Annotated in this window: 94 protein-coding genes, 2 tRNA genes, 1 rRNA gene, 1 other RNA gene and 1 pseudogene (1 of these 99 cut by a window edge); 56 read left to right on the top strand and 43 right to left on the bottom strand. The window is 70.9% G+C overall.

Annotated features, from left to right (window positions below):
• Nucleotides 1–120: 120 nt before the first annotated feature.
• Nucleotides 121–237: ribosomal RNA gene (gene rrf, locus AB0F52_RS27200) — 5S ribosomal RNA — on the top strand.
• A 332-nt stretch (nt 238–569) separates the two neighbouring features.
• On the opposite strand, the gene AB0F52_RS27195 is transcribed toward rrf, so the two are convergent.
• On the bottom strand, nt 570–1,022 hold the full coding sequence (locus AB0F52_RS27195; protein WP_360176710.1) for an Lrp/AsnC family transcriptional regulator: 453 nt from the start codon (nt 1,020–1,022) through the stop codon (nt 570–572).
• A gap of 111 nt (nt 1,023–1,133) precedes the next feature.
• Between AB0F52_RS27195 and AB0F52_RS27190 the strand changes: the two genes are divergently transcribed.
• The 5 genes from AB0F52_RS27190 (at nt 1,134) to AB0F52_RS27170 (ending at nt 7,021) form a co-directional block, all read left to right on the top strand.
• The gene (locus tag AB0F52_RS27190) at nt 1,134–1,586 is read left to right on the top strand and encodes a rhodanese-like domain-containing protein (protein WP_360176707.1); all 453 of its coding nucleotides are present in this window, start codon (nt 1,134–1,136) and stop codon (nt 1,584–1,586) included.
• A gap of 15 nt (nt 1,587–1,601) precedes the next feature.
• Nucleotides 1,602–2,348, top strand: coding sequence for a type 1 glutamine amidotransferase (locus AB0F52_RS27185; protein ID WP_360176704.1), 747 nt, complete (start codon nt 1,602–1,604; stop codon nt 2,346–2,348).
• A 94-nt stretch (nt 2,349–2,442) separates the two neighbouring features.
• A complete protein-coding gene (locus tag AB0F52_RS27180; RefSeq protein ID WP_360176701.1) occupies nt 2,443–3,576 on the top strand; it encodes an inorganic phosphate transporter in 1,134 nt (377 codons plus the stop codon).
• 29 nt (nt 3,577–3,605) lie between these two features.
• On the top strand, nt 3,606–6,581 hold the full coding sequence (locus AB0F52_RS27175; RefSeq protein ID WP_360176698.1) for a bifunctional [glutamine synthetase] adenylyltransferase/[glutamine synthetase]-adenylyl-L-tyrosine phosphorylase: 2,976 nt from the start codon (nt 3,606–3,608) through the stop codon (nt 6,579–6,581).
• Nucleotides 6,582–6,595: 14 nt separating this feature from the next.
• Nucleotides 6,596–7,021, top strand: a complete 426-nt coding sequence (locus AB0F52_RS27170) for an acyl-CoA thioesterase (RefSeq protein ID WP_360176695.1) — start codon at nt 6,596–6,598, stop codon at nt 7,019–7,021.
• Nucleotides 7,022–7,562: 541 nt separating this feature from the next.
• On the opposite strand, the gene glnA is transcribed toward AB0F52_RS27170, so the two are convergent.
• Entirely contained in the window at nt 7,563–8,987 is a 1,425-nt protein-coding gene (gene glnA, locus AB0F52_RS27165; protein ID WP_360176692.1) for a type I glutamate--ammonia ligase, read from the bottom strand.
• Between the two features lie 269 nt (nt 8,988–9,256).
• On the opposite strand from glnA, the gene AB0F52_RS27160 reads away from it, so the two are divergent.
• Nucleotides 9,257–9,646, top strand: coding sequence for an RDD family protein (locus tag AB0F52_RS27160; RefSeq protein WP_360176754.1), 390 nt, complete (start codon nt 9,257–9,259; stop codon nt 9,644–9,646).
• A 59-nt stretch (nt 9,647–9,705) separates the two neighbouring features.
• Here AB0F52_RS27160 and AB0F52_RS27155 read toward each other — a convergent pair whose 3' ends face one another.
• Nucleotides 9,706–10,434 carry a DUF4191 domain-containing protein gene (locus tag AB0F52_RS27155; RefSeq protein ID WP_360176689.1) on the bottom strand — a complete coding sequence of 243 codons (729 nt, stop codon included), beginning with the start codon at nt 10,432–10,434 and terminating at the stop codon, nt 9,706–9,708.
• A 65-nt stretch (nt 10,435–10,499) separates the two neighbouring features.
• On the opposite strand from AB0F52_RS27155, the gene AB0F52_RS27150 reads away from it, so the two are divergent.
• From AB0F52_RS27150 to AB0F52_RS27125, 6 genes and pseudogenes are all read left to right on the top strand, one after another.
• On the top strand, nt 10,500–12,584 hold the full coding sequence (locus tag AB0F52_RS27150) for an ATP-dependent DNA helicase UvrD2 (RefSeq protein ID WP_360176686.1): 2,085 nt from the start codon (nt 10,500–10,502) through the stop codon (nt 12,582–12,584).
• Between the two features lie 206 nt (nt 12,585–12,790).
• On the top strand, nt 12,791–13,048 hold the full coding sequence (locus AB0F52_RS27145) for a hypothetical protein (protein WP_360176683.1): 258 nt from the start codon (nt 12,791–12,793) through the stop codon (nt 13,046–13,048).
• A gap of 151 nt (nt 13,049–13,199) precedes the next feature.
• On the top strand, nt 13,200–13,556 hold the full coding sequence (locus AB0F52_RS27140) for a WhiB family transcriptional regulator (RefSeq protein ID WP_360176680.1): 357 nt from the start codon (nt 13,200–13,202) through the stop codon (nt 13,554–13,556).
• Nucleotides 13,553–13,807 (top strand): hypothetical protein, encoded by a 255-nt coding sequence (locus tag AB0F52_RS27135; RefSeq protein ID WP_285988598.1) that lies wholly within the window; start codon nt 13,553–13,555, stop codon nt 13,805–13,807. Before AB0F52_RS27140 ends, AB0F52_RS27135 begins: the two co-directional genes overlap by 4 nt.
• Nucleotides 13,808–14,295: 488 nt before the next feature.
• A pseudogene (locus AB0F52_RS27130) lies at nt 14,296–15,164 on the top strand (class I SAM-dependent methyltransferase).
• Nucleotides 15,161–15,346 (top strand): hypothetical protein, encoded by a 186-nt coding sequence (locus tag AB0F52_RS27125; RefSeq protein WP_360176677.1) that lies wholly within the window; start codon nt 15,161–15,163, stop codon nt 15,344–15,346. Before AB0F52_RS27130 ends, AB0F52_RS27125 begins: the two are co-directional and overlap by 4 nt.
• 32 nt (nt 15,347–15,378) lie before the next feature.
• Here AB0F52_RS27125 and AB0F52_RS27120 read toward each other — a convergent pair whose 3' ends face one another.
• From AB0F52_RS27120 to AB0F52_RS27110, 3 genes are all read right to left on the bottom strand, one after another.
• The gene (locus AB0F52_RS27120; RefSeq protein ID WP_360176751.1) at nt 15,379–16,266 is read right to left on the bottom strand and encodes a hypothetical protein; all 888 of its coding nucleotides are present in this window, start codon (nt 16,264–16,266) and stop codon (nt 15,379–15,381) included.
• 162 nt (nt 16,267–16,428) lie between these two features.
• A complete protein-coding gene (locus AB0F52_RS27115) occupies nt 16,429–17,769 on the bottom strand; it encodes an AarF/ABC1/UbiB kinase family protein (RefSeq protein WP_360176674.1) in 1,341 nt (446 codons plus the stop codon).
• Between the two features lie 60 nt (nt 17,770–17,829).
• Complete coding sequence (locus AB0F52_RS27110; RefSeq protein ID WP_360176671.1) at nt 17,830–18,876, bottom strand: hypothetical protein; 1,047 nt, start codon at nt 18,874–18,876, stop codon at nt 17,830–17,832.
• A gap of 230 nt (nt 18,877–19,106) precedes the next feature.
• Between AB0F52_RS27110 and AB0F52_RS27105 the strand changes: the two genes are divergently transcribed.
• Nucleotides 19,107–19,616: a M48 family metallopeptidase gene (locus AB0F52_RS27105; protein WP_013223146.1), complete on the top strand. Its 510-nt coding sequence runs from the start codon at nt 19,107–19,109 to the stop codon at nt 19,614–19,616.
• A gap of 236 nt (nt 19,617–19,852) precedes the next feature.
• Here AB0F52_RS27105 and AB0F52_RS27100 read toward each other — a convergent pair whose 3' ends face one another.
• Nucleotides 19,853–21,235 (bottom strand): zinc-dependent metalloprotease, encoded by a 1,383-nt coding sequence (locus AB0F52_RS27100; RefSeq protein WP_360176668.1) that lies wholly within the window; start codon nt 21,233–21,235, stop codon nt 19,853–19,855.
• Nucleotides 21,236–21,336: 101 nt separating this feature from the next.
• Between AB0F52_RS27100 and AB0F52_RS27095 the strand changes: the two genes are divergently transcribed.
• The gene (locus tag AB0F52_RS27095; protein ID WP_360176665.1) at nt 21,337–22,443 is read left to right on the top strand and encodes a PDZ domain-containing protein; all 1,107 of its coding nucleotides are present in this window, start codon (nt 21,337–21,339) and stop codon (nt 22,441–22,443) included.
• Here AB0F52_RS27095 and AB0F52_RS27090 read toward each other — a convergent pair.
• The gene (locus AB0F52_RS27090; protein ID WP_360176662.1) at nt 22,440–22,991 is read right to left on the bottom strand and encodes a PPA1309 family protein; all 552 of its coding nucleotides are present in this window, start codon (nt 22,989–22,991) and stop codon (nt 22,440–22,442) included. The two genes, AB0F52_RS27095 and AB0F52_RS27090, sit on opposite strands and share 4 nt — an antisense overlap.
• A 149-nt stretch (nt 22,992–23,140) precedes the next feature.
• On the opposite strand from AB0F52_RS27090, the gene AB0F52_RS27085 reads away from it, so the two are divergent.
• Both AB0F52_RS27085 and AB0F52_RS27080 read left to right on the top strand, forming a co-directional pair.
• The gene (locus AB0F52_RS27085) at nt 23,141–26,137 is read left to right on the top strand and encodes a UPF0182 family protein (RefSeq protein ID WP_360176659.1); all 2,997 of its coding nucleotides are present in this window, start codon (nt 23,141–23,143) and stop codon (nt 26,135–26,137) included.
• 67 nt (nt 26,138–26,204) lie between these two features.
• A tRNA-Met gene (locus tag AB0F52_RS27080) sits at nt 26,205–26,278 on the top strand.
• Nucleotides 26,279–26,454: 176 nt separating this feature from the next.
• Here AB0F52_RS27080 and AB0F52_RS27075 read toward each other — a convergent pair.
• Nucleotides 26,455–27,876, bottom strand: coding sequence for an FAD-dependent monooxygenase (locus tag AB0F52_RS27075; protein WP_360176656.1), 1,422 nt, complete (start codon nt 27,874–27,876; stop codon nt 26,455–26,457).
• A gap of 94 nt (nt 27,877–27,970) precedes the next feature.
• On the opposite strand from AB0F52_RS27075, the gene AB0F52_RS27070 reads away from it, so the two are divergent.
• From AB0F52_RS27070 to AB0F52_RS27035, 8 genes are all read left to right on the top strand, one after another.
• Complete coding sequence (locus tag AB0F52_RS27070; RefSeq protein WP_360176653.1) at nt 27,971–28,555, top strand: TetR/AcrR family transcriptional regulator C-terminal domain-containing protein; 585 nt, start codon at nt 27,971–27,973, stop codon at nt 28,553–28,555.
• 77 nt (nt 28,556–28,632) lie between these two features.
• A tRNA-Met gene (locus AB0F52_RS27065) sits at nt 28,633–28,706 on the top strand.
• A 413-nt stretch (nt 28,707–29,119) separates the two neighbouring features.
• Nucleotides 29,120–29,620 (top strand): helix-turn-helix transcriptional regulator, encoded by a 501-nt coding sequence (locus AB0F52_RS27060; protein ID WP_086852689.1) that lies wholly within the window; start codon nt 29,120–29,122, stop codon nt 29,618–29,620.
• 63 nt (nt 29,621–29,683) lie between these two features.
• Entirely contained in the window at nt 29,684–30,784 is a 1,101-nt protein-coding gene (prfB, locus tag AB0F52_RS27055) for a peptide chain release factor 2 (RefSeq protein WP_360176650.1), read from the top strand.
• 112 nt (nt 30,785–30,896) lie between these two features.
• A complete protein-coding gene (gene ftsE / locus AB0F52_RS27050; RefSeq protein ID WP_003082104.1) occupies nt 30,897–31,586 on the top strand; it encodes a cell division ATP-binding protein FtsE in 690 nt (229 codons plus the stop codon).
• 46 nt (nt 31,587–31,632) lie between these two features.
• Nucleotides 31,633–32,526 (top strand): permease-like cell division protein FtsX, encoded by an 894-nt coding sequence (ftsX, locus tag AB0F52_RS27045; RefSeq protein WP_360176645.1) that lies wholly within the window; start codon nt 31,633–31,635, stop codon nt 32,524–32,526.
• A gap of 45 nt (nt 32,527–32,571) precedes the next feature.
• Nucleotides 32,572–33,054, top strand: coding sequence for an SsrA-binding protein SmpB (gene smpB, locus AB0F52_RS27040; protein ID WP_013223156.1), 483 nt, complete (start codon nt 32,572–32,574; stop codon nt 33,052–33,054).
• Nucleotides 33,051–33,947: an amidohydrolase family protein gene (locus AB0F52_RS27035; protein WP_360176642.1), complete on the top strand. Its 897-nt coding sequence runs from the start codon at nt 33,051–33,053 to the stop codon at nt 33,945–33,947. The genes smpB and AB0F52_RS27035 overlap by 4 nt, the downstream gene beginning before the upstream one ends.
• Here AB0F52_RS27035 and AB0F52_RS27030 read toward each other — a convergent pair.
• The 5 genes from AB0F52_RS27030 to AB0F52_RS27010 form a co-directional block, all read right to left on the bottom strand.
• Complete coding sequence (locus tag AB0F52_RS27030) at nt 33,937–35,247, bottom strand: acyltransferase (protein ID WP_360176639.1); 1,311 nt, start codon at nt 35,245–35,247, stop codon at nt 33,937–33,939. The genes AB0F52_RS27035 and AB0F52_RS27030 overlap by 11 nt on opposite strands.
• A 97-nt stretch (nt 35,248–35,344) precedes the next feature.
• Entirely contained in the window at nt 35,345–35,569 is a 225-nt protein-coding gene (locus AB0F52_RS27025; protein WP_360176636.1) for a hypothetical protein, read from the bottom strand.
• A gap of 116 nt (nt 35,570–35,685) precedes the next feature.
• A complete protein-coding gene (locus AB0F52_RS27020; RefSeq protein WP_014466646.1) occupies nt 35,686–36,327 on the bottom strand; it encodes a response regulator transcription factor in 642 nt (213 codons plus the stop codon).
• A gap of 39 nt (nt 36,328–36,366) precedes the next feature.
• A complete protein-coding gene (locus tag AB0F52_RS27015) occupies nt 36,367–37,500 on the bottom strand; it encodes a sensor histidine kinase (RefSeq protein WP_360176633.1) in 1,134 nt (377 codons plus the stop codon).
• Nucleotides 37,497–38,171: a sensor domain-containing protein gene (locus AB0F52_RS27010; RefSeq protein ID WP_360176630.1), complete on the bottom strand. Its 675-nt coding sequence runs from the start codon at nt 38,169–38,171 to the stop codon at nt 37,497–37,499. Before AB0F52_RS27010 ends, AB0F52_RS27015 begins: the two co-directional genes overlap by 4 nt.
• 160 nt (nt 38,172–38,331) lie before the next feature.
• On the opposite strand from AB0F52_RS27010, the gene ssrA reads away from it, so the two are divergent.
• Nucleotides 38,332–38,699: a transfer-messenger RNA gene (ssrA, locus tag AB0F52_RS27005) on the top strand.
• A 499-nt stretch (nt 38,700–39,198) separates the two neighbouring features.
• Nucleotides 39,199–39,408, top strand: a complete 210-nt coding sequence (locus tag AB0F52_RS27000; protein WP_360176627.1) for a hypothetical protein — start codon at nt 39,199–39,201, stop codon at nt 39,406–39,408.
• Between the two features lie 4 nt (nt 39,409–39,412).
• On the opposite strand, the gene AB0F52_RS26995 is transcribed toward AB0F52_RS27000, so the two are convergent.
• From AB0F52_RS26995 to AB0F52_RS26985, 3 genes are all read right to left on the bottom strand, one after another.
• Nucleotides 39,413–40,651 carry a GGDEF domain-containing protein gene (locus tag AB0F52_RS26995; protein ID WP_360176748.1) on the bottom strand — a complete coding sequence of 413 codons (1,239 nt, stop codon included), beginning with the start codon at nt 40,649–40,651 and terminating at the stop codon, nt 39,413–39,415.
• 139 nt (nt 40,652–40,790) lie between these two features.
• Entirely contained in the window at nt 40,791–42,008 is a 1,218-nt protein-coding gene (locus AB0F52_RS26990) for an MFS transporter (protein ID WP_360176624.1), read from the bottom strand.
• 121 nt (nt 42,009–42,129) lie between these two features.
• Entirely contained in the window at nt 42,130–42,912 is a 783-nt protein-coding gene (locus tag AB0F52_RS26985; RefSeq protein WP_360176621.1) for an IclR family transcriptional regulator, read from the bottom strand.
• Nucleotides 42,913–42,996: 84 nt separating this feature from the next.
• Here AB0F52_RS26985 and hutH point away from each other — a divergent pair, with 84 nt between their 5' ends.
• The 6 genes from hutH to AB0F52_RS26955 all read left to right on the top strand — a co-directional run bounded on the left by hutH (nt 42,997) and on the right by AB0F52_RS26955 (nt 51,115).
• Nucleotides 42,997–44,523 carry a histidine ammonia-lyase gene (gene hutH / locus AB0F52_RS26980; protein WP_360176618.1) on the top strand — a complete coding sequence of 509 codons (1,527 nt, stop codon included), beginning with the start codon at nt 42,997–42,999 and terminating at the stop codon, nt 44,521–44,523.
• A 2-nt stretch (nt 44,524–44,525) separates the two neighbouring features.
• Nucleotides 44,526–46,178: a urocanate hydratase gene (hutU, locus tag AB0F52_RS26975; protein ID WP_360176615.1), complete on the top strand. Its 1,653-nt coding sequence runs from the start codon at nt 44,526–44,528 to the stop codon at nt 46,176–46,178.
• Entirely contained in the window at nt 46,175–47,371 is a 1,197-nt protein-coding gene (locus tag AB0F52_RS26970; protein WP_360176612.1) for an allantoate amidohydrolase, read from the top strand. The genes hutU and AB0F52_RS26970 overlap by 4 nt, the downstream gene beginning before the upstream one ends.
• Before the next feature lie 113 nt (nt 47,372–47,484).
• Nucleotides 47,485–48,717, top strand: coding sequence for a formimidoylglutamate deiminase (locus tag AB0F52_RS26965; protein WP_360176609.1), 1,233 nt, complete (start codon nt 47,485–47,487; stop codon nt 48,715–48,717).
• Complete coding sequence (gene hutI / locus AB0F52_RS26960; protein WP_360176606.1) at nt 48,705–49,850, top strand: imidazolonepropionase; 1,146 nt, start codon at nt 48,705–48,707, stop codon at nt 49,848–49,850. Before AB0F52_RS26965 ends, hutI begins: the two co-directional genes overlap by 13 nt.
• A 107-nt stretch (nt 49,851–49,957) precedes the next feature.
• The gene (locus AB0F52_RS26955) at nt 49,958–51,115 is read left to right on the top strand and encodes an NAD(P)/FAD-dependent oxidoreductase (protein WP_360176603.1); all 1,158 of its coding nucleotides are present in this window, start codon (nt 49,958–49,960) and stop codon (nt 51,113–51,115) included.
• Here AB0F52_RS26955 and AB0F52_RS26950 read toward each other — a convergent pair.
• Together AB0F52_RS26950 and AB0F52_RS26945 are read right to left on the bottom strand one after the other, a co-directional pair.
• Nucleotides 51,099–51,962, bottom strand: coding sequence for a lipase (locus tag AB0F52_RS26950; protein WP_360176600.1), 864 nt, complete (start codon nt 51,960–51,962; stop codon nt 51,099–51,101). The genes AB0F52_RS26955 and AB0F52_RS26950 overlap by 17 nt on opposite strands.
• Nucleotides 51,963–52,043: 81 nt before the next feature.
• On the bottom strand, nt 52,044–53,462 hold the full coding sequence (locus AB0F52_RS26945) for an acyltransferase (RefSeq protein ID WP_360176597.1): 1,419 nt from the start codon (nt 53,460–53,462) through the stop codon (nt 52,044–52,046).
• Between the two features lie 194 nt (nt 53,463–53,656).
• Here AB0F52_RS26945 and AB0F52_RS26940 point away from each other — a divergent pair, with 194 nt between their 5' ends.
• Both AB0F52_RS26940 and AB0F52_RS26935 read left to right on the top strand, forming a co-directional pair.
• The gene (locus AB0F52_RS26940; protein ID WP_360176594.1) at nt 53,657–54,784 is read left to right on the top strand and encodes an inorganic phosphate transporter; all 1,128 of its coding nucleotides are present in this window, start codon (nt 53,657–53,659) and stop codon (nt 54,782–54,784) included.
• 8 nt (nt 54,785–54,792) lie between these two features.
• The gene (locus tag AB0F52_RS26935) at nt 54,793–55,014 is read left to right on the top strand and encodes a hypothetical protein (RefSeq protein ID WP_360176591.1); all 222 of its coding nucleotides are present in this window, start codon (nt 54,793–54,795) and stop codon (nt 55,012–55,014) included.
• Here AB0F52_RS26935 and AB0F52_RS26930 read toward each other — a convergent pair.
• A complete protein-coding gene (locus tag AB0F52_RS26930; RefSeq protein WP_360176745.1) occupies nt 54,996–55,745 on the bottom strand; it encodes a hypothetical protein in 750 nt (249 codons plus the stop codon). The genes AB0F52_RS26935 and AB0F52_RS26930 overlap by 19 nt on opposite strands.
• A gap of 11 nt (nt 55,746–55,756) precedes the next feature.
• Nucleotides 55,757–55,966, bottom strand: a complete 210-nt coding sequence (locus AB0F52_RS26925; protein ID WP_103343677.1) for a hypothetical protein — start codon at nt 55,964–55,966, stop codon at nt 55,757–55,759.
• 339 nt (nt 55,967–56,305) lie between these two features.
• On the opposite strand from AB0F52_RS26925, the gene AB0F52_RS26920 reads away from it, so the two are divergent.
• Together AB0F52_RS26920 and AB0F52_RS26915 are read left to right on the top strand one after the other, a co-directional pair.
• Nucleotides 56,306–57,880 carry a histidine kinase gene (locus AB0F52_RS26920; RefSeq protein WP_360176588.1) on the top strand — a complete coding sequence of 525 codons (1,575 nt, stop codon included), beginning with the start codon at nt 56,306–56,308 and terminating at the stop codon, nt 57,878–57,880.
• Nucleotides 57,877–58,551, top strand: a complete 675-nt coding sequence (locus AB0F52_RS26915; protein ID WP_360176585.1) for a response regulator transcription factor — start codon at nt 57,877–57,879, stop codon at nt 58,549–58,551. The genes AB0F52_RS26920 and AB0F52_RS26915 overlap by 4 nt, the downstream gene beginning before the upstream one ends.
• Here AB0F52_RS26915 and AB0F52_RS26910 read toward each other — a convergent pair.
• On the bottom strand, nt 58,496–59,632 hold the full coding sequence (locus AB0F52_RS26910; protein ID WP_360176582.1) for an FAD-dependent monooxygenase: 1,137 nt from the start codon (nt 59,630–59,632) through the stop codon (nt 58,496–58,498). The genes AB0F52_RS26915 and AB0F52_RS26910 overlap by 56 nt on opposite strands.
• Here AB0F52_RS26910 and AB0F52_RS26905 point away from each other — a divergent pair.
• Both AB0F52_RS26905 and AB0F52_RS26900 read left to right on the top strand, forming a co-directional pair.
• Nucleotides 59,573–60,226, top strand: a complete 654-nt coding sequence (locus tag AB0F52_RS26905; protein ID WP_360176579.1) for a TetR/AcrR family transcriptional regulator — start codon at nt 59,573–59,575, stop codon at nt 60,224–60,226. The two genes, AB0F52_RS26910 and AB0F52_RS26905, sit on opposite strands and share 60 nt — an antisense overlap.
• A 196-nt stretch (nt 60,227–60,422) precedes the next feature.
• Nucleotides 60,423–63,374, top strand: coding sequence for a tetratricopeptide repeat protein (locus tag AB0F52_RS26900; protein WP_360176576.1), 2,952 nt, complete (start codon nt 60,423–60,425; stop codon nt 63,372–63,374).
• A gap of 25 nt (nt 63,375–63,399) precedes the next feature.
• Here AB0F52_RS26900 and AB0F52_RS26895 read toward each other — a convergent pair whose 3' ends face one another.
• From AB0F52_RS26895 to AB0F52_RS26880, 4 genes are all read right to left on the bottom strand, one after another.
• Nucleotides 63,400–64,185, bottom strand: a complete 786-nt coding sequence (locus tag AB0F52_RS26895) for an ABC transporter permease (RefSeq protein WP_360176573.1) — start codon at nt 64,183–64,185, stop codon at nt 63,400–63,402.
• Nucleotides 64,182–65,096: an ATP-binding cassette domain-containing protein gene (locus tag AB0F52_RS26890; RefSeq protein ID WP_360176570.1), complete on the bottom strand. Its 915-nt coding sequence runs from the start codon at nt 65,094–65,096 to the stop codon at nt 64,182–64,184. Before AB0F52_RS26890 ends, AB0F52_RS26895 begins: the two co-directional genes overlap by 4 nt.
• Before the next feature lie 70 nt (nt 65,097–65,166).
• Entirely contained in the window at nt 65,167–67,569 is a 2,403-nt protein-coding gene (gene hrpB / locus AB0F52_RS26885) for an ATP-dependent helicase HrpB (RefSeq protein WP_360176567.1), read from the bottom strand.
• Nucleotides 67,566–68,396: a glutamate ABC transporter substrate-binding protein gene (locus tag AB0F52_RS26880; RefSeq protein WP_360176564.1), complete on the bottom strand. Its 831-nt coding sequence runs from the start codon at nt 68,394–68,396 to the stop codon at nt 67,566–67,568. Before AB0F52_RS26880 ends, hrpB begins: the two co-directional genes overlap by 4 nt.
• A gap of 87 nt (nt 68,397–68,483) precedes the next feature.
• On the opposite strand from AB0F52_RS26880, the gene AB0F52_RS26875 reads away from it, so the two are divergent.
• From AB0F52_RS26875 to AB0F52_RS26850, 6 genes are all read left to right on the top strand, one after another.
• Nucleotides 68,484–68,990 carry a MauE/DoxX family redox-associated membrane protein gene (locus AB0F52_RS26875; RefSeq protein WP_360176742.1) on the top strand — a complete coding sequence of 169 codons (507 nt, stop codon included), beginning with the start codon at nt 68,484–68,486 and terminating at the stop codon, nt 68,988–68,990.
• Between the two features lie 66 nt (nt 68,991–69,056).
• Nucleotides 69,057–69,803 (top strand): thioredoxin domain-containing protein, encoded by a 747-nt coding sequence (locus tag AB0F52_RS26870; protein ID WP_360176739.1) that lies wholly within the window; start codon nt 69,057–69,059, stop codon nt 69,801–69,803.
• Nucleotides 69,804–69,969: 166 nt separating this feature from the next.
• Complete coding sequence (locus AB0F52_RS26865) at nt 69,970–70,314, top strand: hypothetical protein (RefSeq protein WP_360176561.1); 345 nt, start codon at nt 69,970–69,972, stop codon at nt 70,312–70,314.
• On the top strand, nt 70,311–71,441 hold the full coding sequence (locus tag AB0F52_RS26860) for an NlpC/P60 family protein (RefSeq protein WP_360176558.1): 1,131 nt from the start codon (nt 70,311–70,313) through the stop codon (nt 71,439–71,441). The genes AB0F52_RS26865 and AB0F52_RS26860 overlap by 4 nt, the downstream gene beginning before the upstream one ends.
• A gap of 3 nt (nt 71,442–71,444) precedes the next feature.
• Nucleotides 71,445–71,828 (top strand): YbaB/EbfC family DNA-binding protein, encoded by a 384-nt coding sequence (locus tag AB0F52_RS26855; RefSeq protein WP_285988645.1) that lies wholly within the window; start codon nt 71,445–71,447, stop codon nt 71,826–71,828.
• Nucleotides 71,825–72,325 (top strand): YbaB/EbfC family nucleoid-associated protein, encoded by a 501-nt coding sequence (locus AB0F52_RS26850; RefSeq protein ID WP_360176555.1) that lies wholly within the window; start codon nt 71,825–71,827, stop codon nt 72,323–72,325. The genes AB0F52_RS26855 and AB0F52_RS26850 overlap by 4 nt, the downstream gene beginning before the upstream one ends.
• Here AB0F52_RS26850 and AB0F52_RS26845 read toward each other — a convergent pair.
• Nucleotides 72,322–72,813 (bottom strand): DUF664 domain-containing protein, encoded by a 492-nt coding sequence (locus AB0F52_RS26845; RefSeq protein WP_360176552.1) that lies wholly within the window; start codon nt 72,811–72,813, stop codon nt 72,322–72,324. The two genes, AB0F52_RS26850 and AB0F52_RS26845, sit on opposite strands and share 4 nt — an antisense overlap.
• A gap of 153 nt (nt 72,814–72,966) precedes the next feature.
• Between AB0F52_RS26845 and AB0F52_RS26840 the strand changes: the two genes are divergently transcribed.
• Nucleotides 72,967–74,796 (top strand): glycoside hydrolase family 3 N-terminal domain-containing protein, encoded by a 1,830-nt coding sequence (locus tag AB0F52_RS26840; protein WP_360176549.1) that lies wholly within the window; start codon nt 72,967–72,969, stop codon nt 74,794–74,796.
• Between the two features lie 28 nt (nt 74,797–74,824).
• Nucleotides 74,825–76,096 carry a ThuA domain-containing protein gene (locus AB0F52_RS26835; RefSeq protein ID WP_360176546.1) on the top strand — a complete coding sequence of 424 codons (1,272 nt, stop codon included), beginning with the start codon at nt 74,825–74,827 and terminating at the stop codon, nt 76,094–76,096.
• A gap of 45 nt (nt 76,097–76,141) precedes the next feature.
• On the opposite strand, the gene AB0F52_RS26830 is transcribed toward AB0F52_RS26835, so the two are convergent.
• The 3 genes from AB0F52_RS26830 to AB0F52_RS26820 form a co-directional block, all read right to left on the bottom strand.
• The gene (locus AB0F52_RS26830; protein ID WP_360176543.1) at nt 76,142–78,625 is read right to left on the bottom strand and encodes a DNA topoisomerase (ATP-hydrolyzing); all 2,484 of its coding nucleotides are present in this window, start codon (nt 78,623–78,625) and stop codon (nt 76,142–76,144) included.
• A 29-nt stretch (nt 78,626–78,654) separates the two neighbouring features.
• Nucleotides 78,655–80,706, bottom strand: a complete 2,052-nt coding sequence (locus AB0F52_RS26825; protein ID WP_360176540.1) for a DNA topoisomerase IV subunit B — start codon at nt 80,704–80,706, stop codon at nt 78,655–78,657.
• 134 nt (nt 80,707–80,840) lie between these two features.
• A complete protein-coding gene (locus AB0F52_RS26820) occupies nt 80,841–82,337 on the bottom strand; it encodes a hypothetical protein (RefSeq protein WP_360176537.1) in 1,497 nt (498 codons plus the stop codon).
• A gap of 107 nt (nt 82,338–82,444) precedes the next feature.
• On the opposite strand from AB0F52_RS26820, the gene AB0F52_RS26815 reads away from it, so the two are divergent.
• Both AB0F52_RS26815 and AB0F52_RS26810 read left to right on the top strand, forming a co-directional pair.
• The gene (locus AB0F52_RS26815; protein WP_360176534.1) at nt 82,445–83,545 is read left to right on the top strand and encodes an LLM class flavin-dependent oxidoreductase; all 1,101 of its coding nucleotides are present in this window, start codon (nt 82,445–82,447) and stop codon (nt 83,543–83,545) included.
• Nucleotides 83,542–84,129: an FMN reductase gene (locus tag AB0F52_RS26810; RefSeq protein WP_360176531.1), complete on the top strand. Its 588-nt coding sequence runs from the start codon at nt 83,542–83,544 to the stop codon at nt 84,127–84,129. Before AB0F52_RS26815 ends, AB0F52_RS26810 begins: the two co-directional genes overlap by 4 nt.
• A 135-nt stretch (nt 84,130–84,264) precedes the next feature.
• Here the strand turns inward: AB0F52_RS26810 and AB0F52_RS26805 are convergent, their stop codons facing one another.
• Together AB0F52_RS26805 and AB0F52_RS26800 are read right to left on the bottom strand one after the other, a co-directional pair.
• On the bottom strand, nt 84,265–85,494 hold the full coding sequence (locus AB0F52_RS26805; RefSeq protein WP_360176528.1) for a DUF222 domain-containing protein: 1,230 nt from the start codon (nt 85,492–85,494) through the stop codon (nt 84,265–84,267).
• 63 nt (nt 85,495–85,557) lie between these two features.
• The gene (locus tag AB0F52_RS26800; protein ID WP_360176525.1) at nt 85,558–86,157 is read right to left on the bottom strand and encodes a dihydrofolate reductase family protein; all 600 of its coding nucleotides are present in this window, start codon (nt 86,155–86,157) and stop codon (nt 85,558–85,560) included.
• Between the two features lie 154 nt (nt 86,158–86,311).
• Here AB0F52_RS26800 and AB0F52_RS26795 point away from each other — a divergent pair, with 154 nt between their 5' ends.
• From AB0F52_RS26795 to AB0F52_RS26785, 3 genes are read left to right on the top strand one after another with little or no spacing between them, the layout of a single operon-like run.
• A complete protein-coding gene (locus AB0F52_RS26795) occupies nt 86,312–87,757 on the top strand; it encodes a serine hydrolase domain-containing protein (protein WP_360176522.1) in 1,446 nt (481 codons plus the stop codon).
• Nucleotides 87,736–88,164, top strand: coding sequence for a PGPGW domain-containing protein (locus tag AB0F52_RS26790; protein WP_103342002.1), 429 nt, complete (start codon nt 87,736–87,738; stop codon nt 88,162–88,164). Before AB0F52_RS26795 ends, AB0F52_RS26790 begins: the two co-directional genes overlap by 22 nt.
• 10 nt (nt 88,165–88,174) lie before the next feature.
• A complete protein-coding gene (locus AB0F52_RS26785) occupies nt 88,175–88,825 on the top strand; it encodes a TetR family transcriptional regulator (RefSeq protein WP_360176518.1) in 651 nt (216 codons plus the stop codon).
• A 73-nt stretch (nt 88,826–88,898) separates the two neighbouring features.
• Here AB0F52_RS26785 and AB0F52_RS26780 read toward each other — a convergent pair whose 3' ends face one another.
• From AB0F52_RS26780 to AB0F52_RS26760, 5 genes are read right to left on the bottom strand one after another with little or no spacing between them, the layout of a single operon-like run.
• Nucleotides 88,899–91,388, bottom strand: a complete 2,490-nt coding sequence (locus AB0F52_RS26780; RefSeq protein ID WP_360176515.1) for a LamG-like jellyroll fold domain-containing protein — start codon at nt 91,386–91,388, stop codon at nt 88,899–88,901.
• A gap of 30 nt (nt 91,389–91,418) precedes the next feature.
• Nucleotides 91,419–92,399 (bottom strand): ABC transporter permease, encoded by a 981-nt coding sequence (locus AB0F52_RS26775; protein WP_360176512.1) that lies wholly within the window; start codon nt 92,397–92,399, stop codon nt 91,419–91,421.
• On the bottom strand, nt 92,396–93,346 hold the full coding sequence (locus tag AB0F52_RS26770) for an ABC transporter permease (RefSeq protein WP_360176509.1): 951 nt from the start codon (nt 93,344–93,346) through the stop codon (nt 92,396–92,398). Before AB0F52_RS26770 ends, AB0F52_RS26775 begins: the two co-directional genes overlap by 4 nt.
• Nucleotides 93,327–94,895 carry a sugar ABC transporter ATP-binding protein gene (locus AB0F52_RS26765; protein WP_360176506.1) on the bottom strand — a complete coding sequence of 523 codons (1,569 nt, stop codon included), beginning with the start codon at nt 94,893–94,895 and terminating at the stop codon, nt 93,327–93,329. The genes AB0F52_RS26770 and AB0F52_RS26765 overlap by 20 nt, the downstream gene beginning before the upstream one ends.
• The gene (locus AB0F52_RS26760; RefSeq protein WP_360176503.1) at nt 94,892–95,971 is read right to left on the bottom strand and encodes an ABC transporter substrate-binding protein; all 1,080 of its coding nucleotides are present in this window, start codon (nt 95,969–95,971) and stop codon (nt 94,892–94,894) included. Before AB0F52_RS26760 ends, AB0F52_RS26765 begins: the two co-directional genes overlap by 4 nt.
• 153 nt (nt 95,972–96,124) lie before the next feature.
• On the opposite strand from AB0F52_RS26760, the gene AB0F52_RS26755 reads away from it, so the two are divergent.
• The gene (locus tag AB0F52_RS26755; protein ID WP_285988665.1) at nt 96,125–97,129 is read left to right on the top strand and encodes a LacI family DNA-binding transcriptional regulator; all 1,005 of its coding nucleotides are present in this window, start codon (nt 96,125–96,127) and stop codon (nt 97,127–97,129) included.
• A gap of 6 nt (nt 97,130–97,135) precedes the next feature.
• On the opposite strand, the gene AB0F52_RS26750 is transcribed toward AB0F52_RS26755, so the two are convergent.
• A complete protein-coding gene (locus tag AB0F52_RS26750) occupies nt 97,136–98,296 on the bottom strand; it encodes an AAA family ATPase (RefSeq protein WP_360176499.1) in 1,161 nt (386 codons plus the stop codon).
• Nucleotides 98,297–98,487: 191 nt separating this feature from the next.
• A complete protein-coding gene (locus AB0F52_RS26745; RefSeq protein ID WP_360176496.1) occupies nt 98,488–98,979 on the bottom strand; it encodes a helix-turn-helix domain-containing protein in 492 nt (163 codons plus the stop codon).
• Between the two features lie 101 nt (nt 98,980–99,080).
• Between AB0F52_RS26745 and AB0F52_RS26740 the strand changes: the two genes are divergently transcribed.
• Together AB0F52_RS26740 and AB0F52_RS26735 are read left to right on the top strand one after the other, a co-directional pair.
• A complete protein-coding gene (locus AB0F52_RS26740; RefSeq protein ID WP_360176493.1) occupies nt 99,081–99,785 on the top strand; it encodes an SDR family oxidoreductase in 705 nt (234 codons plus the stop codon).
• Between the two features lie 121 nt (nt 99,786–99,906).
• Entirely contained in the window at nt 99,907–100,470 is a 564-nt protein-coding gene (locus AB0F52_RS26735; protein ID WP_360176490.1) for a TetR/AcrR family transcriptional regulator, read from the top strand.
• A gap of 396 nt (nt 100,471–100,866) precedes the next feature.
• Here AB0F52_RS26735 and AB0F52_RS26730 read toward each other — a convergent pair whose 3' ends face one another.
• Genes AB0F52_RS26730 through AB0F52_RS26715 form a run of 4 tightly spaced genes read right to left on the bottom strand, consistent with a single transcriptional unit; the run spans nt 100,867 to nt 105,289 of the window.
• Nucleotides 100,867–101,283, bottom strand: a complete 417-nt coding sequence (locus AB0F52_RS26730; protein ID WP_360176487.1) for a nuclear transport factor 2 family protein — start codon at nt 101,281–101,283, stop codon at nt 100,867–100,869.
• A 54-nt stretch (nt 101,284–101,337) separates the two neighbouring features.
• Nucleotides 101,338–102,210 carry an aminoglycoside phosphotransferase family protein gene (locus AB0F52_RS26725; protein ID WP_360176484.1) on the bottom strand — a complete coding sequence of 291 codons (873 nt, stop codon included), beginning with the start codon at nt 102,208–102,210 and terminating at the stop codon, nt 101,338–101,340.
• On the bottom strand, nt 102,195–103,019 hold the full coding sequence (locus AB0F52_RS26720) for a siderophore-interacting protein (protein WP_360176481.1): 825 nt from the start codon (nt 103,017–103,019) through the stop codon (nt 102,195–102,197). Before AB0F52_RS26720 ends, AB0F52_RS26725 begins: the two co-directional genes overlap by 16 nt.
• Nucleotides 103,016–105,289 carry an excinuclease ABC subunit UvrA gene (locus AB0F52_RS26715; protein WP_360176478.1) on the bottom strand — a complete coding sequence of 758 codons (2,274 nt, stop codon included), beginning with the start codon at nt 105,287–105,289 and terminating at the stop codon, nt 103,016–103,018. The genes AB0F52_RS26720 and AB0F52_RS26715 overlap by 4 nt, the downstream gene beginning before the upstream one ends.
• A 76-nt stretch (nt 105,290–105,365) precedes the next feature.
• Between AB0F52_RS26715 and AB0F52_RS26710 the strand changes: the two genes are divergently transcribed.
• Nucleotides 105,366–105,719 carry the beginning of a TetR/AcrR family transcriptional regulator C-terminal domain-containing protein gene (locus AB0F52_RS26710; RefSeq protein WP_360176475.1) on the top strand. It continues 441 nt past the right edge of the window, so only the first 354 of its 795 coding nucleotides appear in the window; its start codon is at nt 105,366–105,368; the stop codon falls past the right edge of the window.

The following is a 105,719-nucleotide window of genomic DNA, read 5'->3' as shown; positions in this document are numbered from 1 at the left end:
GCACAGTAATGTGTTGTCGAGTTGACTGGTACTAATAGGCCGAGGACTTGCCTACGAAGATGTTACGCATCCACTCTACGGTTCTGAAACACCACCCCAGGGTGTGTTGTTTCGGAGTGTTTCGGTGGTTATAGCGTCAGGGAAACGCCCGGTCCCATTCCGAACCCGGAAGCTAAGCCTGACAGCGCCGATGGTACTGCAACCGAAGGGTTGTGGGAGAGTAGGACACCGCCGAACTTAACATGTGAAAGGCCCCGGTCGAGAACCCGAAAAGGTTCTCCCGGGGCCTTTCCGCATGCCCAAAACCCGACCCGACCCCCCGGGCACGCAAGCCGACCCTCCAGGCACGCCGGCCGACCCTCCACGCACACTGGCCGACCCCCCGGGTCCGAAGGCTCCGGCTCGAATCGCCCGAGATCCGGCCCCAGTCACGCCAATCCCGCCCCGGAGCACGCCAGCCGCGACCTGGTCCGCGCCGTGTCGTCTCCCCAATCACGAGTGTCGTCTCCCGAATCACGCGCGATGCCCCTCCAATCACGCATGAAGCCTCCCGGATCACGCGTGATACCTCACCGCGCTCCCGGCCGAGCCGGCGGCCGCCTCCTCAACGGCGACGACAACACCAGCGATGTCGTCGTCTCGCCGTACCGCTGCACCTTCTCGACCAGCTCCTCCAGCTCCGCGGTGTCCCGGCACAGCACCCGCAGGACCCAGCACTCCTCACCCGTCACATGGTCCGCCGCCACCACCTGCGGCAACGGGAGCACCGCCGTCCGGAACCGAGGTGTGTCCAGACTCCGGACCCGGGCCCGCACCAATGCCTCGATCGGCAGCCCCAGCTTCGTCGTGTCGACGCTCGCCGCGTAGCCCGTGATCACTCCGCGCTCCTCGAGACGGCGGACGCGCTCCGTCACCGCCGAGCCGGACAGCGATACCCGGCGTCCCAGCTCCGAGAAACTCAGGCGGCCGTCGGCCTGCAGGAGCTCCAGCAGGCGCCAGTCGACGTCGTCGAGGTGGTCCACCGCAACTCTCCCGGGTTCGCAGGGCCAGAACGGGGAAATCCCCGGCCGGCAAGGGCTTCCACGCCGATTCTGCCCTGTCTCGAACGTCGCCTCACCAGCAGGATTTACCCCATGACACGCACGCTCGCCTTCCCCGCCGCGGCACCGGAAGCCGCCGTCGAGTACTTCGGGGCCGAACTCGGCTTCGAGGTCGATCCCGACGATCTCGTCCAGGACCTCGAAGCCGGACGCACCAATGGCTACCTCATCGTCGAGACGCGGGCGCCGGAAGCCTTCGCGCACGCCCGTATCCCCGGCGCCATCAACCTGCCCTACCGCGACCTGACGCCCGAGACGACCGCGCACCTCGACCGGGACCTCGTCTACGTCTGCTACTGCGAAAGCACCGTCTGCAACGCCGCCACGAAGGGCGCGCTCAAGCTCGCCGAGCTCGGCTTCCAGGTCAAACGGCTCTCCGGCGGCATCACCGGCTGGATCGCCGCCGGCTACCCGGTCGAAGGCGACAAGGTCCAAGGCGGCCAAGCCGAAGGCGGCAAAGCCGGAGGAATTCACTGCGCCTGCTGACCTACCCTGGACAGCGTGACCCGAATCCTGATCATCCAGCCGGACGCGTCGGACCCATTGGGCCCCCTCGGCGACTGGCTGACCGAGGCCGGCGCGGAACTCGACGTCCGCCTGCTGCCGGAGCGGAACCTCCCCGAGCTCGACGGCTACCAGGCCGTCGTCTGCCTCGGCGGCGGCATGGCCGCGGAAGACGACGCCAAGCACCCGTGGCTCGCCGACGTCCGGCGGCTGCTGTCCAAGGCGGCGGCGAAGAACCTGCCCACCCTCGGGATCTGCCTCGGCGCCCAGCTGCTGGCCGTCGCGACCGGTGGCCGCGTCGAGGTCGCCCCCGATGGGCCGGAGGTCGGTCCGCACCTCGTCAGCAAGAAGGACGCGGCGTGGACCGACCCCCTGTTCGCCGACCTGCCGCTCGTGCAGGACGTTCTCCAGTTCCACACCGACGCCATCACCCGGCTCCCGCCCGGCGCCGAACTGCTCGCATCCGCCCCGCGCTACGCGCACCAGGCCTACCGGCTCGGGCGTTGTGTCTACGGTGTCCAGTTCCACATCGAGACGACGCCCGAGGTCGTCGAGAGCTGGGCCGCGGAATGCCCCGAGGAAGCCGAATTCGCCCGGCCCGGTTCGCTCGAGCACGAAGCGTTGGTCACCGTGCACGCCGACATCGACGAAACCTGGCGTCCCTTCGCGCACAGGTTCGTCAAGCTGGCCGCCGGAGAACTCGCGCCCGCCGTGGCGAGTCAACGCACGTTACCGCTGGCTTAACGACAGAGGTCACAACCAGCAACGTCGTGTTAACGCCAGGCGTACCCGTCAGGTACCTTGCGGGAGAAGTCCCCACAAGGGTGCGGAGGTCGGGGTGCAACCCTCGTTGCTGGTCGTGGTCGTCGTCGTCACGGCCCTCATTTTTGATTTCACGAACGGGTTCCACGACACCGCGAACTCGATGGCGACGTCGATCGCCACCGGGGCCCTCAAGCCTCGCGTGGCCGTCGCGATCTCCGCGGTATTGAACCTGGTCGGCGCGTTCCTGTCGGTGGAGGTCGCCAAGACGATCTCCAGCGGCCTGGTGGACGACACGAAGATCGGCCCGGCCATCGTCTTCGGCGGCCTGATCGGCGCCATCGTCTGGAACCTCGTGACGTGGTTCGTCGGCCTCCCGTCGAGTTCGTCGCACGCGTTGTTCGGCGGCCTGATCGGCGCCACCTGGATCTCCGCGGGCGCCGACTCGGTCCACTTCGGAAAGATCGTCGAGAAGGTCCTCGTCCCCGCCGCGGCCAGCCCGGTCATCGCCGGGCTCGTCGCGATGGGCGCCACCTACCTGGTCTACCGCTTCCTGGTGCGGGGCCGGCCGGCCACGCGCGGGTTCAAGGTCGGCCAGATCGTCTCGGCCTCCCTGGTCTCGCTCGCGCACGGCACCAACGACGCGCAGAAGACGATGGGCGTCATCACGCTCACGCTCGTCACCGCCGGCAGCCTTCCGGCGGGCGCGTCGCCACCCGTCTGGGTGATCATCAGCGCCGCGTGCGCGCTGGCCCTCGGCACCTACCTCGGCGGCTGGCGCATCACCCACACCCTCGGCAAGGGCCTGACCGACATCGAAGGCCCGCAGGGCTTCGCCGCGCAGACAAGCTCGGCGCTGGTCATCCTGGTCTCGTCGCGGCTGGGTTTCCCGCTGTCGACGACGCACGTCTGCTCCGGCGGGATCATCGGCTCCGGCGTCGGCCGCCGCGACGCGCCGGTCCGCTGGCGGATGGCCGGCCGGATGGTCGTCGCCTGGCTGTTCACCCTGCCCGCCGCCGCGATCGTCGGCGCGATTTCCGGCAAGGTCGCGTCGCTGGGCAGCGCGGGCACGATCGCCGTCGGTGTCGTCGGGATCGGCGTGGGCCTCGGCATCTACCTCCTCTCGCGACGACACCCCGTCACCGCGCACAGCTTCCAGGTGCCCGAGCCGACACCCGCCGGAACCGAGCCGGGCCGGCTCGCCGCCTGAGCCGGGTTCCCCGGCTACGGTGGTCGGTGATGGCAGACCGCGCGCGGACGACCGCTTCGGCGGCGAGGTACGGCTTCACCGATGCCCGTGCCGAGGGTCAGTTGCGCGCGGCCGGCTGGTGGGCCGACGCCGGCCCGGCCGAGCCGGCCGCCGACGTGCTCGCGGCGTTGTCCCGCACCGCCGACCCGGACCTCGCGCTGCGCGGCCTCGACCGGATCCGCGAGGCCGACGCCGCCGAGTGGTCCGAGTTCGAACAGCTGCTCCGCACCCACCGGACGTTCCGCGGCCGCTTCCTCAGCGTGCTCGGGACGTCGAGCGCGCTCGCCGACTTCCTCGCGGCCAACCCGGACCAGTGGCGCTCGCTCACCGGGGACAAGTGCACCGATTCCGCCTGCTACCGCGAGGCCTTGCGCACCGCGCTGCTGGACGCGGACGGTTCGATGCTCACCGGGCGCAAAGCCGAACACGCCCTCAAGGTCGCCTACCGCAGCCAGCTGCTCGGCATCGCCGCCGCCGACCTCGGGCACGTCGTCGAGGCCGGGCTCGAGCACCCGGGCTACGCCGAGGTCGCGGCGCAGCTGACCGAGCTCGCCGAAGCCGCACTCGCCGCCGGGCTGCTCGTCGCCGAGGCCGAAGCCGGCGCCTCCGCCGACGGCACCTTGGCGATCATCGCGATGGGCAAGTGCGGCGGCCGGGAGCTCAACTACGTCAGCGACGTCGACGTCATCTTCGTCGGCGAGGGCGACCTCGGCCTCGCGACACGGCTGGCGAGCACGATGATGCGCGTCGTCGACAAGGCGTGCTTCGAGGTCGACGCGGCGCTGCGCCCCGAGGGCAAGGCCGGCGCGCTCGTCCGCACCCTCGACGGCCACCACGGCTACTACCAGAAGTGGGCCAAGACCTGGGAGTTCCAGGCGCTGCTCAAGGCGCGTCCGGTGGCGGGCGACGCCGAGCTCGGCCGCCAGTACGCCGAGATGGTGGCGCCGCTGGTGTGGTCGGCGGCCGACCGGGAGAACTTCGTCGGTGAGGTGCAGCAGATGCGCCGCCGGGTCGAGGGCCACGTGCCGTCCGAGCACGCTGAACGCGAGCTGAAGCTGGGCCGCGGCGGTCTGCGTGACGTCGAATTCGCGGTGCAGCTGCTGCAGCTCGTGCACGGCCGGGTCGACGCGGACCTGCGCTCACCATCCACTATGGACGCACTCGCGGCCCTCGGCGAAGGCGGCTACGTCGGTCGTCAGGACGCCGCCGAGCTGGGCGCGTCCTACGAGTTCCTGCGGATGATCGAGCACCGGCTGCAGCTGCGGCGGATGCGCCGCACGCACCTGTTCCCCGCGTCGTCGGACACCGCCGAGCTGCGCATCATCGCCAGGGCGAGCGGGATCAAGGCGGCCGGCGGCAAGAGCCAGGGCGAGTCGCTGCTCGCGGAGTTCCGGCGGCACGGCAAGGGAATCCGCCGCCTGCACGAGAAGATCTTCTACCGGCCGCTGCTGCAGTCCGTCGCGAACGTGCCGGCGGAGGCGCTGCGGCTGACGACCAAGCAGGCCGCCAGCCGCCTGGCCGCGCTCGGCTACACCGCGCCCGACGGCGCGCTCCAGCACATCAAGACCCTCACCGCGGGCGTCTCGCGGCGCGCCGCGATCCAGCAGGCGCTGCTGCCGGTGCTGCTCGACCTCTTCGCCGACACGCCGGATCCCGACGGCGGCCTGCTGTCGTACCGGAAGGTGTCCGAGGCGCTCGAAGACACCCCGTGGTACCTGCGGGTGCTGCGCGACGAGGGCACGGTCGTGGAGAACCTGGCCTTCCTGCTGGGCACGTCGCGGCTGGTGCCCGACCTGCTGGTCCGCGCGCCGGAGGTGCTGCAGCTGCTCGGCGACCCGGCCCGGCTGCTGGGCCGCACGCCCGCCGAGGTGGCGACGTCGCTGCGGGCCGCCGTCCGGCGGCAGCCCGGGTTGAACGCCGCCGTCGCCGCCGCCCGTTCGCTGCGGCGGCACGAACTGCTGCGGATCGCCTGCGCGGATCTGCTCGGGCTGCTCGACGTGCCCGCGGTCTGCGAAGCGCTTTCGAGCGTCTGGGTGGCCGTGCTGCAGGGCGCGCTGGCCGCGGCGTTCCGCCAGCGGCAGGCCGAACTCGGCCGGACGCCGGCGCGCATCGCCGTCATCGGGATGGGCCGGCTCGGCGGCGCCGAACTCGGCTACGGCTCCGACGCGGACGTGCTCTTCGTCTGCGAGCCGTCCGAAGGGGTTTCGGACACCGACGCCGTCAAGTTCGCTTCGTCGGTGGCCGAGACCGTCCGGAAGATGCTGGGCGCGCCCAGTTCGGACCCGGCACTGGAGGTCGACGCCGACCTGCGGCCGGAGGGCCGGAGCGGGCCGCTGGTCCGGACGCTGGAGTCGTACCGCGCCTACTACGCGCGGTGGGGCGAGGTGTGGGAGGCGCAGGCCCTGCTGCGGGCCCGGTTCGTCGCCGGCGACGACGAGCTCGGCGCGCGGTTCATCGCGATGATCGACCCGATCCGCTACCCCGGGAACGGCCTGGACGGGACGAAGGCGCGCGAGATCCGCCGCATCAAGGCCCGCGTCGAGACGGAGCGGATGCCACGCGGCGCCGACGCGACACTGCACACGAAGCTCGGCCGCGGCGGCCTCGCCGACGTCGAGTGGACGGTGCAGCTGCTGCAGCTCCAGCACGCCCACGAGGTCGAAGGCCTGCGGACGACGTCGACGCTCGACGCGCTGGCGGTGCTCCCGGAAGCGGGCCTGGCCGAGCAGCCCGAGGCGGACTCGCTGGCCGAAGCGTGGCTGCTGGCGACCCGGGTGCGCAACGCGGGGATGCTGGTGCGCGGCAAGGCGGTCGACCAGGTGCCGGGCTCGGGCCGCGACCTGACGGCGGTGGCCCGCGTCCTCGGCCAGTCGGCGGGCGACGACCCGGGCGAGTTCCTCGACACGTACCGCCGCATCACCCGGCGGGCGCACGCGGTGGTGGAGCACCTGTTCTACGAGGCCTGACCTACAGTGGGCCGGTGACCGATCGCGAGCCGTTCCGGACCCGGATCAAGGTCCGGCACTACGAGCTGGACACCCTGGGCCACCTCAACCACGCCGTGTACCACTCGTACGGCGAGGTCTCCCGCCTGGAGCTCCTCGAAGAGTCGGGCGCCCTGAAGGGGCTGCCGGGCGTGGCGGCGGTGCTGCTGGAGACGCACGTGGTGTTCCGCCGCGAGCTACGCGCGGGCGACGAGGTCGACGTGACGTGCGAGGCCAAGTTCGGCAGCGGCAAGACGTTCAGGATGGATTCGAACATCATCAAGCTGGACGGCACGTTGGCCGCGGAAATTACCTGCACGCTGGGGCTGATGGACCTGGAGCGCCGCAAGCTGGTCGAGGACCCGCGCGGCAAGTTCGAGGCGGCGGGCGCGGACCTGAAGCTGCTGTCGACGGCGGAGTGACAGAATGAAACGCCGGTGGCCTCGAGACGGCCTGGGGAACCACGACCACACCACCCCCTCATCCCGACATGAAGCCAAGAACGCGGCCGGTGCTGCCGGCCGTTGTCACAATCAGGCGTCGGAGAGAGGGATCGATAAGCTGGGCCTCCGTCACGAGGTAGAGAGCGGCGGCCCGTGGTTGCTTTTCCACGTACGCGCCGCTGATGGCTCGGCTTGTCGCCAAGCCGCACCAGCGCGCCGCCATCGGCGGCGCGCCTTGATCCCATAGCGCCGAATTCGGCAGGGAGGGCGCCGTTGGCGCGACCTGCGGGGGAGCGCATCCGGGCACTCGCCGAGTACCTCGCCCACGCTGACCCGGCGAGCCATCGACGAGGTGTTCCGCCGGAAAACGCCGCGTGGGCGACACATACACAAGGAACGGGACGGCGGTCGGGGTGTTCCCCGCGACCGCCGTCCCGTGTCTGGTGGGCCGTCACCACGGCCTGGTGACGGCCTGGCTGGGGCTCCGACCAGTGAAACCCCTGGTCAAAGCCCGCGCCGATCACACGTCGTAGTACAGCGAGAACTCGTACGGGTGCGGGCGCAGGCGCAGCGGGTCGATCTCGTTCTCGCGCTTGTACGAGATCCACGTCTCGATCACGTCCGGGGTGAACACGCCGCCTTCGAGGAGGTAGTCGTGGTCCGCCTCGAGCGTGTCCAGGACCGTGCCCAGGTCGCCCGGGACCAGCTTGACGTCCTTGGCCTCCTCGGGCGGGAGCTCGTAGAGGTCCTTGTCGATCGGCTCCGGCGGCTCGATCTTGTTCCGGATGCCGTCGAGGCCGGCCATCATCATCGCCGAGAACGCCAGGTACGGGTTGCCCGACGAGTCCGGGCAGCGGAACTCGGCGCGCTTGGCCTTCGGGTTGTTGCCCGTGATCGGGATGCGCACACAGGCCGAGCGGTTGCGCTGCGAGTAGACCAGCGAAACCGGCGCCTCGAAGCCCGGGACCAGGCGGTGGTAGGAGTTCACCGTCGGGTTCGTGAAGGCCAGCAGGCTCGGGGCGTGCTTGAGCAGGCCGCCGATGTAGTGGCGCGCGGTGTCCGACAGGCCGGCGTAACCCGACTCGTCGTGGAACAGCGGCTGGCCGTCCTTCCACAGCGACTGGTGGCAGTGCATGCCCGAGCCGTTGTCTCCGGCGAGGGGCTTCGGCATGAACGTCGCCGTCTTGCCCGCGGCGAACACCGTGTTCTTCACGATGTACTTGAACAGCTGCAGGTCGTCCGCGGCGTGCAGCAGCGTGTTGAACTTGTAGTTGATCTCGGTCTGGCCGGCGGTGCCCACCTCGTGGTGCGCGCGCTCGATCTCGAAACCGGAGCCCTGCAGGTTGCGGACGATGTCGTCGCGCAGGTCGGCGAAGTGGTCGACCGGCGGGACCGGGAAGTAGCCGCCCTTGAACTTCGTCTTGTAGCCCTGGTTGCCGCCGACCTCGTCGGCGCCCGTGTTCCACCAGCCCTCGACGGAGTCGATCTCGTGGAAGGAGGCGTGCTCCGCGGAGTCGAAGCGGATCGAGTCGAAGATGTAGAACTCGGCTTCGGGACCGAAGTAGACGTTGTCGGCGACGCCGTACTCCGCGATGTACTGCTCGGCCTTGCGCGCGATGTTGCGCGGGTCGCGGCTGTACGCCTCACGCGTGAACGGGTCGTGCACGAAGAAGTTGAGGGCGAGCGTCTTCGCCTTGCGGAACGGGTCGATCCGCGCGGTCGCCGCGTCCGGCAGCAGCAGCATGTCGGACTCGTGGATGGACTGGAAGCCGCGCACCGAGGAGCCGTCGAACGCGAGACCCTCTTCGTAGGCCTCATCGGTGAAGGCCTTCGCGGGGACCGTGAAGTGCTGCATCACGCCGGGCAGGTCGCAGAACTGGACGTCGATGACCTCGACGTCCTCGTCCGCGATGAGGCGCTGGATGTCGTCTGGAGTAGTGGGCACCCTCGGTGACTCCTTCTCGTTCGAGCTCGTACGGCAGTGCTCTCTTCGGCTCACGCTAAAAGTGCGGTGTTGCCCGACCGTCACCCGTATGTTTCGCCGGTGTTAACGGGTGGTCGATATCGGGTATCCGACCAGGTCGGATGTGTTCCACGCCACCGGCATACCCTAGACGGGTGGCGAGATGGACCGGTGAATGGCTGCCCGGCACCGGCGACGGCGGTCAGGACACTGATCAGCACGGCTCGCGGTGGCCGGGCGAGAAGTTCGGTTTGCCCGAATCGGGCGTCGGCTCGGCGGCGAGCGGGGGCGCGCGGCTGCTCGGGCTGATCGTCGACCTCGTCGTCGCGGCCCTGGTCACGGCCATCTTCCTGCACCCCAGCCTGCGTGACCCGGCCGCGATGCAGCAGTTCAACCTCTTCTCCGGCGGGGTGTGGGCGGTCATCTCGGTCATCTCGGCCGGGTTCTTCGGCTTCACCCCCGGGATGGCCGCCGTCGGCATCCGCGTCGCCCGCCTCGACGGCGCCGCGCTGGTCGGCCCGGTGCGCGCGCTGGTCCGGGCCGTGCTGACGTTCGTGATCATCCCGGCGGCTGTCCGCAACGCCGACGGCCGCAGCTGGCTCGACCGGCTGACCGGCACCGTCGTCATCCGGATGCGCTGACGCACTCACGAGAAATGCCCCCGTCCGGTTCGGACGGGGGCATTTCTCGTAAGGCGGGGTCAGCGGCGGCGGATCGTCCGCTGGACGTTGCGCATCTTCGCGCCGGCCGGCATCGGGCCCTTGGGGAGCGCCGCGCCGCGGTTGCCGAGCGCCGTCAGCTTCGCCTCGAGCGCGTCGACCTGGGCCGGCTTCAAGTTGCGGGGCAGCTTCATCAGGTAGCCCTGGAGCTTCTTCAGCGGGAGCTGGCCGTCTTCGTGGCCGATCGTCACGTCGTAGATCGGCGTGTCGCCGATCAGGCGGGAGACGCGCTTCTTCTCCTGGGCGAGCAGGGTCTTCACGCGGTGCGGCGCGCCTTCGGCGACGAGCACCACGCCCGGGCCGCCGAGCACGCGGTGCACGGCGTCGAGCTGGGTCGTGGCCGCGACGGTCGGCGTCACCTTCCACTTGCCGCGGAGGTTCTCCAGCGCCCACGCAGCGGCGCCGGGCTGGCCGTCGGCCTTCGAGTACACCGTCTTCTGGACGCGCCGGCCGAAGATGATCATGGCGAGCAGGGCGCCGAGCACCAGGCCGAGCGGCAGCAGCACCCACTGCGCGCCGAAGAAGAACCCGATCCCGAACGCCAAGCCGGCGACGACGACGATCGCCCCGACCATCCACGGGATGAGCCAGGGGTCTTCCTTGCGCTGCATCTTGAAGGCCTCGAAGAGCTGGCCACGGCGTGCCTTGCTCGCCGCGCGCTTCTCCTTCTTGGCCTGCTTGGCCGCTTCCTTGTCCTGCTTACCCGCCATATGACCAGGATACGGCCGCGTGCCCCTGCCCCGTTTCCCCGTCCCCCTCTGCGAGGATGCCGGACGTGACCGGCGTACTTTCCACCAAGAGCATCAACCGTCTGCTCGAGGGTCTCGACCCCGAGCAGCGCGCCGCCGCCAGTGCCCCCCGGGGGCCGGTCTGCGTGCTCGCCGGCGCCGGCACGGGCAAGACCCGCACGATCACCCACCGGATCGCCCACCTCGTCCGGTCCGGGCACGTTTCCGCCGGTCAGGTCCTCGCCGTCACGTTCACGACGCGGGCCGCGGGGGAGATGCGGACGCGGCTGCGCGGCCTCGGCGTCGAAGCGGCGCAGGCGCTGACGTTCCACGCCGCCGCCCGCCGCCAGCTGCGGTACTTCTGGCCGCGCGTGGTCGGCGACCGGCCGTGGGACCTGCTGGAGAACAAGCTGCGGTACGTCGGCCAGGCCGCCAACCGGGCCAAGCTCGGGACCGAGGTCGAGGTCCTGCGCGACCTGGCGAGCGAGATCGAGTGGGCGAAGGCGTCGCTGATCAGCCCGGACGACTACCCGGCCGTCACCGCGCGCGCCCAGCGCGACATCCCGGCCCCGGCGGCGCAGGTCGCCGAGGTGTACCGGACGTACGAAGAGCTGAAGAACGCCGCGCAGGTGCTCGACTTCGACGACCTCCTGCTGCACACGACCGCGGTGCTCGAGGAGCACGGCACCGTCGCCGAGGAGTTCCGGGAGCGCTACCGCTGCTTCGTCGTCGACGAGTACCAGGACGTCACCCCGCTGCAGCAGCGCCTGCTCGACGCGTGGCTCGGCGGCCGCGACGACCTGACCGTCGTCGGCGACGCCAACCAGACCATCTACTCCTTCGGTGGCGCGTCGCCGCGGCCGCTGCTGGAGTTCACCCGGCGCTACCCGGACGCCACCGTCGTCCGCCTCGAGCGCGACTACCGGTCGACGCCCGAGGTCGTCGCGCTGGCCAACCGGGTGATCGGCGCGGCGCGGGGACGGCCGGCGGGCTCGCGGCTGAAGCTGATCGGCCAGCGGCCGCCGGGGCCGGAGCCGCGCTTCGCCGAGTTCGACGACGAGGCGGTCGAGGCCGGGGCCGTCGCCCGCCGGGTGCGCGAGCTGCTCGACGGCGGCGTCTCGGCGAGCGAGATCGCGATCCTCTACCGGGTGAACGCCCAGTCCGAGGCCTACGAGTCGGCGCTGGCCGAGGCCGGCGTCCCGTACCTGGTCCGCGGCGGCGAGCGGTTCTTCAACCGGACGGAGGTCCGGCAGGCGATGTCCGCGCTGCGGATGGCGAGCGGCGACGGCAGCTCCGACCTGGTCACGACGGTGCGTTCGGTGCTCGCCCGGGTCGGCCTGACCGAGTCTCCGCCGGCCGGTGGCGCGGCGAAGGAACGCTGGGACGCGCTCCTGGCGATCGTCGAACTGGCCGAAGAACTCGCCGCGACGGTCGCGGACGCGGACCTGCCGCGCTTCTGTGCCGAGCTCGACCAGCGCGCCGCGGCCCAGCACCCGCCGACGGTCGAAGGTGTGACGCTGGCGTCGCTGCACGCGGCGAAGGGCCTGGAGTGGGACGCGGTGTTCCTCGTCGGCCTCGCCGAGGGCACGATGCCGATCCTCCACGCCGGCGACGACGAAGCGGCGATCGAGGAGGAACGGCGGCTGTTCTACGTCGGCGTCACCCGCGCCCGCGAGCACCTGTGGCTGTCCTGGGCGCTGGCCCGCACGCCGGGCGGCCGGCGCAACCGGCGGCGCAGCCGGTTCCTCTACGGCCTGGTCCCGGAGGACCACCCGGCCGCCAGGGTCGCGCGGTCCCAGCAGAAGCCGGCGACGCCGGTCAAGACGCGCTGCCGCGTCTGCGGCGGGCCGCTGCTGGAGACCATCGACGTCAAGCTGGGCCGCTGCGGGCGGTGCCCGTCCACAGTGGATGAGGGCCTGCTGGAGCGGCTGAAGACGTGGCGCAGCGACCGGGCGCGCGAGCTCAAGGTGCCGACGTTCGTCGTGTTCACGGACGCGACGCTGATGGCCATCGCCGAGCAGCGCCCGACCGACGAGGCGGCACTGGTGTCGATCTCCGGCATCGGCGCGACGAAGCTCGAACGCTTCGGCGCGGAGATCCTCGGCGTCGTCCGGGCGTCGGCGGGGTCTTGACCGCGTCCGAACCATGATCGACGCGGCGAACCCGCTGCTCAGAGGCGATCTTCGTATCTTCGAGGATTTTCCCGTTAATTGAGTTGCCTCGGTGTGGTGCGGAGCAATAACCTGCCAGTACCGAGCCCGAAGGGCTCGACTGGGGATCTTGAGGAAGCGCCGCTCGGCGGCCGCTTGTGCAGAGTACAGAAGGAGGTGCCGGTGAAATGACCATCAACCTGACGCTCACGAACCCGGGCACCCGTCTGTCCTGCGCCGCGGAAGTTGCGGCTGCTCAGCGCCCGGGCACTGGTGTGTCCGTGAGCGCTCACGGGATCCGTGGCATGCGGCGCGTCTCGCGTCGCTGGGCCACCGGTGTCGTCGTCTTCGGGACGCAGGGCGTTCTCGCCGCGTACCCGCAGGCTGATCTGCCGACCATCAAGCAGTTCCGTGTTCCGTTGTCGATACGGGAGCGAAGTTCCTGACCTAGTCAGGACACGAGGCTCACGAAGGCCGCGGAACCGGGAAACCCGGATCCGCGGCCTTCGTGCTTTTTGGCTGCACAACCCAAGAGGAACAGCGTTGCCCAGCTCCAGCACCCACTCGAAATCCCGTACGACACAAGGAGGAACCACCATGTCTTCGGCCGTCGCCTACACCTCCGGTGAGGCAATATTCGCCGACCTGCTCGACCCGATCACCGTCCCCGACGTAGCGCTGCCCTGCCGTTCGGGCGACGCGGACCTGTGGTTCGCGGAGTCCCCGGCCGAGCTCGAGCGCGCCAAGGCCCAGTGCGCCGACTGCCCGGTCCGCGAGGCCTGCCTGGCCGGCGCCCTGGCCCGTCGCGAGCCGTGGGGCGTCTGGGGCGGCGAGATCTTCGAGCGCGGCGCGGTGATCGCGCGCAAGCGGCCCCGCGGCCGCCCGCGCAAGAACGCAGCTGTCGAGCCCGTCGCCGCCAAGGCCGGCGACGACCACCGGAGCGCTGCCGCATGAGCGTCGAACCGGTCACCACGAGGGATTACGAAGCCCACCCCCGCAGCGAAGAGCTGCAGCTGACGAAGACCGAGATCGAGGAGATCAGCGAGATGTTGCTTTACGAAGAACTGTCCAGAGCCCGAATACGGGACCTGGAGGAGGGGGTCCGCGCCCAGCGGGCCCGAGGTGGCGCGCGTGCCGCCCGCCGATGGACGCGAGTAGCCCGCTGGGCCGCTCGCCGGGCGGAGCGGTACCAGGACCAGAACTGAGCGCAGGCCCCTGCCGCCCGTCCGCGGGCGGTGGGGGCTTTGCGCTTCGGGGATTTGGCGCGTGGTCCGGTGGCGTGGTCACGCTCGCTGGGCGCGGTTGTGTTGTGGCGGTGCGCGGTGGAGTTGGTGCCGCTGGGCGGCGGGCGAGGGTGGATTGGGCCGCGGCCGTGCGCGGTTGCGTGCCGCCGTTGCCGCGGGCGTTCGGGGCGTGTCGCTGAGGTGCGGTTGTGCTGTGGTGTTGCGCGGTCGGGTTGCTGCCGCTGGGCGGGCGAGGGTGGATTGTGCCGCCACCGTGCGCAGTTGCGTCCCGCCGTTGCCGCCGCCGGTGGCGTTCGGGGTGCGTCGGCTGAGGTGCGGTTGCTCCGCGCCGTTGTGCGGATGGCGGTGTCGCCTGGCGCTTGCTGCGGCGTTCGGGGTTCTCGGGGCCTCCTTCGGGTGGCCTCCTTTCGGGGCGCTCGGGGGCGGGGCCGCTGGTGTTGAATGGGGTGATGTCCGGACACACCCACGGCGACATCGACTGGGCGGATCGGCTGGCCCAGCTGCGCATGGCCGACTCGCTCGATGCCGAGGCGCTTGCGCCCGTTGCCCGGCGGCTTGTCGGGTCGGTCGGGGAGCGGCCGACCGTGGTCGATGTCGGGTGTGGGGCCGGAGGGATGAGCGTGCTGTTCGCGCGCGAACTCGGCCGCCGCGGTGGGGGCACCGTTGTGCTCTTCGATGCCACGCCGGCGCTGCTGGTCGAGGCCGAACAGGCCGTGGCCGAGGTGGCCGGCGAGTCCGTCGAGGTCGTCAGCCTGCTCGGGGACCTCACCGATCCCGCGCTGGCCGTGCCGGCCGCCGACCTCGTGTGGGCGTCCGGTGTCGTGCACCACGTCGGCGATCAGCAGGCCGCGCTGCGCAGCCTGGCCGGCCTGCTGCGGCCGGGTGGGGTGCTGGCCATCTCCGAGGGCGGGCTCGAGATGCGGTGCCTCCCGTGGGAGCTGGGGGTCGGGCGCCCCGGACTGGAGCATCGGCTGCTGGCCGCCCGGGCCTCGTGGTTCGAGCGGATGCGCGCCGGGATTCCGGGCAGCGTCGCCCTGCCCTACGGCTGGCCGCGCGCGCTTCGCGAAGCCGGCCTCGAGGCCGTCGAGTCGTTCGGTGCGCTCATCGACCACCCGATGCCGGGCTCGGACCTCCTTCGTGAGTACGTGGTGCGCACCGCGTCGGGTGGTTCGCGGAATCGGCCGGGGAGTGGCTCGACGCCGACGACCGGGCCGCGGCCGCCACCTTGACCGACCCGCGGAGCCCGGACTTCCTCGGCCGGCGGGACGACCTGTACCTGCTCGGCGCCAAGGCGATCCACTGTGGACGGCTGCGGTGACCGCGCCGGAACCGGTCGTGTGCACGCGCTGCGGCCGGACTCGCACCGCCGACGACGATCCGGCTACGGCGCTCGCCTGGGTGTCCACCCGCGAGCGGGGAGCGCTGCGGTGGCTGTGCCCGGACTGCGCGCGGCAGCACGTGCGGGACATCGAAGGCAAGCTGCCCGACGAGTATTGGTGATCACTTCGCCCTCCTGAGCGTGACGGCGGCCATCAGGCCGCGTCTCCGATGAGCGTCTGCGGAACCGCGCGGACCTTGGGGCGGGGGGTGCGGGACGCTTCGCCGAAGGCCCTGGCCAGCTCCTGAGCCACCTCTCGCGGGACCTGGCGCAGCTGCCTGACCGTGCAGCGGACCAGCACGATGCCCGTCGCCGCCAAGGCCAGGTGACTGAAGCCGCCTCCCGGGCCCGGGGTGCAGCGGTACTGCCAGGCCAGGCCGAACTCGTCCCACCAGGCGTCCGCCGCGCCGATGCGGCGGCCGCGACGATCGCAGATCGTCTGGTCCCAGCTCGGCGGCGGGAGGGGCACCAGGTCCAGGACGCGGGTGGCCAGGCCGTGCGCCTGGATCGGCCCCTCGTCGAGCTCCCGCAGCACCTTGCGGACCACCGCCGTGCCGCGTTGGGGGCCGGACTCGAGCTCCGCCAGCAGCTCCTGCCGCTCGCACAGGCCCCAGTAGAGCGGCAGCGTCAGCAAGTGCCGCACGCGAGCCGGGTCGGGTGCGGACCGCGCCAGGTCCAGCGTCGCCCTTGCCGGCGGGGCGAACGGAAGGCCGTCGACCTGGACCGGGTCCGGTAGCCGGGCCGTGCGTGTCAGGCGGATTCCCTCGCAGGCCACCACCCGGCAGTGGTCGGGCACCAGCAGGTGGATCTCGCCCTCCACCGGGCACTTCACGCCGTGGGCCTGCAGGGCGTCGGCCCCGGTGATCACCACCCGTGGCCCGTAGCGCACCAGCGCGGCGTGCAGCAGGTGCTGCCGTGTCGGGGCGGTGTTGCGCAGCAGGACGACACCGGGGTGCAGGCGGCGCCACGGCCCTCCCGGGCCGCAGAGCCGCCGGGTTCTTCGGTCCGACACCCCCGCCCGGCGCAATTGTTCGAGGTTCATCACCTCGCAGCCGCCGGGATCGCGAAGGGTGAGCGGGTCAGTGCATTGAGTAGCAGCCATGTTTCGAGCATGGCTGCTCGGCCAACCGGGTGGAACCCCGTCCGCCCCAGCTGTGGACAACTCGGCGGAATCCCTCCGTTCGGGGCCCCGCCTGTGGACAACTCAGGCGGCGAACCCCGGCTGCCAGCGCTCCACGATGCCGCGGGCCGGGATCTCCGCGTCGAGCTGGCAGAGGATGCCCGTCGACCCCGCCGTCACCCGGTGGATCATCAGGTACTCGGGCGGCAGGTTGAGCGAGCGTCCGACGCGGAAGTCGTTGCCGCGGCTGTCGCCCACCCGGCCGGCCTGCTTCTGCATCCAGCGGCGGGTGAAGTGGAACGTCGGCGCCGCCAGCGGCTCGGTGAACGGCGCGAGGTAGGAGAGCACCTCGTCCGCGGTGAGGTCGCTGTCCGGCCGGATGAACCGGTTCTCCCGCAGCAGGCGCATCAGCTCGGCGGACTCGCCGTCGAGCGCCAGCCGGGTCATCTCGCCCAGGTGGCGGGGGATGCCTTCGGGCAGCCGGGCGACGCCGCCGAAGTCGATGACGACCAGCCTGCCGTCCTCGGTGATCATGAAGTTGCCCGGGTGCGGGTCCGAGTGGAGCAGGTGGACGCGCTCCGGCGACGAGTAGTGGAACTCCGCCAGCAGCCGGCCGGCGAGGTTCCGCGTTTCGCGATCGCCGTCCGCGATCACCTTCGACAACGGCGTGCCGCTCACCCATTCCGTCACGACGACCTTCGGCGCGCTGGCCACCACCCGTGGCACCAGGATGCCGGGATCGCTGTCGAACGCCTTCGCGAAGGCGCGCTGGTGCTGGGCCTCGGCCTGGTAGTCGAGCTCCTCGTTCATCCGCTCCGCGAGCTCGGCCAGCAGTGGCTTGACCTCGGTGCCCGGTACGAACGCCTGGAACAGCCGGCTGAACCGCTGCAGCTGCCGCAGGTCGCTGCGGAGGGCCTCGTCGGCGCCCGGGTACTGCACCTTGACCGCGACCGCGCGGCCGTCGTGCCAGACCGCGCGGTGCACCTGTCCGATGCTCGCGGCCGCCGCCGGTTCGTCGTCGAACGAGGCGAACCGGCTGGCCCAGGTACGGCCCAGCTGCTCGGCGAGCACCCGGTGGGTCTGCCGGACCGACATCGGCGGCGCGGCGGCCTGCAGCTTCGTCAGCGCTTCGCGGTACGGCTTCGCCATGTCGTCCGGCACCGCCGCTTCGAACACGCTCAGCGCCTGGCCGAACTTCATCGCCCCGCCCTTGAGTGTGCCGAGCACCTCGAACAGCTGCTCGGCGGCCTTCGCCGACAGCGTGGCGTTCACCTGTTCCGCGCTCTGGCCCGCGAGCCTCTTGCCCCAGCCGCCGACCGCCCGGCCGGCGATGCCGAGCGGGAGACTGGCGAGCTTGGCGGTACGGGCAGCACCCTTGCGCGGCATCGCGGTGTCGCGATCGGCTGGGTCGCGGAAGTCGGTCACAACGGCGATTCTGCCCTGCGGCGACGGCGGCGCGCAGCCTGCGAGCGGCGTCTTCGTGGGCTACGTCTCCAGGATCACCTCCTGGGCGCCGCACCGGCACCGCGGGTGCGGCGGCCAGCCCCGGTGGCGGATGCGGCCGTCGAAGGCGTCGATCTCGAGGGTCGCGTTCCACGTCGGCGGGGCCGGCGCGCTCGGGGAGAACAGCCGCATCGCCTGGGCGACGGCCAGCGACGCGCAGGACTGGACCGCACCGAGGTCGGGCCGCTGGTGCCGGCCGGCGAGCTGCCCGGCGACGCGCGGCCAGCACGGGTCGAGGTCCGTGCGGTGCAGGTCGGCGCAGCGCAGGCACGAACTGCGGCCCGGCACGACCAGGGGCCCGACGATGCCTGTGCCGTCGCGGACGCGCGCCGCCAAGTGGGGCACGCCGTCGCCCATCAGCTCGGCGACGAGCTCGGGAGCCGGCACGACGGCGTCGGTGAGCAGCGCCAGGTCCGGGTACCGGTCGTGCAGGCGGGTGACGCGGACTTCGGGATCGACCCGGCGGAGCAGGTCGGCGAGGGCCTCCCGCCGGGACCGGCCCAGGTCCGCGACGGTGAAGCCGGAGCCGAGATCGTGCTCGGTCACCGTGCCGGACACCCGCGGCTCGACGTGCCCGATGCCGGCGTTGGCCAGCAGCACGGCGGCCGCCACCGCCACCCGGCCGTCGCCGTGCACCGAGACCGCGGCCGCGCGCCGCCGGTCGGCCATGGCGGGCTGGTGGTGCCGGGCCCGCAGCGACCAGAGGCCGGGCTCGCCGCGGAAGCCCGGGCTGTCGGGCCGGCCGGCGTCGGTGACCAGGCCGAGCGCGGTCAGCTGCCGCAGCAGTGTCCGCAGCTGGTCGCGGTGTTCGCTCTCGGCGAGCAGAAGCCGCTCGACCGGCTTGCTGCCGTCGAGGGCGCGCAGCTTCGCGACGAGGTGCGGGGAGAGGTTTTCGACGATCACGCCGTGGCGCGGGTCGAGGCCGATCTGGATCTCCCGGGGACCGCGTTCGAGCACGGTGAGGCCCGGGAGCAGGGCAGGGTGGGCCGGCAGGAGGACCGGTGGCATGTCCGCGGTGTCGAGGAGCATGTCCGCAGGATCGCACCCGGCGGCGACCGGGAGGCCTCGGAAGGAGCCGGAACGGCCGAGTTGTCCACAAGTGGAACCCCCTGTGGACAACTCGGGTCTGTGACCTCAAGGCGCTCGGAGTTGTCGGTGCCTGGCCTTACCGTTGTCGGGTGGTCGAAGCACGAATGCCCTCACTGAGGAGCCGGGGGGACACGAACCCCCCGTCGGACACACCCGGACACAAGGTCGAAGTGCGGCGCAGCCAGCGCCGGCACCGGACGGTCACCGCGTATTGGAACGACGACACGCTCGTCGTGCTCATCCCCGCGCGGATGACCAGGGCGGAGGAGAAACACTGGGTCGCCGAGATGGAGCGCAAACTGCAGCGCTCGGAACCACGTCGGCCGGCGTCCCCGAAGACGTCGGACGAAGCCCTGCTGGCGCGCTGCGCGCTGCTGTCGGGCAAGTACCTGGGCGGCACCGCGGTGCCGGCGAGCGTCCGCTGGGTGCCGCCGATGCGCACGCGGTGGGCGTCCTGCACGCCGGTCGACGCGACCATCCGGGTCAGCGAACGGCTGCGGAAGGTGCCTCCGTGGGTCCTGGACTACGTGCTGGTGCACGAGCTGGCGCACCTGCGGGAGCCCGGGCACGACGCGGCTTTCTGGGCGCTGGTGCAGCGGTACCCCAAGACGGAACGAGCGATCGGGTACCTGGAGGGGTTGTCGGCCGCGGCCGGGTGGGGGATCTCCACCGAGGACTGAGCGGGTGACGGTGATCGGGGTGATCCGTGGTTGCGGGTCACCCCGGTTCCGTCCGGATGCCGCGCGTGACGGCGGGGCTCGCCGGCGGGGCTCGTGTGCTTGGAGGGTCGGCTGGCGTGCTTGGAGGGTCGGCTCGCGTGTCTGGAGGGACGACACGGTGCGGGCGATGAGGAGGGGCGGGTGAAAATGGAGCCGGGCGCCTCGCTCGTTGCGAGACGCCCGGCTCCGGGTGGTGCTCAGCTCTTGGCGTTGCCCTCTTCGGGGTCGTCGCCGGACGGCTTCGGCGGGGTGTCCTTCTCCCGCTCCGAACGCTCGGCCTGCTCCGTGCGCTCCAGCTCGGCCATCGGGTCCAGGTCGTCGATCGAGCCCGCCGAACCCACCCGGTCCGCGAAGTCGATCGGCTCGTCCAGGTCTTCGGCCGTCGGCATCAGGTCCGGGTGGGACCACAGGCCGTCGCGCTTTTCCGTGCCGTGGCGCTCGCCTACCAGCGACCACAGGTTCGAGGCGTCCCTCATGCGGCGGGGGCGCAGCTCCAGGCCCACCAGGGTGGCGAACGTCTGCTCGGCCGGGCCGCCCGTCGCGCGGCGTCGGCGCAGCGTCTCGCGCAGGGCGTCCGCTCCCGGGAGGCGGTCGCCCACCGCTTCGGCCACCACCACGTCGACCCAGCCTTCGACGAGAGCCAGCAGCGTCTCCAAGCGCATCAGCGCCGCCTTCTGCTCCTCGGTCGTCTGGGGCTCCAGCAGTCCCGAGGACATCGCTTCTTCGATGCTCGCGGGGTTCGCCGGGTCGATGCGGCCGGCCAGGGACTCCAGGGCCGACGTGTCCACCGAAATGCCGTGCGCGAACTCTTCGACCGTCGCCAGCAGGCGCTGCCGCAACCAGGGCACGTGCGTGAACAGGCGCTGGTGCGCCGCCTCGCGGGCGGCCAGGAAGACCAGGATCTCGCTGTTCGGCAGCTCCAGGCCCTCGGCGAACTTTTCGATGTTCGCCGGGAGCAGGGCCGACGTGCCGGCCGGGGCCAGGGGCAGCCCGATCTCCGTCGAGGTCAGCATCTCCGAGGCCAGCTGGGCCAGCGCGTTGCCGAGCTGGGAGCCGAAGGCCATCCCGCCCATCTGCCCCATCATCTGCAGCAGCGGGCCCGCGGCCTGCTTGGCCTCCTCCGGCAGCGCCTCCATCCAGGCGCCCGAGACCTGCCGGGCCACCGGGTCGCACAGCCGCTGCCACGTCGGGAGCGTCTTCTCCACCCAGGAGCGCGGCGACCAGGCGACCGTCGACGTCGCGCCGGCCGGGTACACCGTCGCCGCGTCGAGCCACAGCTCGGCCAGGTGGGCGGCGTCGCGGACCGCGGCGTTCGCGTCGTCGCCGCCGCGGAAGCCGAGCTTGCTCTCTCCGGTGTTGCCTTCGCTGCCGAGGGTCTGCAGGGCGATCTGCTTGGCGAGGTCGTAGTTCACCGGCCCGCTGGAGGTGCCGGCCTGGCTGAGCATCTGGCCCAGCTGGCTCAGCATCTGCCCGAGCTGGTTGAAGGCCTCGGCGCCGGACTGCTGCCCGCCTTCCGAGGGGTCGTTCTCTCCTCGTTTGTCGGGATCGGAAGGTCCGAAGCCGAACGGGGGTTTGCTCATGTGTCCACCGTACGCGGGTCGGCGGCCACCGAGGGGGTCAACCGGACCCATGTGCGTGGCCTTCACCGGGAAGCGAACGCGGTCACCGTACGCTGTCGGTCGTGACCAAGTCCTCCGAGGAGACCGCCCCCGCGAAGAGCGCCCCGGAACCGGCGCCGGAGCCGGCCGGCGAGGCCCGCCGGATGACCCGGCGCGGCTGGACACTGGTGGTCAGCGGCTCACTGTTCCTGATCTTCGTGGTGCTCGGCTCGGTCGTGCCGGTGCCGTTCGTCGCCATCAGCCCGGGCCCGACCTACGACACGCTGGGTCGCGACGCGGCGGGCAACCCGGTCATCCAGGTCACCGGGCACGAGACCCACCCGACCACCGGCGAGCTGCGGATGACGACCGTCTCCCTGCACGACGGCGTCACCCTGTTCCAGGGCCTCGGTTTCTGGGCGAGCGGCCGGTTCGCGCTCGCGCCGCGCGAGGAGTACTTCAAGCCGGGCGAGACCAACGAGCAGGTCAAGCAGGAGAACATCCAGCAGCTGCAGGACTCGCAGACGAACGCCCAGGTCGCCGCCCTGCGCAAGCTGGGCTACCCGATCAAGGTGCTGGCGAAGCAGATCGTCTCCGGCAGCCCGGCCGACCACGTGCTCTCGCCCGGCGACAAGCTGATCACCGTCAACGGCAAGAAGGTCGCCGAGGCCGCCGACGTGCGGGCCGCGCTCGCCGGCACCCTGCCCGGCCAGACCGTCCAGATCACCTTCCAGTCGGACGGCCAGCCCGAGCGGACCGTGCCGCTCACCCTCGCCGCGCGCCCCGACCGCAAGGAGGGCTTCATCGGCCTCACCGCGGTCGACCGCGCCGACGCGCCGTTCACCGTCAACATCTCCCTGCAGGACGTCGGCGGCCCGTCGGCCGGGCTGATGTTCACCCTCGCCATCATCGACCGCCTGCAGTCCGGCGACCTCGCGGGCGGCCGGCACATCGCCGGCACCGGCGAGATCACCGAGACCGGCGAGGTCGACCCGATCGGGGGGATCTCGTTCAAGGTCGTCGGCGCCCGCGAAGCCGGCGCCACCGACTTCCTGGTGCCCGAGCACAACTGCGCCGAGGCCAAGACCGCCGCGCCCGCCGGCCTCAACCTCATCAAGGTGTCCACACTGGACGACGCGCTCACCCAGCTCGCCAACCTGAAGGCGGGACGCCCGACGGCCGCCTGCTAGGGCAGCAGCGTGGCCTTCAACGCTTCGAGCAGGTTCGGCGCCAGGTCGGGACTTTCCACGATCTCGTCCATCGCTTCGTCCGTGCCCTCGGCCGTGCTGATCCCGCGCAGCCGCATCACGCAGGCGCCTTCCCCGTCGCGCAGGACGGCCGCGACCAAGCGGGCCTCCGTGCGCTGCGGGTGGTCGGCGGCCGCGCGGCGGAGGCTCTCGGCGTCCGCCTCGGCGACGTCCGGCAGCTCCGACTCCGAGCCCGGCGGCAGCACGATGATCTCCTGGGCCAGCGCGCACCCGATGACGAGGTCCGGCCACGCGATCCGGCCCAGCGCCTCGGCCAGATCGCCGTCCGGCAGCGCTTCCTGCGCCACCGGCGTCAGCGGGTTCGCCCGGTCGAGCTGGCCGGCCAGCTCCGGCTGCTCGTCCAGCAGCGCCGCCGTCGGCACCAGCGCGAACAGCTGCGGCGGCTGGTCCCAGCCGCCCGCGGCCATGAACTCCTCGATCTCACGGGCGAGCGCGGCCACACCGGCCTGTCGCGCTTCGTTCGCTGCCATGCGCACATCGTGTCAGGTCGGCCGGCGCGCCGGCGCCGCGAGTCCGGTTTGGGCGGGTCCCGGGAACTTCACCGGGCATCCGTAGAGTTAGGGAATCAGGGGGCGCACGCGCCCCTGCTCGAGTATTGACGAAGACAGGAGCGTGTGCCGTGGCGACTCGGCCCCCGGTGAGCCTGCCGAAGCTGTCCCGGCGGAGCCGGATCCTCCTCATCATCGCCGCGGTGATCGTGCTGGCGCTGTTGCTCGGGGCCCGTCTCCTCGACACGTACGTCGACTGGCTGTGGTTCGGCGAAGTCGGCGCGCGAGAGGTGTTCACCACCCAGGTGGTGACCCGGATCATCCTGTTCTTCGCCGTCGGCCTGCTCGTCGGCGGGGCGCTGGCGGTCAGCCTGATGATCGCCTACCGGAGCCGCCCGGTGTTCGTGCCGATCTCCGGCGCCGACGACCCGCTGGCGCGCTACCGGTCGGCGATCGTCGCCCGCATCCGCCTCTTCGGCGTCGGCATCCCGGTGCTCACCGGCCTCATCGCCGGCCTGTCCGCCCAGAGCGACTGGCAGGTCGTGCAGCTGTTCCTCAACGGCACCTCGTTCGGCCAGACCGATCCCGAGTTCGGCAACGACGTCGGCTTCTACGCCTTCGACCTGCCGTTCATCAACTGGCTGCTCGGCTGGCTGTTCATCATGGTCGTCATCTCCTTCTTCGGCGCCCTGATCTCCCACTACGTCTTCGGCGGGATCCGCCTGGCCGGCAAGGGCGGCCAGCTCGCCGGCCCGACCCGCGCCCAGCTCGCCATCACCGTCGGGCTCTTCGTGCTGCTGAAGGCGGTCGAGTACTTCTTCGACCGGTACAACCTGCTGCTGTCCGACCGCGGGATGCCGCTGTTCGTCGGCGCCACCTACACCGACCTCAACGCGGTGCTGCCCGCCAAGCTGATCCTGCTGTGCATCTCGGTGATCTGCGCGATCGCGTTCTTCGCCGGTGCCTTCCTGCGCAACCTGCAGCTGCCGGCCATCGCCCTGGTGCTGCTGATCCTGTCCAGCATCCTCGTCGGCGTCGCCTGGCCCGCCGTCCTCGACCAGTTCTCGGTGAAGCCGAACGCGAACGAGAAGGAAGCGACGTCCATCCAGCGCAACATGGACGCCACCCGCCGCGCCTACGGCCTCACCGAAGTCCAGTACCAGCCCTACACCGGCAAGTCGGACGCCACCCCGGAGCAGATCAAGGCCGACAACGGGACGATGTCGAACATCCGGCTGCTCGACCCGAACATCCTCTCCGACACCTTCACGCAGCGCGTCGGCCGCGAGAACTTCTACGGCTTCCCGGCCAAGCTGGACATCGACCGCTACACCGTCGGCGGCGTGGCGCAGGACTACATCGTCGCCGCCAAGGAGATCAAGACCGAGGGCCTCACCGGCAACCAGACCAGCTGGATCAACAAGCACCTCGTCTACACCCACGGCAACGGCTTCGTCGTCGCGCCGGCCAACACGATCGACCGCGCGGTCAAGGACGCCAACTCCGACGGCGGCTACCCGATCGCCACGACCAGCGACACGCAGAACCCGTCCGGAGCCGGCTCGTCGGCCCCGGGCCAGCCCGGCATCGAGGTCAAGGAACCGCGCATCTACTACGGCGAGCTGTCCGCCGCGGAATCCGACTACGCCATCGTCGGCGGCACCACCGGCAACGCGCCCGGCGAGTACGACACCGCCACCGACCGCTACAAGTACACGGGCACCGGCGGCGTCCCGATCGACAACTGGTTCAACCGCCTCGCCTTCGCCGCCGAGTACGGCGAACGGAACATCCTGTTCTCCGACGCCATCGGCGACAACTCCAAGATCATGTACAACCGCGACCCGCGCGACCGCGTCAGCAAGATCGCGCCGTGGCTGACCCTCGACGGCGACCCGTACCCGGCGGTCGTCGACGGCAAGATCCAGTGGATCATCGACGGCTACACCACCCTCAACAACTTCCCGTACGCCCAGCAGACCCAGCTCGGCGCGGCCACGAACGACTCCCTCAACGGCGTCGCCCGCCAGGCCAACAGCTCCATCAACTACATCCGCAACTCCGTCAAGGCCACCGTCGACGCCTTCAACGGCAGCGTGAAGCTCTACTCGATCGACGACAAGGAACCGGTCCTCAACGCCTGGGAGAAGGTCTTCCCCGGACTCGTGAAGCCCAGCTCCGAGATCTCCCCGGACTTGCGCGCCCACTTCCGCTACCCCGAAGACCTCTTCAAGATCCAGCGTGAACTGCTGTCGCGCTACCACGTCAGCAACCCGCAGGAGTTCTACTCGCAGCAGGCCTTCTGGAGCGTCCCGCAGGACCCGACCGCCGAAGGCGGCTCGAACCCGGCCGCGGCCGGCGCGGCGAACCAGCCCGGCTACTACGTCCTCGCCGACACCCCGGGCCAGACCAAACCGACGTTCCAGCTGACCAGCTCGCTCACCGGTCTCCAGCGCCAGTACCTCGCGTCGTGGATGTCGGTGTCCTCCGACCCCCTTGACTACGGCAAGATCCGCGTCCTCCAGCTACCCAGCGCGGCCACCGGAGCCACCCAGGTCGACGGTCCGGTCCAAGTCCAGAACCGGTTCCAGAGCGACTCCCGCGTCGCCCAGGACCGCACCCTGTTCAACAACCCCAACGTCACCCCCATCTACGGCAACCTGATCACGCTGCCGGTCGCCGACGGCTTCCTCTACGTCGAACCCGTCTACATCCGGCAGCGCAACCAGAACAGCTACCCGCAGCTGGCCCGCGTCCTCGTCTCCTACGGACCCAAGGTCGGCTACGGCGCCACCCTCCAGGAAGCCCTCGACCAGGTCTTCGGCGCCGGCACCGGCGAAGCCACCACCACGCCACCCCAAGCCGGCCAGCCGACCTCGCCGACGACACCCACCACCCCGACCACGACACCCCCCAACACCGGCGGCGGCAACGCGGCCCTCGACCGGGCCGTCGCCGACATCCAATCGGCCATCGCCAAACTCAAGGCCGCCCAGCAGTCCGGCAACTTCACCGACCAAGGCGCCGCACTCGCCGCCCTCGACGCGGCCGCCCGCGCCTACGAAGCAGCCAAGACCGCGCCCCCCGGAACCAGCACCGCGCCACCCAGCACCCAGCCCGGAGGGTGACATCGGTTACCCAAGCGGCACCTGCTTTGCACCCCCGCGAAACGAGGGCGTAAGGTAGGTGCCACGACGCGGGGTGGAGCAGCTCGGTAGCTCGCTGGGCTCATAACCCAGAGGTCGCAGGTTCAAATCCTGTCCCCGCTACAGAGGTTGGGAGGGGTGTGTTCGCGGAAAGCGCGAACACACCCCTCCTTCGCATTTGCCCCTGGGGGTCGAACCCCCAGACCCCCGCCAGGGGGGCTTCGCCGCCCCTGGACCCCCCGGTGGGTGGTTGGCTTGTCAGGTGAGCCAACCGTTCGTTCCGGTGGGTGGTTGCGTTGTCAGGTGAGCCAGGCGTTTGTTTTGCCTGTTGTGTTTGCTATGTAGCCGTCTGGGCGGACCAAGATCTTCTCCAGGTCTGGCCAGGGGAGTTCGGGGACCTCTGCTACGAGTACCTCTGTGTGGGGGCTGGGGGTTGGGGTTTTTGTCAGCAGGACCCAGTTTCCTTTGTGGAATAAGGTGGATGCGTGGCCGCCGTTGGGTAGGGGGAAGTCGGGGAGGCGGGTTCCTGTTGCTGGGTGGGTTTCTTCTGTCGCGTAGCGGATGTTGAGGCCGGAGACCATTCCTGACAGGTGGTGCTGGACTTCCGGGAGGGTTGCCAGGTCTCGGAAGAGGGCTCTCAGGGCCAGCTGGTTCGGGGTTGTCGGGATCAGGGCGTTCTGGGCCGCTATGTTGTCCAGGACCTGCTTGGCCACTGTGCGGCGCTCTGATTCGTACGTGTCCAGGAGTCCTGCCGGGGCTCGGTTGTTCAGCTCTGCTGCCAGCTTCCAGCCCAGGTTCATCGCGTCCTGGACTCCCAAGTTCAGGCCCTGGCCTCCTGCCGGGAAATGGGTGTGAGCCGCGTCGCCCGCGAGGAGTACTCGGCCTACCTTGTAGCTTTCCGCCAGGCGGCTGTCGTCCGAGAAACGGGATGCCCAGCGGATCTCCGCTATCTCCGCTTCGGGGCCGAAGCGTTCGGTGACTGCTCGCCGGACTTCTTCGTCCGTGACGTCGGCTCGGAGGTTGGCCGGGCGGTTCAGGCGGTCGCCGAAGCTGATGCGGTACAAGTTCGGTTCGGCCAACGGGATGACGCCGACGAACTTGCCGGGGCTCTGCGAGGTCACCATGTTGGTCATCGAGCGCCACTGCGTCGGTGCGCCCGGCGGCGTCGACTTGAACAGCACGTCCGCTGCCACGCCGTGGCCCCGGCCCTCGATGCCTTCGAACGACAGGTTCAACGCCTTGCGCACCCCGCTGCGGCCGCCGTCGCAGCCCACCAGGTACGCCGCTCGGACGCGCAGGTCGCCCGCCGTGACCGTGACGCCGTCGGCGTCTTGGACGAAGTTCGTGAGCTCGTGCCCTCGCCGCACCTTCACGCCCTGCTCCGCCAGGCGCTCCTCCAACGCCGCTTCGACCTCCGCCTGCGGGATGCCCAGCTGGTACGGGTGGCGGGTGTCCCAGCCGGTGTAGGGCACCGGGATCACCGCGAAGTGTCCGTCCGCGACAGTCGCGAACGAGCGGTCCCGCGCGCGAGGCAGCAAACCCCGCAGATCCAGGACTTCCGCCGTGCGTGGTTGGAGGTTCAGGGCCTTCGACAACCCCGTTCGCTCGTGCATCCGCTCGAGCACCAGAACGTCCACTCCGGCCAGTGCCAGCTCGTTCGCCAGCATCAGGCCCGTCGGGCCCGCGCCGGCGACGACCACCTCCGCCGTCAACTCCTGCATCCCCAGCTCCTTAACAACGTTAAATTGACCTGCCCCCAGAGTGGCCTTAACATCGTTAAATTGTCAAGCCGGGATACTGAGGAGTACTCAAAAGATGGCCCTGACCAGGGAGAACATCGCTCGGGCTGGGCTGAAGCTGCTCAACGAAGTGGGACTCAACGGGCTCACGCTCCGGCTGATCGCCGCCGACCTCGGCGTCAAGGCGCCCGCGCTCTACTGGCACATGAAGAACAAACAGGAACTGCTCGACGAGATGGCGACGCAGATGTACCGCGACTCCGTGGCCGATCGGCGGCCGCCGGCGTCGGCGGGAGAGTGGGAAGGTGTCGCGCACAGCGCCCGGGCGCTTCGGCGGATGATGCTCGCCTACCGCGACGGCGGAAAGGTTTTCGCTGGTACGTACCTCGGCGACACGAGCTTGGTCGGCGAGCACCCGCTGCGCCGGAGCATCGAAGCCGGGCTCGACGAGGCGCGGGCGAGCCGGGCGACGTTCACCGTCTACTGCTTCGTCATCGGCTACGTGATCGAGGAACAGGCCGTGCGGCCCATGCCCGGCGAGTTCGACGAGCGCTACCGCGAGTCGGCGGGTGAGGCGGTGCTGGGGGACGCCGACGCGCGGTTCGAGGACGGGCTGACCATGGTCCTCAGTGGAGCCCGGCAGTGGCTCGAAGCGCCGTAAGAGCAGGTCAGGGGCTTTTCGGACCCCGGTGTAAAGCCCCTCGCGACCCCGTGTAATCTATTGAAGTACCAAAACGGCGCGGGGTGGAGCAGCTCGGTAGCTCGCTGGGCTCATAACCCAGAGGTCGCAGGTTCAAATCCTGTCCCCGCTACAGTATCGGAGGCCCGTGTTCGCGGAAAACGCGAACACGGGCCTCTTTCGCATGTTTTGGGGGTCGAACCCCCAAACCCCCGCCAAAGGGGCTTCGCCCCCTTGGATCCCCCGTGGTAGGTCGCTTTTGCTACGGATCTCGTGATGTGGGCGGCCGTGGTCGCTGGTTGCGTTGTGTGTTCGGAGTGCGCCAAGCCGGGGATCGCCGCCTGCCGAACTCACCTGCCTGGAGGTGTTGGGGGCTAGCGAGTGCGTCTGGTTGGGCCAAAATGGCCTGGGAGCGGTTGCAGAGCGTATCCGGGTCCACAGTGGACCGGGTCGCATTGGGCCGAACGAGGGGATCTCACTAGCCACAATGGACAGATCCGCTGACCACTGTGGACACAGCGGCCGATAAGTGGGAATCTAGGGGGCGTGTCCGAATTGAATGCAACAGCCGCCGCCCTGCTCGGTCTGCTCCACGACGGTCCCGCCACCGGCGGGCAGCTCGTCGCGGGAGCGGGTGAGCGATTCGGCGCCTTCTTCAGCGTCACCCGCAGCCAGGTGTACCGGGAGCTCCCGGCGCTGTCCAAAGAAGGTCTCGTCCGGCTCGGCAAGCAGGGCCCGCGCTCCAGCCAGCAGTACCTGATCACCGCCGCCGGCAAGAAGGCCTTCAAGGCCTGGCTGACGTCCGAAGCCGGCCCCGACCACCTGCGCAGCCCGCTCATCCTGCGGCTCGTGCACGCCGGGTCGCTGACCGCGAAGCAGCGCCAGTCGCTGCTCGAGTCGGCCCGGACGAGCTACAGCCAGCAGCTCGACGACGCCAAGGCGGCCACCAAGGCGGCCGAGGGGCCGTACGAGAAGGCGGTCGCCGAGTTCGCCCAAGCGCAGGCCAAGGCCGCGCTGAAGCTGCTCGACGCCATCCCCGCGGCCTGAGGTTCGCGCGCCCACGACCGGTCCTCGCAACCGGTCGTGGGTTTTGCCGTAACCTTGACAAACGTGAGTGATGAGTTCGACGCGGCACTGAGGGACCTGACCGGCAAGCTGACCCAGATCGAGTCGGTGATGGACCTCGACGCGCTGCGCGCCCAGGTGGCCGACCTGGAACAGCAGGCATCGAGCCCCAACCTCTGGGACGACCCGGAGGCGGCGCAGAAGGTGACGAGCCAGCTGTCCCACCGGCAGGGCGAGCTGCGCCGGGTCAGCGAGCTGCGCCAGCGGGCCGACGACCTGGCCGTGCTCTACGAGCTCTCCGAGGCCGAGGGCGACTCCGGCAGCATGGCCGAGGCCGAAGCCGAGCTCGCCGACCTCGGCAAGGCCATCGACGGCCTCGAGGTCCGCACCCTGCTCTCGGGCGAATACGACGACCGCAACGCCGTCGTCACCATCCGCTCCGAGGCCGGCGGCGTCGACGCGGCCGACTTCGCCGAGATGCTCCTGCGCATGTACCTGCGCTGGGCGGAGCGCCACGGCTACCCGACCGACGTCTACGACATCTCCTACGCCGAAGAGGCGGGCATCAAGTCGGCGACGTTCAAGGTGACCGCCCCCTACGTCTACGGCACCCTCTCGGTCGAGCAGGGCACCCACCGGCTCGTCCGGATCTCGCCGTTCGACAACCAGAGCCGCCGCCAGACGTCGTTCGCGCACGTCGAGGTGCTGCCGGAGGTCGAAGAGGTCGACCACGTCGACATCGCGGAGAAGGACATCCGGGTCGACGTCTACCGCTCGTCCGGCCCCGGCGGCCAGAGCGTCAACACGACCGACTCCGCGGTGCGCATCACGCACCTGCCGACCGGCATCGTCGTCTCCTGCCAGAACGAGAAGTCGCAGCTGCAGAACAAGGCGGCCGCGCTGAAGGTCCTCCAGGCCCGGCTGATGCTGCGGAAGAAGGAAGAGGAGCGCGCCGAGATGGACGCCCTCAAGGACGGCGGGTCCAGCTGGGGCAACCAGATGCGCTCCTACGTGCTGCACCCGTACCAGATGGTGAAGGACCTGCGGACCGACTACGAGGTCGGCAACCCGTCGGCGGTGCTCGACGGCGAGATCGACGGCTTCCTCGACGCCGGCATCCGCTGGCGGAAGCAGTCGGCCGCCTGATCGGCGCAAGGGGTAGGCGTGCGACCGCTCACCGTGCGCAAACGCCCCTTGCTCCACTCGGGTGCACCGGGCAACCGGGGCTTCACGAGACCGGTGGGTAGTATGCCGAATCGTGATCCGGCTCGAAGAGGTTTCCAAGGTCTACAAGACCTCGACGCGGCCCGCGCTCGAGCGGGTGTCCGTCGACATCGAAAAGGGTGAGTTCGTCTTCCTCATCGGTCCCTCGGGATCGGGGAAGTCGACCTTCCTCCGGCTGCTGCTGCGCGAAGAGACGCCCAGCAAGGGCCGCGTGATGGTGTCCAACTTCGACGTCGCCAAGCTGGCCCGCCGCAGGGTCCCGCGCCTGCGGCAGACCATCGGCTGCGTCTTCCAGGACTTCCGCCTGCTCGCGAACAAGACCGTCGCGGAGAACGTCGCGTTCGCCCTCGAGGTCATCGGCAAGCCGGGCCCGACCATCAAGAAGGTCGTTCCCGAGGTGCTGGAGCTCGTCGGCCTCGACGGCAAGGCGGACCGGCTGCCCAACGAGCTCTCCGGTGGTGAGCAGCAGCGCGTCGCCATCGCGCGTGCGTTCGTGAACCGCCCGCTGGTGCTGCTCGCCGACGAACCGACGGGCAACCTGGACCCCGACACCAGCCAGGACATCATGCTGCTGCTGGAGCGGATCAACCGCACCGGCACCACCGTCCTGATGGCCACCCACGATCACTCCATCGTGGACTCCATGCGGCGCCGAGTCGTCGAGCTGCAGCTCGGCCGGGTGATCCGCGACGACGCCCGCGGCGTCTACGGCATCGGTCGCTGACCGCCCCGCCCTTCAACGACCCCGACCCCAAGGACCTGCACCCGCCATGCGCGCCAGTTTCGTCTTCAGTGAGGTAGTCACCGGCCTGCGCCGGAACGTCACGATGACCATCGCGATGATGCTGACCACGGCCGTGTCGCTCGCCATGCTCGGCGGCGGCCTCCTCGCCGTGCGGACGATCGACAAGATGAAGTCCAACTTCCTCGCCGACGTCGAGGTTTCCGTCTACCTCACCGACGACATCAGCGCGACCGACAAGAACTGCACGCAGGCGCTGTGCCAGTCGCTGCGGACCTCGCTGCAGAGCAACAACGGTGTCGAGTCGGTCGTGTTCGAGAACCGCGACCAGGCCTTCGACCGGTTCAAGAAGATCTTCGAGAGCCAGCCGGAGCTGGTCGCGCTCACCGGCCCCGAGTCGCTGCCCGCGTCGCTGCACGTGAAGCTGAAGGACCCGGACCGCAGCGACGCGATCGTGCAGGAGTACGGGAACAAGCCGGGCGTGCGGAAGGTCGACGACCAGAAGAAGTTCCTCGACCGCGTCTTCAACGCCTTCAACGGCGTCCGCAACATGGCCTTCGGCGCCGCGCTCATCATGGCCATCGCCGCACTGCTGCTGATCGCCAACACGATCCAGGTGTCCGCGTTCACCCGGCGCACCGAGGTCGGCATCATGCGGCTGGTCGGCGCGACGCGGTGGTACACGCAGCTGCCGTTCCTCCTGGAGGCGGTGGTCGCCGGCGCGGTCGGTGCGATCCTCGGGATCATCATGCTGGTGCTGACCAAGGTGAGCTTCCTCGACGCGGTGTTCACCGGCGATGTCTTCCCGAAGATCACCACGCTGGAGCTGCTGTTCCCGGTCGCGCCGATCCTGCTCGGGGTGTCCGTGGTGATCTCCGCCATCACCGGTTACGTCACGCTGCGCCTGTACGTCCGGCACTGAGTTAACCCGCTGCTCGTCACCGTCGGAATCACGTAGAGTGGTCGTATGCCCAAGGAACGTGGCCAGAAGGTGATCGTGTCGAACCGCAAGGCGCGCCACGATTACTCCATCCTCGACACCTACGAGTGCGGTCTCGTGCTCGTCGGTACCGAGGTCAAGAGCCTGCGCGAGGGCAAGGCGTCCCTGGCGGACGCGTTCGCGACGGTCGACGACGGCGAAGTGTGGCTGCGCAACGTCCACATCCCGGAGTACACGCAGGGCACGTGGACCAACCACATGCCGCGGCGCACCCGGAAGCTGCTGCTGCACCGGCGGGAGATCGAGAAGCTCATCGGCAAGACCAAGGAGAGCGGGCTTTCCTTGGTCCCGCTGTCGATGTACTTCAAGGACGGCAAGGTCAAGGTCGAGATCGCGCTGGCCCAGGGCAAGAAGGCCTACGACAAGCGGCAGACGCTCGCCAAGCGCGACGCGGACCGCGACATCAGGAAGGCGATGGGCCGCGCGCTGAAGGGCCGGTTCACGGAGTGACGCCCGGCCCGGCTTCCGACGCGGACGTCGCGCGCTGGACGGCGTCGCTGGGCCTGCCGGGCCTGGTCGACCTGCACGTCCACTTCCTGCCGAAGCCGGTGATGGACAAGGTCTGGGCGTACTTCGACCGGGCCTCGACGCACTACGGCACCGAGTGGCCGGTGCACTACCGGACGTCCGAAGTGGAGCGGCTGGACACCCTGCGTGCGCTGGGCGTGACGCGCTTCGCGCCGCTGGTCTACCCGCACAAGGCGGGGATGGCGCAGTGGCTGACGGACTGGGCGCTCGAGTTCGCCGCCCGGGTCCCGGCCGCGGTGCCGACCGGCACGTTCTACCCCGAGCCCGGGGCCGGGTCCGCTGTGGACGATGCGCTGCGCGCCGGCGCCCGGGTGTTCAAGGCGCACGTCCAGGTGGGTGCGTACGACCCGCGCGACGACCTGCTGAAGCCCGTGTGGGGCGCGCTGGCCGACGCCGGCGTCCCGGTCGTCGTCCACTGTGGACACGGACCGTTGCGGGGCGACTTCACCGGGTTGTCGGTGTTCGAAGAGGTCCTCGCCCGGCACCCGCAGCTGACGGCGGTGCTCGCGCACGCGGCGATGCCCGAGTTCGGGACGGCCTTCGAGCTGCTGGCGAAGTACCCCCGGGTGCACCTGGACACCACGATGGTCGGCGTGCCGTTCGCCGAGGCGATGTCGCCGCTGCCGCCGGACTGGACGGCGCGGCTGGCGGAGTTCGCCGGCCGCGTCGTGCTCGGCACGGACTTCCCGAACATCCCGTACTCCTACGCGACGCAGCTGCAGGCGATCGCCGGCTGGGCGGCCGACGATCGCCTGGGGGAGCCGTTCCTGCGGGCCGTCCTGCACGACACCCCGCTGCGGCTGCTCAGCGCTTGAGGCCGGGCAGGGTGGCGCGTTCGCTCACGGTGACCGCGCGGCCCAGCAGGTCGACCACCGGGATCTGCTTGCCGGCGAGGAGGAACCCGGCCGTCGCCAGCACCACCCACGGCACCGGGCCGCGCGCGATGCCGTCCGACAGCGGGGCGAACCCGTGCGCCGCCAGGCCGAGCAGGCCACCCGAAACCATCAGCCCGGCCGCGACCAGCTGCGGCACCTTCGCCGTCGCGACCGCGGTGTCGCGCTGCATCTCGAAGTGCGCGAACAACCGGAGCAGCCCGAACAGCACCATCCCGCACGCCGCGAACCACGCCGGGGCCATGGCCAGCCAGAACACCGTGCCCGGGGCCGGCGTCTGGTAGCCGAGGCCGTACACCGTCACGCCCGCCACCACGACCAGCGCCGGCATGTGCCAGAGGTAGACGCTCATGAACCGGGCGCCGAGCCAGCCGAGGGCGTCGCCGATGCCGGGACGCGCCGCGAGCGCGTTGAGCTGCGGGCGGAAGGCGAGCAGCAGGCCGATCTGGCCGACGGCGAGGAAGGCGAGCAGCACGGTCGGCGGGCTCATGTTCGACACCGGCGCGCCCGGCATGCCGATCATGCTGGCCGGGTACGGTCCGAACGCCACCAGCAACGCCGTGACGCCGAACCCGGCCGCCGACAGCGCCAGCGCGCCGCGGCGGGTCAGCGAGCCGAGGCGGCCTTCGACGTAGTGGAAGCCCAGCTGGTGCACGGCGACCCAGACGAAGATCGCGTTGGCGTAACCGATGTAGCCGAAGTCGTTGAAGCGCGCGACGTCGACGAGGATGCCCGCCGCGCCCATGACGAGCGGCACCTTCAGGCCCCAGCGCCGGTGCGCGGCGACCATCAGCGGCGTGAGCAGCACGACGAGCACGTACACCGCGAGGAACCACAGCAGCTGCGCGGCGATCGCGCTGCCGACCTGCAACGGCTGCGGCGGGACACCCAGGCCGCGCAGGAAGTCCGGCACGATCAGCCAGACCGCCATCAGCGGCAGCACCGGCACCATCAGGCGCTTGATGCGCCCGGCCAGCCACTGCTGCGTGGACGCGGCGCGGCGGAAGGAGATCAGGTTGGCCGCGCCGCCGGCGAAGAAGACCAAGGGCATCACTTGCGACAACCAGGTCACGACCCACCAGCCCGGCGTCGCCAGGGCGTTGCCGGTGGCGAGGTGCCCGTCGGAGTAGGAGAGCACCGGCATGATCCAGTGCTGGGCGATGACGGCGAGGATGGCCCCCGCCCGGACGACGTCGAGGAACCTGTCGCGGCTCGTGTGCATGCTGCTCAGCCTGGCCGGTTCGACCTGGGAAGACAGCGGTGCTGCCCGGCCTGTTCGGGGTCCTGTTCACCCCCGGTGGATACGGGGGTTCTCCCTACTAGCGCAGGCCGTCGGGCTCGGGTTCGTGCTGCGCGGCGGCGAGGCGGTACTCCCAGCCGTGGTCGGTGAGGCCGAGCTCGTAGCGCGTCTCGATCTTCGGGCCGCCGTGCAGGTGGATGTGCCGGATGACGGTGCCGGGGATCGGCTCGGCGTCCCCGAGCTCCTGGACACGGCCGTCGAGCGGGCCGCCGAAGAAGCGGACGCAGCGGGTCTCGTCGGACATCTGCGGCTCCTCTCGACGGCGGGTCCGCTCATGGTAGGTGAGCGCTCACCCGGGTGCCGCCCGCGGAACGGGTGACCCGTTGCCACCCTACGGGACTTTTGGTCACGCTCCGTCGCTCAACGACCCAGGTAGGTCAACACCGCACGGACCCGGCGGTGTTCCTCCGCGCTGGCTTCGAGCCCGAGCTTCGAGAAGATGTTGCCGATGTGCTTCTCCACCGCGCCGTGCGATACCACCAGGGAGTTCGCGATCGCCGTGTTCGACAAGCCCTGGGCCATCAGGCCCAGGACTTCGGACTCGCGGGCCGTCAGCGCGTCCAGCGGGTTGCGCCGGCCGCGGGCCATCAGCTGGGCGATCACGTCCGGGTCGATCGCCGTGCCGCCGCCCGCGACGCGGCGGACCGCGTCCAGGAAGTCCGCGACGTCCGCCACCCGCTCCTTCAGCAGGTAGCCGACGCCGCCCGCGCCACCCGAGAGCAGCTCCACCGCGTACGACTCCTCGACGTACTGCGACAGCACCAGCACCGGCAGCCCCGGGATCTCCTTGCGCGCCGCCAGTGCCGCGCGCAACCCCTCGTCGGTGAACGTCGGCGGCATGCGGACGTCGACGATCGCCAGGTCAGGGCGGTGTTCCTTGAGCGCGCCGAGCAGGTCGTCCCCGTTGTCGACGGCCGCGACCGTCTCGATGCCCTCGTCGGCGAGCAGGCGGGTCACCCCGGCCCGCAGCAGCACGGCGTCCTCGGCGATCACTACCCGCATCCGGCCCCCAAGCTCGTGGATGAACGGGGTCCAGCCTATTCACCACTGGCAGGGGAGGTCAGCCCGGATCACGGTCGGCCCGCCCACCGGGCTCACCACGGTGATCACGCCGTCGATCGTCGCGGCGCGGTCGGCCAGGCCGGCCAGCCCGCCGCCGGGACGCACCTCCGCGCCTCCGTGGCCGTTGTCGGTGATCTCGACGACGACGTGGTCGTCGGTCCGCCACACCTTCACGGTCGCTTCGGTCGCTCCGGCGTGCTTCGCGATGTTCGTCAGCGTCTCGCCGACGATGAAGTACGCCGTCGTCTCCACCGCGGCCGGCGGACGCGGGTCGACGTCCACCGAGACGTCCACCGGGATCGGTGACTTCGCCGCCTGCGCCGACAACGCCGCGTCCAGCCCCCGGTCACCGAGGACGGCCGGGTAGATGCCGCGCGCCAGGTCCCGCAGCTCCGAGACGGCGAGCTTCGCGTCCGAGTGCGCCTCGTCGATCAGCTCCCGCACCGCCTGCGGGTCGTGGTCGAACTTCGACTTCGCGCGCCCGAGGCTCATCGCGACGGCCACCAGCCGCTGCTGCGCGCCGTCGTGCAGGTCACGTTCGATGCGACGGCGTTCCGCTTCGGCCGCGTCCACCCCGCGCGCCCGCGACGCCTGCAGCCGCTCGGCCTTCTGCTCCAGCCGCTTCGTGCGGTCCGGCCCCAGCAGTGCCAGCGCCAGCTCGCCGTGCAGCCAGCCCAGCCACGGCGTCACCCAGACCGCCATCGGCAGCAGCACGACCGACGCCAGCGCGATCACGACTTCCGCACACGCCAGCGGGAACGCCGCCATCAGGTAAGCCAGGTCCCGCCACGTCGTCGGATCGCTCAGCCGGACCATCCACCGCCGCAGCAGCGGCTGCCCCTCTTCGTACGGCCGCCGCTGCACCGGCGGCAGCGGCACCCGCAGCATCGTCCCCAGCCAGCCCCGCTCGCGGTCACCGGACCAGCGCACGAAGCTCGTCGTCGCCAGCAGGATCGGGAACCCCACCCAGATCACCGCCGTGGACACCCCCACCGAGATGCCGACCACGATCAGCACGAACTGCAGGAGCCGGAAGACGAAACTGACGATCATGTAGAGGATCGTGCGAGCCGGGTGCGGCCGCGGGTGTTCCAGCTGTCGCGCCTCGGTCATCCCGCCACCAGGTTCTTCTCTTCCGCGTCTTCCCACCAGCGCTCCATCCGGTGGCGCTGCGCCACCGTCGGCCCCAGCAGCGCGGACGCCAGCCGGGCGTGCGTGCCCGCCAGCGCCTTGGTCAGCGCCACCGACAACGCGACGAACAACACCCCGAGCGCTGCCCACGGTAGCGCCTCCACGGTCGAGTCCACGGTCAGCCACGGCACCTCCCAAGCCGGGAAGTGGTACTCCCCGCCCGGCAGCCACCGGAAGTAGACCGGCAGGCCCACGAGCGCCAGGCTCGTCGCCCAGAACGTCGTCACGAGCACGAACTCCACCAGGCCAACCGGGAAAAGGAGAGCGAAGTAGCTCAGGTCCCGCCAGGTCGACGGATCCTTCAGCCGCCCCTTCCACCGCGCGACCTGCTTCCCGGCGGGCAACGGCAGGTAGGGAAGGTCGATGTAGCGGTCCAGCAGCGCGTAGACCCGCGCCCGCTCCAGCCGCGCGGCCCCCCGCACCGCGAGCACGACGGCGGCCAGCAGGCCCACCCCCACCCACACCACCGCCGTCCCCGCCCCGGCCGACACGAAAACGGCGAGGAACCCGAACGCCACCACCCCCAGCGGCAAGTTCATCAGCAAGAACACCACCGAACCACCGAACGGCGGATCCCGCCTCTCGCTCACCATGACCGCGCTCCCTTCATCCCACGACGCCCCACCAGCATCGCGGCTCCGCCCCGGAGACGACATGGTGCGAGCGGGCATCCCGGCGGTAGGGCTGGCCCCACCCCACCCGGACCAAACCGATGGCGCCAGGCGTTATGATGAACAGGTCGTGTCCCGACAAGGGGGTGAACGGTTTCGACTTTGGACGTTGATTCAGGAGAAGCGTGCCGGTGCAGGCGAGAGACCACCGTAAGCGTCATCGCAACCAAATAAGCGCCGACTCCAGTCAGCGCGAGTTCGCCCTCGCCGCCTGAGCGAGTGCGACTCTGTCGGCCCGGGTTCGCCTCCGGCCCGGGTACCGGCATCAGCTAGGAGGCTCAGCGACTGTCCCGGCCACGGGGAACAGTCGTGAAGCAAACAGTGGCTGGGCTCGTCACCTCAGCTTGTTCGCGTGATTGAGGGAGCCAAGCAGAGACGTAGCGGACTGCGCACGGAGAAGTCCTGTTGATACGCCAGAGGACCCGGGTTCAATTCCCGGCACCTCCACGGCACTTTGCGGGAAGGCCCACGCCCCTTCGGGGCTGGGCCTTCCCTTCGTTCTGTCGTGTTCTTTGGGGGTCGGACCCCCAAACCCCCGCCAAGGGGGCTTCGCCCCCCTGGACCCCCCGGGTGGTTGCGTTCGGTGGTGACCCAGGCTCGGGTGGGTCCTCCGTTGGGTGGTGCGCCGGGCCGGGTGGGGCCTCCGTAGGTGGTGAGCCAGGCGGGCTGGGGCCTTTGTGGTGATGAGCCAGGCGACCGGGGGCCTTCGTGGGAGTGGGCCGGCGGTGGGGTGGATCGGGTGATGAGGGCGGGGGTGGGTGAGCGGGGGGTGTGTCGGGGTCGTTCGTCTGGGGGAGTGGTTCGCGGGGGCGCTCACCTGGTGTGTTCGGTTTTGGGTGGGGTGGTTGCTGCTTGTGGTGGGGGCCACTTGTGAGTGAAATTCGTGTCAATGTCATGCTTGGGGTCCGACCATGGCTCCGCACCCGTGGAGTCGGAAGTAGGTGGCCAGATGACCTGGGCCCGGCGTAGCGGCAGCTCCCTTGCCAATGATGAAGACAGCCGGATGGGCGTTATCCGGGCTGAAGAGGCGGTGCGCCTCGGCGAACAGAACGACCGCGCCGTCCTCACCGTGGCCGGACACTCCTCCGACGTCCACGACTGCACCGAACTGCTGGCCATGCTCGGCCTCGACGCCGGGCGGCGGCAGCGGACCGCCTGACCCCTCACACCAGGTCCGCGACGTGGACCACCTTGTTCCGGCCTGTCGCCTTCGCGTGGTAGAGCGCCGTGTCCGCGGCGTCCAGCAGGCGCTGTAGCGAAGCGCCTGCTGACGGGTAGACCGCGATGCCGATCGAGACCGACAGGCCCGAGATCACCAGCTGGCCCGCCGGAACCCGCAACGCGCTGATCGCCCGGCGGACCCGCTCCGCCACCGCGCCGATGTCCGGCTGCGCGATCCCCGGCAGCAAGACCACGAACTCCTCACCACCGAACCGGCCCACCGCGTCCCCCCGGCCGCGGACCGCCGAGATGATCGACCCGGCCACCGCCTTCAGCACCGCGTCACCCGCCAAGTGGCCGTACGTGTCGTTCACCTGCTTGAAGTGGTCCAAGTCGAGCATCAGCAGCCCGAACGTGCCCCCCTGGCGAGCAGCGGCCGCCAGCGTCCGCTCCGCCAGCGCGTGCCAGCCGCTCGTGTTGTACAGGCCCGTCTTCTCGTCGCGGTGGGCCGCCACCTCCAGCTGCTTCACCAGCACCGTCCGGTGCAACAGCAGCAACGGCGGGAACACCAGCACCACCAGGCCCGGCAACGTCGCCAGCACCACCGCGTTCAGGGCACCCAGGCACAGCGTCGCCACCTCGAGGCCGTTGTCCGACCACGTGCCGAACAGCGCCTCCGGCGTCCGGCCCACCTCACGGCGAGCCGGCAGCACCAGCAGCGCGTTCACCGCGAAGAACGTCACCCCCGCGGCCGCGATCGCGAACGTCCCCGCCCAGCTGTGCGGCATCGCCGAGCGGACATCGGAGAAGCCCGAAACCCGCAGCACCGACTGAGCCGCGTAACACGACAGCACGATGATCGCCGCGTTGCTGACCGTGCGGGACACCGGCACCCGCTGCAGGCGGTACCAGCTGCGGACCGCCAGGTGCGCGTACAGGCCCCCGACCAGGACCGCCAGCAGGAGCGGGGGCAGCAGCAGCACGCCGGCGAACGTCCAGACCGACGTCATGTTGATGTGCGGCGTCCCCGACACGCGGCGGCGGATCCGCTCCACGCGCCGGCCCGACTCCGACTGCGCCACCCCGAGGACCAGCAGCACCGCCAGGATCGCCAGCGTCCGGCGGTCCACCGCGATCGGGGACGGGCGCAGCGTCAGCACCACCGCCACCACCTCGCTCACCAGGCAGTAGACGATCACCCGCGGACCCTGGCGCCACAGCACCCAGCGCCGTGGTGCCACGAGCACGTCACGAATACGCGGCCCGGTGCGCGCAATCCCGCCCCCGGTCCGCATACTCATGGTGTCCGGCCGGTGACGGAGCCGGTCCGGCCCGAGGCGGTGAAGGGAGGCGCACCATGTGCGGACGCGACAACTGAGGTCATCGGCTCACCACCCCGACCCGGCGCCACGCCCTCGCGATCGGCACGGCCACCGCGGCCCCGGCCGCCCCGGCCACGGCGATGGTGTGCGCCGGGCCCAGCACGTCGGCCAGCGCGCCCGCCGCGGCCGCGCCCAGCCCCTGCACGGTGATCAGGCCCGCCGAATTCACCCCGGCGCACTGCGCGCGGTGCTCGTCCGGCACCCGCCGCATGAACGACACCGTGCCCTGGATGTTGTAGCCCGTCGCCACCAGCCCGGACGCCGCCATGAGCACCACCGACGCCACCAGGCCGGGCCGGCAGACGAACACCACCAGCGGCAGCCCGGCCACGATCCCCAGCCAGCCCAGCACGCGGACCTGCGCGTGCTCCGGGATCCACTTGCCGAACACGACGCCGCCGAGCACGCTGCCCGCCGGGTCCGCCGCCATCAGCAGCCCCACCAGCGTCGCGCCCGCGCCGATCCCGGCCGCGTACGGCGCGGCCAGCGCCTCCGGCACCACGTAGAACCCGGCCAGCCAGTTGAGCGCCACCAACGTCCGCAACGCCGGGTCGCGCCAGATCAGCCGGATACCCGCACCGGTCGTGGACAGCCAGGCCGGCCGGATCGCCTGGGTGATCGCCGCTCGCCGCCGGACGCCGGTGACCAGGAACAACGCCGAAAGCAGGAACGTCGCCGCGTCCAAGGCCAGCGCCGCCGACGGGGTGAACGCGGCGATCAGCGCGCCGCCCCCGGCGAACCCGGCCAGCTGCGCGCCCTGCATCGTCACGTTCCGCAGGGCCATCCCGACGAGGTACCGCTCGCCTTCCAGCACCGACGGCAGCAGCGCCTGCTGCGCCGCCTTGAACGGGCCGCCGAGCGCCGTCATCACCGCGACCAGCACGCACAGCACCCACAGCGGGACACCGGGGACGGCGATGACCGCGACCAGCGCGGCCCGCGCCAGGTCGGCCGCGACCATCACGTCCCGCCGCGGCCACCGGTCGCCCGCGCCGGCCAGCAGGATGCCGCCGAGCAGCGAAGGCACGTACGTCAGGGCGTAGGTGAGACCGGTCAGCGCGGCCGAGGACGTGCGCTGGAAGACGAGCACCGCGAGCGCGACCCTGGCGAGCTGGTCACCGCAGACGGAGAGCAGCTCGGCGGTCCACATCGCCCGGAACTCGGCGACGGCGAGCACCGCACCGAAACCGGCCTTCTTCACACCTGCGTCATCCATCGGTGCCCCTCGAAACCGCAGCCCCCGCTACGGTAATCACCCACCGGAGTGGAATCGAGCCGTTCGGTGACAGTTGCCCCGATCGCACCAGTCCCGACGCCCGGACGGCCCGCGACGGCCGTCAGGCCGGGTGGCCGCCGATGCGGGTGGTCAGCTCGGCCGCCGTCGTCGCCACTTCGGCGGCCAGGTCCGGCCAGGTCTCCGGGCACGGCTCCGCCGCGCAGTGGTGGCGAAGCGTGACGCTGATCGCCGCCAGGGGGCGGGCGCCGTGGTCGAAGACCGGGCAGGCCACCGAGGCGAAGCCGTCGGTGACGTGCCCGTCCTCGACCGACCAGCCGAGCCGGCGCTCCGCGGTGAGGGTGCGGCGCAGCTCGGCCAGCGTGCGCGGGCCGCGGCCGGTGCGGAGCACGAACGCCGGCGCCGCCGGGAACAACGCTCGGACGTGCGGGGCCGGCAGGTGCCGCAGGATCGCCCGGCCGGACGCGGTCAGCTGCGCCGGCAGCCGGACGCCGACCTCCGTCACCAGTGTCTCCGGCCGGGCCGGGCGTTCCTTGATCAGGTACAGCGACTCGTTGCCGTGCAGGACGCCGAGGTGGGCGGTGTGCCCGACGCGGTCGACGAGCTTGCGCAGCAACGGCCCGGCCAGGCGCTCCAGCGGATCGTGGCGCAGGTAGGCCGAGCCCAGCTCGAACGCCGCGATGCCCAGGCCATAGCGGCGCTCGGCGGGCAGGTGCACGACGAAACCGGCCGCTTCGAGCTCGCTGAGCAGGTGGTACGTGGTCGAACGGGGGAGCCCCGCTTCCCGGGCGATGGCGGCCGCGGTGACCGGGCCGGGCCGCGTGGCCAGGAGGCTCAGCACCGCCAGCCCGCGGCGCAGCGCCGGGACCTCGCTGCTGTCGCCCATGGCCTGAGCCTAGCGTCTGGGATCCCAGACAGAACCACCCGTTGAGGCATCCCACCAGCGGTTCCGAAGGGGTGCAATGAGCCCATGCCGGAAAAAGTGCTCCTGGGCCCGGAGCCCCTGACCGCCGCCCAGGTCGTCGACGTCGTCCGCGGCCACGCGCCGGTCGGGCTCACGGACGCCGCCGAGAAGAACCTCGCCGCGACCCGCCTGCACATCGAGGACCTCGCCCACGCCGTCACGCCCACCTACGGCGTCTCGACCGGCTTCGGTGCGCTCGCCACCCGGCACATCCCGGTCGAGAGCCGGACCGCACTGCAGCGCAGCCTGATCCGCTCGCACGCCGCCGGTGCCGGCCCCGCCGTCGAACCCGAGGTCGTCCGCGCGCTGATGCTGCTGCGGCTGCGCACCCTCGCCAGCGGCTACACCGGGGTCCGCCCGGGCACCGCGCAAACGCTTGCGGCCCTGCTCAACGCCGATATCACGCCGATCGTCCACGAGTACGGTTCGCTCGGCTGCTCCGGCGACTTGGCGCCACTGGCCGTCGTCGCGCTGGCGCTGATGGGCGAGGGTGAAGTGATCCACGCCGGTCGGCTGAAGCCCGCCGCGGAGGCGTTGAAGCAGACCGGGATCGAGCCCGTCGTCCTGGCCGAGAAGGAGGGCCTCGCGCTCACCAACGGCACCGACGGCATGCTCGGCATGCTCCTGCTCGCCGCCGCCGACCTGCACCGGCTCTTCGACATCGCGGACCTCACCGCCGCGATGAGCGTCGAGGCCCTGCTCGGCACCGACCGCGCGTTCGCCGCCGACCTCCAGGCCCTGCGCCCGCACCCCGGGCAGGCGAAGTCCGCGGCCCGGATGTGGCAGGCGCTGCAGGGCTCGAAGATCGTCGAGAGCCACCGCGGCCCGGACTGCAACCGCGTCCAGGACGCCTACTCGCTGCGCTGCGCCCCGCAGGTGCACGGCGCCGCACGCGACAGCCTCACGCACGCCGAACTCGTCGGCGAGCGCGAGCTGATGTCCGCTGTGGACAATCCGGTCGTCCTGGCCGACGGCCGCGTCGAGTCCAACGGCAACTTCCACGGCGCGCCCGTCGCCTACGTCCTCGACTTCCTGGCCATCCCGGTCGCCGACGTCGCCAGCATCGCCGAGCGCCGCACCGACCGGATGCTCGACAAGGCGCGTTCGCACGGCCTGCCGCCGTTCCTCGCCGACGACCCGGGCGTCGACTCCGGCCACATGATCGCCCAGTACACGCAGGCCGCCATCGTCAGCGAGCTCAAGCGGCTCGCCGTGCCGGCGTCGGTCGACTCCATTCCGAGCAGCGCGATGCAGGAGGACCACGTTTCCATGGGCTGGTCGGCCGCGCGGAAGCTGCGCAAGGCCGTCGACGGCCTGACCACCGTGCTGGCCATCGAGCTGCTGACGGCCGCCCGGGCGCTGGACTTCCGGGCGCCGCTGGAACCGTCGCCGGTCACCGGCCGGGTCCGGGACCTGCTCCGCACGAAGGTCGCGGGCCCCGGTCCCGACCGCCACCTGGCGCCCGAAATCGCGGCCGCCGAAGAACTCGTCCGCTCCGGCGCCGTCCTCGACGCCGCCCGTCTGGAGGTCTGAGAATGTCCCGCGTCGTCCGTGCCGCCCGCGGCACCCAGCTCACCGCGAAGTCGTGGCAGACCGAAGCCGCGCTGCGGATGTTCCACAACAACCTCGACCCCGACGTCGCCGAGCGGCCGGAGGACCTGGTCGTCTACGGCGGCACCGGCAAGGCCGCCCGCAACTGGGCCAGCTTCGACGCCATCACCCGCGAACTGACCACTTTGGACGTCGACGAGACGCTGCTCGTCCAGTCCGGCAAGCCGGTCGGCGTGTTCCGCACGCACGAGTGGGCGCCGCGCGTGCTCATCGCCAACTCGAACCTGGTCGGCGACTGGGCGACCTGGCCGGAGTTCCGCCGCCTCGAGCAGCAGGGCCTGACCATGTACGGCCAGATGACCGCGGGTTCGTGGATCTACATCGGCACCCAGGGCATCCTCCAGGGCACCTATGAGACGTTCGCCGCGGTCGCCAAGAAGAAGTTCGGTGGGACGCTGAAAGGCACCCTCACCGTGACCGCGGGCCTCGGCGGCATGGGCGGCGCGCAGCCGCTCGCCGTGACCATGAACGACGGTGTCGCGCTGGTCATCGAATGCGACCCGCAGCGCGCGCACCGCCGCGTCGAGACCCGCTACCTCGACGAGGTGGCCGAAGACCTCGACGACGCCATCGCCCGCGTCACCAAAGCGAAGCAGGAGAAGCGCCCGCTGTCGGTCGGCGTCGTCGGCAACGCCGCCGAGGTGCTGCCGGAGCTGCTGCGCCGCGGCGTCGAGGTCGACATCGTCACCGACCAGACGTCGGCGCACGACCCGCTTTCCTACTTGCCCAAGGGCGTCGGCGTCGACGACTGGCACGACTACGCGGCCAAGAAGCCCGACGAGTTCACCGACCGCTCGCGCGAGTCGATGGCCGACCACGTCGATGCCATGCTCGGCTTCCTGGACCAGGGGGCCGAGGTCTTCGACTACGGCAACTCCCTGCGCGGCGAGGCCAAGCTCGGCGGCTGCGAGCGCGCGTTCGACTTCCCCGGCTTCGTGCCCGCCTACATCCGGCCGCTGTTCTGCGAAGGCAACGGCCCGTTCCGCTGGGCGGCGCTCTCGGGCGACCCCGAGGACATCGCGGCCACCGACCGCGCGATGCTGGAACTTTTCCCGGAGAACGAATCCCTCGCCCGCTGGATCAAGCTGGCCGGCGAGCGCGTCGCGTTCCAGGGCCTGCCCGCCCGCATCTGCTGGCTCGGCTACGGCGAACGCCACCTGGCGGGGCTGCGGTTCAACGAGATGGTCGCCAGCGGCGAGCTGAAGGCGCCGGTCGTCATCGGCCGCGACCACCTCGACTCCGGCAGCGTCGCCTCGCCGTACCGCGAGACCGAGGGCATGGCCGACGGCTCCGACGCGATCGCCGACTGGCCGCTGCTCAACGCCCTGGTCAACACGTCCTCGGGGGCCAGCTGGGTGTCGATCCACCACGGCGGCGGCGTCGGCATGGGCCGGTCCATCCACGCGGGCCAGGTCAGCGTCGCCGACGGAACGCTCTTGGCCGCGCAGAAGCTGGAGCGGGTGCTCACCAACGACCCGGGCATGGGCGTCATCCGGCACGTCGACGCGGGCTACGATCGCGCGGCCGACGTCGCCGACGAGCGCGGTGTGCGGGTGCCGATGCGGGAGGCCGAGTGAGCGCCTCGGGGTTGCTGGGCGAGATCGCCGACGTCGGGCGCGACCCGAAGCGCGGCGGCTACTCCCGCCACGCGTTCGACTCGCCCGAGCACGACCTGCGCGAGTGGTTCGTCGAGCGCGCACTGGGGCTCGGGCTGGACGTCGAGACCGACCGCAACGGCAACATCTGGGCCTGGTGGGGGCCGCCGGGACGCAACGCCGTCGTCACCGGCAGCCACCTCGACTCGGTGCCGGGCGGCGGCGCGTTCGACGGCCCGCTGGGTGTGGTGAGCGCGCTGGCCGCTGTCGAAGCATTGCAGGACAAGGGGATCCGGCCGCGCCGGCCGCTGGCCGTCGTGGTGTTCGCCGAGGAGGAGGGCGGCCGGTTCGGCGTTCCCTGCCTGGGTTCGCGGCTGCTCACCGGCACGATCGACGCCGACAAGGCGCGTGGCCTGCGGGACGCCGACGGCGTCACGTTCGCCGAGGCGGCCGGGAAGGCGGGCGTCGACCCGGCACGGATGGGCCGGGACACCGAGCGGCTGGACCGGATCGGGCAGTTCTTCGAGCTGCACGTCGAGCAGGGGCGCGGGCTGATCGACCTCGGTTCCCCGGTGGCCGTGGGCAGCACGGTGATCGCGCACGGACGGTGGCGATTTTCCTTCACGGGGCAGGGGAACCACGCCGGGGCGACGCTGCTCGCCGATCGCGCGGACCCGATGCTGCCCGCCGCGGCGACGGTCACCGCCGTGCGGCGGCTGGCCGCGAAGGTGCCGGACGCGCGGGCGACCGTCGGCCGGCTCGTGCCGACGCCCGGCGGGACCAACGTCATCGCGTCCACAGTGGACCTCTGGCTGGACGCGCGGGTGCCCGGCCAAGGCACGCCGGGCCTGGTCGCCGAGATCAGCCGGGCGGCCTCGGACGCGGCGCGGGAGGAAGGCTGCCGGGTCGAGGTGACGCGCGAGTCCTACTCCGGCGATGTCGTGTTCGACGACGCCCTCCGGCGTGACCTCGGCGAGTGGCTCGGCGCGCCGCCGGAGCTGCCGACCGGCGCCGGGCACGACGCGGCCATCCTGGCCGGGTTCGTCCCGGCCGGGATGCTCTACGTGCGCAACCCGACCGGGATCAGCCACTCGCCGGAGGAGTTCGCCGAAGCCGGCGACGTCGAAGCCGGTGCCGCGGCGCTGGCCACGATCCTGGAGCGGCTGGCGCAGTGACCCCCAACCCGACCCTCGGCCCGCGGGGGCGCCCCCCGTTTCCAGCCTATCGCGCGGCACCGACAGTTTTCTGGTGCGAACGGGCCTGGCTGCCGGGCGGGATCGCGGCCGGGGTGCGGATCGACGTCGACGGCGGCCGGATCACGGGCGTGACACCGGGCTCGCCGCGGTCCGGCACCGTGCTTCCCGGACTGACGCTGCCGGGCTTCGCGAACGCGCACTCGCACGCCTTCCACCGGGCCCTGCGGGGGCGGACGCACCACGAGCGCGGCACGTTCTGGACGTGGCGCGAGCGTATGTACACGCTGGCCGCGCGGCTCGACCCCGACACGTACTACCGGCTGGCCCGCGGGGTCTACGCGGAGATGGTGCTCGGCGGGTACACGAGCGTCGGCGAGTTCCACTACCTGCACCACGCGCCCGGCGGGAAGCCGTACGCCGACCCGAACGCGATGGGGGCGGCCCTGCGGCAAGCCGCGGCGGACGCCGGGATCCGGTTGACGCTGCTCGACACGTGCTACCTGGCGGGCGGGATCGGTGTCGAGCCCGACGAGGTCCAGCGGCGGTTCTCGGACGGCTCGGCGTCAGCATGGGCTTCGCGGGTGGCCACGCTGAAGGAAGACGAGCTGTTCCGGGTCGGCGCGGCGATCCACTCGGTGCGGGCGGTTCCCGCCGACCAGCTGTCGCTTGTGGACAGCGCACGGGTCGTGCACGTCCACTTGTCGGAGCAGCGGGCCGAGAACGAGCAGTGCCAGGCCGCCTACGGCCGCACGCCCACCGAGCTGCTCGCCGACCGCGGGGTGCTGACCGAGCGCCTGGTCGCTGTACACGCCACGCACTTGACGGCGTCGGACATCGACCGGCTGAGCGGAGCGCGGGCGTGCTTCTGCCCGACCACCGAACGCGACCTCGGTGACGGCATCGGCCCGGCCCGCGCCCTGCGCGACGCCGGGGTGCGGCTGAGCATCGGCAGCGACAGCAATGCCGTGGTCGACGCGTTCGAAGAGACCCGGGCGCTGGAGCTGGACGACCGCTTGGCCAGTGAAGAACGCGGCCGGTTCAGCGCCGAAGAGCTCCTCGAAGCGGGCACGGACCACGCGGCGATCGGGTGGGACGAGGTCGGCGCGCTCGCCGAGGGAGCGGGCGCGGACCTCGTCACCGTGGCCCTGGATTCGGTGCGGACGGCCGGGATCGAGCCGTCGGGTGTCGTGTTCGCGGCGTCGGGCGCCGATGTCCGGCACGTCGTCGTCGCCGGCCGCGAGGTCGTGCGGGACGGCGCGCACCTGCTCGTCGACCGACCGGAAACCCTACTGGCGAAGGAGATCGAGGCACTGTGGCGGTCCTGATCACGGGCATCGGCGAGCTCACCACCAACGATCCGGCGCTGGGCCGGCTGACCGATGCCGCCCTGGTCGTCGAGGGCGGGAAGGTCGCCTGGGCGGGGTCCGCCGCGCAGGCCCCGGACGCCGACGAACGCGTCGACGTCGGCGGCCGCGCGGTGCTGCCCGGCTGGGTCGACAGTCACACGCACCTCGTCTTCGCCGGCGACCGTACCGCCGAGTTCGAGGCGCGGATGGCCGGGAAGCCCTACACCGCAGGCGGCATCGCGACCACGGTCGGTGCCACGCGCGCGGCGACGGACGAGCAGCTGGCGGCGAACCTGCGTCACCACGTCGCCGAGGCGGCCCGCCAGGGCACGACGTGCCTGGAGACCAAGACGGGCTACGGGCTCACGGTGGCCGACGAAGCCCGGAGTGCCCGGATCGCCGGTGAAGTGGCCGACGAGGTCACGTTCCTCGGCGCGCACCTCGTGCCGCCCGGTGCCGACACGGAGTCCTATGTGGACCTCGTCTGCGGCGAGATGCTCGACGCGGTGGCGGAAAGCGTGCGCTGGGCGGACGTGTTCTGCGAGACGGGCGCGTTCGACGAGGCCCAGTCCGCGCGGGTGCTGAAGGCCGCCGCCGGGCGCGGGCTCGGCCTGCGGGTGCACGGCAACCAGCTCGGCGAAGGCCCCGGTGTCCGGCTGGCGGTCGAGCTGGGCGCGGCGAGCGTCGACCACTGCACCTACCTCGCGGACGCGGACGTCGAAGCACTGGCGGCCTCCGAGACGGTCGCGACTTTGCTGCCCGCGTGCGACTTGTCGACCCGCCAGCCCCTGGCCCCGGCTCGGCGGCTGCTCGACGCGGGGGCGACGGTGGCGCTGGCCAGCAACGCGAACCCGGGCAGCTCGTACACGACGTCGATGGCGTTCTGCGTCGCGACGGCGGTGCTGCAGATGCGCATGACGATCGAGGAGGCGGTCTGGGCCGCCACGGCCGGTGGCGCGAAGGCGCTGCGCCGCGACGACGTGGGCGTGCTGTGCCCGGGCGCCCGGGCGGACGTCCACGTGCTCGACGCGCCTTCGGTGACGCACCTGGCTTACCGGCCCGGCGTGCCGCTGACGAACATGGTGTGGCGTGCCGGGGAGCGGGTGCGCTAACGTCGAAAGCGAGGACGCGCGAAGACACAGTCCGGTATGGGTTAGTCCGGACGGCATCCGCAGGCTTACCTGTGCGTCCCTTCCTCATCCGTGACGAAGGGACAGCTGTGTCTGTGATCATCATCGGTGCCGGCCTGGGTGGCTTGAGCCTCGCGCACGGCCTGCGCCGCGCCGGAATCCCCTGCCGCATCTACGAACGCGACGAGTCGGCGGCCTCGCGCAAGCAGGGGTACCGGCTGCACATCAGCGGCGTCGGCGACGCGGCGTTGCGCGAGGTGCTGCCGCCGGAGCTGCACGAACTCTTCCGCGCCACCGCCGGCCGCGCGTTGCCGCACACGAACGTCTACGACCACCGGTTGCGGCTGCTCACGCGTCTGGAAGACGAGGGAACGCACCTCAACATCAACCGCTTCACCCTGCGGCAGATCCTGCTGCACGGCCAGGAAGTCACCTACGGCAAGCGGTGCACGCACTACGAGACCGGTGCGGACGGCGTGACCGCGCACTTCGCCGACGGGACGACCGCGCGGGGTGACCTGCTCGTGGGCGCCGACGGCATCAACTCCGGCGTGCGGCGGCAGCACCTCCCGCACGCCCCGGTCGTCGACGCCGGCCTGGTGCACCTCTACGGCCGGATCCCGCTGACGCCGGAAACCCGCGCGCTGTTCGAGCCGGAGATGTTCGCGGTGTTCTCCATGATGCTCGGGCCGGACCGGACGATGGCCGGGTTCGCGCCGGTCGACTACCCCGAACCGGTGGCCGGCGCGTGCGCGCGGCTGGTGCCGGACCTGCGGTTGCGCGACGACCAGCCGTACATGACCTGCTCGGTGGGCGCGCGCTGGGAGATCGCCGGCCACGCCGAAGCCGAGCTCGCCGCGATGGCGCCGGAGGACCTGCAGAAGGTGGCGCTCCGCCTGGTCGACGGCTGGCACCCCTTGGCCCGCGCGATGGTCGAGCACTGGGACGTTCCGGCGACGTTCCCGCAGCCCATCCGGACGAGCATCCCGATCGGGCGGTGGGAACCGTCGCGCGTGACGCTCGTCGGCGACGCGATCCACGCGATGAGCCCGGCCGGCGGCGCGGGGGCCAACACCGCGTTGCGCGACGGTGCGGCGTTGGCGTCCGCGCTGGCCGGGGCTCCGCCGCTCGAGGCGGTGGCGGCCTACGAGACCGCGATGGTGGACTACGGGTTCGCCGCGGTGCGGGAGTCCGCCGAAAACGGGCGCCGGTACCTCGGGCAGAACCCGCTCACAACGGCAGGGTGAACGGCGTGCACGCCGGCGCGTAGCTCGCGTCGAGCGCGTGCAGGATCAGGCCGGTGACGTTGGGGTCGACCGCCTGGCTCAGGTGCCCGGACGCGTCTCCCGCGCAGAAGTCCTGCAGGACGACGTCCGTGGTGCCGGGTTCACCGAGGATTCCGCTGGTGTAGGGCGTGACGACCTCGTCGTACTTGCTCACGATGCTCGTGTACGTGGGGCCGGGGACGTGGACGCCACCGCGGGCGAGGTCGTCCAGGAAGGCCGACGGCGCGAGGTACTCGGTGCACGCGCCGCACGCCGTGCGCAGGACCGCGCCGAGGCCGGGCACGGACGTGAGCAGGGCCTTGGCGAGCGCGTCGAGGCCGCCGAGCGTCGTCCCGCGGTAGTTGGCGCCGAAGCCGACGAAGTGGGCGACCTTGGCGGCCCCGCCGTACTTGAGGTAGTACGCGGGCATCGTGCTGCCTTCGGAGTGCCCGACGATGTCGACCTTCGCCGCTCCGGTCGTGGACCGGACCCGGTCGACGAACCGGCCGAGCTGCGCGGCGCTATCGCGCATGGACGCGAGCCCGCCGACGCCGGGGCCGAGGATGCCGGTGCCGTACGTCAGCGAGAAGACGCAGTAGCCCTCGGCGGCGATCTTCGGCGCGTGGAAGAACCAGTTGACGGTGTCGTTCGCGCCGAGACCGTGCACGAGCACGACGGGCTCCGGGTGCGCGGCCGAGGGACGGCAGCCCCAGTCGTTCCAGCCGCTGCTCGGGGCCGCTTCCGCGACCGACGGCGCGACCGCGCCGAAGGTGAGCGCCGCGGCGAGCACGGCCAGGATTCGCTTGACACCGCCGTTGGTGACCCGCATTCCATTGCCTCCAGTTACCTGTCAGTACGTGACCTGGATCATGATCGGTCACAGACCGCTGGAGGCGACCTGGGAAAACGCTCAGAGTTGTCCGGCGTGCGTTGTGACGGGTGACAACGACGGCCTGCGGGTCGCGGTGCCGATCCCGGCCAGCGCGACCAGCCCGCAGAGCCAGGCGAACCAGTCGCCGAAGCGGGCGTAGGGAGTCTTCCCCGGCCCCAGCGGGACGTCGGCGACGACCACCGAGAACGGGCGGTCACCGGTGTGGGCGTCGGCCAGCACGTGTCCCTGGGCGTCGGCCAGCATCGGCGTGCCGCGCGCGGCGCTCCACGCCACCGAGAAGCCGTTCTCGACGCCGCGGATCAGCGCGGTGCGGCTGTGGGTCCAGCCGTCGACGTCTTCGTCGGAGGCCGGGATGAGGACCAGGCCCGTGCCGGCTTGGCCGTATTCGCTGCTGGGGTCGGCGAAGTTGACGTCCATGCACACCATCAGCCCGATCCCGGCGAGGTGCGCGAGCTGGGTGCCGGAGGTGAGGTTCGGCGAACTCCCGTTGTGCCACTTGCGGTACTCCACCGGCGGGCCGGACGGCGGAATCGCCAGCGCGGCGTTGAACCGGCCGTCCGGAGTCGTGTCGATGACGCCGGTGACGACGTCGAGGTTCTTCGCACGGGCAACCTGCGTGAAGGCCTCGACGAGCCGCGCACGGCTGACCTGGTCCACCGCGAAGGTGGCTTCGGGGAGCACGACCGCCTGGACGCCGTCCGGCAGCCGGCCGATCTCGTCCACATAGGACTGCACGCGGGTGCGGCCCTCGAACGTGGCGACGTCGATCGCCCAGCGGCTCTGTCCCTGGGCGAGCAGGGCGATCCGCGTCGTCGGCCCGGTGAGCGGCGGCGTGGTCCAGAAGGCGAGCCCGGCCAGCGCCGCGGCGGTGACGACCAGGCCGGCGAGCCGGGCCCGGCCGCGGACGCCCGGCGCGAGCGCGGCGGCCACGGCGGCCGGGACGAACAGCACCAGGAACTCCACGCCCCAGCCGCCGGTCACCGTGGCGAGCCGCAGCACGGCCGGCCGGTCGGCCTGGGTCGTCATCAGGGTGTCCATCACGCCGGTCGGGTTGAGCAGTGAAACGACGTACAGTGCGACGGTCCACAACGCGGGTGCGGCGAGCGCCGCCAGGAGGCCGTGCCCGCGCCGGACCAGCACCCGGAACAGCCCGGCGGACAGGGCGAACAGCAGCGCGCTGCCGCCGAGGATCCCGATCGCCGCGGGGCGGGGGATCGAAAGCGAATGCCAGTAGTAACTCCAGCTGCCGGTGCTCCCCGCGAGGTAGGCGGCGAACGCGCAGGCCATCGCCGCCGCGCCGGGGACGCGCGGCGCGAGCAGCAAGATCGGCAGCGGGGCCACCCAGGCCAGTTCGGGGAGCGGGTCCAAGCCCGTGCCGAAGAAGAACAACACCGCCGACGCCACCGTCGCGACGACCGCCCACCCCAGCTTGTTCATCGTGGCCCCTTTCGCCCGGTTTTGATCGTTCCAGGGGAGGCGGGCGGCCACACTGGGCTGAACCACCCGATTCAGGTGGGGTTTACCCCACCCCGGTTCACGCAGAGTTCAGTAAGCCGTCACTCGACAGGGATCGGAGTGGTCCCCGTCGATCAGTAGCGTTGCTAACGAACAGCAACGAAAGTGGGCCGCCCATGGACTTCTCGCTGATCGTGCTGGTGGTGATCGTCGCCGCGCTGGCCTTCGACTTCACCAACGGCTTCCACGACACCGCCAACGCGATGGCCACCTCCATCGCCACCGGGGCGCTCAAACCGAGAGTCGCCGTCGCCGTTTCGGCCGTGCTGAACCTCGTCGGCGCGTTCCTCTCGGTCGAGGTCGCCAAGACGATCTCCGGCGGGATCGTCGACGACACGAAGGTGACGCCGGTGATCATCTTCGCCGGGCTCGTCGGCGCCATCGTGTGGAACCTGGTGACCTGGCTGATCGGGCTGCCGTCGAGTTCGTCGCACGCGCTGTTCGGCGGCCTGATCGGCGCGACCTGGATCGCTTCGGGCTCCGACGCCGTCCACTTCGGGAAGGTCGTCGAGAAGGTGCTGATCCCGGCGCTCGCTTCGCCGATCGTCGCCGGGCTCGTCGCGACGCTGGGCACCTTCCTCGTCTACCGGATCACCGCCCGGGCGAAGCAGGACACGGTGGGCCGCACCTTCAAGGCCGGCCAGATCGCCTCCGCCTCGCTGGTGTCGCTCGCGCACGGCACGAACGACGCGCAGAAGACCATGGGCGTCATCACGCTCACGCTGATCGCGTCCGGCTCGCTCGCGCCGAACTCGGGGCCGCCGCTCTGGGTGATCCTGACCGCCGGCACCGCGATCGCGCTCGGCACCTACCTCGGCGGCTGGCGGATCATCCAGACGATGGGCAAGAAGCTCACCGAAATCCAGACACCGCAGGGGTTCGCGGCGGAAACCAGCGCCGCGGCGGTCATCCTGACGTCGGCGCACCTCGGGTTCGCGCTGTCCACCACGCACGTCTGCTCGGGCGGCATCATCGGCTCCGGGCTCGGCCGCAAGCTCGCCGAGGTCCGCTGGGGCGTCGCGGGCCGGATGGTCCTGGCCTGGGCGCTGACACTGCCCGCCGCCGCGATCGTCGGCGCGGTCGCCGCCGAGGTCTCGACGCTCGGAACCTGGGGCACCGTGCTGGTCGGCCTGGCCGGGGTCGTCGTCGCCCTGGGCATCTACCTCGCGTCGAAGCGGAACCCCGTCAACGCCAACTCCATCCACGAGCCCGAGCCCGGCGTCGCGCAGCCGGCCAACGCCTGAGGAGCGCCGTGCACATCAACTGGGGTTCCCTCGGTCTCGTCTTCGTCGTCGCGCTGGCTTCGGTCGTCGTGCTGACGAGCCTCTTCTCCTTCGGCGTGGTCGGGCTCTCGCAGCGCGAATCGGCCCGTGCGGAGGGTGGCTCGGGCAGCGGGCCACTGGCCGGCGCGGTCGTCTGCTTCGCCGCCTGCCTGGCGATCGTCGGCTACGGGATCTACTTGATCGTCGCCTGAACGCGGTCCCGGAACCCGCCGGGCAGACCGCCGAGCATCGGCACCAGGGTGGCCCGGCGGGCTTCGGTCAGGTGGGTCAGCAGGTCCAGGACCGGCGTCCAGAGGTCTTCGTCGGCGCTCGCCGCCGTGACCAGCCGGCCGAGCCGGTGCGCCGGGAGCAGGCCGACGACGTGGTCGATGCGGCGCTTGTCGTCGAGCACGAACGCGATCCGCAGCAGCGCCGGGTCGTCGATCTGCTCCAGGGCCCGCCGCACGGTGGGGTCCGGCAGGTGCCCGACGAACCGGCCGAGGGTGATCCAGTCCTCCTTGCGCGCCAGTTCGCCGGCGACGGCGAGGACGGTGTCCAAGGGGATCCGGCTGATGATCGCGCTCGCGCGCCGCGGGTCGAGCTCCGCGGCCACGTCGGCGAGGAACCGGGTGCTGAGCCGCTTGGCGACGTCGACCCCGCGCGCGACGTCGACCAGCCCGGCGATCCGGGCGCACAGCAGCGGGCCGAACACCTTCTCGGCGATCTTGGCGAGCACCCCGACGGGCACGACCCGCGCGGCCAGGGCCATCCGCTGCAGCGCGGCGGCGTTGGCGTCGAACAGCGTGTCGGTGACCTGCTCGCGGAAGGCCTGCAGGTCGTCGGCGTCGACGCGGGCGAGGTACGCCAGGCGCGCCGGCTCGACGTCGAGGACGCGGGCCAGCTTGAGGATTTCGGCCTCGGCCCCGTAGTTCGCTGATGGCACCGCGTGCTCCGTCACAGGCCGACCACCTTCCGGACCGCGCCGCGCAGCAGCGAGGGAACGTACCGGAGGCCTTCTTCGCCCGCCTCGGCGAGCGCTTTCGCCTGACGTCTGCGCGCGTCGCGCAGCGCGTCGGCGAGGTCCTGCCGTTCGTGCTCTTCGAGGGCCTCGATGCCTTCGGGGAGGTAGCCGCCCAACTGGTCGGCGAGTGTGCGCTCGGCCATGGTGGATCATCATGCAACACCGCGGCCCGCGCCGTGCGGATATGCGCATCGAGACGTCCGCCGTCCGTGTCGGTGACCTCGCTGCCCAGTGCTCCGTATTGTGAGCGCTGCTCTCGGGCAACGGCCGGCGGTGCTCATTTTCGAGAGCACTGCTCACAACCAGCCCTGCGTGCCGCTCCGGAACGAGAGCACTGCTCTCCTGTCATCCCCGAGCGATGTTCAGCTTAGAGAGCACCGCTCTCGGGGATGCGAAGACTGGGCCACGACGGGGCGTGGCCAAGCTGAAGGGTTGACTTTCGGCAGTGGTCGGCCGCTGTCACGCCTTGTAGTTTCGAACCCGTGCGGGCGGTGACGAAGCGTAGGTGGCGAGCGGTGCTCGACGTCGCCATCGGGCTGTTCCTCGCGTTCACCGTGGTCGTCGGCACGCTGGACACCCCGTTCTACTGGGAGCTGGCCGGCGGCCTCGTGGTCGTCGCCGGCTCGGTCGCGACGGCCCGGCGGTACCCGGCCGTCTCGCTCGGCATCGCGCTGGCCGGGGCGCTGGCCGTGCCGTTCCCCTACGGCAGCCGCATGCCCGCGTGGGTGATCTTCGTGCTGGTCGCGATCGGCTACCAGGCCGGGCTGCGGATGCCGCGCGCCCGCCCGGGCATCCTGACCGGGGCGGCCGTCACGGTGCTGGGGCTCCCCGTCGCGCTCGTCTTCGGTCCGGACGGCCTCGGCGACTGGGCGGAAATGGTCGCGATCATCGTCTTCGCCGGGCTGTCGCCGTGGCTGCTCGGCCGGTACGTCCGGGTCCGCGGCGAGCTCGCCCGCACCGGCTGGCGGCGGGCCGAGGAGATGGAGAGCAGGCAGCAGCTCGTCGCCGAGCAGGCCCGGCTGCGGGAGCGGGCGCGGATCGCCAGCGACATGCACGACTCGCTGGGGCACGAGCTGAGCCTGATCGCCGTCCGCGCCGCCGCGCTGGAGGTCGCGGGCGGGCTCGGCGACGCCCAGCGCGACGCCGCCGCGCAGCTGCGGATCAGCGCCGCGACGGCGACCGAGCGGCTGCGCGAGATCATCGGCGTGCTGCGCGAGGACGCCGCGCCGGTCGAGCCGGTGCAGGGCGACCTCGGTGAGCTGATCGCCCGGGCGCGGGCGTCCGGGCTGCTCATCGAGTCCACAGTGGACGCCGCGGAAGTGCCGCCGATGGTGGCCCGCGCCGCCTACCGGGTCGTGCAGGAAGCGCTGACGAACGTGGCGAAGCACGCGCCGGGCGCCGCCGTGACGGTCCGAGTGACCGGCACCGGCGCGCGGACCGACGTCAGCGTGGTCAACGCGCCGCCGCCCGCCGGGCCGCTGCCCGGGGCCGCGTCCGGGCACGTCGGGCTGATCGGCCTGCGCGAGCGCGTCCGGCTCGTCGGCGGCACGCTGCGGGCCGGGCCCGACGCCGGCGGGTTCGCCGTCACCGCGACGCTGCCGCACGGGGCCGCGCCGGTCGAGCGGCAGGAGGCCGCCTCGGCTGACGACGAGTCCGGGCAGTCGACGTCGGCCCGCGCTCTCGAACTGGCCCGGCGTGACGTGCGGCGCAGCCTGATCCAGGCCGTCGCCGTCCCGCTCGCGCTGTTCGCGATGGTCCTCGCGGTCGCCGGGATCGCGTTCCTGTACCAGTGGAACTCCTCGGAGCTGCCCACGCCGGTCTACGAGCGGCTGCGGATCGGGCAGCCGCGGGCCGAGGTGGTGCCGCAGCTGCCGGAGAACCAGCGCGTCGCCCGGCCGGTGCGAGGCGAGCCGCCGCGGCCGGCGGTGCCCGGGATCGCGTGCGAGTACTACGGCACCGGGCGGTCCTGGCTCGACAACGACTACGCCGCCTACCGGCTGTGTTTCGCCGATGGGAGACTGGTCGCCAAGGACAGGTTCGCCGAGGGGGCAACGTGATCAGGGTCGTGCTGGCCGACGACGAAGCGATGATGCGGGCGGGGGTGGCGGCGATCCTCGCCGCGGACCCGGGTATCGAGGTCGTCGCCGAAGCCGCCGACGGCCGTTCGGCGGTCTCCCAGGTCCTCGCCACGCACCCCGACGTCGTGCTCCTGGACATCCGGATGCCAGGGCTGGACGGCCTCGGCGCGGCCGCCGAGATCCGGCGGCTGCTGCCCGCGACCGGCGTGATCATGCTGACCACGTTCGGCGAGGACGACTACATCGAGCGCGCCCTCTCCCTCGGCGCGGGCGGGTTCCTGCTCAAGTCGGGCGACCCGCGCGAGCTCCTCGCCGGCATCCATGCCGTCGCCGGCGGGGCCGCGTTCCTCTCGCCGAAGGTGGCGCAGCGGGTGATCGCCCGGCTCTCCGGCGGGCAGCTGGCGCGCGCCGCCGCGGCCCGCGAACGGATCGCCGCGCTGACCCCGCGCGAGCGGGAAGTGCTGACACTGCTGGGTTCCGGACTGTCCAATGCGGACATCGCGGCGAAGATGTTCGTCGTCGAGGGCACGGTGAAGGCGCACGTGAGCACCATCCTGACCCGGCTCGGCGCGAAGAACCGGGTCCAGGCGGCGATCACGGCGTACGAGGCGGGACTGGTCGGGGGAGACGCGGCGGCGTCCACCCCGTGATCCCCGTGCCGACGCGGGCCGTCGCTTTGGCCGGCAGGCACTTCAGCAAGGCCGTGCGCAGTCCCACCGCGACGGGGTTGGTCAGCTGCGGGCCGAGTTTCCCCATCCGGACGGACTCGCGCACGACGTGCTGACTGCGCGGCCGTCGTTGCCGGTCGTAGTGCTCGAGGGCCGCGTCGACCGTGTCCTTTGTGGACACCGTGTGGGCGAGCACGACGGCGTCCTCGATGGCCTGGCAGCCGCCCTGGCCGAGGAACGGCGGCATCGCGTGGGCGGCGTCGCCGAGCAGCGCGATCCGGCCCCGGGTGTAGGTGGGGAGCGGGGTGCCGAGGTAGTAGAGGTCGTGGTGCAGCACGGCTTCGGGCGGGGTGGCGGCCAGGAGGGCCGGGATCGGGTCGTGCCAGTTCCCGAAGGCCTGTTCGAGGTCGGCTCGGCCGGTGTCCGGCGCGGCGAGGGTCGAGATCCACCAGTAGACGTCGCCGCCGGTCAGCGGGAGGACGCCGACTTCGGTGCCGCGGTCGAAGCTCGTGCTCAGCCCGGTCCCGGGGCGGTGCGTGACGCCGCGGAACGCCGTGCTGCCGGTGTAAACGGGTTCCGGGTGGTCCGGGAAGAGCGCGTGGCGGACCCGGCTGTGGATGCCGTCGGCCGCGACGACGAGGTCGGCGCGCAGTTCTTTGCCGCCTACGCGGACCAGGCCGTCTTCGCGGACTTCGGTGACTTCTTCGCCGGTGCACAGGCTTTCGGCGGGAACCGCGTCCCGGAGGGCGGCGATGAGGTCCCGCCGGTGAATCGCGCCGAGCGGCCGCCCGTGCCGCCGCGCGAACTCGGTGGCGTCGAAGCGGGAGATCCGCCGGCCGCGGCGGTCGCGGAACCCGCCTTCTCGCTGCGGGGCCAGCCGCCCGCCGAGGTCGACGCCGAGTTCGTCGAGGCTGCGCAGGGCGTTCGGCCAGAGCGAGATCCCGGCGCCGACGTCGCCGAACTCGGGCGCTTTCTCCAGGACGGTGACGTTCCAGCCGACCCGGTGCAGCCCCGCGGCTGCCGCCAGACCGCCGATGCCCCCGCCGACCACTACTGCGTGCATGTCGCCTCCTCTACAGGTGTAGAGGACTCTACACCTGTAGAGTGCTTTGTCGTGGATCGGTTGGATGTGATCGCGGACGCAGCGATCGAAGTGATCGCGGCGGAAGGCATGCGAGGCTTGACCCACCGGGCGGTGGACCGCGCGGCGGGCCTGCCGGTGGGTTCGACGTCGTACTACGCGCGCACGCGGGCGGCGCTGCTGGAGCTGACGATCGCGCGGATCGTGGTCTTGGACCAGGCTCCGACTGGGTCGTCGGGGTCTTTGCCGGAGTTCATCGCGGGCTACGCGTTCGAGGCGATCACTTCGGGCCGGACGCGGATGCTGGCGCGCTACGAGTTCGCGTTGGAAGCGACTCGGCGGCCGGAGCTACGAGCGGCGTACGACGAGGGAGGTTTGCAGATCCGCCGCCAAGCAGCGGCGGCGCTGGAGGCGGCCGGTTCGGCGGACCCTTCGCGGCACGCGAGGGTGGTGGTGGACTGGATGGAGGGGACGATCTTCGGCGCGCTGGCGGGGACGGGATCGCTTGCGCCGCCTGACTTGGACGAGCTGGTCGAGAGCGCTCGGGAGATCTTGGCGGGAATCGGCGTGGGCTGAAAGTCGATCACTACTTATTCGCGCCCTTCTCGTTGTCGATTCTGCGCGGCGCTACTCTCGCGACCATTCGTCCGACTGACTGCACCGTTCATCGCGGGCGTGGTAGCGCTACCAACAGGCGCTTCCTATGCTGAGGTCGACCCGGTGGGGGGATATGGAACATTCACGACATGTTGTTCATCGCACGATCCTGGCGGTGGACATCGAGAGCTATGGGGATTTCCGGCGGACGACGCCGCATAGATTGGCGGTTCGCAGGGGGATTGACCACGCGCTGCGTCGAGCCTTCGACGAGGCGGGCGTGCCGTGGTTCGACTGCCGTCACGAGAACACCGGTGACGGCACGTTCGTCCTGGTGCCGGCGCAGGTCCCGAAAGGTGTCTTCGTGGAGGTCCTCTCCACGGTTCTCGCCCGGGAGTTGCGACGGCACAACGAAACACATCAGCCGGAAGAACAGATCCGGCTGCGGATGGCTTTGCACGCGGGAGAAGTCGCCTACGACGACCAGGGTGCGACCGGCCCGGCGATCAACCGGACATTTCGTCTCCTCGAAGCGCCACAGCTCAAGGCCGCACTGGCCGAATCGCCCGGTGTCCTCGCGCTGATCACGTCAGCCTGGTTCTTCGATGAGGTCGTCCGCAGCAGCACTGTCGTGGATGCGCTGACGTTCCGGCCGGTGCGAGTGGCTGTCAAGGAGACGGTTACAACCGGCTGGATCAGCCTGCCCGACCAGCCCTGTTTGCCCCACCCCGGGGCGGCCGCTCCCATTCCTCCGCGGCGGCCGGCTGCGGTCGATACCTACGGCTCGGTGACCGCACAGTGCACGCTGCCGCGAGATCTCCCGGTCTTCACCGGGCGTGCAAAGGAACTCGCCGTCCTCGCCGCGACAGTCTCCACCGCGGCGGAGAAGAACGCGCTCGGCGTGGCGATCCACGTCATCGATGGCATGCCGGGAACGGGGAAGACGAGCTTCGCGGTGCACGCTGCCTATCAGCTGGCGGCCCACTTCCCGGACGGGCAGATCTTCCTGGAACTCCACGGCCACAGTCCGTCGCAAGCCCCGGTCGCCCCCGCCGACGCGCTTGCCTCACTCCTGCTTCTCCGAGGTGTCCCGACATTGGCCATCCCGGCCGACCTCGATGATCGCGCACTGCTGTGGCGCGAGAAGCTGGCCGGGAAGAAAGTCCTGCTTCTGCTCGACGACGCTGTCGGCGAAGACCAGACCCGGCCACTCCTGCCTGGTGGAGCCGGCAGCCTGGTGCTGATCACCAGCCGGCACCGGCTCGAATCGATCGCCGACGCCGGCCGCGTCTCACTGCAAACGCTTCCGGCCGCGGAAGCCGCCGCGATGTTCGATCGCTACACCTTCCCGGAGCAGCACGAACCAGGCGCAGTGGCCGAGCTGATGGCGTTGTGCGGAAATCTGCCGCTCGCTATTTCCCTCACCGCCGGCCGGCTGCGCAGCCATCCGGGTTGGACGCTCCGACAGCTGGCCGACGACCTCAGCTGCTCCCGGAACCGCCTGAAGACGCTACGCGCCGACAACCGGAGCGTGGCTGCTGCATTCGAACTCTCGTACCGCGACTTGAAGCCTGACCAGCAGCGACTGTTCCGGCGTCTGAGCCTGCACCCCGGCAGCCACATCGACGCCGCGGCGGCCGCGGCCCTGGACGGGAACGAAGTCGACGCCACCCGGGAACAACTCGAGGTGTTGTACCTCAACCACCTGCTCGACGAACCATCACCCGGTCGCTACCGCCTGCACGATCTGACACAGAGCTACGGCCGGTCGCTCACCGACCCGGACGTCGACGATGGCGCCTTCGAGCGCCTTCTCGATTACTACCTCGATACTGTCCGCGCGGCTAACCACTTCGCGGTCAGCCCTATACCGCGCCTGGAACTCGGGCCGCAGCTACCGGTTCCGTGCCGCAGATTCGACACTGAAGGCGAGGCGATCGCCTGGCTGACCGCGGAGCGGGCCACCATCGGTGCCTGCATCGGCTCCGCCGCCGACAACCGGGTTCGGCGGGCAGCCGAGTTGGCTGCCGCGTTGCACCCGTTCCTCGAGCAGCACGGGCACTGGCACGACGCCCACCGCATCCATCTGGCCGTGCTCACGGCGGCGCAAACGGCAGGTGACCTCGCCGCCGAGGCGGTGACCCGTGCGGACCTGGGGAGAGTGCAGCGCCTTCTGGGCAACTACCACGAGGCTGCAGCCATCTTGGCGTGCGCTCGAGACCTGTACGTCGAACTCGGCAATCAGCTCGGTGAAGCCGACGTGCTCTATGAAGCAGGGCGCGTCCAGCTGGACCTCTCTAACTTCCCCGATGCTACTGCGTACGTGCGTCGTGCCCACCAGCTGTATGAAGAGCTCGACAACACACTCGGCGTCGCCGCCACGTTCGCCCAGCTCGCCCGTGTTCAGTATCGGTCGTGCGATCTTGAAGTGGCCAAAAAGAATGCTGGGCGGGGCCTTGATCTCTATCGTCTGCTAGGCAACGAGCCCGGTGAAATGAGCTCCCTGATCACCGTCGGGGGTGCGCAGTGCATGTCCGGCGCCTACGCGTGCGCTGTCGACGCATTCACGCACGCGCTGTCGCTGTCGAGAAAACTTGGCGATCGATTCGCCGAGGCAAAGGCTTTGAACAATCTCGGCCGGACGCACTTCGATTGCGGCAACTACGGAACGGCCGACAGCTACTACAGCCGTGCTCAGATCGTCTACAGCCAACTGGATTACCGGGCTCGTGTGGCGGTCACCCTGACCAATCTCGGGCGGCTGCACCACGCTTCCGGCAACCACCGGCTGGCGTTCACATACCTGACTCGGGCAGCGGACCTGTTCGGCGACGACCGCGGCTGGCAGGCGGAGAACCTGAACAACCTCGGCGGTCTTGCCTTGGAATGGCCCGAAGCCGGTGACCCCGCAGAGCTCTACAGCCGAGCGCTGGACTTGGCACGCGCCGTCGGCGTCCGGCTACAGGTGGGTCGGGCACTCGAAGGACTCGGGCGAAGCGCGTTGAAAGCCGCTGACAAGGCTGGGGGAGTCGACTACCTCCGCCGGGCATTGGCGCTGTACCAGGAGTTGGCCGTTCCCGAGTTGACCGCCGTCGAAGCGACCCTGGACGAGTTGGCCGATACCTAGCCTGCGGCCAACTCGTCCCGACCGGTCAGGCGTCCCGACGGCGCAACACCGCCCCGCCCGCCAGCAGCGCCGTCGCGGCCCAAGCCGCGCAGATCGCCAATCCGACCCAAGGCGCGTACGGTGCGGCCGTCATCGTGATCGGGTTCGGCTGCCCCGCCTCGACCATTGCGTTCACCCCCGCGATGCCCGGGAAGTACGGCACCGCCTCCGGCAGGCCCAGTGATGCCACGATCAGCGGCAGCGGGACCAGCAGCACGATCACCGACACCAGCGTCCCGGCCGCGCTGCGCAACGCCCAGCCGATGCCCGTGCACAACAGACCCAGCAGCGCGAAGTAGCCGCCCATGCCCGATGCCGTCGTGAAGCCCGCTTCGAACGATGTCGGCAGGCCGTGGCCGGCCATCACCGCTGTGGCCAGGGCCATTCCCGCGCACGCCAGCAGCACTCCGTACGCGAACAGCACGGGCGCCAGCACCGCCGCCTTCGCCAGGACCACCCGGGAGCGGACCGGTGTCCACAGCAGCGTCGAGCGGATGCCGCCGCCCGTGTACTCGCTCGTCACGAACAGCGTTGCCAGGGCGATCACCGCGAACTGGGTCAAGTAAAACCCGCCGCCGAGGGTGATCGTGTGGGCGGCCTGGGGTTCGTCGCCGATGCGCTGGGCGATGGCCGACAGCGTGCCGTAGCACAACATCAGGACCGTGCCCGTCACCAAGCACCACCACGTTGCCCGGACCGACCAGAACTTCGTCCACTCCGCGGCCACCGCCCCCGGGAGCCCGCCGCCGCGTACTTCGGCCGATGCGGTCATGCCGACACCCCGTATTCCACCGAAGAAGCCGTCAGTTCCATGTACGCCTGTTCGAGCGACGCCGTCTGCTCGGCGAGGCCGTGCACGCGGATCCCCAGCTCGTGCACGAGGTCGCCGACGCGGGTGACGTCGATGCCGTCCACCAGCAGCTCGCCCGGCTCGCCCGGGTGCGTCAGCCCGCCCTCGGCACGCAACCGCGCGTCCAGCTCGGCGCGGTCGCCGTCGGCCGGGACGCGGACCGAGACCGTCGTGCGGGAATGGCCCGCGATGAACTCCGCCACCGGCGCGTCGGCCAGCAGCTTGCCCTTGCCGATCACCACCAGGTGGTCGGCGGTCAGCTGCATCTCGCTCATCAGGTGACTCGAGACGAACACCGTCCGCCCCTCGGCCGCCAGCGAGCGCATCAGCTGCCGCACCCAGCGGACGCCGTCCGGGTCGAGGCCGTTGACCGGCTCGTCGAACAGCAGCACCGCCGGGTCGCCGAGCAGCGCGCCCGCGATGCCGAGCCGCTGTCCCATGCCGAGCGAGAACTGCCCGGCCCGTTTGCCGGCGACGTCGGACAACCCGACCGTCGCCAGGACTTCCTCGACGCGGCTCGCCGCGATGCCGTTGCTGCGGGCCATGGCCAGCAGGTGCTTCGCGGCGCTGCGGCCGGGGTGCAGGGCTTTGGCGTCGAGCAGCGCGCCGACCTCGCGCAGCGGGTGGCGCAGCTCGGCGTAGCGCCGCCCGCCGACCAGGGCTTCGCCCGCCTGCGGGTGGTCGAGCCCGACGGTCATCCGCATGGTCGTCGACTTCCCGGCGCCGTTGGGGCCGAGAAACCCGGTCACCTGGCCCGCGGCGACGTCGCAAGTGAGCGCGTCGACGACGGTCTTCTCCCCGTAGCGCTTCGTGAGTCCTCTGAGTGTGATCATGCGTCGAAGTCTGCGGTCCGCGGGGGTGCGCGGGCATCGGACGACGGTCGCGGGCCGCCCCCGACTTTCGTCAGGAGCGGCGGCGGGTGTGCCGGGTCGGGACGGCGGTGGCGGGGTCCTCCGGCCAGGGGTGCTTCGGGTAGCGGCCACGCAGGTCGGCGCGCACGGCCGGGTAGCCGGACGTCCAGAAGGACGCGAGGTCGGCGGTGATCGCGGCGGGCCGGCCGGCGGGGGAAAGCAGATGCAGCACCACCGGGACGCCGGCGAGCACCGGGGTTTCGGTCCAGCCGAAGGTCTCCTGGAGCTTCACGGCGAGCACGGGCCGGTCACCGCGGTAGTCGACGCGGATGTGCGACCCCGACGGCACTTCGAGGCGGTCCGGGGCGAGGTCGTCGAGTTTCGCCGCATCCGGCCAGGGGAGGAGGGCCTTCAGGGCGGTGCCCGCGTTGATGTTCGCCAGGTCCGCCTTCCGGCGGGCGGTGCCGAGGTCGAGCCAGCTGTCCACATCGGACAGCAGGGCGGCGTCGTCGACCGGGGGCCACGGCGGGCCGAGGACGCGGTGCAGGAAGGCCATCCGGTCACGCAGGCGGAGCGCGTCCTGGCTCCACTTCAGGAGGCCGAGGCCCTCGGACTTCAGACCGGCGATCAGGGCGGCGCGGACGTCGGCGTTCCTCAGCGGCTTCTCGGAGAGGACGATGGCGCCGAGCTTGCGGACCCGCCGGGCGACGACGTCACCGTCCCAGGTGACTTCGTCCACTTCGGACACCGCGCCGGCGCGGACGGCGAGGGTTTCGTCGGCGGGCGCGGCGAGGCGGATGGTGCCGTGGACGCGGCCGGGATCGCGGGTGGCTTCGGCGATCGCCAGCCACTCGGCGTCGAGGCCGCTGCCGGGCGGGAGCTCGGCGGCGGTGCCACCGGCCATGAGGTAGACGGGCGCGCCGCCGGGCCGCCGCTTGGCGAGCCGCTCGGGATGGGCGAGGGCGACGACCAGCGCGGGATCGGCCGGGGCCGGACGCTCGGCCCGCCGTCCCGGGACCAGGCCCTCCAGCCGCCGCGCTTCCCGCTTCCAGCGCCGCGCACCTTCGTCGCTCGCCGAGCGGAGGCGGCGCAGCTCCGCGGTCACGTCCGTCAGCGTCGCGCCCGCGTCCAGCAGCGCCACCACCTCCGCCGCGTTGCGGGCGCCCACTTCGGAAGATCCGTCCAGGAGCGCGCGGGCCAGCCGCGGGTGCAGGCCGAGCTCGGCCATCCGCCGTCCGCGCTGGGTCACCGTCCCGTCCGCGGCCGTCGCGCCCAGCGTCACCAGCAGCGCCCGGCCCGCCGCCAGCGCGCCTTCGCCCGGCGGGTCCCACCAGGCCAGCCCGCTGCCGTCGGGTGTCGACCAGCACGCCAGCTCCAGCGCCAGCCGGGCCAGCTCGGCCGTGCGGATCTCCGGCTCGGGGTACGGCGGCAGCGTCGCCTGCTCGTGCTCGGCCCAGCAGCGGTACGCCCGCCCGGGCCCCTCGCGGCCCGCGCGGCCGGACCGCTGCGCGGCCACCGCCGCCGACACCCGGACCGTCGCCAGCCCCGGCAGCCCGCGCCGGTGGTCGACGCGCGGCACGCGCGCCAGTCCCGAGTCCACCACCGAGCGCACGCCCGGGACCGTCAGGCTCGATTCCGCCACCGCCGTCGCCAGCACCACCCGCCGCCGATCACGCGGCCGCAGCGCGTCGTCCTGGTGCGCCGACGACAACCGGCCGTGCAGCGGAAGAACGTCCACAGCGTCCAATTCGGACAACCGCAGCAGGCCGGCCGTCCGGGCGATTTCCCCAGCCCCGGGAAGGAAGGCGAGCACATCGCCGTCCCCGTCGGACAACGCCGTTCTTACCGCCCGGGCGACACAGGCCTCGGCGCGCTCACCGCGAGCGGGCGGGACGTAAGAGAACTCCACCGGGTACGTCCGTGCCGTGGCCGTCACCACCGGGGCGTCGCCGAGCAGGGCCGCGAGCCGCCCGGACGCGACCGTGGCCGACGTCGCCAGCAGCCGCAGGTCCTCGCGCAGCCCGGCGCGGACGTCCAGGAGCAGCGCGAGCAGCAGGTCGGCGTCCAGGTGCCGCTCGTGGCACTCGTCGAGCAGCACCGTCGAGACGCCGGGCAGCTCCGGATCGCCCTGCACGCGCCGCACCAGCAGCCCCGACGTCACGACCTCGATGCGGGTCCGCGCCGACACCTTCCGGTCGCCGCGCACGGCGTAGCCGACCGTCTCGCCGACCGGCTCACCCAGCAGCGCAGCCATCCGCGCCGCCGCCGCGCGCGCCGCCAGCCGCCGCGGCTCGGCGACCACGACCCGGCCCTCGGCCGCCTCCGCCAGGGCGAGCGGGACCAGCGTCGTCTTCCCCGTGCCGGGTGGCGCCACGAGCACCGCGGCGCCGTGTTCGCCGAGCGCGGCGACGACGTCCGGCAGCACGGACCGGACCGGCAGGTCGGGGAGCTTCACTTCGCCGTGACCTCGGGGGGCGGGGGCAGCTGGTAACCGGACGGGCCGATGTTCGCGTTGAGCGAGCGCAGCCATTCGCCGGAGGAGATCATCTTCCGGATCGCGTCGTCGACCGCGGCCACCCCGTGGGTGTCGTCCTTGCGCAGGCCGACGCCGTAGCTCTCCTTCGAGAACGGCTTCCCGACGATCTTGAGCAGCTCCGGGTCGCGCGCGACGTAGCCGGCCAGGATCACCGCGTCGGTGGTCACCGCGTCGATCTGCCCGGCGAGCAGCGCGGTCACGCAGTCGGAGTACCGCGGGTACTCGACCAGCTGCACGGCCTGGGCGTACTTGTCCTTCACCTGCTGCGCCGGCGTCGACCCGGTGACCGAGCACAGCCGGCGGCCGTTGAGCGCCTCCGGCCCGGCGATGTCGGCCGACGTCCGCCGTACCAGCAGGTCCTGGCCGGTGGTGAAGTACGGGCCGGCGAACGAGACGACCTGCTTGCGCTTGTCGGTGATCGAGTAGCTCGCCACGACCAGGTCGACGGCGCCGGAAGTGAGGTCCGTCTCCCGCGTCGCCGACGTCGTCTCACGCCACGTGATGTCCTTCGCGGACACACCGAGCTCACTCGCGACGAAAGTCGCGACATCGACGTCGAACCCGACGAACCGGCCGTCGATGGTGTGCTCGGAAAGTCCCGGCGCGTCGAACCGGATGCCGATGGTCAGGTGATCCGTCGCACTCGCCCGGGTGACGAGCGAGTCCGTCGGCGAAACCTTCGCCGGGCCGCACGCCGACGCGGTGACCAGCAGCAACAACGAGCCGAGGAGCGTGCGCCACCGCATCCGGCCGCTCCCTCCAGCACTGTCCTGCCTCACGAAGTTCTCAGGTCCTCCCGTTAGCCTAAGTGCGTGGTGCGACCGTCCCAACCCGTGCTGAACACCGTCGGCACGCTCGCCCGGCTCGGGCTGGCGGCCGTCTGGCTCGTTTCCGGTGCGCTCAAGCTGGCGGATCCCGGTCAGACGCTGATCGCCGTGCAGGCGTACGAGGTGCTGCCGGTCGCACTCGAAGACGTGGTGGCCATCGCGCTGCCGCTCGTGGAACTCGTGCTCGGGCTGCTGCTGCTCGCGGGCCTGGCGACCCGGTGGGCCGCCGCGGCCGCGCTGGGGCTGCTCGTCGTGCTCATCGCCGGGATCGCCCAATCGTGGGCGCGCGGCCTGAGCATCGACTGCGGGTGCTTCGGCGGCGGCGGCCAGGTGGCGGCGGGGCAGACCGAGTACCCGCAGGAGATCCTCCGCGACACGGGCTTCGCGCTGCTCGCCGTCTGGCTGCTGGCGCGGCCGCGCACCTGGCTGTCGCTCGACGGCTGGCTGGCGCGAGGTCGCGGGAACTCGGGCGAACCCGGGCACGACTACTCGGGTATCGCGGAAGGGAACTGATACACAGTGGGTGGAGCTGAGCGGACCGCACGCAAGCGCCGTCAGGCGGCGCAGGCCGGTTCGAACGTGGTCGCGCAGGCCAGGGGAGCGTCCGGCGACCGGCGGAAGTGGATCATCGGGGTCAGTGCCGTGGTCGTCGTGGTCGCGCTCGTGATCGGCGGCGTGATCTGGACGATCGCGGACCGGAACCAGACCGAGGGCCAGGTGATCAACCCCGGCGCGTCGACGAGCGCGCTGGCGGGCGATGTCACCCAGAAGCGTGACGGCGTGGTCGCCATCGTGGGGAAGACCGGCGCCAAGGCCTCGATCGACGTCTACGCCGACTTCCTCTGCCCGATCTGCGGCGAGTTCGAGAAGCAGTACAAGGGCCAGATCGAGCAGGCGATCAACGACGGCAAGCTGCAGGTGCGCTACCACATGGTGCCGCTGCTCAACGAGCGGTCCAGCCCGCCGGGCTACTCGCTCGACTCGGCGAACGCGGCGCTGGCCGCCGCCAACGCCGGCAAGTTCCTCCAGTTCCACGACGCGCTGTTCGCCAACCAGCCCCAAGAGGGCAAGCGCGGCTACGACAAGGCGCAGCTGATCGAGCTCGGCAAGAACGTCGGCATCACCGACCCGGAGTTCGCCCAGACGGTCAACGCCGGCACCTACGACCAGCAGCTGAACACCGCGTTCCAGCAGATCGAGAACGACCCGAAACTGGCGCAGGACTTCGGCGGTGGGCAGACCGGCTTCGGCACGCCGACGGTCACCGCGAACGGCAAGATCGTGTCCTGGCAGGACCCGAACTGGCTCACGAAGGTCCTCGGCTGACTCCGGGCAATTCGCCCACCGGGGTACGGACCTTGGACTAGGCTGATTCCCGCATGACATCTTCGGGGGTCCGGGTGGCGGAGCCCCCGGCCCGGGCGAAGCCCGGATGTCACAGGGAACCGGGGGTGCCGTGCGCACGTCGCACCTCCGGTGACAGGGAGGGCCAGTGGACGGTTCGGGGTTTCACGTCGATGAGGGCGCGTACACGCGGTACGCGCGCGAAGTCGACCCGCTCGGGGAAGACGTCAAGGGAGCCGCGGAGCGGCACGTCGGCCCGCACGTGACGCTCGGCGGCCACGGCTTCTCGGAGATGGGCGGCGAGTCCGGCTTCTCCGGCGCCTACAGCGGCCGGATGCGCGCGCTGCAGGAGAAGATGCACCGCGTCGGCGGCGGCTGGGGGCAGGTCGGCGAAGCCGCCCGGCAGACCGATCGCAACTACGCGGCGGTCGAGGGCGAGCACGGCGACGTCGTCCGGCGGCTCGGTGGCGACCTGGGGCAGGGCTCCGCGTGACCGAGCACACCGACCAGCTCGTCCGGCACGGCCTGGACACGACGAACCAGTTCGCGCAGAAGCTGCGCCACGACCCGGCGGCCATCGGCGGCGCGCGGGACGCGCACGTCGCGCTGCAGACGTCGGTGGGCCGCACCCGCGACGTCGCGTCCGAGCAGCGCGTCTCGCTGGCTTCGGCCAGCTCCGGCTCGACGACCGACCGCGCCACGGCGACGTCGCAGAGCCTGGAGAAGGAGGTCCAGGACCTCCTCGACGAGAGCGCCGAGATCGAGAAGGCCGTCGCGGACGCGGCCGAGACCCTGCACGTCGGCGAGATCAAGAACGACCAGGTCCGCGACCAGATCATCAAGGAGATCGCGGCGTCGATGAAGGCGCTGGAAGCGGTGAAGACCATCCAGCCGCCGGAGAGCCGCGGCGCCGCTTCGCGCGACATCCTGATGAAGCTGCAGACGAAGATCAGCCAGCTCACCGGGCAGGCGGCGACGTTCAGCGAGCAGACGATCAACGACCTGACCGCCATCGGCACCCGCCTCGGTGGCGATGAGCAGACGACGTCGTCGTCTTCGGCGTCCGCTTCCTCGACCAAGGTCGGGTCGTCGTTCAACAGCAACAGCGGGTACTCCGGCGGTTCGAACGGCGGAGGCGGCGGCGGGGGAGGTGGCGGCGGTGGCGGCGGTGGCGCCGTCCACAAGCCGCGGCTGCCGGTGGCGATCCCGCCGCAGCCCGGCAGCGGCGTCGCGATCAACCTCCCCGGCGGCAAGCAGGTGATGGCGCCGAACGAAACCGCGGCGAAGGCCGTGCGCAACGCGCTTTCCCAGCTCGGCGTGCCGTACGTGTGGGGCGGCACCGCCCGCGGCGTCGGCCTCGACTGCAGCGGGCTGACCATGACCTCGTACCAGGACGCCGGCATGCAGCTGCCGCGGACGGCGGCGCAGCAGACGGTGGGGGCCGAGGTGCCCTCGATCGACCAGCTGCTGCCCGGCGACCTCGTGGTGTGGTCCGGGCACGTGGCGATGGTGATCGGCGACGGCCAGATGATCGAGGCGGGCGACCCGGTGCAGATCAGCAAGATCCGCACCACGAACGCGGGGCAGTCGTTCATCGGCTTCTACCGGCCTACGGGGTGAGCTGTGGCTGAATTCGACATCGACCTGGCGTCCGCGCGGATCGCCGAACAGGCGGAGCGGGCGGGCGCGGAGGCGTCCGCGCGCCTCGCGCGCTCGGGTCCGGTGGTGGGCAAGGCTTCGTCCGGCGGCATCGAGGTCCAGGTGGCGCCGGGCGGGTTGCTGACCGGCGTGTCGATCCACCGATCGGAGCTGCGGCACGGGTCCGCGGTGCTCGCCGACCGGATCTTCGAGCTGGCCCAGCGCGCGACCCGCCGCGCGGGCGACCGGATGTACCACGCGCTGTCGCCCGTCGTGGACCGCGAACAGCTGGAAACCCTGGGCTACGAGCCGATTCCGGACGACGACCCGGACGCCGAGACCTACTCCTACGGTGGGGGACCGCGGTGATCACGACCCGCCAGCTGATCGCCCAGGCCCGGGCCCGCGAAGAGGCCATGGCCCGCGTGGAGGAACTGCTCGCGTCGGCGTCGGGCACGGCCCACGACCTCGACGGCCAGGTCGAGGTGACGGTCGACGCCCGCGGAAAGCTCCTGCGGCTGTGGCTGGCCCCCTCGGCGGTGGACCTGGGCGAGCGGCTGGGGCCGTTGGTGGTGGAGATCGCCCAGGCGGCGATGCGCGAGGCGACCCAGGACGGCTACAACAAGGTGGCCTTGCTGCTCGGCGAGGACATGACGGCGATGATCGAGCAGATGACCGGCATGCCGGCGCCGGCCCGCGCCGAGGACGACGACCCGGGCATGACGGTCGAGGAGTTCCAGCGGCAGCGGGCCGAACGGCTGGGGACGGCACCTTCGTCGCCGGAGGCTGCTCCGGCCGCGAGTGTCGAGGACGAGGATGCTTATTGGGAGTCCTTTGATCCGGCTTCGCTGCGCTCGGATCGCTAGGCCAGCTGGGCGGTGGAGTTCGCGCCGTCCAGGGATTCGCGGATGATGTCCGCGTGGCCGGCGTGCTGGGCCGTCTCGTGGATCAGGTGCAGGACGATTCGGCGGGCCGACCAGAACTGGGGTTCCGGAGGCGACCACGGTGTCGTCGGCAGCTGCACCTCGACGTCCAGTGAGGGCAGCGAAGCCACGTACTCGTCCGTCGCGGCGGCGGCCTCCGCGTAAGCCGTCAGCCAGTGGGACAGCGTTTCGTTCATCGCGTACTGGTCCGTGTCCAGCATGCCGTCCGGCAGGGATCCGTCGGCCGTGCGCAGGATCTGGAGCCACAGGCGCTCGCCCGTGGCCAGGTGGCGGATCAAGCCGCCCAGGGTCAGGTCGCTGACCGTCGTGCGCTTGGCCGCGTCGGCGTCCGAGATGTCGCCGGCCGGGATCAGCAAGCGCTTGCGGACTTCGGCCAGCAGGTCCAGGAGGTCTTCGTGTTCGCGGGTCATGAGCACACCGTAGAACCGAAATAGGCCAGTTCCTGACCGGAAGCGCAATCCCGCTGAGCGGCAACCGAGTTCGCGCAGAGGTCTGGACCAACCGTCAACGGCTATGTATTAATTCAAGGCGTGAATTTTGGTCTCTCGACGAGGAGGACCCGGATGCGCCTCGGACGCAGGCTGGGCATCGGCGCGCTGGCTCTTGCGTTGCTGCTGACGTCGGAAACACCCGCACTGGCCGGGAACGGCCCGGCCTACAAGGACTCCTGGCGGCCGGTCAAGGTGCGGGTGGCCGACCTGCTGGGCCGGATGTCCCTCGACGACAAGCTCGGTCAGATGATGCAGGCCGAACGGCTCGGGGTCAGCGGCCCGGCGGACGTGACCACCGGGCGGCTCGGCTCGCTGCTCTCCGGTGGCAGCTCGCAGCCGACCCCGAACACGCCCGTCACCTGGGCCGACATGTACGACGGCTTCCAGAAGGCCGCGCTCGCCACGCCGCTGGGCATTCCGCTGATCTACGGTGTCGACGCCGTCCACGGCCACAACGGCCTCTACGGAGCCACCGTGTTCCCGCACAACATCGGCCTCGGCGCGACGCGCGATCCGCGGCTGGTCGAGAAGATCGGGCGCGCCACCGCGGAAGAGGTCTCCGGCACCGGGATCGACTGGGACTTCGCGCCCTGCCTGTGCGTCGCCCGCAACGACCGCTGGGGCCGGACCTACGAATCCTTCGGCGAAGTTCCGCAGCTAGCCACGCAGATGACGTCGATCATCACCGGCCTGCAAGGAAACGCGCTGAACCGGCCCGGCTCGGTCATGGCCACCGCCAAGCACTACGTCGGCGACGGCGGCACCACCGGCGGCGTCAACGAAGGCAACACCGAGATCAGCGAGCAGGAGCTGCGCGCGATCCACCTCCCGCCGTTCAAGGCCGCGATCCAGCGCGGTGTCGGCTCGGTGATGATCTCCTACAGCAGCTGGAACGGTGTCAAGATGCACGCCGGCTCCTACCTGATCAACGACGTCCTCAAGAAGGAACTCGGGTTCACCGGGATCGTCGTCTCCGACTACAACGGCGTCGACAAGATCGACGGCCAGAGCGGCTTCACCCCGGCAGAGGTCGAGGCGTCGATCAACGCCGGCATCGACATGGTGATGGTGCCCTACGCGTGGCAGAAGTTCATCGACACGCTGCGGTCGCTGGTGGACCAGGGCCGCGTGCCGATGTCCCGGATCGACGACGCCAACCGCCGCATCCTCACCAAGAAGTTCGAGCTCGGCCTGTTCGAGCACCCGCTGACCGACCGGCGGTTCCTGGCCACGATCGGCAGCAAGCCGCACCGCGACCTGGCGCGCCAGGCTGTGCGGCAATCCCAGGTGCTGCTGAAGAACGAGGGGCGTGTCCTGCCGCTTTCGAAGCGCGGCAAGGTCTTCTTGGCCGGCAAGAACGCCGACGACCTCGGCAACCAGTCCGGCGGCTGGACGGTCGGCTGGCAGGGCACCAGCGGCCCGGTCATCCCGGGCACCACCATCCTGCAGGGCATCCAGCAGAAGTCCGCGAAGGTCACCTTCGCGAAGGACGGCACGGGGATCGACAAGAGCTACGACGTCGCCGTCGCGGTCGTGGGGGAGACGCCGTACGCCGAAGGCAAGGGCGACCGTCCCCAGGGGATGGGGCTGGACGCCACCGACCTCGCCACACTCCAGAAGCTGAAGGACTCCGGCGTGCCGACGGTGGTCGTGCTGGTGTCCGGGCGCCCGCTCGACATCGCCGCGCAGCTGCCGGACTGGGCCGGGCTGGTCGAATCGTGGCTACCGGGCAGCGAAGGACAGGGCGTCGCCGACGTCCTCTTCGGCGACTACAACCCCACCGGCAAGCTGCCGGTGACCTGGATGCGCAGCGCCGACCAGCAGCCGATCAACGTCGGTGCCGAGCTGCCCGCGCTGTTCCCGTTCGGCTTCGGCCTGCGGTACCCGCACCGCCCCTGGTGATCCCCGTCCCCCACGGAAAGGTCCGCCCATGAGATCCCGCCGTCCGCTGATCCGGGTCCTGGCGTTCTTCGCCGCCTGCCTCGGGCTGAGCCTGGGTGGTCCGCCCGTGCAGGCCGCCACCCCGTTCAAGGTCCTGGCGTTCTACAGCGGCACGTACGACGCCGCGCACATCAGCTTCGAGAAGGAAGCGAACGTCTGGTTCCCGCAGCAGGCGGCGGCCAACGGGTTCACCTACACCGCGACGACCAACTGGAACCAGCTCACCACCCTCACCCCGGACCAGTACCAGGTGGTGCTGTTCCTCGACGACCAGCCGCAGTCGCAGGCCCAGTTCCAGGGCTTCCAGCGGTACATGCAGGCCGGCGGCGGGTTCTTCGGCTTCCACGTCACCGCCTACAACGACAGCTCGACGCCGTCGTACGCGAACTGGTTCCACAACGACTTCCTCGGCACCGGCCGGTTCACGTCGAACACGTGGGGCCCGACCCCGGAGACGCTGAAGATCGAGAACCGCACGCACCCGTCGACGGCGAACCTGCCGGCGACGATCCGGTCGTCGACGTCGGAGTGGTACGCCTGGCAGAACGACCTGCGCCAGAACGGCAACATCACCGTCCTGGCGTCGATGGACCAGGGCACCTTCCCGATCGGCACCGACCCGAGCCAGACCTGGTACAGCGGCTACTACCCGATCGCGTGGACGAACAAGAACTACAAGATGCTCTACGCCAACTTCGGCCACAACGCGATGAACTACGAGACGAACACGGCGCTGTCGTCGACGTTCGAGAGCGCCGACCAGAACCGGTTCGTGCTCGACGGCCTGAAGTGGCTCGGCGGCGGCTCGACCGGGCCGACCGACCCGGGCACGATCGACCCCGCGGCCTTCTACGCCGTGACGAACAAGGCGTCCGGCAAGTGCGTCGACGCCCGCGCGGCCGGCAGCGCCAACGGCACGGTGATCCAGCAGTACACCTGCAACGGCACCGCGGCCCAGCAGTACCAGTTCGCCCCGGCCGGCGGCGGCTACGACCGGATCAACAACCGGACGAACACCGCCGAGGTCATCGACGTCACCGACGTCTCGACCGCGGACAACGCCGGGCTACAGCTGTGGTCCTACAGCGGCGGCGGCAACCAGCAGTGGCAGCCGGTGCCCGAGGGCGGCGGCTACTACCACTTCGCCGCCCGCCACAGCGGCAAGTGCCTGACCGTGCCGGGCTCGGCGACGGCGGACAGTGTCCAGCTGGTCCAGGCGGCCTGCAGCGGCAGCGCCGCTCAGTCGTTCAAGGTCGGCTAGCCGGGGTCCGGGGCGGGGCCACCCACCGAGGTGGCCCCGCTCGGATCAGCCGCGTTCGATGAGGTGGCCCACCACGTCCGGGCCGGGGTGGGGGTGGCCCGAGCCGTCGCGGCGGACGTCGATCTCCGGGAGTTCCACCGGGTCGCCGTTGCGGGCCGCGCCCGCCGGGCGCGGGCCGATCCACGCCACCCGCAGCTCCGCTTCGCCCTTGAGGAACCGCTGCGCCCGGACGCCGCCCGTCGCGCGGCCCTTGGCCGGGTACTCGCTGAACGGTGTCACCTTCACGCTCTGGCCCGTCGCGGTGATCACCATCGGCTCGCCGTGCTCGTCGTCGTCCGTGCGGACCGCGCCGAAGAACACCACCGAGCCCGAACCCACGTTGATGCCCGCCATTCCGCCGCCCTTGAGACCCTGCGGGCGGACCAGGGACGCCGGGTACTTCAGCAGCGACGCCTCCGACGACACGAACGCCAGCGTCTCCGAGCCGTCCGTCAGCCAGGTCGCGCCGACGACTTCGTCACCGTCCTTCAACGAGATCACCTCGAACTCGTCCGAGCGGACCGGCCACTCCGGCGAACAGATCTTCACGACACCGGCCTTCGTGCCGAGCGCCAGGCCCGGCGAAGCCGCCGCCTGCTCGCCCAGCGGCGCGATCCCGACGACCGTCTCGCCCTTCTCCAGCGGCACCAGTTCCTTCGCCGCCATGCCGCCGCGCAGCGAGACCGTGCCGGCCTGCTCGGGCAGCACCGGGAGTGGCAGCACGTCGGTCTTGAACGCCCGGCCGCGGCTGGTCACCAGCAGGACCTGCCCGCGCGCGGTCGTGTGGACCAGGGCCGCCACCGCGTCGTGTTTCACACGGCCGTTGCGGCGGCGCGTCTCTGTCGCTTCCTCGGACTCGGCGGCGGTGCGCGCCACCAGCCCGGTTGCCGACAGGATCACCTGGCACGGGTCGTCCGCGACTTCGAGGGGCCCGGACGGCTTCGACGCGGCCAGGACCTCCTTGAGGTCGCCGTCGATCAGCGCGGTGCGGCGCTCGGTCGTGAAGTCCTTCGCGACCTTCGCCAGCTCCGCCGAGACGAGCTTCTTCAGCACCGACTCGTCGTCGAGGATCTTGGACAGCTCCGCGATCTCCTCGCGCAGCCGCTCCTGCTCCGACTCCAGCTCCAGCCGGTCGTACTTCGTGAGGCGGCGCAGCGGCGTGTCCAGGATGTACGTCGCCTGGATCTCCGACAGCTTGAAGCGCGTCATCAGGCCGTCCTTCGCGGCCTGCGCGTTCTCGCTTTCGCGGATGAGCTTGATCACCTTGTCGATGTTCAGCAGCGCGATCAGCAGGCCGTCGACCAGGTGCAGCCGCTCTTCGCGCTTGCGGCGCCGGTACTTCGTGCGCCGCGTGACGACGTCGTAGCGGTGACGGAGGAAGACCTCCAGGAGTTCCTTCAGGCCCAGGGTCTGCGGCTGGCCGTCGACGAGGACCAGGTTGTTGATGCCGAACGACTGCTCCAGCGGCGTCAGCCGGTAGAGGTCGGCCAGCAGCGCCTGCGGGTTGACGCCGACCTTGCACTCGATCACCAGCCGCGTGCCGTTCTCGCGGTCGGTGAGGTCCTTGACGTCGGCGATGCCGGTGAGCCGCTTGGACTTGTTGACCTCGTCAGTGATCTTCTCGATCACCTTTTCCGGGCCGACGCCGTAGGGCAGCTCGGTGACGGTGATCGCCTGCCGCCCGCGGCTGCCCTCCAGGGGCCCGGTTTCGACGCTCGCGCGCATCCGGACCACACCGCGGCCGGTCTCGTAAGCACGGCGGACCTCGTCGAGGCCCAGCAGCTTGCCGCCGGTCGGCAGGTCGGGGCCGGGGACGAACTCCATCAGCTTGTCGAGCGTCGCCGACGGGTGCGTGATCAGCCACCGCGCCGCGGCGACGACCTCGCCGAGGTTGTGCGGGATCATGTTGGTCGCCATCCCGACCGCGATCCCGGACGTGCCGTTGACCAGCAGGTTCGGGAACGCCGCGGGCAGCACGGACGGCTCTTCGAGCGAACCGTCGTAGTTCGGCCGGAAGTCGACGGTGTCCTCGCCGAGCTCGCCGACCAGCTGCATCGCCTCGGGCGACATCCGGGCTTCGGTGTACCGGCTGGCGGCCGGGCCGTCGTCGGGGGAGCCGAAGTTGCCGTGGCCGTCGATCAGCGGGACGTTCAGCGAGAAGTCCTGCGCCAGCCGCACCATCGCGTCGTAGATCGCGACGTCGCCGTGCGGGTGGTACTTGCCCATCACGTCACCGACCACGCGCGACGACTTCACGTACGCGTGCGTCGGGCGGTAGCCGTTCTCGTTCATCGAGTACAGGATCCGGCGGTGCACCGGCTTGAGCCCGTCCCGCGCGTCCGGCAGGGCGCGCGAGTGGATGACCGAATACGCGTACTCCAGGTAGGAGTCTTCGATCTCGGTCTTCAGCGGGTTCTCGAAGACCTGCGCCCCGGCGGCGTCGAACGCGCTCGGATCGACCTTGGTGGTGGTGCCCTTGCGGCGTGCCACGGCAGAACTCCTTGGTAGCTACGAAAAACTCAGGCGTCGATGGCTTCGCGGTCGATCCGGTCCGAAGAGGCGACCAGCCAGTTCCGCCGGGGCTCGACCTTCTCGCCCATCAGCAGTTCCAGCGCGCCTTCGGCGGCTTCGACGTCGTCCATGGTGATGCGGCGGACCGAGCGGGTGGCCGGGTTCATCGTGGTCTCCCACAGCTCGTCGGCGTCCATCTCGCCGAGACCCTTGAACCGCGGCACCGGGGTGACGATGCTCTTGCCCGCCCGCTCCAGCTCGGCGAACTTCGTCTCCATCTCCTGCTGCGTGTACGTGAAGTGCGTTTCCGGGTTGCGGCCCTTCGTGACGAGCTTGTGCAGCGGCGGCATCGCCGCGTACAGCCGGCCGTCCTCGATCACCGGGCGCATGTACTTCGCGAACAGCGTGATCAGCAGCGTGCGGATGTGCGAGCCGTCCACATCGGCGTCCGCCATCAGGATCACCCGGCCGTAGCGCATGGTCGAGAGGTCGAACGTGCGCCCGGTGCCCGCGCCGAGCACCTGGACGATCGACGCGATCTCGGCGTTCTTCAGCGTGTCGCCCAGCGACGCCTTCTGGACGTTCAGGATCTTGCCGCGCAGCGGCAGCAGCGCCTGGTACTCCGAGACGCGCGCCATCCGCGCCGACCCCAGCGCGCTGTCGCCCTCGACCAGGAACAGCTCGCTGCGGGCGACGCCGGTGGTGCGGCAGTCGACCAGCTTCGGCGGCATCGCCGCGCCTTCCAGGGCGGTCTTGCGCCGGGCGGCGTCCTTCTGCTGCTTCTGCGTGAGCCGGACGCGGGAGGCGTCGACCACCTTCTGCAGCACGACCTTCGCCTCGGACTTGGTCTTGCGATCCTCGGTCCAGGCCTTGACGTGCTTGTCGACGATGGCCTGCAGGACCCGGGTGATCCCGGCGGTGGACAGCTCGTCCTTGGTCTGCGAGGTGAACTGCGGCTCCGGCAGCCGGACGTGCACCACGGCCGTCATGCCCTCGAGGACGTCCTCGAGGGTCGGCATGTCCTCCTTGGGCTTGAGCAGCCCGCGGGTCTTGGAGATGGCCTCCTGCAGCGCCTTCGTCACCGCGCGGTCGAAGCCGCGGCGGTGGGTGCCGCCGTGGACGTTGCGGATCGTGTTGGTGAAGCACTCGACCGTGCGCTCGTAGCCGGTGCCCCAGCGCAGCGCGACCTCGACCTCGGCGTGGCGCTCCACATTGGACTGCATGACGCCGGCCGCGTCGGCCGCGTTCTCCTTATATGTGCCTTCGCCGGTGATCAGCAGGGTGCCGCAGACCGGCTTCTCGCCCGACGGCGTGAGGAAGTCGACCATGTCGACCAGGCCGTGCGGGAAGTGGAAGGTTTCCTCGTTGATCGTGTCTTCGATCGCGGTGCGCAGCACGTACGTGACGCCCGGGACGAGGAACGCGGTGTTGCGCAGCTTGGCCCGCACGCCGTCGACGTCGAGCGCCGCGCCGGACTCGAAGTAGCGCGCGTCGTACCAGTAGCGGATCGACGTGCCGCTGCGCTCGCCGCGCTTCATCTTGCCGGTGAGGTTCAGCCCGGACCGGCGGGTGAACTTCGCCTTCGGGCCGGGCGCGTCGAACGTGCCCGGGACGCCGTGCTTGAACGACATCTGGTGGACCTTGCCGTCCTGCTTCACCGTGACGTCGAAGCGGTGCGACAGCGCGTTGACCGCCGAAGCGCCGACGCCGTGCAGGCCGCCGGAGGTCTTGTAGCCCGAGCCGCCGAACTTGCCGCCGGCGTGCAGGCGCGTCAGCACCAGCTCGACACCGGACAAACCGGACTTGGCGTGGGTGCCGGTCGGGATGCCGCGGCCGTCGTCGTCCACCTGGACGCTGCCGTCGGCGTGCAGGGTGACGACGATCTTCGTCGCGTGGCCGGCGACCCCTTCGTCCGTGGAGTTGTCCACCACCTCCGCGAAGAGGTGGTTGATGCCCCGGCTGTCGGTGGAGCCGATGTACATCCCGGGTCGTTTGCGGACGGCTTCGAGACCCTCGAGATGCGTCAGGTCGTCGGCCCCGTACAAGGTCTCGGCAGTCACAGGGTCGTTCTCCCGGATCGTGGCTCGCGAAAGTGCTGGTGGTGGTGCGGACTCGCCTGCACCGTAGTGCAGGATATCCGCCCACCCCGACAACTTTCGCGCGCTCCCGTCCCCGGAGTGGCGTGCGCCGCCCGTCAGCGGGGGTCGTAGCCCAGGTCGGGCCACAGGCCCAGCAGGGCTTCGATCTTCCGCGGGACCTGGAAGCTGTTCCGGAAGTTCGGCTTCTCGCCGATCGTGGCGAGGGCCTTGCGGAGGTCGCCGAAGGCCGGTTTGGCGGCCGACTGCCGGGTCAGGACGTAGCAGTACGTCCGGCGGGGGTACGCGAATTCGTCGATGTACGCCTGCAGGACGAGACCGGGGGCCTCGATCCGCGACCCGACGAGGGGGCGGCCCTGCTTCTGGCTGTAGACGGGGATCACGTGCACACCCGCCCGGAGCGTGCGCGGCGGGTCCTGGCCCTGGCCGTCGTCGGCCCAGAGCAGCTCGACGCGGAACGGTGATTCGCCGTTCTCGCCGGGGTGGGTGTATTCGCGCTGCAGCTCTTCGAGCCGGTACGCGGCCTCGGCGTTCGGTTCGCCGCCTTCGACGAGGCTGACCAGGTACAGCTCGGCCGGCCGCGGCCAGGACGGCCGGGGCACGTCAGTGGCTTCGGGGGCTTCGGGTGCTTCGGTGCTTTCGGAGGCTTCCGGTTCGGCCGCGACCGGTTCCGCGGTGCCGGCCGGCGAACCGGGCTCGGCAGCGGCGGGCATGGCCGGTTCCGGCTGTTCCGGCCGCGTGGTGCCCGGCTCGGCGGCGGAGGCGGCCGGCGGGGCCGTGGCGGGCTGTGCGGGGCTCGCGACCTCGGCAGGGACGCCGGGGCGGGCCGCGGACGTCGTGGCCGGGCCGCCGGGAACGCCCGGGCGGATCACGCCCGACGGAGCCGCGCCCGGTACGCCGGGACGCACCGGGGAAGCGGGCGGCGTGGCAGCCGGGCGGACGGGCGAAGGCGCGGGAGCCGCGGGGCGCACCGGCGAGGGTGGCGGCGTCGCGGCCGCGGGCCGGACCGGCGTCACCGGGCGGCTGGTCACGACCGGCCGGGCGGCGGCGGGCCGGGTCGCCGCGGGGCGGCCCGTGACCGGCTTGCCGGCGCCGTACTGCTCCAGCAGCGGCTCCAGGTCACCGGCGGTCAGCGAGGGGCCCGCGAGGTCGCACCACTCGAGCCAGGCCTCCTGGGCCTCCTCGACGGTCTGCCGCTCGTGGGAGAGCGTGACGGCCTCGAACAGCTGCCGCGGGCCGGCCGCCGTGACGTCGGCCGAGCCGACCACGACGAACGACGGGTCGTCCTCCGCGATCACCAGCTTCGCGTTCAGCCCCCGCAGCGAGTGCACGATCACGCCCGCCTTGACCCAGTGCAGCAGCGCGTGCGGGCTCGTCGCGCCGGACAGCACGGTGTCCAGGCTCGCGTCCGTGATCAGCGTGTCGCCGGGTTGCAACGGCAGCAGGGCCGCCGCGCCGGGACCGACGTGGCCGAAGGCGGCCACCAGGTTCCGGCGCGGGGCGAGCAAGGGGGTGATCGAGGCCCAGATGTCGCGACCGGCGAGTAGTCGTACCGAACGTTCTGCCAAACCCAGCCGAGCGAGCTCCGCGTCCATGCCCACGACCTTAGCCGGTGCCCCTGGAGCACCTGACGGCCGGAATATCTCTTGCTTGGAAGTAGTTGAACGCGCATGTAAGATGGTGCTCGCGAAGGGAGCAGGTCATGCAGTTCGGAATCTTCACGGTGGGCGACGTCACGACCGATCCCACGAACGGAACCACGCCGACCGAGCACGAGCGGATCAAGGCGATGGTCCGCATCGCGCTCAAGGCGGAGGAGGTCGGCCTCGACGTCTTCGCGACCGGCGAGCACCACAACCCGCCGTTCGTCCCGTCGTCGCCCACGACGATGCTGGGCCACATCGCGGCGCAGACGTCCAAGCTGATCCTGTCGACGTCGACGACGCTGATCACCACGAACGACCCGGTGAAGATCGCCGAGGACTTCGCGATGCTGCAGCACCTCGCCGACGGCCGCGTCGACCTCATGATGGGCCGCGGCAACACCGGCCCGGTCTACCCGTGGTTCGGCCAGGACATCCGCCAGGGCATCCCCCTGGCCATCGAGAACTACGCGCTGCTGCGCCGGCTCTGGCGCGAGGACGTCGTCGACTGGTCCGGCAAGTTCCGCACCCCGCTGCAGGGCTTCACGTCGACACCGCGGCCCCTGGACGGCGTCCCGCCGTTCGTCTGGCACGGGTCCATCCGCAGCCCGGAGATCGCCGAGCAGGCGGCGTACTACGGCGACGGCTTCTTCGCCAACCACATCTTCTGGCCGACGTCGCACTTCCAGCAGCTGATCTCGTTCTACCGCCAGCGCTTCGAGCACTACGGCCACGGATCGGCGGACCAGGCGATCGTCGGCCTGGGCGGCCAGGCGTTCATCCGCCCGAAGTCCCAGGACGCGTGGAACGAGTTCCGGCCGTACTTCGACAACGCACCGGTGTACGGGCACGGCCCGTCCCTGGAGGAGTTCACGGAGCAGACGCCGCTGACGGTGGGCAGCCCGCAGGAGGTCATCGACAAGACGCTGACCTTCCGCGAGAACTTCGGCGACTACCAGCGCCAGCTGTTCCTGATGGACCACGCGGGCCTGCCGCTGAAGACGGTGCTGGAGCAGCTCGACCTGCTCGGCGAGCAGGTGATCCCGGTGCTGCGCAAGGAGCTGGACTCCCTGCGCCCCGCGCACGTCCCGGACGCGCCGACGCACGCGTCCCTGAAGGCGGCTTCGGTGGCGGCGGCTTCGATGGAGGCTTCGGTATGAAACTCGCAGTGGTGACGGCCGGCCTGTCGGTGCCTTCATCGACCCGCCTGCTGGCCGACCGCCTGGCCGCGGCGACCGTCGCCGCGGCCGGGGAACCGGTCTCGGTGTCCGTGGTGGAGTTGCGGGACATCGCGCTGGACATCACGAAGAACCTCCTGACGGGCTTCCCGAGCCCGCAGCTGCGCACGGCGATCGAGACGGTGACCGGCGCGGACGCGCTGATCGCGGTGACGCCGGTGTTCACGGCGGGCTACAGCGGGTTGTTCAAGTCGTTCTTCGACGTGCTGGACGCGGATTCGCTGGTGGGCAAGCCGGTGCTGCTCGCGGCCACGGGCGGGACGGAACGGCATTCCCTGGTGCTCGACTACCAGCTGCGGCCGTTGTTCGGGTATTTGAAGGCGGATCCGGTCGCTACGGGCGTGTACGCGGCTTCGTCCGACTGGGGCAGTGGTGAGGCCTCGGGGGCGTTGCAGCGGCGGATCGAGAAGGCGGGGGCGGAGTTGGCTGCGCTCGCCGGGGGCCGGCCTGCTGTACCGGGGGAGCCGGATTTCGTTCCGTTCGAGCAGTTGCTGGCGGCCGAGTGAAGCCTGCAGGCGGTTGAGCCGGCTGACGGTCGATGGGCGTGGTCTGCCGATGCGCTGCGACTGCTGAGTCGGTCGCCGGCCCGGATTGTCGTGGGTGTGGGCCCGTAGCCGGGTGGCTGCGGGCCTTTCCCGTGTTCAGGCTGCGAATGGGAGCGGTTCGTGGATGTTGTTGCGTCTGGGTTTTCGGCGCCGGTCGATGAATACCGGTGGGAGGAATTCGGGGAGGCCGTCGGGGGCGATGCGGACTTCCCAGCCGGAGCGGTGCAGGAGCCGGTGGTGGTGGGCGCACATCAGGACGAGGTTGGTGAGGTCGGTGGGTCCGCCGTCGGCCCAGTGGCGGACGTGGTGACCCTGGCAATGCCGTGGCGGCCGATGGCAGCCCGGGAAGGCGCAACCACGGTCGCGCAGGTACAGGGCCCGGCGGAGCCCAGCAGAGATCAGGCGGCGGAGGCGACCGAGGTGGAGGGGTTCGCTCTTGTCGCCGAGGACGGCGGGGATGAGCATGCTGTCGCAGGCGTGCACCCGGGCTTCGGCAGCGGTCATCGAACCGCTGTCGCCGAGGGTGGCCGTCCCCACGCCGGTCTTGAGGTCGGCTAGCGACACCGCGACCATCACATGCGCTCGTTCCCCGGCCTGCATGGGCAGGGCCGGGGAGTTGAGGGCGAGGTCGACCGCGTCGGAGAAGGCGTCGCCGTAGCGTTGGGGCAGGGTGCGGTGGTCGGGGCCGTCGTCGCTGGTGCGGCGTTCGGCGAGCGTATCGAGTAGGGCGCTGGCGCGGGTGCCGGTCTCGTCGTCGAACCTGCCGTTCAACTCCCAGACCCCGGAGCGCTTGCGACGAAAGAACAGTTCCCGGGGCGGGATGGCAGGTTCGGTGTCGTCCGGTTCGGCGCCGTCAGGGTTCAAGTGGGCGAGGATGCGAGCGCCGAGGGCCGCGACCTGTCTGTGTCCGGCATCGGCGGCGAAAGTCAGAAGGTCGCCTTCGACGTTCGCGTGATGCTCGGGCGGGACTTGGGTGAGCACTCCGGTGATCACATCGATCATCGGGGTGCTCAACCGCCCCGCCCGCGCGGCAACACCCGTCGCGGGCGCCAAAGCGGGAATCAGGCTGCCGTCGAGATTCCGGCCCGGGCTGAGGGCGCGGGCGCGTTTCATCATCCGTTCGCCGGCCTGCTTGGGAACATCGCCGAGATGCTCCAACAGCCGAGCGACAGAGCGGTAGCCGAACAGCTCCATCACCCCACGCTGTTCGATTTCCACCAGCAGGGCACCAAGTTCGGCTTCGGCGGAGCGCATGCACGCGAGCAGCTCACCGATGCGGTCGGCGATGGCCACCGCGTCGGAGGAGAGAGCCGCGTTGTCGGACATAGCTCAAGATTACCGAGCATCGAACATGAGTTCATCACACGATCAGGTGGTGTCCAACCGGGATCAGCGGTAGTGAACCCGATACCGCAAATGCGTAACCCCTTGCCCCGAAACGACTTCCACCTGCTCCAGCTCGGCGTTCCCGGTGCCGGAGTCCTCGAAGTACCGCACGCCGGTGCCGAGCAGCACCGGAACCAGGTCGATCCGCACCTCGTCGAGCAGGCCGAGGTTCAAGCACTGCTGGGCGATCGACGGCCCGGAAACGCCCACCGTTCCGTCGCCGGCCGCCTTGGCTTTTTCGATCGCGCTCGTGATGTCCGCGCAAAACGTGAAGGGTGCCAAGTGGTCCGCGGGCCAGTCGGCCGGTGGTGGCCGGTGGGTCACGACGAACGCCGCGCCGCCGCCCGGGGGACGGCCGCCCCAGCCGTGGGTGTGCTCGAACACCCGGCGGCCGCAGACGAAAGCGCTGTGGCGCACCGAATCGAGGAACGTGCCCAGGTACTCCGCGCTGGCGGGGGCGACGCGGAACGTCATCGGGTAGCCCACCATCGGTACCTCGACCTCTCCGGCCTGGTACCAGTCGAAGAGCGGTCCGACGCTGTCGTCGGGCCGGGCCACGAACCCGTCGAGCGACGTGCAGAAGCTCGCCACCACGTCCGGCATGAGCCGCACCTCCTGATCAACCAAGCGGTTTATCAACCAGTGGGTTGAATATAAGGAAGCTGCGTCGGCTCGTCAAGGAGCTGCCGAAAGTAGGGGGCCGACCCGATCGTCCGGCAGCAGCGGCCGCCATCCCGCGCCGCCTACCTTCACCGCCATGACAAGGCTCCTCCTCGTGCTGGCGGCCCTCCTGCTGGCCACCGCCACCCCGGCGGACGCGGCCGCGCCCCGGGACATCGACAGCTACGTCCGCGCTTACCTGGACCACGCCGGCCTGCCCGGCGCCACGGTCGCGGTCACCCACGGCACGGACGTCGTCCGCGTCGCCGGCTACGGGCACGACGCCGCGGGCACGCCGCTCACGGCGTCGACCCGGCTGCCGATCGCGTCGGTGAGCAAGTCCATGACGGCCTTCGCGGTCCTGCAGCTCGCCGAAGCGGGCCGGCTGGGGCTGGACGAGCCGGTGACGCGGTACCTGGCGGACTTCCGGCTCGCCGACCCGCGTGGCGCGAAGATCACCGTCCGGATGCTGCTGGACCAGACGTCCGGGATGGCCGACTCGGCGTTCCCCGACCTGAAGCTGCCGCAGCCGCACACCCTCGCCGAGGCCGTCACGCGGCTGAAGGACGCCGAACTAGCCGACGAGCCGGGCGCGCGGTTCCACTACCACAACCCGAACTACGAGGTCGCCGCCCGGATCGTCGAGGTCGTCGCCGGGCAGCCGTTCGAGACCTACCTGCGGACGCGGCTGTTCCAGCCGCTCGGGATGGCGTCGAGCACGACCGTGGACGAGCCGCCCGCGGACCTCTCGCCGGGCTACGTGCGGGCGTTCGGGTTCGAGATCCCGGTGGCCGAGCGCGCCTGGTTCACCGGTGGCAGCCACGGCGTGCTGACCACCGCCGAGGACCTGGCGCGGTGGCTGATCGCGCAGCGTGACGGCGGTGGGGTCCTGTCGCCGTCGTCGGTCGCGCTGGCGCACACCCCGGCACCCGGGCGCGACTACGCCTTCGGGTGGCGTGCCGATCCGCCGGGACAGCTGTCCCACTCCGGCGACTGGTTCAGCCACACCGCCGCGCAGGTCCTGCTGCCGGACGGCCACGGCATCGCCGTGATCGCGACCACCGGCATGGCGCTGGACAACGACGCGGAGACGCTGGCGCAGGGCCTGGCCACCCTGGTCCGGGGTGGTTCGCCGGAGCTCGCGCTGCCCGCCGGGGTGGTCGCGGACCGGGTGCTCGCCGGGCTGATCCTGCTTTCGGTGCTGCTCGCCGCCCTCGGCGTCGTCCACGCGCGCCGGTGGGCCGCGCGGCGGAAGAGCCCGTGGCGCGCGGGGCTCCGGTTGCTGCCCTGCCTGGTGCCCGGCGTGGTCCTGGTGCTGCTGCCGGACCTGATGGGGGCCGTCTTCGCCGGTCGGCGGGGCACGTTCGGGCAGATCCTGTACGTCTGGCCGGGCGTCGTCGGCTGGCTGGGTTCGGCGACGCTCTGCGCGTTAGTGGTGGCCGCCGCGCGGGTATGGGCACTCGTGAGTGGCAGACAGCGGCCGCGACGGGAAGAATCGGCCGAAACGACAGGAGTGGTCGCGTGGGGCTCGGAAAGCGGATGAAGCGGGTCCTGGTCGTGGTGGCCGGTGCCATCCTGCTGGTGGTCGGGGTGCTGCTGCTCGTGCTGCCCGGCCCCGGGCTGCTGCTCGTGCTCGCCGGGTTGCTGCTGCTGGCCTCGGAGTTCCCGGCGCTCGAGCGGTACGTCGACCCGGTGCGCGACCGCGCGATGAAGGCGGCGGAGGACAGCGTGTCGTCGCCGTTGCGCATCGCCGGCTCGGTGCTGGCCGGGCTGGCGCTGCTGGCGGCGGGGATCGTCTGGGGCACGGTGAAGTCGCTGCCGTTCAGCGGCTGGAGCACCGGGTCGAGCCTGATCCTGTCGTCGGTGATCCTGTTCGCGCTGCTGGGCTGGAGCTACCACCGGGTCAAGTCGCGCCGGGAGAGCGGGACGAAGGCTTCCACCGATCGGTAGCCTCGGCGCCATGAGCGCCGGATTCCAGCGCGCCCGCCGTCCCGAACAGATCGAGGCGCGCCGGCGGGTCATCCTCGCCGTCGCGCGGGAGCTGCTCGCCGAGCGGCCGGTCGCCGAAATCAGCCTGCGGGAGCTCAGCTGCCGGGTGGGGCTGGCGAAGTCCAATGTGCTCCGGTACTTCGACAGCCGCGAAGCGATCTTCCTGGAAGTCCTCGACGGCGCGTGGACCGCTTGGCTCGACGACCTGGCCGAGGCGCTCGGCGAGCCGGGCCCGGCGGAGCCCGGGTTCGCCCGTGAGGAGCGGATCGCCGGCACGATCGCGGCGACGCTCGCCGGGCAGCCGGTGCTGTGCGAGCTGCTCAGTTCCATGGCGCCGGTGCTGGAGCGCAACATCCCGGTGGAGTTCGCCCGCAGCTTCAAACGCCGGGCCGCCGCGAACACCGGGCGGCTGGGCGAGCTGGTGCGGGTCCGGGTGCCGGAGCTGCCGGCGGAAGCGGCCCGGCACTTCGCCCACGGGGTGGTGGTCCTGGTGTCGGGCTCGTGGCCGGCGGCGCACCCGACGGCGGCCGTGGCGGCCGCCGAGCGGGACGAGCCGCCGGTGTTCGGGCTGGCCGAGGGCCTGACGAACCTGCTGGTGGGGCTGGTCGCACGGCAGGGGTGAGGGCCGCCAACGCGGCCGAAAGCCGCGGAATGGCCGCACCGGAAATCCCGATGCGGCCATTCCGGAGGAATCGCTACTTGCCGCTGCTGTACAACGCGCTCACGTCCGCGTCGGACAGCGCCCGGTCGTAGACGTGGACCTGGTCGACCGCCCCGTTGAGGTAGTCGACCGGGCCGCCGCCGTACTTGCCGCGGCCGATCACCGTGTGGCCCGTCGATGCTTCGCCGAGGCAGACGCTCTTCGTCGCCGCCAGTTGGCCGTCGACGTACAGCTTCAGCGTGCCCGACGCCGCGTCGCGGACGCCGACGACGTGGTACCAGCGGTTCGGCTCCGGAGCCGCGGGTGCCAGGGCCCGCGTGCCGACGAAGCTCATCGCCAGCCGGTGGTCCGCGCCCGAGTACTGCAGGAAGAACGCGCTGTTGCCGGCGCCGTCCTGGCTCACGATCGTCTGGAAGCCGTCACCCACGGCGTTGAACTTCACCCACGCCGCCGCGCTGTAGCTGCCTTCGGTGTTCACCAGCGCGGCACCGGTGTCGGCGTACTGGCCCGATCCGTTCACCGCCAGCGCCGAACCGCTCTTGCCCGCGGTCCAGGACGCGCCGCCGGCGAGTGTCGCGTCGTGGCTGCCCACGACGTCCTCCGCCACCGTGCCGGTGTTCTCGTCGAAGGGGTACGCCGCGATGCCGTCGATCCCGGGCGTTCCGGCCGGCACCGACGGACCGGAAACCGGTGCGCCGGTGGCGCCCTTGATCACCGCGAGGTTCGCCGCGCGGACCGCCGCGAAGTCCATCTTCTTCACCTGCCGGTCGTAGGTGAAGAAGCCGTTGACCTCCTTCTCGACGTCGGTGGTCTGCGTGTAGACACCCGCGGACACCCCGCACCGCTGGGCGACCAGCAGCAGGCGCTGCTGGAGCTCGCCGTAGCGCCGGGTCAGCGTCGCGCTGTCGGGTTCCATTTCGTAGGCGAAGCTGCCCGTCGCGTCGAACTCGTGCCCGGCGACCTTGAGGCCGAGCCCGCCGTACTCGCCGTCGACCGCCGCGCGCGGGCCGGTCTGCACCGGCGTGCCCGGGCCGGTGTAGGTGTGGTCGTCGTAGATGTCACCCTTGCCGCTGTCCGGTTCGGACCGGCAGCAGTTGACGCCGGATTCGGCGTTCACCAGCCGCGTCGGGTCCCAGGACTTGACGAGGTCGGCGATGCGGCCGACTTCGTAGTCGCCCCAGCCCTCGTTGAACGGCACCCAGCTGACGATCGACGGGAAGCTGCGGTGCTGGTCGATCATCCGGTGCATCTCGGATTCGAAGTTGACGCGCGAAGCCGCGGACGGCTCGACGTCGTCCTTCATCGCCGGCATGTCCTGCCACACCAGCAAGCCCAGCTTGTCGGCGTAGTAGTACCAGCGGTCCGGCTCGACCTTGATGTGCTTGCGCACCATGTTGAAGCCGAGCGCCTTCTCCTGCTCGAGGTCGAACTTCAGCGCCGCGTCGGTCGGCGCGGTGTAGATGCCGTCCGGCCAGAAACCCTGGTCGAGCGGGCCGACCTGCATGACGAACTTGCCGTTGAGCAGCATCCGCTGCTTGCCGTCGGCGGTCTTGCCGACGCCGACCGACCGGAGGCCGAAGTACGAGCCGACCTCGTCGCCCGACGGGACGAGCTTCACCCGCAGGTCGTAGAGGAACGGGTCGTCCGGCGACCACAGGTGCGGCCGGTCCACCTTGAGCTTCAACGGCTTGTTCGCGTCGCCGGACACCCGCCCCACCGGGCGGCCGTGGTCGTAGGCGACGGCTTCGACGCGCTGCTTCACCGGGCCGCCGACCACGGCGTTCACCGTGACCGACCCGCTCGCGACGTCGGGCGTCACGTCCAGGCGGTCGATGCGCGTGGCCGCCACCGGCTCCATCCAGACGGTCTGCCAGATGCCCGACGACGGTGTGTAGAAGATGCCGTCACCGGGCTGGCGCTGCTTGCCGATCGGCTGCCCGCCCTGGTCGTTCGGGTCGGCGACGCCGACGATCAGCTCCTGGTCGCGCGCGGTGGTCAGGGCGTCGGTGACGTCGACCGAGAAGGCGTCGTAGCCGCCGGTGTGGCGGCTGACGGTCTTGCCGTTGACGATGACCGTCGTGTCGTAGTCGACGGCCTGGAAGTGCAGCAGGATCCGCTGCCCCCGCCAGTCGCGCGGCAGCTGGAACGTCCGCCGGTACCACATGTTCGTCTCGTGGCGCATGATCCCGGACAGCGCGGACTCGACCGGGTACGGCACGAGAATGCGCTCGCCCAGCGAACGGCCGATCGGGGCGGCCTCGCCGGGCTTGGCCGAGGAGAACTCCCAGACGCCGTTGAGGTTCTGCCACTTGTCGCGGGTCAGCTGGGGCCGGGGGTAGTCGGGGAGGGCGTTGGCGGGGGAGACGTCCTTGGTCCACGGCGTGGACAGCGGCGGGGTGAGCCGCTGCCACTGCGGTTCGGCGGCCGAGGCCGCGGCCGGCACGGTGCCGAGGCCGGCCACCGCGACCGCGAACGCGGCGGCCGCGGTGAGCCATCTCCGGGATTTTCGGGCGGGGCGGAACATTCGGTGAACCTCCTGGTAGGGGACGCGGGTTCAGCGGGTACGGGAGCGCGCGAGCAGGCGCTGGATCACCACGACGACGAGCAGGAAGGCGCCGCTCACCACGGTCTGGTAGTTGGAGTCGAGGGTGCCGATCTGGTTGATGACGTTCTGGATCAGCGTGCGCAGCAGGACGCCGACGAGCGTGCCGACGATCGTCCCGGCGCCGCCGGTGAGCAGCGTGCCGCCGATGACGACGACGGAGATCGCGTCGAGTTCGGTGCCGACGCCGATCACCGTGACGCCGGACTGCAGGTACGCGGCGGTGAGGATGCCCGCGACGCCGGCGAGCGCGCCGCTGAGCGTGTAGAGGCTGATCTTGGTGCGGGCCACCGGAAGCCCCATCAGCAGCGCCGACTGCTCGGCGCCGCCGATGGCGAACACGGACTGGCCGAACCGGGTGCGGCGCAGCAGCAGCCCACCGAGGGCGAACAGGACGAGCGTCAGGTAGACCGGGACGCCGATGCCGAAGATCGTGCCCTGGCCGAGCCAGAGGAACGCCGAGCCGGCGTCCACTTTGTACGTCGTCGCGCCCTCGGAGGTCAGCGCGAGCAGGAGTCCCCTGGCGAACAGCAGGGAAGCCAGCGTCACGATGAACGGCGCCATCCCGGTGCGCGCGATGAGCACGCCGTTGACGAACCCGATCAGCGAACACACCGCCAGGGGCAGCAGGATCGCCACGACCAGCCCGTACTGGGCGCCGTACGCGGCGAGGACGCCGCCGAGCGCGTAGTTCGAGCCGACCGAGAGGTCGATGCCGCCGGAGATGATCACGAACGTCATCCCGAGCGCGATCACCGCGAGGAACGAGCTCTGCAGCGCCAGGTCGCGCAGGTTGTCCGCGGACCCGAAGCGGGGGAAGGCGAACCACGCGGCGGCGATGCCGAGCACGAGCACGACCGCGGCGCCCTGGCGTTGCAGGACTCCGGCGAAGGCGGCGTTGCGCGCGGCGGGTTCGGTGGTGGTGGCGGTCATCTGCTGCTCCGCTCGCGGGCGACGTAAACCGCGACGACGATGATGGCCGCCTGGACCATCTGCGCGGTCGAGTCCGGCAGGTTGTGCTTGATCAGGGTGGCGTGCACGAGCTGCATGAGCAGCGCGCCGAACACGGTGCCGAGCACGCGGACCCGGCCGCCGGTCAGCGGGGTGCCGCCGACGACGACCGCGGTGATCGCGGACAGCTCCATCAAGAGCCCCAGGTCGTTGGGGTCGCTGGCGCCCAGCCTCGACGTCGCCAGCACGCCGGCCACCGCGGCCAGTGCCCCGGAGATGACGTAGACGCCGACGAGCACGCGTTTCACCGGCAGCCCGGCCAGGGAGCTCGCCGCGCGGTTGCCGCCGACGGCGACCAGGTGGCGGCCGAACGTCGTGCGCTGCACGACCAGCCCGGCCAGCACCGCGAGCACCGCCGCCACGATGACCATGACCGGGACGCCGAGGACGTCGCCGGTGCCCAGCTCCAGGAAGTCGCGGTTGTGCAGCTGGACGAGCTGGCCGTGGGCGATGACCAGCGCGAGTCCCCGCCCGCCGACCAGCAGCGCCAGGGTCGCGATGATCGGCTGGATGCCCAGGTAGGCCACCAGGTAGCCGCTGAACAGGCCGGACACGATCCCGGCGAGGACGGCGACGATGATCGCCAGCAGCGGTCCCGCGCCCAGGTACAGCGGGATGAGCGCGGCGGCGATCGACATCACCGAGCCGACCGAGAGGTCGATGCCCTCGGTGCCGATCACCAGCGCCATGCCGAGCGCGACGATGCAGACCGGCGCCGCCTGCACCAGCTGGGTGCGGAAGTTGGCCGCGGACAGGAAGTTCTCGGTGAAGACCACGTTGAACAGCAGCAGCACGACGACGGCCAGGTAGACGCCGTAGTCCTGCAGCCACCCGGTGACCTTCGCGCGCTCAAGGGTGGCGGTGGACATCGTTGTCACCCTCCGCTGCGATGGCCGTCAGCACGTTCTCCTCGGTGATGCGGTCGCCGGTCAGCTCCCCGACGGCCGAGCCGTCGCGCAGCACGACCACGCGGTCGGAGCCGTCGATCAGTTCCTCCAGTTCGGACGAGATGAGCAGCACGCCGAGCCCTTCCTGCGCGAGTTCGTCGATCAGCGCCTGGACCTCGGCCTTGGCGCCGACGTCGATGCCGCGGGTGGGCTCGTCGAGCAGCAGGATCTTCGGGCCGGTGGCGAGCCAGCGGGCCAGGAGCACCTTCTGCTGGTTGCCGCCGGACAGCTCCGACACCTTCTGCTCGGGACCGGCCGCCTTGATCCGCAGGCGGTCCATGAAGATCTTGACGATCTTGTCCTGCTTGGCCTTGCTGACCAGCCCGAACGGCGACAGCGTCGGCAGCGCGGCCAGCACGATGTTCTCCCGGACCGACAGGTTGGGGATGATGCCGTCGGTCTTGCGGTCCTCGGCCAGCAGCGCGATCCCGGCCCGCACGGCTTGGGCGATCTTGCCCTTCTTCAGCGGTTTCCCGGCCAGCAGCACGCTGCCGCCGTCGAGGGGGAACGCGCCGACGATGGCCCGGGCCGTCTCGCTGCGGCCGGAGCCGAGCAGGCCGGCCAGGCCGACGACCTCGCCGGGACGGATGCTCACCGAGACGTCGTGCAGCTTGCGCATACCGGACAGATTTTCGGCCTTGAGCAGCGGCTCGCGCTCGACGTCGTGCTCCTCGCCGAACGCCGTGACGCCCTCTTCGCGGATCTGGCGGATCTCGCGGCCGAGCATCAGCGACACGAGCTCGATGCGCGGCAGCGGCTTGAGCGGTCCGCTGTGGACGACCCGGCCGTCGCGCAGGACGGTGACGCTGTCGCACACCCGGTACAGCTCGTCCATCCGGTGGCTGACGTAGACGATCGCGATGCCTTCGGCGTGCAGCCGGTTCAGCACCTCGAAGAGCGTCTCGACCTCGCGCGGCTCGAGCGACGACGTCGGTTCGTCCATGATGACGACCTTGGCGTCGGTCGAGACCGCGCGGGCGAGCGCGACCATCTGCTGCGCGCCCACACCGAGGGTGTGCAGCGGGCGCTTGACGTCGTCGTCGATGCCGTAGCCCTTGAGCAGCTCACGGGCGTCGGCGTACATCCTGGACCAGTCGACCAGCCCGGTGCGAGTGCGCGGCTCGCGGCCGAGGAAGACGTTGCCGGCGATGCTCATCAGCGGGACGAGGTTGACCTCCTGGTAGATCGTGGAGATCCCGGCGCGCTGCGCGTCGATCGGCCGCTTGAACGCCACCGGCTCGCCGAGGTGGCGCACTTCGCCCTCGTCGGGCTGGTAGACGCCGGTGAGCACCTTGATCAGCGTGGACTTGCCGGCGCCGTTCTCGCCGACCAGCGCGTGCACCTCGCCCGGCTTCAGCGCGAAGCTGACGTCGTCGAGGGCGAGGGTGCCGGGGAACCGCTTGGTCACCCCGGCCACCTCGAGCACCGGCGCGGTCGTCATGGCGACGTCCTCTTCGGTGGCTGCCGTCATTTGTAAGAGTTCCCGACCTTCTGCGCGGCGTTGGTCTCGTCGTACTGGTCGTCGGTGATCACGATGCTCGCCGGGATCGGCTCACCGTTCTCGAACTTCTGCAGCGTCTGGAAGGCCAGCGGGCCGAAGCGCGGGTTGGACTCGATCACGGCGTTGTAGCTGCCGTCGACGATGAGCTGCACCGCGTTGCGGGTGCCGTCGATGGAGATGATCTTGACGTCCTTGCCCGGCGTCTTGCCGGCCGTCTTGAGCGCGTTGACCGCGCCGACGCCCATTTCGTCGTTCTCGGCGTAGACGGCGGTGATGTCCGGGTGGCTCTGGATGAGCTGCTCCATCACGGACTGGCCCTTGGACCGGTCGAACTCGCCGGTCTGCTCGGCGACCACGGACAGGCCCGGCGTCTTCGCCAGCTCGTCCTTGAAGCCCTTGGTGCGGTCGGTGGTGACGTTGTTGCCGGACGAGCCGAGCAGGATCGCGACCTTGCCGGTGCCGCCGGTGACCCGCGCGGTCTCCTCGGCGGCGCGCTTGCCCTGCTCGACGAAGTTCGAGCCGATGAAGGTCAGGTAGTCGGTGCAGGCCTGCGAGGTCACCTTGCGGTCGATGGTGATGACCGGGACCTTCTTGGCCTTCGCCGCGTCGAGGGCCGGCTGGAGGCCGTCGGAGTTCAGCGGGGCGACGACCAGCAGCTGGGCGCCGCGGTCGAGCATCGACTTGATGTCGCTGATCTGCCGGTTCAGGTCGCTCTGGGCGTTGGTGACGAGCAGCTTGTCGTTCGCGATGCCGAGCTTCGCGGCTTCGTCGCGGATGGACTGCGTCTCGGTGATCCGGAAGGGATTGGCCTCCTTTTCGGACTGTGAGAAACCGACCACCGCCGTCTTCAGGTCGACCTTGGGGTAACCGGTCTTCTCGAGCGTGCAGCCGCCGGCGGACGGCGCGGCGGACTGGGCGCTGGCGGCCGGCCCACCGCCGCTCGACGGGGCCGCGGGGGAATCTTCCCTGCTGGTGCAGGAGGTGAGGGTCAGCGCGGCGGCGGCTGCGGTGACCAGAACCAGTCGGGGACGGGAGGACAAGAGCACGGCGACTCCTCGGGCAGCGTCGTTGGTGGCCCGCTCGCCGGGGTGATCGGGGTCACCGCGGGAGCCTTGAGGTACTTTTTACATCGTTGGAACAACGTTGTAAACCGGCGGCGGCTCGCTACACTTCGTGCTCACTCTCTGAAGGGACCGCCCGTGACCGTGACGCTCAAGGACGTCGCCACGCTTGCCGGAGTTTCGGTGAAGACGGTGTCGAACGTCGTGAACGGCTACGCCTTCGTCAAGCCGGAGAACCGCCGGCGGGTCGAGGAAGCCCTGGCGGCGACCGGGTACCGGCCCAACGTCGGGGCCCGCAACCTCCGCCGCGGCCGCACCGGCTTCCTGGCGCTGATGGTGCCGGAGCTGTCGATCCCGTACTTCGGCGAGTTGGCCGGCCTGGTGATCACGGCGGCCCAGAAGCGCGGCTGGAGCGTCCTGATCGAACAGACGCAGGGGACGCGGTCACGGGAGCGGGAGACGCTCTCGTCGCTGGGGCCGCACCTGGTCGACGGCGCCCTGGTGCACCCGGAAGCCCTCGAGGCGCCGGACTTCCCGGCCGATCCGGGCGGGATTCCGCTGGTCATGCTGGGTGAGCACGCGGTGGACGTGCCGATCGACCACGTGGCGATCGACAACGTCCTGGCCGCGCGCACGGCGGTGTCGCACCTGGCCGCGTTGGGCCGCAAGCGCATCGCGGCGATCGGGCGCAACCCGGAGCGCGGGACGTCGTCGCAGCGGCTGGCCGGGTACCGCTCGGCGCTCGCGGAGGCCGGTTTGTCCTATTCGGACGCTTTGGTGGCCCCGGCGGAGAAGTGGCACCGGTCGGTGGGGTCGGCGGCGATGAAGTCGTTGCTGGCACTGCCTTCGCCGCCGGACGCGGTGTTCTGCTTCAACGACCTGCTGGCCGTCGGCGCGCTGCGCGCGGTGGCCGAGCTGGGGCTGCGGGTGCCGGAGGACGTGGCGATCGTGGGGTTCGACAACAACGAAGAGAGCGCATTCTCGCTGCCGTCGCTGACGACGATCGCGCCGGACAAGACCGCACTGGCCGAGGCGGCGGTGGACCTCGTGCACCGGCGCATCACCGGAGACAAGACGTCCCCGCCGCAGGACATCCAGACGCCGTTCGCGCTGGAGATCCGCGAAAGCACCCGCGGCCGCTGACGCTTCTCAGCGGGCCGGCCAGTGCCACGACGGACGGTCCAGCCGGCCCTGGCCGGCCACCTTCGTCTCGCCGTACTCCTTCTCCAGCTCGACCGTGCTCACCTCGGCCACTTCCGCCAGCGCGCGGATCAGGGGCTGGGCGTGGGACACCACCACGAGCTGAGTCTCCTTCGCCGCTGTCGCGATCAAGGTCGCCAAGGCCGGCAGGAGGTCCGGGTGGAGGCTGGTCTCGGGCTCGTTCAGCACCAGCAGCTCCGGCGGGCGCGGGGTCAGCAGGGCCGCCACCCACAGGAGGAACCGCAGCGTTCCGTCCGACAGCTCCGCCGCCGACAGCGCACGCAGCAACCCGTGCTGGCGGAACTCGACCGACAGCAGGCCGTCCTCGGAGCGCCGCACCTCCACGGTCGAGCCCGGGAAGGCCGCGTCGAGCACTTCCGCGAGGTCCGCGTCGCGGCCCACCTCGATGATCGTCTGCAGGGCCGCCGCGAGGTCGGCGCCGTCGTGGGACAGCACCGGCGTGCGGGTGCCGATGCGGGACTGGCGCGCCGGTGCGTCGGCGTCCGCGCGGAAGTGGTCGTAGAAGCGCCACGACCGGATGCGTTCCCGCAGCACCACCAGTTCCGGGCAGGCCCGCGGGTCCGAGAACTCGCTCAGCATGCTGTCCGTGAGCCGGATCTTGAACCGGTCCTCGCCCCAGGCCCCGGACGCGACGCGCGTGCGCACCGACGGGCCCGCCCGGTCCGCCAGCAACGCCGACGGCCGCAGGTACGGCCCCGACCAGACCGCTTCCCGCTTGAACTCCGGGTCGAGGTTGAACAACGTCCTCTTGCCCGGCACCGGCAGTCCCAGGTCGAGGGCGTAGCCGAACTCGTCGCCCGCGAAGCCGAGCCGCAGCCCGACGGCCTTGGTGTGCACTTTGCCCTCGACGCGCGTGGTCCCGCGTCGCACGCCGTTCTCCGGGCCGGCCCACAGCGTCGACGGCAGCCCGCCCTCGCGGGCCAGCGCCGCCACGGCGCCGTTGCGCGACGCGTCGGCCAGTAGCCGCAGCGCCCGGTACAGGCTCGACTTGCCGCTGCCGTTCGGCCCGGTGACGACGGTCAGGCCGGACAGCGGCAGCACCAGGTCACGCAGCGAGCGGTAGTTCTCGACGGCCAGCGTGGTGAGCATGCCTCGAACCTAGCCGAAGTGCCCCTTCAGGGAGGCGGGATGCCCGCTCACTTGACCGGCATTGTCGCTTCGTAGAAGCGGGCGGCGGCCTTGCGGGCGCCGGTGAAGCCGTTGGCCCACAAGGATTCCACCTGGGACGCCTCCGCGCGGAAGGGGGGACGTCCGAGGTGTCGTAGTTGGGGCCGTTCGGCTCAGCCGACCGGGTCCGCCAGGGGGACTTCGCCCTCGCCGAGCCAGGATCCGCGCCACGCCAGATCGCCCCTGGCCAGGGGTTTCCCGCAGGAATCGCACTTCGCGCCCGGCCGGGTGAGCTGCCCGCAGCGGGTGTGGACCAGTGTCATCGGGCCGGGAGCGGCTTCCGACGCCGTGTGGGCGTCACCCCACGCGCCGAGGGCGTGCAGCACCGGGAGCGCGTCCGAGCCGGCCTGGGTGAGGCGGTACTCGTGGCGGGTGCGGCCGCCGTCGCGGTAGGGGAGCTTCGTGAGCAGGCCGCGGTCGACGAGCTTGGCCAGGCGGGTGGTCAGCACGTTGTCGGCGATGCCGAGCTGGGCGCGGAAGTCCTCGAACCGGGTGGTGCCCGCGGTGGCATTGCGCAGGATCAGCAGCGTCCACGGCTCGCCGAGGACGTCGGCGGCGCGGGCGATCGGACAGGCGGCGTCCGCCCAGGTGATGCGACGGCTCATCGTGTGATCCCTTCGACCTGACTTGCTGGGAGCAAGTTTACCCCGTAGGGTCGAGGCCAGCTAGCTTGCAACGAGCAAGTCAGGTGCGAGAGGAGTTCGTCATGGACATCACGGGTGCGGTGGCGCTGGTCACCGGAGCCAACCGGGGCCTGGGCCGGCGGTTCGCCGCGGCGCTGCTGGAGCGGGGCGCGGCCAAGGTCTACGCCGCGGCGCGGAATCCCGAGTCGATCGACCTGCCGGGGGTGGTCCCGCTGCGTCTCGACGTGACCGATCCGGAGTCCATCCGGGAAGCCGCGGCCGTTGCGGGCGACGTCACGCTGCTGGTGAACAACGCCGGTTCGTCGACCGGGTCGTCCCTGCTGGGCGGGTCCATCGAGGACATCCGGCTGGAGATGGACACGCACTACTTCGGCACGCTGGCCGTGACGCGCGAGTTCGCGCCGGTCCTCGAGCGCAACGGCGGCGGCGCGGTGCTCAACGTGCTGTCGGTGCTTTCCTGGTTCACCGCACCGCAGGTGGCGGCGTACTCCGCGGCGAAGTCCGCGGCCTGGTCGCTGACCAACGCGCTGCGCCTGGAGCTGGCGGCCCAGAAGACGCAGGTGACGGCGCTGCACGTCGGGTACATGGACACCGACATGGCCAAGAACGTCGACGGCCCGAAGATCGACCCGGCGGTCGTGGCGGGACTCGCCTTGGACGGCGTCGAGGAAGGCCGCTTCGAGGTGCTCGCCGACGACGTCAGCCGGAACGTGCGGGCCGGGCTCTCCGGCGATCTCGCCGGGCTGTACCCCGCACTGGTTTCCTGAAGGCGTTTTTCCGACCCCGGAATACGGTGGTCCCCGCCGCGGGCGTATGAATAGGCGGGTGCCGGAACACGTCGAAGCCGGAATAGGCCGAACGAGAAACCGCTGGGGCGAAGGCGAACGGTTGCGCGGCGAGATCCTGGCCGCGGCCGGCCGGTTGCTCGCCGAGCTCGGCGGCGAGGACGGGCTGACGATCCGCGGCGTCGCCCGCGCCGTCGGCATCGCCCCGGCGAGCATCTACCAGCATTTCTCCGACCGGGCGGAATTGGTCCGCGGATTGCTCGACCACGAATACGCCCGGCTGCGGGATTCGATGCGCGCGGCGGAGGAGTCAATCGGCGAAACCGACGTCGTCGGCCGGGTGCGGGCCCAGATTCACGCCTACTGCGCGTTCGCCATGGAGAATCCGGGCCATTACCGCCTGATGCTGGCCAACGGAGCTTCGCGGCCGGACCCCGACGCCCGCGCGGAAGGCCCGTTGCTGGACGTGATCGACCGGCTGGCCGCGGGCTTCGAGCGCTGCGTCGAGGCAGGTCACCCGCTGCGGGTGACCCCGGGCCGCGCGGCGGCGGTGGTGTTCGTGGGCGCGCACGGGCGGGTGGCGTTGTTCCACAGCGTGCTCAACCGGACGGGGGCCGAGCTGGTGGAGCCGTTCGTGGACGAGCTGGTGTCGCTGGTCTTCGCGTGATCGCCTTTCGCATGAGGACGCAGGTGGTCTCGTAGCGGCGGATCGAGCCGTCGGGAGCTTCTTCGTCCCAGAGCGGTGCCGATCCCGCACGACTGCAGCGCCGGGTGCACGGCCAGCTGCCCGATGGTGCCCGCCCCGGCTGCTTTCCGGTAGTCGATCAGTCCTTTGCCGACGGGCAGCCCGGACCGCGCCGCGCACGCGACGAGGTAGTCGGCGTCGTCCCGGCGGAGCTCCCGGGCCACGTGTTCGAGGTGCAGCCGGGAGCCCGACCACCCGCATTCGGGCAGGTCGGCTTCGGTGAGGTCGCGGATGACCAGCGGGACCACGATTTCGGAGCGCACGGAGGCCACCGTATCGAGTTCACCCGGGCTGCGGCTGCTCGACAAAAGCGCGTGCTCAGGCCGTCCCGCCGAAGACCATGCGGTGGCCGCGGGCGGTGTCCATGTACTCGCGGACCCGGTGGATGAGGCCGTCGCGGAGTTCGAAGACGAAGCAGTAGTCGTTGGCGTAGTGGTTGCCGTTGGCCAGGGTGGCCGTCATCGTCTCTTCCACGATGACGCGCTCGCCGTCCGCGTGGAACCCGTGGAACGTCACCGAGACGTCGCTGACGAAGAAGCGCGGGAAGTCCTCGGCGAGGAACTGCACGATCGCCGGCCGGCCGACGAGGTGCGAGGAGCCGCCCAGGGCGACCGCGGTGGCGTTGCCCGGCGGCGCCAGCCATTCGGCGTCCTCGGTGAAGACCGCGGAGATCCGGTCCGCGTCGTGAGTGGCGAAGGCTTTCCAGGCGTTCTCGACGATGTCGCGGCTCGGCATGCCCGCGACCTTAACCACGCGCGGGTGGCGCAGGCTGGCGGATTCGCGACGTCATCACAGCGCCCGCTGGGCCGCGTCCAGGTTCTCGGTCAGCCAGGCCGAGACGAGCCGTTCCCGGTCCGCGTTCGTGTCCTTCCGCGGCACCATCTCCACCAGCATGATCAAGCCCAGGTAGACGCGGTACACCGTCAGCCGACGGCGGGCCGGGGCGTCGAAACGGGCCGCGCCGTACCCCGCCAGCAGAGGTGCGTCCAGGTCGTGCAGCAGCGTCAGCGACACGAATTCCGCCACCGGGTCGCCCCAGAACGCGCGCTCGGCGTCGATGATGCCCGACACCCGGTCGCCGTCGAGCAGGATGTTGCCCTTCCACAGGTCGAAGTGGACCAGCACCGGCGTCGTGACCAGCTCCAGCAGCGGCTCGTGGCGGCGGACGAGGTGGGCGATCTCCGCCGCCGGGCGGGGGAGGTGCACGCCGTACCGGACGGCGTCCGCGAGCACCGCGTCCACCATCGCCGCGAACGCCGCCGGCCACGTCGGGTGCAGCGGGTCCTGGGGGTAGCCGAACCCGTCGCCGGTCACTTCGTGCAGGCCGGCCACGATCGCGCCCAGTTCGGTGCGCAGGTGCGGGCCGGCGCCGGGCACCTGCGACCACGGGACGCCCGGCACCTCCGTCATCAGCAGGAACCCCGGCCCGGCGCCCACCACCGACGGCACCGGGCCCGGAACCCGGCGGTAGTACTCCGCTTCCGTCGCGAGCAGGTCATGTTCGTAGGTCAGGCCGGGGTCCGTCGGCGCGATCTTGAGGACCAGCCGCCGTCCGTCCGCGAGCCGCACCCGGATCGCCCGGTTGTACGTTCCGCCGCCGATCTCCTCGGCTGCCACCACCGAAGCCGGGTCGATGCCCGATGCCGTCAGTTCCCCGTCCACCCGGCCGAGTCTTCCAGCTTTTCCGCCGCGTCGGCCAGGTCCTCCGGGGTCGGGGCGTCGTCCTGGGTCAGGCTGCGCCGCCAGTAGCCGGTGAACTCGATGACGCTCTTGGCCCAGCCGCGCTCGCCGACGAGGTGACGGCGCAGCGCGCGGACCGTCGAAGCCTCACCGGCCAGCCACGCCGCCACCGCACCGTCCGGAAACGCCGCCCCGCGAACCGCCTCGACCAGCTTGCGGCCGTGCTCGGCGCCGTCCCGGTGCAGCCAGTGCACCTCGCCGGGCAGCGGCTGCTCCTCGGCCGCGTCCGCGACCTCGACGAACACCACCGCCTTGTCCACTTCGGACAGGATGGTCGCGATGGCGGGGATTGCCGTCTCGTCGCCCGCGCACAGCAGGGTGTCCGCTGTGGACAGTGGACGGCGGTAGGCCGCGTCCGGGCCGTAGCGGCCGAGGACGTCGCCCGGCTCCGCCCGGCGCGCCCACGCCGTGGCCGGTCCCGCCGAGCCGGAGTGCAGCACGAAGTCGACGTCGATCGCCGCCCGGCCAGGGTCGCGCCCGCGCACGGTGTAGCTGCGCATCACCGGGCGCTCGTCCTCGGGGATCGCCAGGTACGCCTGGTACCAGCGCATGACGTCGTCGCCGGCCGATGGCAGCCGCACCGGGCGGCCCGGTGGCGGGAACAGGAGCTTGAGCTGCTGGTCCGGCCACGGCTCGAGCTCGCCGAGGCCGTCGCCGGTGAACGTGACGCGCACGGTGCGCGGGGTCACCGGCCGCACCGCCGTCACTTCGAGCAGACCGGTCGGCTTCACGGCTTCCCCAGGTATTCGCGCAGGTGGCGGGCGGTGAGGGTGGAGGCGTCGGCCACGAGCGAAGCCGGTGTGCCTTCGAAGACGACGCGGCCGCCGTCGTGCCCGGCGCCGGGGCCGAGGTCGATCAGCCAGTCGGCGTGGGCCATCACGGCCTGGTGGTGCTCGATGACGATCACCGTGTTGCCCGCGTCGACGATCCGGTCGAGCAACGCCAGCAGCTGGTCGACGTCGGCGAGGTGCAGCCCGGTCGTCGGCTCGTCGAGGATGTACGTCGAGCCCTTCTCCGCCATCCGGATCGCCAGCTTGAGCCGCTGCCGCTCGCCGCCGGAAAGCGTGGTCAGCGGCTGCCCGAGCGTCAGGTAGCCGAGGCCGACGTCGGCGAGCCGGTCGAGGACCGTCCGCGCGTTGCCCGTGGTGAAGAACTCCCGGGCTTCGGCGACGGACATCGCCAGGACCTCGCTGATGTTCTTGCCGCGCAGTTCGAAGGTGAGCACCTTGGGCGTGAACCGCTTGCCCTCGCACTCTTCGCAGACCGAGGCGACGCCGGCCATCATCGCCAGGTCCGTGTAGATCACGCCGAGGCCCTTGCACTTCGGGCAGGCGCCCTCGGAGTTGGCGCTGAACAGGCTCGCCTTGACGCCGTTGGCCTTGGCGAACGCCGTCCGGATCGGGTCGAGCAGGCCGGTGTAGGTGGCCGGGTTGGAGCGCCGGGACCCGCGGATCGCCGACTGGTCGACCACGACGACGTCCTCGCGCCGGGCCAGGGAGCCGTGGATCAGCGACGACTTCCCGGACCCGGCCACGCCGGTGACCACGGTCAGCACGCCGAGCGGGACGTCGACGCTGACGTCACGCAGGTTGTGCAGGCGAGCGCCGGTGATCGAGACGTGCCCGGCCGGAGTGCGGGGGTGCGCGCGCAGGGTGACGCGGTGGTCGAGGTGCCGGCCGGTGAGCGTGCCGGACGCGCGCAGGCCGTCGACGCTCCCGGTGTAGCAGAGCCGCCCGCCCGCGGTGCCCGCGCCGGGACCGAGGTCGACGACGTGGTCGGCGATCCGGATCGTCTCCGGTTTGTGCTCGACGACCAGGATCGTGTTCCCCTTGTCCCGCAGGCAGAGCAGCAGGTTGTTCATCCGCTCGATGTCGTGCGGGTGCAGCCCGACGGTCGGCTCGTCGAAGACGTAGGTGACGTCGGTGAGGCTGGACCCGAGGTGGCGCACCATCTTCACGCGCTGTGCCTCGCCGCCCGAGAGCGTCGCGGACTCGCGGTCGAGCGAGAGGTAGCCGAGGCCGATCTCGACCAGCGAATCGAGGGTGTCGCGCAGGTTGCCCAGCAGCGGCCGGATCGACGGCGCGTCGAGGCTCCGGACGAACTCGGCGAGGTCGCTGATCTGCATGGCCGCGCAGTCGGCGATGTTCCGGCCGTCGATCTTGGCCGAGAGCGCGGCCTGGTTGAGCCGGGCGCCGCCGCACTCGCCGCAGGTCTTGAAGGTGGCGGCCTTTTCGATGAACCCGCGGACGTACGGCTGCAGCGACTCGGTGTCCTTCTGCAGGTAGAGCCGCTTGACCTTGACCGCGAGGCCTTCGTAGGTGAGGTTGCTGGTGCCGACCTTCACCTTGCACGGCCCCTTGTGCAGCAGGTCGTCCAGCTGCTCGGGCGTGAAGTCGCGGATCTTCGTGTCCGGGTCGAAGAAGCCGGAGGAGACGTAGATCTGGACGTACCAGCTGTCCGGCGCCCAGCCGGGGACGACGACCGCGCCCTCGTTGAGCGAGCGGTCGAAGTCGAGCAGGGCGTGGACGTCGAGGTCCGACACCCGGCCGAGGCCCTCGCAGGCCGGGCACATGCCCTCGGGCAGGTTGAAGCTGAACGCGCCGGACGTGCCGACGTGCGGTTCGCCGAGCCGCGAGAAGGCGATCCGCAGCATCGCGTAGGCGTCGGTCGCGGTGCCGACCGTGGAGCGCGAGTTGGCGCCCATCCGTTCCTGGTCGACGACGATGGCCGCGCTCAGGTTTTCCAGCAGGTCGACGTCCGGGCGGGACAGGCTGGGCATGAAGGACTGGAGGAAGGCGCTGTAGGTCTCGTTGATCAGCCGCTGGGACTCGGCCGCGATGGTGCCGAAGACCAGGGACGACTTGCCGGAGCCGGAGACGCCCGTGAACACCGTGAGCCGGCGCTTCGGGATGTCCAGGTCGACGCCGGTCAGGTTGTTCTCCCGGGCCCCCCGGACCTCGATCACGTCGTGGGTGTCGGCGGCCCGCCTGGGTGAGGTCATACCGTCCTTCTCGATAGTTTAGGCTGTAAAGTGATTATCGATCGTACAATACTTTAGGGTGTAAGGAGTCGGCAAGGTGGTCGTCTTCGCGGGTCAGGGCGACGCCCGCCGGTCCATGGAACTGCTGTGGGGGCCGCGCGTGGTGGCCCCGCGCACGGGCCCGGGGCCCAAGCCGGGCCTGTCGGTCGAGGCGATCGTCGCGGCGGCGATCGACATCGCGGACGCCGAGGGCATGGCGGCGCTGTCGATGCGCGCGGTCGGGGAGCGCCTCGGCCGCACGGCGATGGCGCTGTACACGTACGTGCCGGGCAAGACCGAGCTGGTCGACCTGATGTACGACCGGACCCTGGGCGAGTTGCCTTCGTCGTTCCCGGTGACTTCGGGGTGGCGCGCGGCGGCTTTCTCGCTGGCCGACGCGCTGTGGGACCTG

The organism is Amycolatopsis sp. NPDC024027 (genome assembly GCF_040638975.1).
Taxonomy (GTDB): domain Bacteria; phylum Actinomycetota; class Actinomycetes; order Mycobacteriales; family Pseudonocardiaceae; genus Amycolatopsis.
The sequence above is the reverse complement of the archived record's forward strand: the minus strand, read 5'-3'. Positions and strand labels throughout refer to the sequence as shown.

Bases quoted from the DNA above. Each gene is read 5' to 3' on its own strand.
- AB0F52_RS26895 (WP_360176573.1), bottom strand. From the start codon at position 64,185: ATGACCGCATCGGCCGAAGTACGCGGCGGCGGGCTCCCGGGGGCGGTG.
- AB0F52_RS27110 (WP_360176671.1), bottom strand. From the start codon at position 18,876: ATGCTCCTCGACACCGCGGACATGCCACCGGTCCTCCTGCCGGCCCAC.
- AB0F52_RS26775 (WP_360176512.1), bottom strand. From the start codon at position 92,399: ATGACCGCCACCACCACCGAACCCGCCGCGCGCAACGCCGCCTTCGCC.
- AB0F52_RS26950 (WP_360176600.1), bottom strand. From the start codon at position 51,962: ATGCGGGTCACCAACGGCGGTGTCAAGCGAATCCTGGCCGTGCTCGCC.
- AB0F52_RS26945 (WP_360176597.1), bottom strand. From the start codon at position 53,462: ATGAACAAGCTGGGGTGGGCGGTCGTCGCGACGGTGGCGTCGGCGGTG.
- AB0F52_RS26805 (WP_360176528.1), bottom strand. From the start codon at position 85,494: ATGTCCGACAACGCGGCTCTCTCCTCCGACGCGGTGGCCATCGCCGAC.
- ftsX (WP_360176645.1), top strand. From the start codon at position 31,633: ATGCGCGCCAGTTTCGTCTTCAGTGAGGTAGTCACCGGCCTGCGCCGG.
- AB0F52_RS26740 (WP_360176493.1), top strand. From the start codon at position 99,081: ATGGACATCACGGGTGCGGTGGCGCTGGTCACCGGAGCCAACCGGGGC.
- AB0F52_RS26880 (WP_360176564.1), bottom strand. From the start codon at position 68,396: ATGCGGTGGCGCACGCTCCTCGGCTCGTTGTTGCTGCTGGTCACCGCG.
- AB0F52_RS26910 (WP_360176582.1), bottom strand. From the start codon at position 59,632: ATGCACGCAGTAGTGGTCGGCGGGGGCATCGGCGGTCTGGCGGCAGCC.
- AB0F52_RS26730 (WP_360176487.1), bottom strand. From the start codon at position 101,283: ATGCCGAGCCGCGACATCGTCGAGAACGCCTGGAAAGCCTTCGCCACT.
- AB0F52_RS26890 (WP_360176570.1), bottom strand. From the start codon at position 65,096: ATGATCACACTCAGAGGACTCACGAAGCGCTACGGGGAGAAGACCGTC.
- hutU (WP_360176615.1), top strand. From the start codon at position 44,526: ATGTCCCGCGTCGTCCGTGCCGCCCGCGGCACCCAGCTCACCGCGAAG.
- AB0F52_RS27145 (WP_360176683.1), top strand. From the start codon at position 12,791: ATGACCATCAACCTGACGCTCACGAACCCGGGCACCCGTCTGTCCTGC.
- AB0F52_RS27070 (WP_360176653.1), top strand. From the start codon at position 27,971: ATGGCCCTGACCAGGGAGAACATCGCTCGGGCTGGGCTGAAGCTGCTC.
- AB0F52_RS26985 (WP_360176621.1), bottom strand. From the start codon at position 42,912: ATGGGCGACAGCAGCGAGGTCCCGGCGCTGCGCCGCGGGCTGGCGGTG.
- AB0F52_RS26840 (WP_360176549.1), top strand. From the start codon at position 72,967: ATGCGCCTCGGACGCAGGCTGGGCATCGGCGCGCTGGCTCTTGCGTTG.
- AB0F52_RS26940 (WP_360176594.1), top strand. From the start codon at position 53,657: ATGGACTTCTCGCTGATCGTGCTGGTGGTGATCGTCGCCGCGCTGGCC.
- AB0F52_RS27135 (WP_285988598.1), top strand. From the start codon at position 13,553: ATGAGCGTCGAACCGGTCACCACGAGGGATTACGAAGCCCACCCCCGC.
- AB0F52_RS26815 (WP_360176534.1), top strand. From the start codon at position 82,445: ATGCAGTTCGGAATCTTCACGGTGGGCGACGTCACGACCGATCCCACG.
- AB0F52_RS26780 (WP_360176515.1), bottom strand. From the start codon at position 91,388: ATGTTCCGCCCCGCCCGAAAATCCCGGAGATGGCTCACCGCGGCCGCC.
- AB0F52_RS27020 (WP_014466646.1), bottom strand. From the start codon at position 36,327: ATGCGGGTAGTGATCGCCGAGGACGCCGTGCTGCTGCGGGCCGGGGTG.
- AB0F52_RS27190 (WP_360176707.1), top strand. From the start codon at position 1,134: ATGACACGCACGCTCGCCTTCCCCGCCGCGGCACCGGAAGCCGCCGTC.
- AB0F52_RS26810 (WP_360176531.1), top strand. From the start codon at position 83,542: ATGAAACTCGCAGTGGTGACGGCCGGCCTGTCGGTGCCTTCATCGACC.
- hutH (WP_360176618.1), top strand. From the start codon at position 42,997: ATGCCGGAAAAAGTGCTCCTGGGCCCGGAGCCCCTGACCGCCGCCCAG.
- AB0F52_RS26925 (WP_103343677.1), bottom strand. From the start codon at position 55,966: ATGGCCGAGCGCACACTCGCCGACCAGTTGGGCGGCTACCTCCCCGAA.
- AB0F52_RS27175 (WP_360176698.1), top strand. From the start codon at position 3,606: ATGGCAGACCGCGCGCGGACGACCGCTTCGGCGGCGAGGTACGGCTTC.
- AB0F52_RS27090 (WP_360176662.1), bottom strand. From the start codon at position 22,991: ATGGCAGCGAACGAAGCGCGACAGGCCGGTGTGGCCGCGCTCGCCCGT.
- AB0F52_RS26785 (WP_360176518.1), top strand. From the start codon at position 88,175: ATGAGCGCCGGATTCCAGCGCGCCCGCCGTCCCGAACAGATCGAGGCG.
- AB0F52_RS27155 (WP_360176689.1), bottom strand. From the start codon at position 10,434: ATGGCGGGTAAGCAGGACAAGGAAGCGGCCAAGCAGGCCAAGAAGGAG.
- AB0F52_RS26820 (WP_360176537.1), bottom strand. From the start codon at position 82,337: ATGGACGCGGAGCTCGCTCGGCTGGGTTTGGCAGAACGTTCGGTACGA.
- AB0F52_RS27100 (WP_360176668.1), bottom strand. From the start codon at position 21,235: ATGAGCAAACCCCCGTTCGGCTTCGGACCTTCCGATCCCGACAAACGA.
- AB0F52_RS26800 (WP_360176525.1), bottom strand. From the start codon at position 86,157: ATGCCGGACGTGGTGGCGAGCTTCTGCACGTCGCTCGACGGGTTCGTG.
- AB0F52_RS26765 (WP_360176506.1), bottom strand. From the start codon at position 94,895: ATGACGGCAGCCACCGAAGAGGACGTCGCCATGACGACCGCGCCGGTG.
- AB0F52_RS27140 (WP_360176680.1), top strand. From the start codon at position 13,200: ATGTCTTCGGCCGTCGCCTACACCTCCGGTGAGGCAATATTCGCCGAC.
- AB0F52_RS26795 (WP_360176522.1), top strand. From the start codon at position 86,312: ATGACAAGGCTCCTCCTCGTGCTGGCGGCCCTCCTGCTGGCCACCGCC.
- AB0F52_RS27030 (WP_360176639.1), bottom strand. From the start codon at position 35,247: ATGCACACGAGCCGCGACAGGTTCCTCGACGTCGTCCGGGCGGGGGCC.
- AB0F52_RS26715 (WP_360176478.1), bottom strand. From the start codon at position 105,289: ATGACCTCACCCAGGCGGGCCGCCGACACCCACGACGTGATCGAGGTC.
- AB0F52_RS26750 (WP_360176499.1), bottom strand. From the start codon at position 98,296: ATGCTCACCACGCTGGCCGTCGAGAACTACCGCTCGCTGCGTGACCTG.
- AB0F52_RS26770 (WP_360176509.1), bottom strand. From the start codon at position 93,346: ATGTCCACCGCCACCCTTGAGCGCGCGAAGGTCACCGGGTGGCTGCAG.
- AB0F52_RS27120 (WP_360176751.1), bottom strand. From the start codon at position 16,266: ATGAACCTCGAACAATTGCGCCGGGCGGGGGTGTCGGACCGAAGAACC.
- smpB (WP_013223156.1), top strand. From the start codon at position 32,572: ATGCCCAAGGAACGTGGCCAGAAGGTGATCGTGTCGAACCGCAAGGCG.
- AB0F52_RS26990 (WP_360176624.1), bottom strand. From the start codon at position 42,008: ATGGATGACGCAGGTGTGAAGAAGGCCGGTTTCGGTGCGGTGCTCGCC.
- AB0F52_RS26845 (WP_360176552.1), bottom strand. From the start codon at position 72,813: ATGACCCGCGAACACGAAGACCTCCTGGACCTGCTGGCCGAAGTCCGC.
- AB0F52_RS26835 (WP_360176546.1), top strand. From the start codon at position 74,825: ATGAGATCCCGCCGTCCGCTGATCCGGGTCCTGGCGTTCTTCGCCGCC.
- AB0F52_RS27075 (WP_360176656.1), bottom strand. From the start codon at position 27,876: ATGCAGGAGTTGACGGCGGAGGTGGTCGTCGCCGGCGCGGGCCCGACG.
- AB0F52_RS27010 (WP_360176630.1), bottom strand. From the start codon at position 38,171: ATGGTGAGCGAGAGGCGGGATCCGCCGTTCGGTGGTTCGGTGGTGTTC.
- AB0F52_RS27015 (WP_360176633.1), bottom strand. From the start codon at position 37,500: ATGACCGAGGCGCGACAGCTGGAACACCCGCGGCCGCACCCGGCTCGC.
- AB0F52_RS27000 (WP_360176627.1), top strand. From the start codon at position 39,199: ATGACCTGGGCCCGGCGTAGCGGCAGCTCCCTTGCCAATGATGAAGAC.
- AB0F52_RS26745 (WP_360176496.1), bottom strand. From the start codon at position 98,979: ATGAGCCGTCGCATCACCTGGGCGGACGCCGCCTGTCCGATCGCCCGC.
- AB0F52_RS27025 (WP_360176636.1), bottom strand. From the start codon at position 35,569: ATGTCCGACGAGACCCGCTGCGTCCGCTTCTTCGGCGGCCCGCTCGAC.